Raw genomic sequence first — 115,343 nt, 5'->3', positions numbered from 1 at the left:
CCAGACCCGCACCGAAGAAATGCAGGCGCGCCGCAACAGCCTGTCGAAGCAGATCGGCGCGATGAAAGGGCGGGGCGAAGACACGTCGGCGGTGATGGCCGAAGTCGGCGGCATCGGCGACGAGATGAAGGCTTCGGCCGCGAAGCTGGACGACATTCAGAAGCGTCTGTCGGATCTTTTGCTCGGCGTGCCGAATCTGCCGCACGAGAGCGTGCCCGTTGGCCGCGAAGAAGCGGATAACGTCGAGGTGCGCCGCTGGGGCACGCCGCGCCAGTTCGACTTCGAAGTGAAAGACCACGTGGATGTCGGCGCGCCGCTCGGCCTCGATTTCGAGACCGGCGCGAAGCTCTCGGGCGCGCGCTTCACGATGCTGCGCGGGCAGATCGCGCGGCTGCATCGCGCGCTCGCGCAGTTCATGATCGACACGCACACGCAACAGCATGGCTATACCGAGATCTACACGCCGTACATCGTGAATCCGGAAATTCTGTACGGCACCGGCCAATTGCCCAAATTCGCGGACGACATGTTCCGCGTCGAGAAGGGCGGCGGCGAAAACACGGTTACGCAATATCTGATTTCTACATCGGAAATTTCGCTGACGAACACGGTGCGCGACAGCATCGTGGAAGCAGACGCTTTGCCGATCAAGCTGACCGCGCATTCGCCGTGCTTCCGCTCGGAAGCGGGCTCATACGGACGCGACACGCGCGGCATGATCCGTCAGCATCAGTTCGACAAGGTCGAGATGGTGCAGATCGTCGCGCCGGAAACGTCGTATGACGCGTTGGAGCAGATGGTCATGCACGCTGAGACGATTCTGCAGAAGCTCGAGTTGCCGTACAGAGTGATCACGCTGTGCACGGGCGACATGGGTTTCTCGGCAACGAAGACCTATGACCTCGAAGTGTGGTTGCCGGCGCAGAACACGTATCGCGAAATTTCGAGCTGTTCGAATACCGAGTCGTTCCAGGCTCGCCGGATGCAGGCGCGTTATCGCAACGCGCAAGGCAAGCCGGAGCTGGTGCATACGCTGAACGGCTCGGGCCTGGCTGTCGGGCGCACGCTGGTCGCGGTGCTGGAGAACTTCCAGAACGCCGATGGTTCGGTGACCGTGCCGGCGGCGCTGCGGCCGTATCTGGGCGGCGTCGAACGTTTGGAAGTGCCGGGCGCCTGACCGGCTGCCTCGACTGAGGCCGTGCTGATGCCGATGTGGTCCGCGGCACGGTCGCCGGGTTTCCTCGCAATCGTCAATGCGATCTTCTTTGAAATTTATTTGACGAGGGGCTTGGAAATCTGGATTGGCTGTTCTATAATCTTTCTCTCCCAAGCAGAGACCCGCTTGGATCTGACAAAACCGCTTCACTGTGGCGAGTCGGAAAAACCGGAAAGGTGGCAGAGTGGTCGAATGCGCTGGACTCGAAATCCAGTGTACCTTTAGGGGTACCGTGAGTTCGAATCTCACCCTTTCCGCCAAATTTAGAAAACCCCGCAAGTTGCAAGACTTGTGGGGTTTTTGCTTTTTGTTCTTGTGCCTTTCGGGACCCGCGAGCACGACATGAAAAAAGCCGCGCCGTTGGTCATGATTCACGGCCTCATGGGCTCGTTGAATTTTTACGCGCCGCACGAGCGCATCCGCGCCGTCGCCGTCCATACGCCAGACCTGATCGGCTACGGTCGCCTGAAAGACACGCGCGAGCCCGTGATCACGCTCGCGAGTCAGGTCGCGCACGTCGTGCGCTATCTCGATGAACAGGTCGGCGAGCCGTGCGTGCTGCTCGGACACAGCGTCGGCGGCGCGATTGCCATGCTCGCTGCGCAAGCGGCGCCCGAGCGCGTGCGCGGCGTCATTAATGTCGAAGGGAATTTCACGCTCGCCGACGCGTTCTGGTGTCGCAAGATAGCCGCTCTTTCCGACGAGGCATGGCACGCCGAGCACGCGCGGCTCGTCGCCGATCCCGAAAAGTGGCTCGCGAACGGCGGCATTGCGCTCACGCCGCAGCGCGTCGAATGGGCGCGCGAGGCGCTCGCCAACCAGCCGCCCGAGACGATTCGGGCGATGGCGCGCGCGGTCGTGAAGGAGACCGGCGACTCCGCTTATCTGGCGCGGGTCCGCTCGGTCGTCGAGTGTGGGACACCGCTGTTTCTGCTCGCGGGCGAGCGTTCGGCGTCCGGCTGGGACGTGCCGGACTGGGTGCGGGCAGTCGCGCGGGACTACGTTATTCAGAAGGACGTCGGCCACATGATGATGCTCGAGCAGCCGGACGACTTTTGCGGCATCGTCGAAGAGATGGTCGTTCGGCTTGGGCGTGCTTCGCAACTTCATAGCTTCATAGCGTAAAAAGCACCGCCTCAAACCATGAGCGATCCGCTCGGGCTGCGGGTTTGAAGCGGCGAACCCGAATTCCTCAGTTTTACTAACTTCCCGCCGCCCGCGCGAAATCGACACTACGACGCCCCCACCATCCCCAACCGCCCGCTTTACGCGGGCCTCCCGCCGATCCTCTGTACAATTGGCCGTTCGATCGAACCTCGATCCATCTTCGAACCCCAACGACCGAATTCATGGCCATTACCTACAAGACTCCCGACGACATCGCCAGGCTGCGCATCTCCGGTCGCCTCGCGGCCGACGTGCTGGCGATGATCGGCGAGCACGTGAAGGCCGGTGTCTCCACCGACGAGCTGGACGCACTGTGCAACGACTACATCGTCAACACGCAAAAGTCGATTCCGGCGAACGTCGGCTATCTGGGCTTTCCCAAGACGGTATGCACGTCGGTCAATCAGGTGGTATGCCACGGCATTCCGAACCGCAGCGAAGTCCTCAAGGACGGCGACATCATCAACATCGACGTGGCGATCATCAAGGACGGCTACTTCGGCGACACGAGCCGCATGTATTGCGTCGGCCAGCCGAGCACGGTGGCGCGCCAGCTGATCGACACGACGTATGAAGCGATGCTCGCGGGCATCCGCCAGGTGAAGCCGGACGCGACGCTCGGCGATGTCGGCCACGCCATCCAGCAGGTGGCGCAGCGCGACGGCTTCTCGATCGTGCGCGACTATTGCGGCCACGGCATCGGGAAGGTCTATCACGAAGACCCGCAGGTGTTGCATTACGGCCAGCCGGGGCAGGGCTTGCGTCTGAAACCCGGCATGGTCTTCACGATCGAACCGATGATCAACGCGGGCCGCGCAGGCACCACGGTCCAGCGCGACGGCTGGACCGTGGTCACGAAAGACCGCTCGCTGTCCGCGCAATGGGAGCACATGATCGCCGTCACCGACGAAGGCTACGAACTCCTCACACCCTGGCCGGACGGCACCGGCAGCTACGAAGCGCCTTAACGAGGCAGGCTTCGCATCACATCGCGCGCATCGCGCCGGGCGCGCCGAATGCTGAGCAGTCGTTGCGCGCTTTGCGAGAAACGGCGCGCGCGATAAGATAGCCCAGCAAAGAATGATTTGACTCGCGTGCCGGTTCGGTTAAAGCTACGCCTTAAGGCTTCAAGGGGTTTTCGTCTGCATGAGTCCGTCATTGACCGTTCGCCGTATCGCCGCTGATCAGGGCGCCGTTTTTCGCGAACTTCGCACTGCGTCGCTGCGCGAGGCGCCTTATGCCTTCGGCGCCACGTTGGAGGACGCATTGTCCGCTGACGCCGCGAGCTTCGAGCACGTCGCCGCTGAGCACGCGGTGTCGTCGAGCGCCGGCATTTTCATCCTCTATACCGAGGGTCATCCGGCCGGACTGATCGAAGCGCATGTCGAAGACACCGTGGAGCGCCGCGCATTGGTCGGCGAGTTGTGGGTCGCGCCGGCCGTGCGGCATCTGCGTGGCGGCGAATTGCTGGTCGATACAGCCAGCGGCTGGCTTGCCGACCAGGGCGCCGCGGAAATCTACGCTTGGGTGGCCGACTCCAATCGCACCGCCATGCGCTTTTACCAGGCGCTCGGCTTCGGTCCGACTGGCGAGCTTCGGCGCGTCGAGCGCGCGTCCGAGCAGGCCGAAAGTCTCCTCGTTCGTCACGTGCCGCCCCCGTCGTCAGCACTTGACGAGTGATCTGGCGAGCGGCGCAACGGCGTGCCGCCCGCGTCTGTCCATCCTCACCACCGCTGCGTTCCCGCCCGGCTTGTTCATGCCCGGCGCGGCCTGATCGGCTTTGCGCGGCAGCATGCGCAAATCATCCGCGCTTTGTCCGGCAAAAATTCTCGCTGCACGCGTGGACGCCTGTAAAATACGCAAAATTTTTTGCCGAACGCTATGTCGCCCAAGAAATCGCCCTTTTTCGAACTCCGCAGCGGTTCCGTCGACACGCTTCTGTTTGTGGTCAAGACAACCGACCTCGATGCCATGCGTGCCGAACTGACCCGGCGCTTCGAGGCGACCCCCGAATTTTTCGCTAACGACGTCGTCGCGATCGACGTGCGCCGGCTCGCTGCCAACGAACGCGTGCCGCTTGCCGAAATCGCGCATCTGCTCGAAAGCGTGCGCATGCGTCCGGTCGGGGTGGTCGCCGAGGCGGAACAATCCTGGGCCGCGCAGTCCGCGTTGCCGTTGCTCGAAGCGCGCGACCGCCGCGGCGCCGCCGCCAAACCCGCGGACGAAGAGCGCGCGAACACGCCCGCCGCGAGCGCGGCGGAAGCCGCAAGCGCGGGCGCAAGCCCGAGCGCGCCTGCTGCCGCAGCGGCGGAGCCGGCTGCCGCCGCCGAGCCCGTGCGGCTCGCCACATCTTCACAAACCATGGTGGTCGAAAAGCCGTTGCGCTCCGGCCAGCGCATCTACGCAAAGGGCGATCTGGTCGTGCTCGGACTCGTGAGCTACGGCGCCGAAGTCATCGCGGAAGGCAACATCCATATTTATGCGCCGTTGCGCGGGCGCGCGCTCGCCGGCGTGCAAGGCAATCACGACGCACGTATTTTCTGCACGTGTCTCGAACCGGAACTGATCTCGATCGCGGGCATCTACCGGACGACCGAGAACCCGCTGCCGGCCGACGTGCTCGGCAAGCCGGTGCAAATCTGGCTCGAAGACGAAAAGTTGATGATCGAACCATTGCGGCTCACGTAAAGGCAGTGAAGCGCGCCGCGCCGAAGCTTCGCAGCGCGCGGCGCTTTGCACCCGAATTGGCCGCACATAATTGACGCATTTGACGAACACAAGGTAAGGGTAATGGCAAAAATCATAGTGGTGACATCGGGCAAGGGTGGCGTGGGCAAGACGACCACGAGCGCGAGTTTTGCATCGGCCCTCGCATTGCGTGGCAGCAAAACCGCCGTGATCGACTTCGACGTCGGCCTGCGCAACCTCGATCTCATCATGGGCTGCGAGCGCCGCGTGGTGTACGACCTGATCAACGTGATTCAAGGCGAAGCGAATCTGAACCAGGCGCTGATCAAGGACAAGAAGTGCGAGAACCTCTTCATCCTGCCGGCCTCGCAGACGCGCGATAAAGACGCGCTGACCATGGAAGGCGTCGAGAAGGTCATCAACGACCTGATCGCGATGGACTTCGAATACATCGTGTGCGACTCGCCGGCCGGTATCGAATCGGGCGCGCTGCTCGCCATGCATTTCGCCGACGAAGCGCTGATCGTGACGAACCCGGAAGTGTCGTCGGTACGCGACTCGGACCGCATTCTCGGCATTCTGTCGTCGAAGACCAAGCGCGCGATCGAGGGCAAGGAGCCGATCAAGGAGCACCTGCTGATCACGCGCTATAACCCGAAGCGCGTGAGCGAAGGCGAAATGCTGTCGCTGACCGACATCCAGGAAATTTTGCGCATCGATCTGATCGGCGTAATTCCTGAATCGGAAGCCGTGCTGCACGCGTCGAACCAGGGTTTGCCGGCGGTGCATCTCGACGGCACCGACGTGGCCGAAGCCTATAAAGACGTCGTGTCGCGTTTTCTCGGCGAGCAGAAATCGCTTCGCTTTACCGATTACCAGAAGCCCGGGCTGCTGCAGCGCCTCTTCGGCACCAAGTAAGGGGAGCGCACGTTATGTCGATTCTTTCGTTTTTGCTGGGCGAGAAGAAGAAGTCCGCGTCGGTAGCGAAGGAACGCTTGCAGTTGATCATCGCGCACGAGCGCGCCGGCGGCCATGCTCCCGCCGATTACCTGCCTGCGTTGCAACGCGAACTGGTGGCCGTGATTTCGAAATACGTGCGGATTTCCGATGACGATATCCGCGTGAGTCTGGAACGCCAGGACGACCTCGAAGTGCTCGAGGTCAAGATAGAAATTCCGCAGACCTGACAGCGCCGCTGCGCAACCGAAGTTTCGGCGCGGCGCATGTGAATGCGCGCGTGCCGGAGCAAACCGGGTGAGCGCGGCTTAGGGTTTGGGCGCTTCTACTTCGGGGGCCTCGGGCAGGTCCGGCGGTTCTCCCGCTTCAGGCGCTTCTCCCGCTTCAGCCACTTCAGCCGCTTCCCGCCCCGGCGCCTGCACCGCGCCCGGCAGCGGCGCCATGTAACGCGCGGAGAGCGCCTCGTAAAGCGGCGGCGCGAAAGCGCGCGCCACGCGGCTCGCAATCAGCGCGGTGGCCATCAGCGAAATCACGAGCGCGTGGCCGTCGATCATCTCCATCACGATCACAAACGACGTGATTGGCGACTGCGTGACGGCCGCCAGGTAGCCGACCATGGCGAGCGCGATCAGCATCGGCAGTTGCATCGAGCCGAACACCATGTGCAGCAGATTGCCGAAGCCCGCGCCGATCGACAGCGACGGCGCGAAGATGCCGCCCGGAATGCCGGGAAGGTATGAGCCGACCATCGAAATCAGCTTCAGGAACGGGTAGAACACGGAGAGTTGCTCGTGTCCTTCGAGCAATCCGCGCGCTTCCGCATAGCCGCTGCCGAACGTCGTGCCGCCCGAGATCAAACCGACCACCGCAATGACAAAGCCGCACAGCGCGGCGAACGCGACGGGCCGCTCGCCGTGCAATTGACGCAGCGGCGCCGGAATCCAACGCGCGGTATTCAGGATCAGCCAGCCGAATACGCCACCCGCCACTCCCGTGACGACCGCAGTCACGAGCACCGCCGGCGCGAGCAGATCGGGGAAATGCGCGCCGATCTGAATGGTGCCGAAGTACGTGTAGTTGCCGTTCAGTCCGAGCGCGATCACGCCTGCAATGATGATCGCGGTGATCAGCACGCCGCTCGCTCGCGCTTCGAAACTGCGCGTCAGTTCTTCGATGGCGAACACGATGCCGGCAAGCGGCGTATTGAAGGCCGCCGACAAACCCGCTGCCGCGCCGGCCAGCACGAGCTGCCGTTCGATCAGCGCATTCGAGCGCGGATAAAACCTGCGCAGATTGAACATGAGCGCCGCGCCGACCTGCACGGTCGGTCCTTCGCGGCCGATCGTGAGGCCGCCGAGAATGGCAAGAAACGACACTGCGATCTTGCCGAGCAGAATGCGCCACGACAGCAGCCGCACGCCGTATTCGCGAGGTTTCGCATGCAGCGTGGCGATGACCTGCGGAATGCCGCTGCCCTCCGCGCCGCGAAAAAACTTGCGAGTGAGCCAGACGGCGAGCGCGCTCAGCGCGGGCGTGACGATGAGCGGCGCCCATCCATGCTCGCGATCGAGTGCCAGAAATTTCCCATAACCCCAATCGATCAGCCGCGTGTACAACACCGCGACGAGCCCCACCGCAATCGCGCCGAGCCAGAAGATGCCGTATTGGCGCCACAGACGTTTCATGCGACGCGCGATCCTGGAGGAAAGAACTGTGTGCGTTCGAGACATGGTATTCGCATGAGAAAACGTTAATTTGTCAAAATCCGCGTAAGGCAAAAACGGTATGAAAGTGTTTTGAAATAGAGTAAAAAGGCAAATCGTAAGATTGGTGCTGTAACGGGTTGTATTGATCGTAGGGCGCGGTGAAGGCCCTTTCAGCAAAGACTATTCCATTCGTCGGCTAAAATGGTTTGACGTTTGAACAACCAAAGGCCCTCAATGAAGCGAGTCCTTATCGTCAAGGTCACCTCACTGGGCGATATCGTGCAAGCGCTGCCTGTCGTGGCCGATATCAAACGCGCGTTTCCCGAGGTCCAGGTGGACTGGGCCGCGGACGAAGCGTTCGCCGAAGTGGCACAGTGGTGCAGGGGCGTCGACCGCGTGCTGTTCGCGCCGCTGCGGCGCTTCAAGAAGGCGCGCCGGTGGGCCGACTTCAAGTCCATCGCGGCGTCCATCTCGGCGCTGCGCGCCTATCGCTACGATTACATTCTCGACATTCACGGCGTGTACAAGAGCGCGATCATTGCGTTTCTTGCACGCTCGTCGCGGCGTATCGGCTACCAGTCGCAGGACCTGGGCGAACGCGGCGCGGCATTTGCCTATACGGGGCGCTTCGGTCCGCGTCCGCAATGCAATGCGTGGCACGGCATGCGTATCAGCGCCGGCGAGGCGCTCGGCTACGAAGCCGAAGGCCCTGCCGTCTATAACCTGCGTTTGCCGGAGCCGGTAAGGCCGCTCTTTCGCGGCGAGGGCGCGCCGGTCGCCGCGCTTTTTCACGCGACATCGAAAGACGACAAGAAGTGGCCGGTCACGCATTGGATGGTCGTGGGTAGAGAGCTGACGCAACGCGGCTTTCGCGTGGTCTTGCCTTGGGGCTCGGAAGCCGAGCGCATCGCCGCCGAGCAGATCGCCGCGCAAGTGTCGGGCGCGGCAGTTCTGTCCAGAATGAGCGTGACCGAACTCGCGCAAATGATCGACGCCTGCGCGCTCGTGGTCGGCACGGACACGGGCTTCGTTCATCTCGCGCACGCGCTGCAAAAGCCCACGGTCATGATCTTCGTGGCGACGTCGCCGTCGCATTGCGGCGTGGAAGCGCCGTTTCGTTCCATCTCGGTCGGCGACGGCTTTTCGGTGCCGCCCATCGGCGAGGTGCTGGAAGCCATCGACTACGTATACGGCGGCCTACGCGCCGTCACGATCCAGCAAGGCTCCGCCGCGGCCTGAACTCAGGGTCTTCGCCGCGGCTTTCCGCGCAACGACTGCTGAAAAGAAAAAGCCGTTGTTATTCGGCCAGCGCGCATTACACGGTTGTTAAATCTGTCGCTTTTGGTTGATCGCCAACGCCCTCGTTCACGTGGTTCGCGCTTTGCCTTGTGAGCGCACGGGCTTTCGTGCCATTCGCCATCCGCGCAAGAACGCCGGAGGTGTAACACACGCGTGATCTTCCCTTACAACTGGCAACGTTCTCCGAGCCGCGTGTCGTGTCCAATCGAGTCATTCGGGAATGCTCGAATGAATCTGACCCACGGAGAACAATATGAAACGCTTGATCCTGACCCTGATCGCCGGCACCGTGCTCGCAACCACGCTGGGCGGCTGCATCGTCGCTCCGGCGCCGGGCTATTACTACGGCGGTGGTGGCTACTACCATCACGGCTACTACTATCGCTAAGCAGGCCGCAACGACATAGCCGCGCGCCGCGAAGTATCAACAACTCGCGGCGCCGCGCGCTTCGCGCGATGAGCGTCAGGCGACCAGCATTTCGAACGCGACCACTGCGGTAATGGCGGCCACGTTCGCCGCCAGCGCCTCGACGACAATGCCTTTCCACGTGGCAGGGCGAAAGCGCAACGCCAATAGCAACGAACACAGCAGTGCGAGCGCAATGATCATCACGACGTCGGCATTGTGAAGATGAAGATTCATCCGAGCCTCCCTGCTTGCCTTGTGGTTATTCGGTTTGAGTATAAGCAAGTCAAAAAGGTCCGCAAGACCGGGGATTTACCCAGCGAATCCCCGCCAGGCAAGGCTTTCGCCCGCCTTACGCAACGCTTGTCACATCAGCCGCGAGTCGCGCGTCTCGCGCATGCACAGCACGCCTATCATGCTGACGGCCGCGGCGATCGAGACATACGCGCCCACCCACGGCAGCCCGCCGCGCGCGGCCAGCATCTGCGCGATATACGGCGCGACCGAGGCGCCGAGAATCCCGCCGAGGTTATAAGCGACGCCCGCGCCGGTATAACGCACGTTGGTCGGGAACAGTTCGGGCAGGAGCGCGCCCATCGGCGCGAACGTGACGCCCATCAGGAACAGTTCGATGACGAGGAACAGCAGCACCAGCGGCGTCTGTCCGCTGCCGAGGAGCGGCGCCATCGTGAAGCCCGACAGTACAGCCGCCACGATGCCGACGATCAGCACCGGCTTGCGGCCATAGCGGTCGCTGGCCCAGGCTGAGAGCGGTGTGGCGAGCGCCATGAACACGACTGCGATGCACAGCAAGCCGAGAAAGGTTTGCCGCGGAATGTGCAGCACCGACACGCCGTACGACAGCGAAAACGTCGTTGCGTTATAGAACAGCGTGTAGCAGACCACCATGGCCAGCGCGCCGAGCAGCGTGGGCAACCAATGCTGCGACAGGAGTGTCGCGATTGGCACCTTTACGCGCTCCTTGCGCTCGATAGCTGCCTGGAAGGCCGGTGTCTCGGCGATCTTCAGGCGCACGTACAGGCCGAGCGCGACCAGCACCGCGCTCACGAGGAACGGCACGCGCCAGCCCCAACTGCGGAACTGCTCGTCGCTCAATGACAGCGCGAGCGCGAAGAAGAGGCCGTTGGACGCGAGAAAGCCGATTGACGGCCCCAGTTGCGGGAACATGCCAAACCAGCCGCGCTTGCCGGCTGGCGCATTTTCGGTGGCGAGCAGCGCCGCGCCGCCCCATTCGCCGCCGAGCCCGATGCCCTGGCCGAAGCGCAGGATACACAACAGGATAGGCGCAAGGCTGCCGATCGAGTCGTAGCCCGGCACGAAGCCGATCAGCGTGGTGGAGAGGCCCATGACGAGCAGCGAGGCGACGAGCGTCGATTTACGGCCGATGCGGTCGCCAAAGTGGCCGAACAGAAACGAGCCGATCGGCCGCGCGACGAACGCGATGCCGAACGTGACGAAGGCCGACAAGGCCTGGGCCGTCGCCGAGCCGTGCGGAAAAAACACCGGGCCGATGACGAGCGCGGCGGCGGTCGCATAGACATAGAAATCGTAGAACTCGATCGCGGTGCCGATGAAGCTAGCGAAGATGATCCGCGCGCTATTGGTCTGTCCGGCCGCATTGGGCCTGGCCGTGGAAATCGGCGATGTGGACATGCAAAGTCTCCATTGTGTCGTGATGCCGGATTGCGCCGCGCCGAACCGCCACGCGGTCGATTGTTGACTGGCAGCACGGTCAGCCGGCTTCTTTGTTCAGGTTCGTTGCGCGCCTGGCGTCGAGGCCGAGGTTCGCGGCTCGCGGCTCGCGGCTCGCGCGCGAATGCGGCCGAATCAACGGCTGAATCAGCGCGCATGCCAAACGCAACGAGAATCTTGCGCGACGCTCGCGGATGGCGCGGCGCCGTGACAATCGGCTGCGGCCGCGCCGGCGGATCAACGGGCGGCCCGAGCCATGCCGGAAGGCTCCGGCGAGGGAATCGAAAAATTATAGCGAGCGCGGCGTGCGCGCAGCAAGGCGGCTGGCCGATCGGCCAGGCCGCGCTCAGTCGATGGTCAACGCTTGCGGCGAGGCCAGTTCGCGAAGCTGGAATTTGCCGTCGTCGTTGAAAAGCCAGTCTTCGAAGAGTTCGACCTGGCCGCGGCCGTTCAGCAACGCGCCCGGCGGCAAGGGTAGCGGAGCCGAGCGCCGCAAGCTGGCCAGCGCGGTGCTTTCGGCTTCGTCGTCGCCGTTCGTGCGATACACGGAAGATTGCACGAGGCGTCCATTGCGATCGACCGTGAACGACACCACGACGAGCGAGCGCAGCATCGCCTGCGGTTTGCCGCGCAGCACATACGAAGGATTGCGCTCGACAATGCGTCGCGCGACGGCGTCGCGATACTGGTCGAGCGTCGCGCTGTTGATCGCGGCGGCGGGCGTCGAAACGGTGGGACGTGTTGGCGGCGTGAACGTGCAGCCGGCGACGGCAAGCGCGAACAGCGCCATCGACGCGATGCCGCGCAAACGCGGCGACCGCGGGCAGGCGCGGCCGGCGCCGCATTCAATGAGAGGGCGAGGCAAGCGCGGGCGGGTGAGCATGATGGACCACGACAGAGGGTAGAACCATCTCTTGATGGTAGTCAAAAACCTCCGGGTTTCAATCGGCGTTCGCCCGGGAAACAGGCGGCCCGCGCAAGAAAAAAGGCGAACTCGCCAACGAGTTCGCCCCTGTCTTTCTGCATTGCAATGCGGCTTGCAATCAGGCTTGCAATGCGCCTTCGGAATTCACGCCGAATGCGCGCGCCATGCCTGCGCGCCGCGCATTACTTCAACGCTTGCCGGGCCGCCTTGACCGCCGCGAGCACCTGCTCCGGCGCGGTGCCGCCCGGATGATTGCGGCTCGCGACCGAGCCTTCGAGCGTCAGATACGAGAACACGTCTTCGCCGATCAGATGCGCCACGTTCGGCAATTCCTTGCGCATTTCGTCGAGCGTGAGATCCGCGAGATCGCAGCCGCGATCCGCGCAGATGCGCACGGCGAGCGCCACGGCTTCGTGCGCGTCGCGGAACGGCAGGCCGCGTTTCACCAGGTAGTCGGCGAGGTCGGTCGCCGTGGAAAAGCCTTGCAGCGCGGCGTCGCGCATGGCTTGCGGCTTGACCGAAATGCCCGCGACCATTTCAGCGAAGATGCGCAGCGTATCCGCCACGGTGTCGACGGTGTCGAACAGCGGCTCCTTGTCTTCCTGATTGTCCTTGTTGTACGCGAGCGGCTGGCCTTTCATCAGCGTGAGCAGCGCGATCAGATGGCCGTTCACGCGGCCGGTCTTGCCGCGCGCGAGTTCCGGCACGTCGGGGTTCTTCTTTTGCGGCATGATCGACGAACCGGTGCAGAAGCGGTCCGCCAGATCGATGAAGCCGACGCGCGGGCTCATCCACAGCACGAGTTCTTCGGAGAAGCGCGAGATGTGCGTCATGACGAGCGCCGACGCCGCCGTGAATTCGATCGCGAAGTCGCGGTCCGACACCGCATCCAGCGAATTCGCGCAGATGCCGTCGAAGCCGAGCGTTTTCGCGACCGCGTGACGGTCGATCGGATAGCTCGTGCCCGCGAGCGCCGCCGCGCCGAGCGGCAGACGGTTCACGCGCTTGCGGCAATCGGCCATGCGCTCGGCGTCGCGCGAAAACATTTCGACGTACGCGAGCAGGTGGTGGCCGAACGTGACCGGCTGCGCGACCTGCAAATGCGTGAAACCAGGCATGATGGTCGACGCGTTTTTCTCCGCCATGTCGAGGAGCGCGCTGCGCAGTTCCTTCAGCAGTTCGCCGATTCGGTCGATCTCGCCGCGCAGCCACAGGCGGATGTCGGTCGCGACCTGATCGTTGCGCGAGCGGCCGGTGTGCAGGCGCTTGCCGGCGTCGCCGATCAGCGCGGTCAGGCGCGCCTCGATGTTCAGGTGCACGTCTTCCAGGTCGAGTTGCCACTCGAACTCGCCGCGCTCGATTTCACCCTTGATCTGCGCCATGCCGCGTTGGATCGCGGCGAGGTCGTCGGCGGCGATGATCTTTTGCGCGGCCAGCATCGAGGCGTGCGCGAGCGACCCTTCGATATCGACGAGCGCCAGACGCTTGTCGAAGAAAACCGACGACGTATAGCGTTTGACAAGCTCCGACATCGGCTCCGAGAAGCGAGCCGACCAGGCTTCGCCTTTTTTGTGCAGTTGGGACGTCATGGTGTTGGGCAGTTAAGAGCGGGCGGTGAAGAGGCGGGCAACGCGAATGCACGTGCTGTGCGAAAGCGCCGCTGCGGCGAAGAAAGACAGGGATTTTAACACCGGGCGCGGGCGTTCCAGACGCCGCCGCCGCGTTCGCCGCCGAATCCTCGCGGATGGCCGCGTCCATTTCCGCATCCAGCTCCGCGTCTATTCGCGCACCAGCACGACCAGCTTCAAATCTTCGCGATGCGCGGGTTTGAACGTGATCTGATCGTAGACAAGGCGGCCTTCGCGCGGATGATTGAACTCGCGCCGTCCGCCTTCGCGGCCGCCCACGTCCTGCGAAGCCCAGAAGCGCGCGAACGCGTCGCTCGCGGCGGTCAGCGAATCGATCAGCGCGCGCGTGGGCGCGTCGCTCAGATGGCGGATCGAGTCGGCGCGAAACTCGGCGGCCAGCCGCCGCGCACGCGTTTCCCAGTCGACGATCAACTCGCGCGCCGCCGCTTCCGTGAACGTGTAGCGCAGCAGATTGCGGTCGTGCGCGCCGTCCAGCCAGCCGACGAACAGCCCGGCGGCGCGCTCGTTCCACGCGAGCGCATTCCACTGGCGGTCGAGCACATACGCCGGCGCGTTCACGAGCTGCACGGTTTCGAGCAGCGTGGCGGGGGCGTCGGCGGCGGCCGGATCGGGTTCGGCCGGATCGCGCTGCGCGGCCAGTTCGAACAGATAAGCGCGCTCGGCGCGCGACAGTTGCAGCGCGACCGCGATGCGCGCGAGTGCGTCGGCGGAAGCGGAAACCGGGCGCCCTTGCTCGATCCACGTGTACCACGTCGGGCTGACGCCGCACAGTTGCGCCACTTCCTCGCGACGCAAGCCCGGCGTGCGGCGGCGCGGCCCCGGCGGCAAGCCGAGCGCTTGCGGCGACAGCCGCTCCCGATGCGCGCGGATGAAGTCGCCGAGCGCGCGAGCGGGCGTGGCGTCGAGCGGCGGCGGAGGGTCGGCGGCAGAGGGCGTGCCGGTTCGCGTGCTGGTTCGCGTGGTCATTCGTTGTGGCGGCGCGTGAGGAGGGTGGTATAGATACCAGAATAATTGCTTAACTTGTACCGGTACACGGCGGGCTCTATTGTAGCGGCGTAGCGACGGGAAAGGCGGCAGACACGGCATGCCTTCAGCGCTATCGACATCGACTCACGCAGATAACGGAGCCCTCCATGAAGCATCACGATCAGGTCGCCGACGCCTTCGGCTCGACCGCCGCCGCCTACTTGACGAGTCCGACCCATGCAACCGGCGCCGATCTGCGGACGCTGGCCGAATCGATCGCCGCGACGCCGGGCGCGACCGTGCTCGACATGGGTTGCGGCGCGGGCCACGCGAGTTTCGCGGTTGCGCCGCACGCGCAAGAAGTGGTCGCCTACGACATCGCCGCGCCGATGCTGGCCACGGTCGAAGGCGCGGCGAAGGATCGCGGCCTCGCCAACATCCGCACGCAGCAGGGCGCGGCCGAACAACTTCCGTTCGACGATCACACGTTCGATTGGGTCATCAGCCGGATGAGCGCGCATCACTGGCACGACGTCGCGCCCGCCCTCGCGCAAGTGCGGCGCGTGCTGAAGCCGGGCGGCAGGGTGCTGTTCATCGACATCGCCGGAATCGACCATCCGCTGCTCGACACGCACATTCAGGCGATCGAGTTGTTGCGCGACGGCTCGCACATCCGCGATTACCGCGCCGACGAATGGATCGCGCTTTTCGAAGCCGCGGGTTTCAAGGCGTCGATTCGCGAGCGGTGGCGCATCGATATCGAGTTCAGTTCGTGGGTGGCGCGCATGCGCACGCCGGAGCCGCGCGTGGTGGCGATCCAGTCACTGTGGCGCAGCTCGCCGGATGAAGTGCGGCAGTATTTCGACGTGCAGGAAGACGGGTCGTTCAAGCTGGATGCGTTGATGATTGAGGCCGGTTGAGGCCGGTTGAGGCCGGTTGAGGGCGCGTGTTGACGGCGCGTCTACGGAAACCGCACCGATTAATCAGAGCCGCGCCGCCCGATGAGGCGGCGTGGCTTCATGCCGTGCAGGTCTTGCCTATTTGATCGCCTTGCTTGCGGGCATTACGCGCGGATCGTTGCAAAGGCGTTCACAACCACCTTCACAACGATCTTCACATAGGGGCACAGCAGGAGATCGCCTTCGAGGACGCCCGCTCGTCCGCAATATGTTCGCCGCGTTGCGGTACCGATAATCCTGAATCTGCCTTCACACCTGCCACACGTTGCTTCGCCGCCGTACGTAGCTCAGAACAGGTTGCGACCGGCGCCGCCAACGCGCCGTGAACCGCTCCGGCAAAAAACAAAGCCGGACGCGGTCAACTAACCCACGCCCGGCCTTATTTCAATCAGAGGGCGGCGACGCCTGAAACGCCGCCGCCATCCCGCGCCTGTCAGCCCGTATTGCGCAACCCCGCCGCGATCCCGTTGATGCTCAAATGAATCCCGCGTCGCACGCGCGCGTTGGTGTCGCCCGCACGGTAGCGCTTGAGCAATTCCACCTGCAGGTGATTGAGCGGGTCGAGATACGGGAAGCGGTTCTTGATCGAACGCGCGAGCAGCGGATTATCCGAGAGCCGCTCGCTCTTGCCGCTGATTTCCGCCAGCGCCTTCGACGTGCGCTCCCATTCCGCGACGATCCGCTCGAACACGTGCTTGCGCAGCTTCTTGTCGGTCACGAGCGCCGCGTAGCGCGAAGCCACCGCGAGGTCGGTCTTCGCGAGCACCATGTCCATGTTCGAGAGCAGCGTCGAGAAGAACGGCCAGTTCCTGTGCATCTTCTTCAGCAGCGCGAGGCGGCGCGCGCGTTCGGCGTCGCTTGGCGCACTGTCGAGATGCGCGGCGACCGCGCTGCCGAAGCCGTACCAGCCGGTCAGCAGCAGACGGCATTGGCCCCACGAAAAGCCCCACGGAATCGCGCGCAGATCTTCAATCTTGCGTTGCTTCGGATCTTGCAATTTGCGCGACGCCGGACGGCTGCCGATATTCAGCTCCGCAATCTCCGAGATCGGCGTGGACTCGAAGAAATACTCCTTGAAACCAGGCGTTTCGTACACCAATGCGCGGTACGAGGCCATGGCGGCGTCGGACAACTGCTGCATGGTTTCCTCGAACGCGGGCAAATCGGCGGGCGCATTGCCGTGCGGCAGCAGCGACGCTTCGAGCGTTGCGGCCACCACCGTTTCCAAATTGCGCCGGCCGATTTCCGGGTTGCTGAATTTGCTCGCGATCACTTCGCCTTGTTCCGTCAAACGGATCTGACCGTCGACGGTGCCCGGCGGCTGCGACAGAATCGCCTGATAGGTCGGGCCGCCGCCACGGCCGACGGTGCCGCCGCGTCCGTGGAAAAGACGCATCGTGATGCCGCGTTCGTTGAACAGCGACAGGAGCGCGAGTTCGGCGCGATATAGCTCCCAGTTCGACGTGAGGAAGCCGCCGTCCTTGTTGCTGTCCGAATAGCCGAGCATCACTTCCTGCTCGTTGCCCTGGTTTTCGATGATCGCGTCCACGCCCGGCAGCGCGAGCAGATCGCGCATGATGTGCGGCGCGTTGCGCAAGTCGGGGATCGTCTCGAAGAGCGGGATCACCATCAGCGCGGCGCGCGCCGGGTCGCTCGGATTGCCGAGTTGCCCTTGCAGCAGGCCGGTTTCCTTTTGCAGCAGCATCACTTCGACGAGATCGCTGATCGTCTCCGTGTGCGAAATGATGTAGTTGCGCACCGCGCGCGCGCCGAACTTTTCGCGCGTGACTCGCGCTTCTTCCAATACGCCGAGTTCGCTCTTCACGAGATCCGAATACTCGGCGAAGGGCACGCGCAACGCACGCGGCTGCGCGAGTTCGGCGAGCAGCACGTCGAGCTTTTCGCTTTCGGAAAGCGCCGCGTAATCGGCGTGAACGCCCGCGCGCTTCAGCAGTTCGGCGATCACCGCTTCGTGAATGTCCGAGCTTTGCCGCAAGTCGATGCTCGCGAGGTGAAAGCCGAACACTTCGGCGGCGCGCGCGAGCGGCGCGAGACGCGGCGCGGCGAGCGGGCCGCCATGATGCGCGGCGAGCGAATCCATCAGCACGTGCAGATCGCGCACGAATTCGGCGGCGTCGTCGTAGGGCTTCGCGCGGATCGGCGCCACGCCACGGCCCGCGCTGCGCAGCGGCACGCTGCCTTCGCCGAGACGCACCCGCGCGCTCGCCGCGAGCCGCGTGTACATGCCGATCAGCGCGCGCCGATACGGCTCGTCCGTGCGATGCGGCGACTGGTCGGGCGAAATTTCGGCGAGCGCCTTCAGCTCGTCGCTCGCGCCGGCGAGCAGGTTCGACACGGAAAGCTCCGCGCCGAGCTTGTGCACCTGCTCCAGATAATGTTCGAAGATCACCTCGGCCTGGCGCGCAATCGCGTTTTCGAGCGTTTGCGCCGTGACGTTCGGATTGCCGTCGCGGTCGCCGCCAATCCAGCTGCCCATCTGGAAGAAAGGCGGCAGGCGCGCGTCGAGGCCGTGTTCCTTGAGCGCTTCTTCGATATCGGCGTAGAGCGCGGGGATTTCTTCCAGGAACGTGGCGCGGTAGAACGACAGCGCGTTCTCGATTTCATCGGCGACGGTCAGGCGCGAATCGCGCAGCATGCGCGTTTGCCACAGCGACGTGACGCGCGCGCGCAGCATTGCTTCGTTGTGTGCGCGTTCACGCTCGGTCAGTTGCTGATCGCGTTCGGCGAGCAGGCGCGCCACGTCGTGCTGGGCGTCGAGAATGCTCTTGCGCTGCACTTCCGTGGGGTGAGCGGTAAGCACCGGCACGATCAGCGCGTCGTTGAAAAACTGCTGCAACACCGGCGTGGCCGCGTTGCCCGCTTCGGCGAGCCGCTCCAGCGCATAGGCGATCGTGCCCGGCTGCGCCGCCGAGCCGGCGAGCGCGTGAATACGGTGACGACGATTGCGGTGACGGTCTTCGGCGATATTCGCGAGGTGCGAGAAGTAGCTGAACGCGCGCACCACGCTCACGGTCTGCTCGGGACTCAGCGAGCGCAGTTTCTTGTCGAGCGTCTGCGCGGCGGCGTTGTCGTCCTCGCGGCGAAAGCGCACGGCTGTCTGACGGATCGTTTCGACGACGTCGAACACTTCGTCGCCTTCCTGTTCGCGCAGCACGTCGCCGAGCAGGCGGCCGAGATAGCGGATGTCCTGGAAGAGCGGATGGTCCTTGTCGTCGCGCGTGCGGCCGCTGCTTTTCGGCGTGGCGACGACGGTTTCCGCGGACACGGCCTGAAGCTTCGGCGTTTTGCGCTGGGCTTTCGCTTTTTTCGAAGCGGCCGGGTCTTGCGTCGCGGTGTCCGCCTTGCTTGTCTTGTTCGGCTTGGTGGTCTTGCTCGCCTTGTTAGTCGTGGACGACTTGATGGCTTTGACGGCCTTCGCGGGCCTGGTCGCGCGTTGGGCCCTGGCGGGCTGGGCGGCGCCTGCTTCGACAGAAGCGGAAGACGCGGCGGCGTCGGCGGTGGAAGCGTTAGGCGATGCAGTGTTGCGGCGGGCAGGGCGCGCCGATCCGGAAGACGTCACGATGGGTTTCCTCGGGGAAGCCAGGGTCTGTTAAGTGATGAACTGCTACTGCGGAACTGCACTTGGGACTGCGCTTGGAACTGCAACGTGAACTGCGTGAAACCGTATGCGCCGATGGCGATACGCCGGAGAGGATGGCCGCGCGTTCGCACGATTGTTCTCATACGGCGCGGGGTGCGCCGCATTGCATCATCGCGCATGCGGCGGATGCATGCGCGAACGACCGTGCGTGAAGAACGTGCCACAACAGGCGGCAACGATAAACCGCCCGGCACGCGAGACCCGTCTCCTCCTTCGATACCGCATTGGCGCAACGCCCCGTCACGCCTTGATCCGCGCCTTATCCGCAGTGGACAGGAGGCGGCCGAACCGAAGGGCGAAGCAAGGGGCGCGTGCTAACATTGTTTGTTATTACATCCCGTCATTCAATCGACAAGCTAATGAACACCGAGACGTTTTCTGCGCCGCCCCACACGCTTGTGATTGCTTCGCGAGAGAGCCGTCTTGCCATGTGGCAAGCGGAGCATGTGCGGTGTGCGCTGCACAAATTATATCCATCTTGTGACGTGAAAATCCTCGGAATGACGACACGCGGGGATCAGATTCTCGATCGCACGCTGTCGAAGGTGGGCGGCAAGGGGCTCTTCGTGAAGGAACTCGAAGCCGCGCTCGCCGACGGCCGCGCCGATCTCGCGGTGCACTCGCTGAAAGACGTGCCGATGGAATTGCCGGCCGGCTTTGCGCTCTCCACGATCATGGAGCGCGAAGACCCGCGCGACGCGCTGGTCTCCAATGATTACGACTCGCTTGCCGCGCTGCCCGAAGGCGCCGTGGTCGGCACCTCCAGCCTGCGCCGCGAAGCGATGCTGCGCATGCGCTATCCGCATCTCGAAGTGCGGCCCTTGCGCGGCAATCTGGACACGCGCCTGTCCAAGCTCGATCGCGGCGATTACGCGGCCATCATTCTCGCGGCCGCGGGCCTGAAGCGTCTCGGTCTCGGCGACCGTATCCGCGCGCTTCTCGATCCCGAAGACAGTTTGCCCGCCGCGGGGCAGGGCGCGCTCGGCATCGAGATTCGCGCGGATCGCGCGGACCTGGCGGCATGGCTCGCGCCGCTGCATCACGAACATACGGCGGCGGCTGTCGAAGCGGAGCGCATGGTGTCGCGCGCGCTCGGCGGCAGTTGCGAAGTGCCGCTCGCCGCATACGCCACGTGGCATGACGGCGCGCTTCATTTGCGCGGCATCGTGGCGACGCCGGACGGCCGGCGCGTGCTGAGCGCGAAGGCGTCGGCGCCCGCGCCGAGCGTCGAGCGCGCGATTGCATTGGGCCGCGAAGTGGCCAGCTCGCTCGAACAGCAAGGCGCGATGGACATCGTTCGCTCGCTCAGCACGGCGAGCGGTCCCGCTGCGCCGGGCGCGGCGGACAGCGCGGCGTCCGGCGACTGATGGCGGCCGACATTTCCGGCAGCGCGTCGTCGTCCGCGAGCAAGGCGGCGTTCACGGTCGTGATTACGCGACCGGCCGGTCAGTCGAGCGAGCTGATCGCGCGCCTCGCCGCCGCGGGCGTCGCCACGCTCGAGTTCCCGCTGATCGACATCGCGCCCGTCACTGACGAAGCACCGTTGCGCGCCGCGCTCGGCTCGCTCGAACGCTACGCGCTGGTGGTCTTCGTGTCGCCGAATGCGGTCGATCACGCCTTCGCCCACAGCGGCGCGATCTGGCCGCATGCGTTGCCGGTTGGCGTGGTCGGGCCGGGCAGCGTGCGCGCGCTAGCGCGTCACGGCGTCAGCGCGCCGGCGCACCGCGTGATCAGCCCCGCATCCGACGCCGACGAAGACAACGGCCGCTTCGACTCCGAAGGCCTGTTCGCCGCCATCGACTCCGCATTCGGCGAGGCGAATCTGGAAGGAAAGCGCGTGCTGATCGTGCGCGGCGACGGCGGCCGCGAATGGCTCGCCGAGCGTCTGCGCGAAGCCGGCGCGGAAGTGCAGACGGTCGCCGCTTACCGGCGCCTCGTGCCCGAGCCGTCCATCGGCGCGTGGGCACGCGTGCACGCGTTGCTCGCGGGCGAACCGCACGCATGGCTTCTGACCAGTTCCGAAGGCGTGCGCAATCTGCACGAACTCGCGCAAGACCATCTGACTACCGACGAACTCGCGCAGCTCAAACACGCGCCGCTCGTCGCGCCGCATCCGCGTATCGCGCAGACCGCGCGGGCATTGGGTTTTGATAGGATGACGGTGTCCGGCGCGGGCGACGATCGCATTGCCCACGCCTTGCTCGAAGCCCTGCCTCCCGTAGTTCAACCGGTACCGTCCAATCCGGCTCATTCACCGGCTAAATCACGCATGACAGAAACGAACGCATCCACGAACGCTTCATCCCAGCCGGCCGGGACTGCCGCCTTGCCGCCGAACCAACCCTTCACGCCCTACGAAGCGCAAAAGCGCCGCAGCGCGAGCGGACCGCTGCTGTGGTTTGTCGTCGTGATCATCGCGTGCGCGGCGGGCGTGGGCGGCTATGCGCTCAATCGCAAGCTGGAGCGCACCGAGCAGCAAATCGCGCAACGTCAGCAGGCGAACGACACGCAAACCAACGAACTGCGCATCAAGACCGAGCAGGCGCTCGCCACGGTGCATCAATCGGATTCGCAGGTTGCGCAGCTCGAAGGCAAGCTCGCCGACGCGCAGGCCGCGCAGCAGGCGTTGCAACAGCAGTACGCGGACCTCGCGCGCAATCGCGACGACTGGACGCTCGCCGAAGTCGGCCAGATGCTTTCGGCAGCGAGCCAGCAGTTGCAGCTCACCGGCAACACGCAGCTCGCGCTGTTCGCGCTGCAAAGCGCCGACACGCGGCTTGCGGCGTCGGACAGCCCGCAGGCGGTCGCGGTGCGCAAGGCCATCGCGCAAGATATCGACAAGTTGAAGGCCGCGCCTTCCACGGACCTCACCGGTCTCGCGATCAAGCTCGACAACGCCGTCGATCAGGTGGACAGCCTGCCGCTCTCGGGCGAGGCGCCGATCGCGCATGCAACGCCGCGCGCGGCGACGTGGGAAGACACGCAGAAGGTGGCGGCGGCCACCGGCGAGCCGCGCTGGAAAGTGTGGTGGCGCGAAGTGACCAATGGCATCGGCCAGCAGTTGACGAGCCTCGTGCAGGTGCGCCGCATCGATAACGCGGACGCGATGATGGTCGCGCCGGATCAAGGCTACTTCGTGCGTGAGAACGTGAAGCTGCGTTTGCTGTCGGCGCGCCTCGCGCTGCTCTCGCGCAATCAGACCACGCTGAAATCCGACCTGCAGGGCGCGCAAACGGCGCTCGCGCGCTACTTCGACGCGTCGTCGAAGAAAACGCAGAACGTGATCGATCTCGTCAAGCAGGTGGATGCCGGTTCGGCCGCCGTCGAATTGCCGAATCTGAACACGAGTCTGCAAGCCGTCAATCAATACCGGAGCCGGGGTTAATCATGGCGATCCGGGGACTCTTATGGCTCGCGCTGCTGTTCGCCGTCGCGGTCGTGCTCGCGGTGGTCGGACGCTTCGACATGGGACAGGTGCTGCTGGTGTATCCGCCGTACCGCGTCGACATCTCGCTGAATCTGTTCGTGGTCGGCCTCGTGGTGCTGTTCATTCTGGTGTATGCGCTGCTGCGCATCGTGCGCAATATCTGGCGCATGCCGCAGCGCGTGGCCGCCTATCGCGCGCGCTCGCGTGTCGCGAAGGCGCACGCCGCGCTGCGTGACGCGATCGGCAACCTGTATGCCGGGCGTTTTTCGCGGGCGGAGAAAGCCGCGAAAGACGCGCTCGCGAATGGCGACAACAAGGGCGCGGCCGGTTTGATCGCGGCCGCGGCGGCGCATCGCATGCATGAATACGCGCGGCGCGACGAATGGCTCGCGCAGATCGATCAGGCCGACTGGCAGGACGCGCGTTTGATGGCCACCGCCGACATGCGCGCCGACGGCCGCGACGCCGACGGCGCGCTCGCCGCGCTCACCGAAATGCAATCGCAGGGCGCGCGGCGCATTCACGCGCAGCAGATCATGTTGCGCGCGCAGCAGCAATTGAAGAACTGGGGCGAAGTGCTCAAGCTCGTCAAGACGCTGGAAAAGCGCGAGGCGATTCATCCGGCAGTGGCGGTGCGTTTGCGGCAACTGGCGGCGGAAAATCTGCTGCGGGATCGTCGGCATAACGCCGATGCGCTGCTCGAACTGTGGAATTCGCTCACGCCGACGGAGCGTCATTCGCCGCGTCTCGCCGATCTCGCCGCCGAATTGCTGGTCGGGCTGAACCGTCCGCAGGAAGCGCGCAAGATTGTCGAAGAAGCGCTCGCGCAGAACTGGGACGCGCGCTTGCTGCGCCGCTATCCGGACACCACGGGCGGCGACGCGTTGCCGCTCATCCAGAAGGCCGAGGCGTGGCACAAGGATCGTCCGGACGATGCGGACCTGCTGTTCGCGCTGGGTCGGTTGTGTCTGCATCAGCAGTTGTGGGGCAAGGCGCAATCGTTTCTGGAGCGCGCGTTGAAGCTTGCTGATAATGAGACGCTGAAGATCCGCTCGCATCGGGCGCTCGCGCGCCTGCATGAGCAGCTTGGCGATGCGGAGAAAGCGAGCCAGCATTATCGCGAGAGTGCGTTGGCGATGAATGTGGTGTGAGGTTTGAGTTTCGCTTGATGTGCCGCTAGTGAGTCGATGGCCGCAGTTTGTGCTGCGGCCATTTGTTTTTGGGCTGTGCCCGGTGCCTGTTGCGTTCGCCATGTTTGCCGCGCGTGGTGAGTGGGGCAGGGCGCGATCCCTCGGCGGCTTATCGCGGGGCGAAGCGGACGTTCGCTATGTCACGTGCCGACGGTCGACAGAAAACTCAAAAAGTCGCCGATCAGCAGCGGCTTGGCAAAGTAGTGGTCGAATCCGGCTTCAGAGGCATTGCTCCGATAGTCTTCGCTTGAATATCCGCTTAGCGCGACGAGTGTCAACGGCCTGGCCTGATGCCTCTTGCGCAATGCAATCGCCACGTCGAACCCCGGCATGTCCGGCAAGCCCAGGTCGATGACACCAACCGTGGGAACAAACGTCTCGCTCAAAACCAGCGCGCTGCCGCCGTCGTACGCGACCGCGCATTCATAACCGTGCAATTCGAGCAGCGCGGCCAGCGCGTCCGCCGAATCCTTGTTGTCGTCGACGACCAGCACCTTGTGTTCCGCCGCGGTGGCAACGTACTGAACCGCTGTCTCCACTTCGGGCACGTGCTCATCGACTATCGGCAACGACACCACGATTCGGGTTCCTGTGCCCGCACCCTCGCTGAACACGGCCACTGAGCCATCGTGATCCAGCACAAGTCGCTGCACGACGGTCAATCCTATGCCCAACCCGGCATCCTGCCGGCCAATCGAAGTCGGCGCCTGGGCGAACAGATCGAACACACGCGGTAGCATGCTCGAATCAATGCCCACGCCCCGGTCGATGACAGAAACCTGTACCTCATTGCCCACGCGCTCCGCGTGGATTTCGATGGTGTCGGGCTGCAACGTATAACGCGCGGCATTGTGAATGATATTGCTGAAAACCTGCTTGAGCCGCGCGACATCCACTCGAACGAAGATCGATTCTTCGGGCCGTCTAACGACGACTTTGTGGCCGCGCCGGTTCAACTCCGGCAAGGACGTCTCAATTCCGCCGTCAATCAGCGTGGAGATCGAGACCACCTCGGTCTGCAACTCGACTTTTCCACGAGTGATCCGGGACACGTCCAGCAAATCATTGACCATGCGGGACAGTTGCGCAGTCTGCCGCCCGATAACCGCGTAGGTGCGTTCGTGCGAGTCTTTGTCGCTGTGCTCCGCCAACTGGAGCGAGAGCGAAATCGCCGCGAGCGGATTGCGCAGCTCGTGCGCCAGCATCGCCAGAAACTCGTTTTTCCGCACGTCGGCGTCTTCGAGTTCGACTTTCTTCCGACGCAACTCTTCGAGTGTCAGCATCATCTCGCGATTCTGCTGCTCAAGTTCTTCGACTGGCGTCTGCGGCTTACGTTGAGTGAGCTGTTCTACGCGCGCGCTCAACTCACGTCCGGACAGCCGGACAGTGCCACGAGGAAGAAGCATCTCCAGCGTGACCGTCGTTCCGTTGCCCGGTTCTGAATGAATGAAGAAACCATCGGTCATGCGCCGGCTTCCGGGGATACCTACGCCGGCGCCTTGCGGCTGGCCCCGTGAATCTCCCAGCAGCTCCTCGACGTTGCCGATCCCCGGACCGTTGTCGCTGATCTGCGCGACGACGCACTGCGACTCGTCGGAATCCGTGGCGTCGCCGACGAGAAAGGTCAACGTTCCGCCGCCCGCAAACTGGATGGCGTTGCGCGCGATCTCCGACACCGCAGTAATGAACCGGGTCCGCTGGACGTTATCGAGTCCGAACAACTCACCGATCTGACGCGAGCGGTCGCGAATGGCCACGAGGCTCAGGTTCGAGCTGATGGGCGTCGAGAGAATGCGGTGGCGCATCTCAGGACGCCTTGACGACGACGATCGTCGCGTCGTCGGCGTCGCGCGCGAAATCGCGGTGCAGAACGCTGGCGATCACACTCGGATGCCGTTGACTCAAACCTGGGTGACGACTCAGATTCCAGCGCGTCGAGAGGCCGTCGGTGGTGGCAATGAACACGCTGCCCTTTGTCCACGGCACCTCGCTGGGACGGACAGTGCGCATGTTGTAGCCGACGGTTCCATCGGTCGAAATCAGATGCTGCGTCTCGTCTCCGGAAGTGACGATCCCTACAATGTTTCCGACGCCGGCGAACGACATCAAGCTTTTATCCGCGTCGAACATGGCCACTGCCATCACTGCGCCGCGCGTTGTCTTGATTTCCTGATGCGCACGGCGCAGGACATCCGCGGGCTGGTCGCCCGGGTCAGCTTGAAGAAAAACGCCGACTGCGCGATGGGACGCGTCCGCGGCCATGGGGCCGTGACCCAGGCCGTCGAGAAGGGTAACCCAAAGCTTGCCGCCGACGCAGCGCACTCCCCATGCGTCGCCGCAGATGCCCTGTCCCAGCTTTGGCGTCGATTTGACGCCTAGCTGGAAGCGCTCCGGGTTCGCTTCCGGCGAATTGGCAATTTGCGCCAGCAATACAGTGCCGGCGCCCGTCGCCGAATAAATATCGAAGCGCGTGGAATGCCGCTCGATCGTGCCAAGACCCGCGCCGAGACTGCCGCCGGAAGAGAAGCCATCGGTCATGGCGGACGTGACGTTGGCGATTCCGGGCCCACGATCGAGCGCGATGATTTCCAGAGCTTGCGACGCACCTTCGCGATAGCTTTTGAGCGTTATCTCGCCCTGGCCGGCGTACTTGAGAATATTGGTCGCCGCTTCCGTCACAATGAGCGCCGCGTCAGCCTGACGTTTTTCCGACAAACCGAGCGCGTGCGCCATGTGGATCGCTCGCCGACGCACATCTGCGACACCGCTTTTGTCGGTCAGGCTCAACGTCGCTTCCATTGGATAATGCTCACTCTGGTGCCCTGTCCTACTGCAGATGTAATTTCGAACTCGTTGACGAGCCGGCGCGCCCCGCCCAGTCCAAGTCCCATGCTGTTGGCTGTGCTGAAGCCGTCCTCGAGCGCGCGTTCAATGTCAGGAATGCCAGGCCCGGTGTCCTCGAATACAAGCTTGAGACCGCTGCGGCCGCCTTCCTTGACTTCCGAAATCGTCAGCGTGCCGCCCTTGCCGTGAACCAGCGTATTACGCGCCAGTTCACTCGCGGCGGTGACAAACTTGGTACGTTCGAGCGTACCAAACGCCAATCGCACGGCCCAATCCTGAACAGTCTTGCGCGCGAGATTGACCTGCTCGTTCGAGCGAATGTCCAGTACGACCTCGCTTAGGTTAACGATGGCGGCTCTCCTGCGTCGTCCAGCGATGCGCGGAGTAAAGCCATTCCCTTATCGACATCGAGCGCCGTTCGTATGCCATGAAGCGACATGCCTAGTTCGACTAGCGTAATCGCTACAGCAGGCCGCATGCCTACAAGGACAGTGGCTGCGTCCATGACACGGGCCATCGCTGCAATATGGCCCAGCGTGCGGCCAATGAAAGAGTCAACGATTTCGAGCGCGGAGATGTCGATCAGGACGCCCTTCGCGCGAGTACGCTCGATGCGTGACGTCAGGTCGTCCTGCAGACTCAGCACCAATTCGTCATGCAGCTCGACCTGAATCGACACCAGCAGGAATTCGCCGAGCTTGAGAACTGGAATCTGCTCCATCTCAGTTTTCCTGCTTCGCCGATGCGATCTTACCGACCGCCAGGCCAACTCGCCGCAATGCGACCTTGAGTGCTTCGGCCAAGGTGGCTTTCGTGACCACGTCACCCAGGTCCACGCCGAGGTGCACGATGGTTTGCGCAATCTGCGGACGAATTCCGCTGATGATGCATTCCGCGCCCATCAGACGCGCGGCGGCGACGGTCTTCAGCAGATGCTGCGCGACCAGCGTATCGACCGTAGGAACGCCGGTAATGTCGATAATGGCGATTGCCGCTTCGTTTTCGACAATTGCGTCGAGCAGACTTTCCATCACCACCTGCGTGCGCTCGCTATCGAGCGTGCCAATCAGCGGCAGTGCCACGATGGAATCCCACAGCCTGACCACCGGCGTAGTGAGGTCGAGAAGCTCCTGCTGCTGGCGCTCGATGATCTCCTGACGCGTATGCTGATAGGCCTCGACGGTGAGCAGGCCGAGCTTGTCCAGCGTCAGCGTCAGCTTCCAGATCTCGTCGGCAAGACGGTTCGCGTCCTTCGCGAGTTCTTTACGCAGTGCATCGAACAAAGGCTGTTTCAGCGAAAAAACGAAAGTGGCGGTTTCAGCGGGCGAGAACCCCTGAATCACGCGTTCGCGCGACAAAGCGATGAGATGCGCCTTGATAGGCTGCCACACGTCCCCGATCAATCCTTCGTCGTAGTTGTTCTTTATTGCCTTCGCGAAAAGCGAAAGAAATACCCGCGACGCTTCCTTCGACTCTGCTTCCGAAATCACGCCTTGCCGGGCGCTACTGGCCAACTGGGCTTCGACCCAGCCCTTAAGAATCGAACCCTCATTTTTTTCCAGAATTGCCGCAAGGTTTGTTTGATCGCTCAATCTTCGCTCCCGAGTTAGTTCAATGCTCCACAGCAGGGCCGTATCATACATTGGAGCAATTCGTGTAGTAGCGCTCGTTAAGTTTTTTAATGGCCTATTTCAGAGTCCGTCCGAGTACAAGCTCAGCCACCGTGAATGACACGAAAGAAAAAGTTGACGCACGGAGTGCCAATTGCGGGCTGCGGCGATTTATCTGTTTGCGGCAAGGTTCTTCACCATTTCGCCAAAGGAGCGCAGCAGGTAAATCACGTAAAAATTTCCGTCAATGAAGAAAAAATTGCCACTCGATGTAATTGGGGATTCACGCTGCGGTTATTGAAAATTTGGATCAGCGCTTATGAAATGAGAAGGACACCTGGGTGTCCTTCCGATGCCGGGCGTGAATAGAGGGTCATGGCCGACTACCACCTCATACCGCCGCGAGTAGCCGTCATTTATTCACCATTTCACCTGCAGCCCCAGCAGCCCCAGCAGCCCACTGGCACCTAGGGCTATTCCATCACCAACAAACTTCACCTCACCTGTTAACCACCTTCGCCGGCACGCTAACCGCCAGCAAACCGCCGAGAACCATGAACGCCGCCAACATATACATCCCCGAATCATTCGCCGAGGTCGCCTGCTTCAACCACCCCACAGCATAAGGACTCAAAAACCCCGCCAGATTCCCAATCGAATTGATCATCGCGATCCCGGCCGCCGCGCCCGTCCCCGCGAGAATCGCCGTCGGCAAACTCCAGAACAGCGGCAACGTGGTGAGAATGCCCATTGTTGCAAGCGTGAGAGACGCCATTGCCAGCACGGTGCTATGCGCCCACACCACCGACAGCACCAGGCCAATAGCCCCCGCGAACGCCGGCAACGCAATATGCCAACGCCGCTCGCGCGAGCGGTCCGCGCTTCGCGCAACCAGAACCATTGCCACCACTGCCGCCGCGAACGGAATTGCGGAAAGCAGGCCGATCAGGAAAGCGTCGGTGACGCCCGTCGCCTTGATGATGGTCGGCAGCCAGAAACTCACGCCGTAAAGACCCATCACGAACGAGAAGTAGGTGAGGCTCAGCATCAGCACGCGGCCGCTTGTCAGCACCTGGCGGATCGGCATGTCGTGCTTGGTGGCTTCCTCGGCGGAAACATGGCGCTCCAGCAGTTCCTTTTCTTCCTTCGTCAGCCACTTCGCTTTCGAAATGCGGTCGTCGAGCGCGAGAAAAACAATAATGCCGACGATCACCGACGGAATCCCTTCAAGCAAAAACAGCCACTGCCAGCCGTGCCAGCCGTTCACGCCGTTGAAACTCTTCAGAATATAGCCCGACACCGGACCGCCGATCACGCCCGACAACGCGATCGCCGTCATGAACCATGTCGTCATGCGCCCGCGCCGGTGCGACGGATACCAGTAAGTGAGATACAGAATGATGCCGGGGAAGAAGCCCGCTTCCGCCAGACCAAGCAGAAAGCGCATCACGTAGAACATGGTCGGCGTGGTGACGAACATGGTCAGCATGGAAAGCACGCCCCACGACACCATGATCCGCGCAATCCACACGCGCGCGCCGACCTTGTGCAGGATCACATTGCTCGGAATCTCGAAGATGAAATAGCCGACAAAGAAAATGCCCGCGCCAAAGCCATAAACCGCATCGCTCAAACCGAGGTCGCTCGTCATTTGCAGTTTGGCGAAGCCGACGTTCACGCGGTCCAGATACGCGACCACGTAGCAGAGCATGAGAAGCGGCGTGAGCCGCCAGTTGACCTTGCGGTAGGTCGCCTCTTCGAAAGTGGAAGGCGGCGCACCCGCGCCGGAATGGTGGAGCGGATCTGCGGGACTGGCCATGGTGTCTCCTCTCTTCTTGTGGAATTGAAGTGCCGCGTCGATTCTAGCCGCGCGGCCCGGCTTGTACGTCAATTAAATAAATGCACGGGGAAAACACTGAGCCCGCGCTACACGCAGCGTCCGCCGTCCACTTCAAGACACACGCCGGTGATGAACTCGGCTTCGTCCGAAGCCAGATACAGCGCGGCGTTGGCGATGTCCTGCGGCGTCGAGAAGCGCCCCAGCGGAATGCCGGCCAGAAAGCGCTTGCGGTTTTCAGGCGTATCTTCGACGCCCATGAACTCCGACAGCAGCGCCGTTTCGCCGATCACGGGGTTCACGCAATTCACGCGAATGCGGTCCGGCCCGAGTTCCACGGCGAGCGACTTGCTCGCGATAATCACCGCGCCCTTGCTGCCGTTGTACCAGACGAGTCCGGGACGCGGCCGCACGCCGGCGGTCGACGCGACATTGATAAAACTGCCGCCGCCTTGCTCGCGAAAATACGGCACGAACTCCTGCACGCTCCAGTAAATGCTCTTTACGTTCACCGCATAGACGCGATCGAACTCGGCTTCCGTGACTTCGAGCACCGGCTTGTTGCGATGCGTCGTGCCCGCGTTGTTGACGACGATCTGCACGCTGCCGAAATCTTCGAGCGCCGCCTCGCGCAGCGTGTGCCAGTCCTCGCGTTGCGCGACGTTGCCCGCCACCGCAATCGCCTTGCCGCCCGCCAGCGCGATTTCGCTCGCGACGCGTTCGGCGGCGGCGCCGTTCAGATCGTTGACCACGACGTTCGCGCCTTCGCGCGCGTAGGTCTTCGCGATGCCTTCGCCGAAACCCGAGCCGCCACCCGTGACGATGGCCGTTTTACCTGTCAACCGCATGATGTCTCCGCTGTTTGAGTTGTGAGTGGTGAATTGCACGTGATAACGCGACGAGCCGCGCGGACTAGTCGTGCCGGATCGCAATGGTCTTCAGCACAGTGAAGCCATACAGCGCCTCGAAGCCTTTCTCTCTTCCGTGGCCCGAATGCTTGACGCCGCCGAACGGCAACTCGACGCCGCCGCCCGCGCCATAGTTGTTGATGAACACCTGGCCTGAGCGCACACGTCGCGCGAGACGCATTTGCCGCGCGCCGTCACGCGTCCAGATGCCGGCCACCAAGCCGAATTGCGTGCCGTTGGCGAGCGCGAGCGCTTCGTCTTCATCGGCGAAGGGCATGGCGGCGAGCACCGGGCCGAACACTTCGTCGCGCGCGAGACGGTGGCTCGCGGGCACGTCGCGCAACAGCGTGGGCGCCTGATAGAAGCCGCTTTCCGGCGCTTGTTGAATCACTTCGCCCTGCGCGGCCATCGCGATGCCGTCGTGCTGCGCGTCGGAGAGAAAGTCCCACACGCGCCGTTGCTGCTTCGCGTTGATGAGCGGGCCGCAATCGAGGTCCGCGTGCGACGGGCCGACGCGCAGCGCGTTGAACGCGCCGCTCAGCCGGTCGAGCAGCGGCTCGTAAATGGCGCGGTCGATCAGCACGCGGCTGCCCGCCGAACAGGTTTGCCCGGCGTTCTGCACGATCGCCGACACGAGCACGGGCAGCGCGGCGTCGAGGTCCGCATCGGCGAATACGATTTGCGGCGACTTTCCGCCGAGCTCCAGCGTGACCGGCACATGATTCTCGGCGGCCATTTGCGTGACGAGCTTGCCGGTTTCGGGCGAGCCGGTGAACGAAATATGATCGATGCCCGGATGACGCGCGAGCGCCGCGCCCGCTTCGTGCCCATAACCGGTGACGATATTCAGCGCGCCCGCGGGCAAGCCCGCTTCGGCCGCGAGTTCGGCGACGCGCAACACGGACAGGCACGCGTCCTCGGCCGGTTTGACGACGCACGCGTTGCCCGTGGCGAGCGCGGCGCCCACGCTGCGGCCGAAAATCTGCATCGGATAATTCCACGGCACGATGTGGCCGGTCACGCCATGCGGCTCGCGGATCGTCATGACCGTGTAGCCGGCCTGATAGGGCAGCGTCTCGCCGTGCAACTTGTCCGCCGCGCCGGCGTAGAACTCGAAATAGCGCACGAGGGCGGCCGAATCGGCGCGCGCCTGTTTGAGCGGCTTGCCGGTGTCGCGCGCTTCGAGTTGCGCGAGTTCTTCCTGGCGCGCGGCCACCAGCAGAGACAGCCGGTACAGAAGGCGCCCGCGTTCGGCCGCGCTCGCCGCGCCCCATGGGCCTTCGAAGGCGCGGCGCGCGGCGTGGACCGCGGCGTCGATATCCGCGGCCGTGCCGCGCGCGAGGGTGGTGAACGGCTGGCCGTCCGAGGGATCGAGTACGGCGATCGTCTCGCCGCCTGAAGCGGCGGACCACTCGCCGCCGATGAAGTGTCGGGCTTCTTCCATGCAGACTCCTTGAGTTGTCGCGCGGCCGGCGCGCAAGAAAGGTCAGGCGCACGCGGTGACGCGGTGTTCACAAAGCAGAGGCACAATCGAGAGACGCGAGACGATTATCGCGCCGATCCGCCAGCGGACGCCATCGGCCGATTGGCTATAATGGCGCATTCCGCACTGTCCGGCCGCAGCGCCAAGGTTCGAGGCGAGTTTCACGAGGCAGCCTCCTAGCCCACGCGCCGCATGCCGTGCTCCGAATTCCATCCTGACCAGAGAGCGCTCATGAGCTTCAATCACGTCCCCGCAGGCAAAGATCTTCCGCAAGATTTCAACGTCATCATCGAAATCCCGGCGCAAAGCGACCCGGTGAAGTACGAAGCCGACAAGGATCTGGGCCTGCTCGTCGTCGACCGTTTCATCGGCACCGGCATGCGCTATCCGGCGAACTACGGTTTCATTCCGCAAACGCTGTCGGGCGACGGCGATCCGGTCGACGTGCTGGTGATCACGCCGTTCCCGCTGCTGGCAGGCTCGGTGGTCCGCGCCCGCGCGCTCGGCATGCTGCAAATGACCGACGAGTCGGGCGTCGACGCGAAGCTGATCGCCGTCGCGCACGACAAGATCTGCCCGATGACCGCTGACCTGAAGTCGATCGACGACGTCCCGGCGTACCTGAAAGACCAGATCAAGCACTTCTTCGAGCAATACAAGGCGCTCGAAAAGGGCAAGTGGGTCAAGGTCGAAGGTTGGGCGGGCATCGAAGCCGCGCACAAGGAAATCAGCGAAGGCGTGGCGAACTTCAAGAAGTAAAGCCGCGCAATCAGGAAACGCAAGTTTGCTGACAGAACGCTCCTTCGGGAGCGTTTTTTTTCGCCATTGATTTCATGAGCGCGGCGGGCTTCGCTGCTGGTTTTGACTGAGGAATCTGTCATGGCCGGCGCGCATTCCTTCGTTTGCTGGACTGCGTATTGCTGCCACCGTTCATTCTTTAACCCTACTGGAAGGAGCGGTCATGAATACAACGGCCCGTGGACGCACGCTCGTTTTCGACGTCAATGAAACGTTGCTCGATATTGAAGTTCTCAACCCGTTCTTTGAGCGCGCATTCGGAGATTCACGAGCGATGCGGCAATGGTTTGCCGAATTGATTCTCTATTCCGAGGCGCTGACGCTGAGTGGGAATTACACGCGGTTCGGCCCGTTGGCGGTCGCCGTGTTGAAGATGGTCGCGAAGCTTAGGCAGGTCGAACTGAAGGAGGGCGATGTCGAGGAGTTCAAGTCGACGATGGCGAAATTGCCGCCACACCGCGAGGTGCCCGAGGCACTGGAGATGCTGGCGAGTGCCGGGTTCCGCATGGTGACGTTGACCAACTCAGCCGGCGAATCCGGCAAGGCTTCGCTCGTTCAGGCAGGACTGCATGACTTTTTCGAGCACACGTTCTCCGTCGACGACGTTGCGAAGTTCAAACCTGCGAAAGAGGTGTATGCCTACGTCGCGCGGACCTTGAGCGCGCAGCCATCCGGGCTGCGTCTGATCGCAGCGCACACATGGGACACGCTCGGCGCTCTGGCGGCAGGCTACAGCGCGGCTTTGGTCGCAAGACCGGGCAATGCTCCGCTCGCCATCGGCGCCCAGCCCGATATCGTCGAACCCGATTTGCTGCGCACGGCGAGGCGCATCGTCGAGATTGATCGTTGACTTCGAGGCCGTCTCAGGCAATCCGGCGATTTTGGTACACTGGTCCAAAATTGCTGATGAGGAATCTATGGCACGCCCTATGGAGTTCGACCGGGATGAAGCGGTGAAACGCGCGACCCGTGCTTTCTGGGAGTCCGGTTACGGCTCGATTTCGGCCGGAGAACTGGTGGAACGGATGGGGATTGCCAAATCGTCCTTTTACAACACGTTCGGTTCGAAAGCCGAACTGCTGCGGGAAGCGATTGAGCGCTACACGCGCGACCGCGCAGCGGCGCTGCTGCGTTCAGCTCGCCAGTCGAACGCGCTCGATGTGCTTCGTCATCTTTTGCTCGACGTGGCAAAGCGAAACGACGGCGGAAAAGGCTGTTTGCTTGTGAACACGGCAATCGAGCTGAGCAAGCATCATCCTGAGATGGCCGAGGTGACGCGCAACGGGTTCAGCGAGATGGCCATGACGTTCGAGGCGCTGATCAAGGCAGGACAGGAAGACGGTTGCATCCGGGCGGAGTTGAACGCGAAGCAACAGGCTCTCATCGTTGTCACCAGCATTTCTGGTTTGCGTGTGATGGTTCAGAGCGGCTTTTCAGCCCGGGAATTGAAACCGTTTATCGATACTGTGCTCCAACCCATGGAGCGTTGATTTTTTTTGCCTGTTTTGGACGGATCGTACAAAACAGGTTTTATCGGGGAGCGCAAGACCACGGCGCTTCTACCTCTTTTACAAGGAACTCGCATGAACGACACCGCTACGCTCAGCCTTCCTCTGGTTGCCCCTGACACGTCCGATGCTCGCGCGAAAGAAGTGCTCGAAACCGCTCGCAAGCAGGCAGGCGGTATCCCCCACATGTATGCCTCGATGGCAAATTATCCGGCGCTGCTCGACACGTACCTGCATGGATACCGGCTTTTCCGTTCGGAATCGTCGTTGACATCCGCCGAGCAGGAGGCCGTGTTTCTGGTCATCTCGCGAATTAACGAGTGCACGTATTGCGTGAGCGCGCACAGCATGATTGCAACCAACGTGTCGAAGACGCCGCCCCAAGCCGTGGAAGCGATCCGTTCGGACGCGCCGATCGAGGACGCGAAGCTGCGTGCGCTCGCCGACTTCACGCGCACAATGGTGGTGTCGCGCGGCAATCCCACGTCGGACGAACTGGCAGCCTTCCTTGCGGCCGGGTACACCGAAAAAACAGTGCTCGAAATCATCCTGGCGATAGCCGTGAAGACGCTGAGCAATTACACGAATCACCTGTTCCACACGGAAGTCGACAGCAAGTTCCGCGGCTTCGCCTGGACGCCTGCCGCGCATAGCTGATCAGTAAGCAGGGCCGTTTCGCAGCAAGGCGGCCGGCTGCTATCCCGAAGTGCGAGCGTGTTTTTCAGCGCGAGGTCGCGCAACGCCCACTTGCGCTAGACTGGTCCGAGCAAGCGAAAGGAGACCTGACGCAAGGAGACGTGGATGATACGCAAGACGCTCAATGCCTCGCAGCTTCAGCAGGAGGTCAACCGGCGAATTCACCGGCTGCACGAAATCGTCGAGGATGGCGTGAGGATTCGTGTGCCGCGGCCGCAGTTGCAAGAGGCTGACAAGACGGGTTGCAACTGGAACATGACTCACTTCGGCAACGCGATCGGTTTCGAGCGCGACATCGAGGGCGTGCTCAAGGCCGTGCGCGCGCAATACAACCTCAATACCGAAGTGAAAGACACCGGCAACCCGTTCGGGGACTAACATTCGCACGATTCGCCGATCGAGCCGGTCATGCAAACAACCGCGCGAGCCTGAAGAAGCCGCGCGGTTTTTTATTGGGCCGCCGGCCTTCGCGAAGATGGCCTATAGCCGAAGTGCATCCCGTCGATGCACCGAAGCCATTTCTATAACCAGGTGTAAACCCTTATGATTTGTGGCCCGTGGCGGATTGTCGCGCGGGCCTGGCTGCGACAACGCAGTCTGCAACGAGCGAGCTTTGGGAGCCCACCGTCCGGATGACGAACCGCAAGTCCAACCCGCCGTCTTCTGCGCCGCGCTGGTCCAATCGGCTGTATGCGATCGTCACCACGATTTATCGCAAGCGGCCGGTATGGATGGTGTCGTTCTCGGCGAGCGAGGCGAGTCTCTCCGAAGGCGTGCGCGCGGCGTGCGCGTCCACCGCGATGCTCGCGCTCGGCAATCTGCTGCACGATCCGACGTTCGCGTGGGCCGCGATCGGCGCGTTCTGGACCTGTCTCGCGGATGCCGCCGGTTCCAACCGCGCCCGGTTCGCCTCGATGATGGGCTTCGCGCTGCTCTCCACGCTATGCGGCGGGCTCACCGCGTTCGCCTCGGCCGAGGGAACCGCGGTCGCGGCGCTCGCGGTGCTCGTCTTCACGAGCCTCGGCGCCTTCGGGCGCATCTGGGGCGCCGCGACCTCGCAAGTGACGATACTCGCCGCGACCGCCTGCGTCGTGATGGTCGACCGCCCCATGCACGATGTCCGCGAAGGGCTCGCGTTTCTCGGCGTCTATCTGATCGGCTGTCTGTTCGCGGTGGCGCTCAGTCTGACCGTGTGGCGCATCCAACCGTTCGGGGCGAGCCGGTCGTCGTTGCGCGCGGTTTATCTGCGCCTCGCCGATATTGCGTTCGACAGCGCCCGTCTGCTCCAGCAGCGCAGCACGCCGCGCGAATGGGCCACGCATGCCGCCCAGTTCCGCGCCGACGCGCGCGCCGCGCTCGAGCGCTCGCGCAAGGCGCTGGCCAGCGTGCCCGCGACGCGAACCGGCGCCCGCGAAACCTACGACGCGCTGCTCGGCATGCTGACCGAAGGCGAGGCATTGTTCGCGTATCTGATCGCGGTGACGGGCGCGAGCGAAAAAATGATCGCCGATGCGGGCCGCGCGGCGCGCGCCGCTCGTCTGTTGACGTCCATGGGCGAAATACTGCGCGGCATGGGCGCCGATGCAAACGAAGCGCGCTCCACGCAACTCGCCGGGTCGCGCGCGCGTTTGCGGCGGCTCGCGCAGCGTCTGGAAACCGCGCTGATGGAGCCCGTCAAGCTGAAGTCGGACTTCGAACTGGTGGACTTCGCGCCAGCGGGCGCGCCTGCGTCGCATTGGCGCGACAGCGCGGCCATGGTGCTCGCGCGAGTCGGGTCGACGCTGAAGGCCAATCTCTCGGCGCAGTCCGTCGGCTTGCGTCACGCGGCGCGCGTCGGCGTGACGACGACCGCGGGCTTCCTCGTGATCCGCGCGTTGGGGCTGCCGTTCGGCTATTGGGCGACCATGGCGACGCTGCTGATCCTGCAGCCGTCGATTGGCGCGACGTGGCCGCGAAGCATCGAGCGCGCGGCGGGCAGCATCGTCGGCGGGGTGCTGGCGGCGGCCATTGGTTATGCGATTCATTCGCCGCTCGGCATTTCGTTCGCCGTCTTTCCGCTCGTGATGGCGACCATGGCGCTGCGCCCCGTCAGCTATAGCCTGTTCGTGCTGTTCCTCACGCCGGCGTTCGTGCTCGTGGCCGACTTCGCGACGCCGGGCGCGAATGAATTCGTGTTTGCGGTGACGCGCCTCGGCAACAATGTGCTCGGCTGCGTGCTGGCGCTGCTCGCGACCTTCTGCTTGTGGCCAACGCGTGAAAAGACCGACTACCGCGCGTTTCTGAGCGACGCCGTGCGCGCGAATCTCGCGTATCTGAATGCGGCGCTCGGTTCGCCTCGTCAAAGCGAGAAGGACATGGAGCGTTTGCGCCGGGCGGCGGGCCTTTGCAGCAATAACGCCGAGGAGGCGATCGCGCGGATTCGCCTCGAAAAACTCGAAGATTCGATGGTCGACACGGTCACGCTGACGGTGCTGAGCGTGCTGCGCAAGATGGCGGGCACGGCGACGCAGTTTCGGCTGAGCGCGAACCGGCATGTTGTGCCCGATGAACACGGCGAGCTTCGCGCGTGGATCGCGGCGGTGAGCGCGGATATCGAAGCCGCGTTGAACCGGACGATTCCGCCGCTGCGGCGCGAGTTGCCCGCGCGCGAGCGATTGACGTCGCTGGAAGCCGACGCGGTCGGCGAACTCGCGTTGATGCGGCGGCTTCTTACCGAGCGCATGCGCGAAGCGCGCGGCTAGGGCGCGCCGCTTTGTTCGGCGGGCGCGGGCTCATGCGCGAATTAAGGCGGGGGCTAAGGCGCGACCCCAGGCGCGGACTCGGACTCAGCCGCGACCTCAGCCGCGACCGCAGCCGCGACCGCAGCCAGCGGCACGACCGAGTCGAGCGTCCGCGCGCCTGCCGCGAGCGAGCGCTTTTCCGAAGGCGTCAAACGCTTCACCCAATACTCGGCGCGTGAAGCGCTGGAACGGTCCGCCAGTTCGAACGATGCCAGCACGCGCACCGGTTTGCGCGAGCGCGTATAGCGCGCGCCCGCGCCGCTCACGTGCTTGTGAAAGCGCGCCTGAACGTCGGTGGCGATGCCGGTATAGACGCTGCCATCCGAGCATTCGAGCAGATAGAGAAACCACGCCATAAACGCGCGTCAGCCTTTGAACGGATTGTGTTCGCGCAGCTCGTCCACATACGCGTGGATGCTGTTCTTTTCGTTGTCGAGGAAATGCCCGACCGCATCGGCGAAAGCGGGGTGCGCGAGCCAGTGCGCCGAGCGCGTGACAGTCGGCAGAAATCCGCGCGCCATTTTGTGTTCGCCCTGAGCGCCGCCTTCAAAGGCGCCGAGCTTTTCTTCGATGCAGAATTCGAGCGGCTGATAGTACGCGGTCTCGAAGTGCAGGCACGGCACGTGTTCGAGCGCCCCCCAGTAGCGGCCGTACAGCGTGCCGCCGGTTTGCGCGTCGCGCTGATACACGACGAGCGAGCTTGCGATCGGCTTGCCGTCGTATTCGGCGATCACGAGCAGCAGATTCTCCGGCATGGACGCGCCGATCATCCGGAAAAAATCGAGGTTCAGATACGGACTCGAAAAGTGCTCGCGATACGTTTGCCGATAACACTTGCTGAAGAAGCGCCAGTCCGCGTCCTGAATGTCCTCGCCGCGAATGCGGCGCATCGTGATGCCGGCCTCGTGAACCTTGCGGCGTTCCGCGCGAATGTTCTTGCGCTTCTTCTGTTCGAGCGTGGAAAGGAAATCGTCGAAGTCGCGGTAGCCGTCGTTCAGCCAGTGAAACTGCACGCCTTCGCGTTGCATCATGCCCATGTCGGTGAGCGCGCTGGCTTCCGTTCCGGTTGGAAAGAGCACATGCAGCGACGACACATCGGCTTGCTCGGCGAACGCCATCAGCGTGGCCGCGAGATGCCGCAAGGCATGCGGGTCCGCGCTGAGCAGACGGTTGCCTTGCACCGGCGTGAACGGCACGGCGCACAGGAGCTTCGGGTAATACGGCAAACCGTTGCGCTTGTAGGCGTCGGCCCAGGCCCAATCGAACACGTATGTCGTAGCTCTACCAGTGGCCGTTCGTGTCCGAGTAGGGTTTACATGCATTGAATCTTTAAGATTTCGAAGGCGACCGCAGGGCGCCGAGCTGCTTTTGGGTTGAGGGCAAGCATGCCCGAAACCGGGTGGGGGTCTGGGGGAGGGGCCGAAAAAATATAACACAACCTGCTGAAAATACATTGGGGTTTTATTGATTTAGGCTCTACTGTTAACCCATCCCAATGACTGGCCGCGGAGATGAGGCGATGAAAGTAACTGCTCCGACTATTCCAGACGTCATTATCGAATCCGACCGTGATTGTCGCGTTTATGATTATTTGGTTCAGACATGTGGAATCGCACGGGTTACTAATGCAAGGAATCAATTGCCAGGTGGGACGCGGCCTTACGTCTCGAATCTGGCGAAGAAGCTTGGCGTGACGATTCCGGACGCCGTCGTTATTACCCCGAGGGAGGAGGCTAGACGGCATCTCGCTGAAATAAAGAAGATTATCCGACCTGTTTAATAGTCGACGTCAGTCTTTGCGGGTCTGAGTCGGGCCGCGCGGCACCGATTATCAGGTTTCCCCAACTGCGTCAGTGCCAAGCGCGGTATTGGAATATCAGTTCGCTCGTGCGGATTTTCCCGGGATAAATCCAGCACGTTCATCTGCTTTCGCGTCTTCGCCTGCAAACCACTGATAATGAACTTCGGCGGCGATTTCGGTAGGCGGCTCTTTGTTTTCTATCACTATGACCTGTATATCTTTTGAGGTCTTAGCGAGTGACTCCCAGAAAGCTGCTTCAATACCTGCGTCAACCTGTCCGTTTTCTCCTTTCACAGTCTGGTTCTTTTTCTTCTTATAGCTTGTAAGCGGCGAGTCGATAACAATCAAGCCGGGATGCGGGCGATTGTTTTTTGCAGTGTATCGCAGAAGGCCAATAACAAACGCAGCGTATAGGACTGCCCGGACACCTTTACCGGAGGACTGGCGCGGCTTCCCATCGACAATAATGTCGAACGCCTTTTCATCGAATTCGACACATGGAGTTCCTTTCCATGCCCACTCGACTAGGACAGCTTGAATCTCCGCGCAAAATTCCTCGAGCTCTTTCGGCGGGATGCCGGCCCAGGTTTGCTTTGGCGCGCCACTCTCGGCGAGGGCGGAATTAATATCATTTTGGAGTTTGACCAAACTTTGCCAACGTTCTCGTTCGACTCGCGTAGCCTCACGTTCGGTGTGTCGACTCACGAGTTGCTCAAGGCGCTGCGTCGTGAACTCCAAACGTGGGGCCAAAGTGCGACTCAACTCGGTATTCAACGATTGGAGTTCTTTGTCGATGGTGCTTTTTTCACCTTCGACCAAGCCTTGACGAACCTCAAGGTCGCGAATCGCCGCCGCTAAGTCGGTTCGATGCGCGTGTATTTTTGCAGCTTCGGCCACAGCTGACTCTCGTATTGGTCGAGCGGCGGAATCCGGACTGTGCGAGTGGCCGGGTACCATTATCTGGTCACAAACAGGACAAGGGACATCCTGAAGCGCATCGAAATAGAAAGAGCTTTCGGAAATGAAGTCCAACCTGTCCAAGTCAGAGGTGTACCGCTCGTCCAGCAGTCGATACCTCGAAAGAAGTTCACGGATGCCGAGCAGCTGAGAATCGGTCTTCAGGATATTGCGAGTTGCTTCTTGTGACTGTTCTTGGAGTGCGTCCCGAGAGGTGGCAAGATTCTCTAGTTCGCCGGTCAGGCTACCAATCAACGTGTCTAGCTCTGTATCGTCTGTCGACACACCCGACACACCCGACACACCCGACACACCCGACGCACCCGACGCACCCGACGCACCCGACGCACCCGACGCACCCGGCGCACCCGGCGACGCGAAGCGCTCGTTCAGAGGTTGCAGCATCTCGTCAACAAGTTCGAGCTTTGCCTTCAGTCGCGCCTTCACGATTTCGTTCTTCTCACCGGCGGCGACGCTTCCATCGTCAATCCCAGTCAAGACGTACGAAAGCGCGCGTTTCCGGGCCGTGTCGCCGAATGCGGGCTTCCCCGTTACAGGGGAGTATTGGTCGATGACAGAGACTTCGTCGATGAGGAATAGCGGCTCAATCGTCCGGATGGTAAAGCGTTGAGTTTCGCCACCAACATTCTTCCGGAGGCGAGCTTCGTTGATGTCCGCAAACGGCAGCAGGACCGATGTGACGTCGGGGCCTTTGCTCAGGCCTTTTCTCGTCGGCGCTATCGGCTCACCATCTCCCGAAATATCATCGATGGGTACCCGATATGCCATCAGATTGCCGCCATTCGTCGGGCGCACCAATGTGATGGTTTCATCGTTTGAGTTCACGAATTCGACGGCGAGGTGCGTGTACGGCACCGCTTCGTCGACATGCTTCAGCTTATCCGCTCCAAGGATGAAGTTGATGCATTCCAGGAGAAAGCTTTTTCCAGTGTCAGACTCGCCCGCGAGCACGTTGGCGCCGCTGTAGAACTGGACGATTGCGTCTTCCAGCCCAGCTCCCCGGAGCAGAATCTTTCTGATTTGAAGCATAGTCAAAGTTCCAGTAAATCAACGGCGGTGAGGCGGTCGAACTCTGTGCCCCATCGTCCCACGTTTTGCGCCATGAAAGCCTCGAGTTCCTGGTCGGTGTAACGACCAAACCGGTCGACTATCCAGTTCGCTCTCACGCCCAACTCGTGCGCGTAGGCAGATTTCAGTAGCTTGAGGAACGCGGCCGTCATATCGGTAGCCCGGTACAGGAAACCTTGCGGGGCAAAGACGATTTCAATCAATTCCTTCGCCAGCATCTGGGTCAGCCCAGTGTGGATGACATTCCGCTTCACGAGCAGCTCCGTACCTCGATGGGGCATTGCCGGATGCAAGCTGGCTGGACCATCATCCACGTCACCGGAGTGGACAAGCAGGTAGTCGTAAGATACAAGCCGCTGAAGGTCCATTGCGTGACCGTGTGCCGCGTTGAGGATGAACAGCGTCCGGAGCCCATACTCCAGAGCCGAGTTGAACGGGCGGACTTGAGGCATTCGGATTGGCTTGTCCGCCCTATTCATGGATTGCACCAATCGAGAATGTCTTCGTTCGCCATCTGGTGGCACATGCCTTCACGGTCTTTACTGCTCACGTGGGGTGCCAGCGGGTGTGGTCCAAGTTGAATCGCTTGGGCGGCGGTCACCGTCGCCTTCAGGCGGTCCATCGGACTTCCGTTGGCGTCGGTGTATTGGTGGTACAGCCCGTCGCTGAATTCGGTCAGCAGCGAATCGAAATAGGCCTGGTCCGCCATCTGGTCTCGAGCCAGCTCTTTGAGTCCTTCCGCGCTGTAGAACACCAGTCGAGAGCGCTCGAATAACCGCGCGTGACGATGGCTATGCTTGAAATCTGCTGCGTCAACGACCTTCGTGCCAAGAGCGTCGCCGATTACGCTGTACAACTGTTCGATGTACCTCGTCTCGTTTGCTGCGACCGTCGATGGCGGCGGGGGAGGCGGAGGCCTTTCCAGCAAGGGTGCGCCGAACACCGTCAGGTGATATTTGGTTTGAGCGTGCTCGGCGATTAAGTCGTGAGGCTGCTTCGCGGAGAAGATGCTGAAGTCGAAGCTCAAGATGTGCTTCTTGAGCTCGGGAGTGAGCGCGATGGTCTGCTTCGAAGTTATGGACTTTGAGTAGTCATCCCAAGAATCAACCATCTTATTCTGAAGGTCGGCCGGCACGTCAAGCAAGTCTTGGAACGGGGAGGTGACGCCCTTGTGCGTCACGAAAGAATAGCTTTCGGGCGCCGTGTAGTCGCCGATGTGCGTGTAATACAGCACCTTCGCTATCTCGATGCCCGCTTTCGACAAACCGAGGTTGGCGTCATAGTGCTTGCATTGGTAGAGCTGCCAGCGCCTTGGGGTCACGTTCGATGCGTCGAGCCAGACGACAACGTCTCGACCTTTATCCCCAGAGCCTCCCCGGACTTGTACCTCGACCGCATTGATTTGCTTTGCGAGGAAATCGCTCGCCCACTCGAGCGTGAATCGCTCGAAGTCGTCGGCGCTGAATTGGGCTAGGCGGTCCAGTGGGGCGACAGGAAGGCCAACTCCCAAGCCCAGCATTCGAGCATTGGCACCGGGCCAAGGTGTTGGCGACGGCAATGCGGATAGCGCGACGTTCCCGCTTGCTTTGGTGGTCTTTGCCAAAGTCCCCTCGGATATATGATTTTTCGGTTTCAACAAATCTTACTTGAACGAAGTGCATGCGAGAACGCCACGCATTCATTCGTGCCTGCTATGCAACCGAGCGAGTCCGATTGCCGGCCAGCTCCTTTAGCGGGCAGGCTTTCACAACTTTGGCCCAAGCTCCAAAATTACAAATCTTTCGCTCCGGCCAATCTCTGACCCTTGTGGTGCCGGACGACCTCTCTATCGTTTGGTCCACCACGAAACACCCATACAGCCTTTGAGACCTCTGCGCGGTTAAGGACCCAAGAGAACCACCGGGTCGACTTCGAGACCCTGAGCAAGTCTTTGGAGATTATCGACGGAGACGTTAGTTGCCGAACGCTCGACCTGACTGACATATGTCCGGTGAAACCCACATAGGTCGCTGAGCTGTTCTTGTGATAGTCCCTTTTCAGCACGCAGCTTGCGTACAGTGCTAGCAACGCGCCGGCGTAGGTATGGGTCGAATTCTTTGCGCTCAGTATTGGTCATGGACCGGAATTTCGCCTAACGCGGAAATTCCGTCTACCGGCTATACGTCTACCGTTTTTTAGTCTACTGGGTATACATCTCATTCGAACGTGTCTATCATAACGCTGTGTTGTCGCTCCAACACCGGCGGATGGGCCGCGGGCATGCGCTGCAAACCTCTTTTCACGCTATACGAGGCGGGTATGGAATCCAGAAGAAGTAATGCGAGGCGCAGAGCCGTGATGTCGCGTTTGGAGAGCATCATGCATGCTACGGCGGGCAATACCGTTCCAGAGACTCAACCGATAACGGAGTCGGCCGCTGCGGCCAACATCGATTCTCTGGACATACTGGAAGTGCTTTTCATGCTCTGCAAAAAGGACGGGCTTCAGGTGACGGGCGACCCAAAAAGCGCGTTTGCGCATTTTGATTCGGGCACGCGCACCCTGCACGTGTACGCGCGGAATATGAACGCGGTCGACATCTCCTCGGACCCGAAAGCCACCATGCTTGCGGCCCTGGACTACGCCCAGGTGCAGGGTGCTAGCTTCGAGGTGGGTGACGGCTTCGCTGTCTGCACGGTAAAAGGCGTTACCGCTCACGGGTACACGTATGGGGAGGCTGCCGTGCGTGCACTTGCAAAACTGAAGGCGTCGCCAAGGTCCCAGACATCGACAGCCGAGACATAACGCAGACCCTGCACTAGGGGCGAGAAGGCGCTCCAGATGGCGGGTTTCGGAGTTCGAGGGATTGACGGATTGCTCAGCAGTCGACCTTGGCGCGATACGTTCTCTAACCAACTCTTGCCGCCATGAATCGAATCACGACCAAAAGAGTTGCAACGCCGCGGCCGTCTCACCAAAGGCGAGACGCGCCTTCGCCGGAAGAAGCGCGGCTTGCGCGGATAGACCATGCGATTCATCGTGCGGTCGTTGCTGCTGTCCTGGTTGACCCAATAGGCGCCATGGCACTTCTCGACATCCCCGATGAGGAGCTAGGCCGGCTAATCAAATATCGTGTGTGGCAAATCGTCGGCGCGGCAACCATTCTCAATCTCGACATCCAGTCGATGCGTGAAGAAGAAGAGAAGCTACGCAAGCGAGCTAGCCGTATCTCGAAATCGCAAACACCGCACGAAGATTTGACACAGAGCGCCTTGGAGGGCTCGCAGCATAGCCCCCTTGTGCGCGAAGGAAAATTGCTACCCGCACAAGACTACTGCAGGGCAACAGGTATCACGGAGAAGAAGCTAAACAAGTATCTCGGGTCAGCGCGAATCTTCAGCGTTGAAATGGCGCAAGAGACGTACATCCCGGCGTTCTTTCTTTCATCATTGATTCACCGGGATGCCTTCGCGAAGGTCATACGTCGATTGGGCATCGCTACATCGGGACTGGATAAATGGCATTTCTTCACCACACCAATCGCAGACCTTAGAGGCTCCACGCCGCTCCAAGTCCTCGCGATGAACGACGTCACCGCAGTGGCTAAGGCTGCCGATGGTTTTGCGAAGCACATAGCCTCCGAGTCACCTAGGCTGTGAAGGATTTTCTACGCCTCGTTCTTCAAAATGCGTGGTTGTTGGTCGTACCGGCAGTCGGGTTCGTGCTCAGCTTGGTCGTTCTGCGCACCAAAAGGCGATACGTGAAAGAAGGTGTTTTGTTTAGACGCTTGTCTACTGCAGAGCGCGCCAACCGCCACCCAAAATCAACGGAAGAAGAGATGAACGCGGATAGCCACATCGACCTCGAAATTGCGCTTCGCAAGTTCCACGAGTTGGGTTTGGAGGACGGGGACTTAGGATATGCCTACTGGCATGAAGTCGGACAGTTGTTGAAACGAGCGGCCGGCATGCAGTCGCGAATAGATGAGCTCAGGAAAAAATTAGAACAATGTCGCGCGAGGCCCAGCAAAGCGGATTAATACGAAAGCAACGCCGGACGCGAGGACGCTTCAATGAAGGAAGGAATTGGTGCGGAAGAGAGATTGTTCAGAAAATCGGACAAGCCGTCTGAGGACTTGAGTTGCAACTGGCACTATAAGAAGTCCCCGAGCTACAACGACTTTGCCTCGACAAATGTATCTGGGAAATGGTGCATCTTTATGAGCCCCACCGACGTGGACGAGGCGTGGAGCAAAATCAGTGGTGCTATCGAGAATGACCAGCTGATATGTGCCAAGGTGTCCACCGCTCTGCGCAGCATGGGTCGCGATGGGCACGTCATCTGTGTCTACACGCGTGACTGGGCCGATAGGCAGGACCTCATGCGTGCCCGCGAAGTGCTGCGGTCGCTGGGCCTCGTGAAGGAGCTCGGCTACAAGCGTGACATTGATACACGGAATAGGATTTACGGCGCTGGCGAGTGGTACCTCCGTGCATAGTCTGAGCCGCGCAATCTAACTGGACAGCCACAATGTCGACGAACGCGAAGATTCTACCGCCGCCTGACGCCGACGATTTCATGTCCACCGCCGAAGCCGCGAAGCTGCTATTCGTGTCCCGTCCACATGTCGTGAAGCTGCTCAAGCAAGACAAACTCAAGCTTCACCACAAAGCTGGGAACATACGATTCCTGACGAAGGCGTCAGTGCTGGCCTATCAGGCGCACCAGCGTGCTGCGGAAGAAGCCTACCAAGCTTCAACAGGTGACAACGAATGAGCGGAATCTAAAGGAGTCTACCCGTGTCCGATTCGCAAGGTGAGGAGCTGGAGAAAGCTGTCGCTTGGCTGCGAGAGGCAGACGGTTTGCTCATCACAGCTGGCGCCGGCATGGGCGTCGACTCGGGCCTTCCTGATTTCCGTGGGCAGGAAGGTTTCTGGCGAGCGTACCCCGCGCTTCGGCATCAAGGCCTCTCGTTCGAGGACATGGCAAACCCAGCAAGGTTTGCGGAGCATCCGGAACTTGCATGGGGCTTTTACGGGCACCGATTGAGGCTTTACCGGTGCACCGTTCCACACGAAGGCTTCGCGATATTGCGCCGATGGGCTGACCGCATGAGTCATGGGGCGTTCGTTTTCACGAGCAATGTCGATGGACAGTTCCAAAAGGCCGGGTTCCCGGAACACCGTGTGCACGAATGCCATGGGTCGATTCACGCACTCCAATGTCTGGAGACATGTACGGACGAGACGTGGTCGGCGAGAGATTTTCATCCGCTCGCAATTGAAACAACCTCCGAGTTGGAGAGCCCGATGCCCCGTTGCCCTCGTTGTGGCGCTCTCGCGCGTCCGAATATCCTGATGTTTGGAGACTGGGGTTGGGTTGGCCTTCCCTATGAGAAACAGCAGCAGCGACTCGCAGCTTGGATTTCTTCAGTGTCGAAGCTTGTTGTGGTCGAAGTTGGTGCCGGGAAAGCCTTGCCGACGGTACGACGTTTCAGCGAACGATTCTCGGCGCAGAGGCTCATTCGAATCAACCTTCGGGAGTCGGACACGAACCCGTCGCATGGAGTTGGTTTACAAGGCCCCGCCGCTGCAATGCTCAAAATGCTTGACGCCCAGTTGTGAGTTTTCGTAAATCACAGTCAACCGCATAGTGCGGGTACACCTCGGCAGCCAGGTGTTTGCGCTCCGCTGGGCGAAATGGCGCGCAGGGCGACGACATGCGAGGCGTGTCCGGTGGTCACACCGACTCGGCAGTTGCCACAGCTATAGAGAACGACATGACAGACCGACGCGTGCCTGATGATTTTCCGAGAGAGCCGGACCCAGGTTCTGTAACCGGGGTTCAACCAAAACTTCTCGTTCGCGAAGTCGATGGGCGCTATCAAAGCGGTCTCACGGAGGAGGAACTGTGGGTACGTTACGACGCGTGTGAGGACCTTGCTGGTCAGCTATCCGCGTATGTCTCACGAAAGATTAATACCGCTGGTCTGTCGCCAGACGTGGCGTTGACGCGGGCCGAGAAAGGCGTGAGATTGAAGGTCGACGCTGGCGAGTGGGACTTCTCCCAACGTGAGGTGGCTTGGGTTATGAAGCGCACGCGGGAACTGCTACCGGCTGCGACCGATGACTAGCGAGCCCATCCGTTGGGAAAGCCGACGCAGCCGACGGAAACAGCAGGTTCTATTCCACGGCTACCTCGGTAACACTTATCCTGCGCAGAATCGCGCATTGTAGCTGGTAAATTCGGAACGAGTCGTCCTCTGCGTGCGAGCCGTGCCGTAGGGAGCTGATGGTGATAGATGTAACTGCGAGATAAACGTGGCGGGGCTCGAACTTAAGCCGACGCGCTGCACTGACGAGCAATCTCTGCGACAGAGTATGCGAGACAAGTTACAGCAGGACATTCCGTTCCGGTTATGCAATCAATCTATGTCAGTTATCCAGCATTAGCCGATTCCGGCCACGGTCTACCTTGGTTACAGCCACTTTGCAGTAAGCTGGCCATGGAGGACCATACTCTCAACGCACAGCCGTCCGGCTTTTGCGTTCAACCTGCGCACGCCGCACGCAACTGCTGGGCACACATCGCGGAACATTCTCGCGGCACATCGAACTCCGAAGCGAATGTGCAAACTTCATTAGCCTCTGGAGGCTTCAATGCATCGAGCGGTCGTTAAAGCATTTGAAAGTCCACCTGTTATAACTTTCGAAACGGCCGAGAGGCCTGCTCGGGCGGAAGGCGAGGTTGTATTGCGCGTGACTGCCACGGCGCTCGGCTTTGTCGACGGACTGATTGTCCAAGGCAAGTATCAGCTGAAGCCCGACCTTCCGTATGTGCCCGGAGGTGAAATAGCCGGAGTCGTCGTAGATGTGGGCGATGGCGTGAGAGGCATCGCTACAGGAAGCAGGGTTGCGGTTTGGCAGTTTGGTGGTGGCCTTGCCGAGTATGCAGTCGCGAAGGCCGAAGACGTAATTGCTCTGCCCGATGGTATTGACGACAGCGTGGCGGCTTGCGCTCTCGTCGATTACCTGACGGCTCACTATGCTTTGTTCGTGCGGGGTCGCCTAAGGCCCGGTGAAACGGCGCTGGTGCTGGGAGCCGCGGGCGGAGTCGGGCAGGCTGCGGTTCAGCTTGCATCCTCTAAATCCGCCAGAGTGCTAGCCGTTGTCTCGTCGCAAGATAAGGCGGCGAGGGTTTTGGAACTTGGCGCCACCGAGACCGTTGAACTGGAACCAGACGGTCCTGCATTGCGCGACCAACTCCGCGCAATGTCTGTAGACGGGGCGATTGACGTGATTGTCGACCCTGTCGGAGGCGCAACTTCGGAGGCGGCGTTTCGTTCACTCGCCAAGGGAGGTCGACATCTCGTTGTGGGCTTTGCGTCCGGGACCATACCGAAGCTGCCGACGAATCTTGCGTTACTTAAATCGGCGAGTCTTATCGGAGTGGATGTCCGGCATTTTTTCGGCGCTCACAAACAGGAGGCGCTTGCCGCGGCCGGCGGGTTGTTCCAGCAATTTGCGAATAAGTCGTTCCAGCCAGTGGCGTACATCGAGCATTCGTTGGACGAGGCGCAACAAGCATTTGCGATGCTCGCTAAGCGGAGCAGACTTGGCAAAGTCTTGGTCAAGCCATAGGTAGTCGTCAAGGCGTACCGAAGGCCTCGGTCATCAGAAAGTCAGTCAAGCACTTCGCGTGCAGCGGGGCGCCCATTCCTGTTCTCTTAGACCACGACCGATTCCCAGTCCCATGCATTCGAATCGCTTTGATTGCGGAGCGAGCAGGATTTGTCGGCAACTCCTTTCGACTTGTCGGAGTACGCGCTGACCAGCTTGCGACCGTCACGGTCGCAACGTGGATGCTTAGATTTCGCATTGGCCGATGGCGTCTGCGAGACGGTTTTCGGACCGCGCAGCCAATGCCACCTGATAGTCGCCGCGAACTTTTGTGCGCTTGCATAGAGTCAACATCAAGCTGGAACAACCTCCTTAGCCTGTTGGAAGGTCGCATTCGAGAAACTATTGACCTGCGGCCCGCATTATCGCCTGCCCAGGACCGTCACGATGCTGGGCGAGGAGGCCCGCCGCCACGCGTAGCACTTCCGGATGCTGGACCATGCCCAGATGACTCACGTCTTCCACTTCGATGTTGCGGTGGTTCGTTGACCCGGTCGACACGCATGCTTCCCACGCAACAATGCCGTCCGTTTTCGAGTAGACCGAAGCCCATGGGACAGGCACATCGGCATCGGAGCGGCGCGTTGAAACCTGGCTCATTGGAGCAATGCCGCTGCTGAGCATGTTCAGCAGCCATCCGACGTGGGTGGCTTCCCAGTTGTCGGCAACAGGTGTAGCCAGCGTGATGACCTGGCGCACAAGTTCTGGATGTTTCGCCGCTAACTCACGGGCGTAGATACCTCCATAGCTCCAGCCGACCAGAGAGACCGAACTTCGATGCCACGCATGTATCTGCTTCAGATGGTCACCCAGGCGTTCGAGCATTAGGTCATGGTCGGCACCTGGCCCGAAATTGACACCTTGTTCCCAATCGTGAACTTCGTATCCCACTTGCTGCAGACGATTGCGCAGGTCCGACGTCGCGGCCCCGTTGACACCTAGCCCGGGGAACACCAGTACCGGGTGACCGTCGCCCGGCGGCAATGGGACAGCGAGGGGAGCCATACCGGCAATGTAGTCGGCTGCCGCGCGAAGCGGTTCAAGAACGAAGAGTGTTGCTGACGGCGGCGTGAGTTCAACCCGTTTCATTGCATCTCCAAGAGCGCGAGTTCGTGCGACACGTCAGTATGCACCACAATTGCTGCGGTGCAGCATGAATTTAAAGAGTCAAAGCGGGAGGCCACCTTGCTGCAGGAGCCATCTTGCTACGCTGTACTGAAGCGGGAATGAAGGCAAGTCACAAAAGACGATGGGCAAAATAAGAATTTGACTTCACTAGAATTGCGGCTATCATGAAATCGAATTGCTGCACCGCAGCATGTGAACGGGGCGACATCCGGCCCTGCCTTTTTTGGAGTCGAATATGACCAACCTCATCCCCGAACAAACGATTGTTGCATCCAAGGCAAGCGTCGACACAGCCTTCGGTCTGGCGAGCAAGGTTTTTCAAGGATTCGAAAAGCTCGTTGAACTTAATGCGCAGACGGTCAGGACGACGCTTGCCGAGGCGCAAGGTTTCGCTGCCAAGTCGCTCACTAGCAATGCGCCGCAAGCAGCGTTTGCAGTTGAGGAAGACCAGCTACGCGCCGGTTTTCAGAAGACTCAGGCCTATTGGACACACGTGAAGGAAATTGTGTCGAGCATCCAGGCTGAATTCACCGCGGTGGGCAAAGCGGTCCTCAAGCAACCTTCATTTGACGCGAAGGCGTGGTTCGACAACATGTCGAAAAATGCATTGCCGGGCAGCGACGCGTTTCTGGCCGTCTGGAAGTCGGGTCTGGGCGCGGCTAACCAGTCTGCTAGCGCGGCGTATGCAACTGCCACGAAGTCGGCTACAAAGACTGTCAAAACCGCGGTCAGCGAAGCGTAGTATTCGCTCGTGCCTGGAGACCTTAACACTGGCGCGAGAAAGTCTGCGAGTGAGCTCGACAATGAAGCTCCAGGTCGAGTAGCAGGGGAAGGAGTCCCGGTCTTCGGACCGAGACTCCCAAAACGAAACGGGGAATAGCATCCTGCGTGTGCAAAGTCTTAGCGCATAAGCCTGGCGGTCCAGACACCCGAAGAAACGGCTGGCAGCAATTAACGCGACATGTACGCCGTTACCTCTTCGGGAGTTTCGTAGATATAGGTTGCGACATTGCGACGTTGCAGCGCGTCACCTAGTTTCATCCGGAGAAAGCTGCTCGTGGTGTATCGGGTCACATCCGAGTAAAAGCGGGAGACGAGCCCGGTCACCATATCCGAATAGGCGTCGATGACCTCCGGAGCTATCGAAAAGTTGTCATAGTTCACGATAGCGTGGGGACGTACCTCGAGTCCGGACAGAGCCAATTCAACCTCGGAGCGAATAGCCTCCACGTCCTCTTCAGTCGCGACCTTGTGCCCTTCGAAGTTGATGAAGAACATTTTTTTATCCGCGTCGTAGCTGAAGCGCTCACGAAGTCGCAATCGCAGAAGCACGCTTCGCAGTCCCATCGGCTTGCTTTCGAAAATACGGGCGTCCATGAGGCGCGGCGGCGACTTCATGATGGGTGCGAAGCCCATCTGTGAAATGATGTCCGTCTGCAAGTCGACTCCTGGCGCAATTTCCACGAGTTCAAGGCCGCCCGGACTCAGAGAAAAGACACAGCGTTCCGTAATGTACAGAACAGGCTGGTGGCGCTCATTCGCGTAGCGACTGCCGAACGTGCGATGTTCCACCTCGTCCACGAATTTCCGACAGACGCTGTCCCGAAGAATTGTCAACCGACCGTCTTTAATACTCACATCGAGGTTGCCGGCGTTAAACGTGCCGAGAAAGACCACCTTCTTCGCGCTCTGAGAAATATTGATGAAGCCGCCCGCACCTGCCAGCCTCGGGCCGAACTTGCTCACATTAATGTTGCCTTCGCGGTCAACCTGAGCCAGTCCGAGGAATGCAATGTCCAGGCCGCCGCCGTCATAAAAGTCGAACTGGTACGGCTGGTCAATGATGGCGTCAGTATTGGTCGCGGCGCCAAAATTCAGTCCACCCGCAGGTATCCCGCCGATGACGCCAGGCTCCGTCGTCATCGTGAAGAGGTCGCACACCTTCTCCTCGTTGGCGACGCTCGCTATGCCTTCCGGCATCCCAATTCCAAGATTCACCACGCTGTTAGCCATCAGCTCGAACGAGGCTCGTCGCGCTATGACTTTCCGCTCCGTCAACGACATCGGGGCAATCGAGCCAGCCGAAACGCGAAGCTCGCTTGCGAAGCCTGCACTGTACGGTTCGGCAAAGGTCTGCCAGTGATTTTCGGGCTTCGCGACCACAACACAATCGACCAGAATGCCGGGTATCTTGACCTGTCGAGGATTCAGCGTGCCAGACACTGCAATTCGCTCTACCTGAACTATCACGATGCCACCGGAGTTACGTGCGGCCATAGCGATTGAAAGCGACTCGAGGGTGAGCGCTTCCTTCTCCATCGTTACGTTCCCGTTTGCGTCGGCCGTGGTGCCGCGCACGATAGCGACATCGATGGGGAATGTCTTGTACAGAAGACATTCAGCCCCGTTGACAGATGTGAGGCTCACCAAATCTTCCGTCGTTTTGTCGTTGAGCTTGCCGCCGCCGTTTCGAGGGTCCACGAACGTACCGAGTCCGACTGTCGACAGGTGGCCAGGACGATGCGCCGCGATGTCTCGAAACAGCTGTGAAATTACGCCTTGCGGGAGGTTGTAGGCTTCGATGTGGCCTTCGACAGCCAGGCGTTGAAGCTTCGGCACAAGCCCCCAATGGCCACCGATTACTCGCCGAACAAGTCCTTCCTGAGCTAGGTGATTCAGACCTCTCCCGGCGCCATCGCCCTGACCACCCGCATAAACGAGCGTTAGGTCTCGAGCCACATCCTTGCCGTTCTGGCCTGAGTCAAGAAACAGCTGCTCCAGCGCGACCGCAACTTCTTCTGCGAAGCCTATGCCAACAAACCCACCGGTTGCGACCGTATTGCCGGGACGAATTAGCCTGACGGCCTCTTGTGCACTGACGATTTTGCCGCGCGCGACGTTGCTCGTCGCCGCGGGAAACGGATGTTGAAATCCTGCGCTCATGATGTCTCCAAACTGCACCATGGAGCGCGCAGCTCCGGCGCTATCTATTAGTTAGGACTTGCTGAAACTTAACCACGCGCTCTTGTCTGCTTTTTGTTGTTGAATCATCTAGTACGTGTGGTCTGCGTCTGGGAAGACCGCGGCCCACACGCCCACAACCGAATTTTGCCTGATTGGTGGGCTATGGGTTGACCCGGCACCCGCAAAAAACGTTGCGACACCAGTTCAACCTTCCGCATCCGGTTGGTTTGAGGGTTCCGCATGTTTGAACGCGTTTAAAGCCATCGCATTGTTGGCCAGGCGATTCAGCGTCGGATAGGAATCCAAGGGTATGTCGAATCGACGTGCATTCCAAATTTGTGGAACCAAACAAATGTCGGCGACTGTCGGCGTGTCGCCGAACGCGAAGTCTCCAACGCGCTTTTCTGCCGTGAGGCGAGCCTCCAAAGAACCGAAGCCGACGTCAATCCAATGCCTGTACCACTGTGACTTCTGCTCGTCCGATATACCGAAGTTATTCTTCAGGTATTTAAGGACGCGCAGGTTATCGAGCGGGTGGATTTCGCATGCGACCTGTAGGGCAACCGAGCGTACATAAGCACGGTCCGCAGGGGTCCTGGGAAGGAGCGGAGGTTCGGGATGTACTTCTTCAAGATATTCAATTATTGCCAGAGACTGCGTTAGAACTTCGGGTCCGTCCTCAAGAGCAGGGACGATACCGTCGGGGTTCACCAGGCGGTATTTCGGCGCGAGCTGTTGACCGCCATCTTTCAAAAGATGGACAGCTTCATACTGAAACTGTAGCTCCTTTAAAGCAAGCGCAATACGAACTCGATAAGATGCCGAGCTGCGAAAGTAGCTATACAGCTTCATTCGCTATCCTCCGAGCTTGGGACCTCAAGCGCGGGCAAAATGGCGCCGACACATGAACCGAACCCGACCCGATAGCCGTCGCCTTGGCACCAGCCAACCAGAGTCAGTTCGTCGCCATCCTCGATGAAGCCACGTGTTTCACCGTTATCTAGCTTAAGCGGTGATTGCCCGTTCCAAGTCAGCTCGAGCAAACTTCCGAATGTCCCGATTTTGTCATCGGTCGATTCAGATTTTGGCCCGCTGATAGTCCCAGAACCAAGCAGGTCACCGACACGAGTGTTGCAGCCTGCGGAAGTGTGGTGCACCAGCTGCTGCGCCATCGACCAATACATATACTTGAAATTGGTCTTGGCGATAGTCGTTGGCGACGTAGCGGACTTCGGCTTCAGCTGGACCTCAAGATGGAGGTCGACTCCAGCGCGCGTAGCTCCGCGGAGGTAAGACAGAGGCTTCGGCTCTTGCGGGGGTTGGTCAACGCGGAACGGTTCGAGTGCTTCCATGGTGACCACCCACGGAGAAATGGTTGTCGCGAATCCTTTCGAATTGAACGGTCCAAGCGGTTGGTACTCCCACTGCTGGATGTCGCGCGCGCTCCAGTCGTTGAGAAGGACCATACCGAAGATATGACCGTCGGCGTCGGTTGCACTGATAGTTGAGCCGAGCCCGTTGCCCACGCCCACGAAAAAGCCCGTTTCCAGTTCAATGTCGAGCTTACGACAAGGTCCAAAAGTGGGACGTTCAGCGTTCGGCTCCTTGCGTTGGCCGTTCGGTCGACGAATGGGCGTACCACTGACGACCACAGAAGACGCTCGCCCGTTATACCCGATAGGAATCTCGAGCCAATTCGGCATCAACGCGTTTTTCGGGTCGCGGAACATCGCGCCGACATTCGTCGCATGTTCGCGGGATGAGTAGAAATCGGTGTAACCAGGTATGTCGAAAGGGAGATGCATAGTCGCGTCGCGCTGGCGCACGAAAGCCCGCTCGCGCAATTCAGGATTATCCCGCAGTGTCGATGTGTCTTGGGACAATAGTGCGGATAGCTGAATTCGGGTGCTGGTCCAAACTGCCTTTCCTAAGGCGACGAAATCATTGAGGCGCGCCTGACGAAAAACGCTCTTGGGCTGACCGGCGTCATCGGTGACAACGTATGGCACGGCAATCAGTCCTGCGGCCTCGATGACCGACAGGTCGAGAATCAGGTCTCCAATTGCAACGCCGACTCGGCCTGCGCTTGACTTGCCATCCGAGAACACTCCGAAGGGCAGGTTCTGAATGGGGAAGTCTGTGCTGGCGAAATTCGCCGACTCGACCCAGCTTTTGAGGTCTGAGCTAATTGTTCGACGCAGCATCAGGGTATCTTCTGTGTTGGCAGGCATCACTTAACGTCCGGGTTAAAGTTGTTTCCAAGGCCCTGCCAGCATTCAAAATACTGTGCCTGCATCTGCGAGGTTTCCAGAGCGAACTGAGTCGGCTTGATGAGATTGCGCGTCTCAAACATGAAAGCCATGGTCGAATCGACCTTCGTTGGCTGCGTCGTGTCAGACACCGATGCCTTTTCAAACGTGCCAGCGTCGGGACCATGACCCGACATACAGTTATGGAGGCTGGCGCCACCTGGCACAAAGCCTTCGGCTTTGGCATCGTACTCGCCATGAATCAGCCCCATGAACTCGCTAGCGAAATTCCGATGGAACCAGGGCGGGCGGAAGGTGTCTTCAGCAGCAAGCCACCGAGGCGGGAAGATGACGAAATCGATAGTGTCAACGCCGGGCGTATCACTCGGTGAGTGCAGCACCAGAAAGATTGACGGGTCCGGATGGTCGAAGCTTATCGAGCCAATGGTGTTGAAACGTCGAAGGTCGTATTTGTACGGCGCGTAGTTGCCATGCCAGGCGACCACATCCAAGGGGGAGTGGCCTATATCTGCACGCCAGAAATGGCCGTTAAGTTTTGCCACGAGTTCAAAATTGCCTTCACGAACTTCATACGCCGCTTGAGGTGTCAGGAAGTCGCGCGGATTGGCAAGACCGTTCGAGCCGATAGGTCCGAGGTCAGGTAGGCGTAGCAGCGCCCCAAAGTTTTCGCAGATGTATCCGCGCGCTTTGCCATCCGGTAGCTCGACGCGAAACCGTACGCCACGCGGAATCACGGCAATTTCTTGAGGTTCGATGTCGAGAAGGCCGAGTTCTGTCGCAATGCTGAGGCGACCTTCTTGCGGAACAATCAGCAGTTCTCCGTCAGCGCTGTAGAAGAATCGGTCCATCATGGAGCGGTTCGTTGCGTACATGTGGATAGCACATCCCGACATCGCATCCGCCGACCCGTTACCCGCCATCGTGACCAGACCGTCAATCAAATCTGTCGGCGCTTCTGGCATCGGAAGCGGGTCCCAGCGCAACTGATTGGGAGGAGTCGGTGGTACACGCGAAAAGTCGCTGACCAGTCTGCTGCTCTCCAGCGGCGTGAATGGCATGTGAACCGCTGCCGGTCGCACGCGATACAGCCATGAACGTCGGTTGTGGGAGCGAGGGGCAGTGAAGGCCGTGCCTGAGAGTTGTTCTGCGTACAGGCCGTAGGGAGCACGCTGCGGTGAATTCCGGCCAACGGGAAGCGCGCCAGGGAGCGCCTCGGTGGCGAACTCACTGGCAAACCCCGACTGATAGCCATCCGGATGAGCAGAGAACGCAGACGCGGACGCTGCGCGTTCCAATGCAGTGTTGCAGAACGTGCCGCCCTGAACAGGTTCACGGCGGCTTGATGTGTCTCGCGTCGGCTGTTGCACTTTAATATCTCCAGATTGGACTTGTCGTTGCAGCCTGCGTGCTTCTGATGCTCGCAGGCTGGCGCGTGGGGCTAATCAACCCTCGAGGGTCTCCCACATTTCCTTGTCGCGCTGAGCAGTCCAGATACGCGGGTCCGGGTACTGCGTTGCTTCGTCGTGTGCCCGTGTGACGTCGAACGGCATGCAGTGGTCGAAGATGACCCAGTCGCCGAACTTCGGCTTCAGCGTGGCGTAAGTTTCTTTGTAAATGGCGTTCAGGTCTTTGCCTTCGCTGGCACCAGACTTGACCTTGCTGTAGAGCTCGCTGACGAAAGCGCGGGTTCCAGCCAGACCGTCGGCAACTTCCTGCGGCGTCTTGAGAGCAGCGCCACGGCCGGGGACAAGCTTTTCAGGCTTCAGCGCAGCGATTGCGTCAAGGGTGGCTGGCCAATCCTGGAAATACGCGTCGCCGGCATATGGCGTTGCGCCGTACTCGACCAGGTCACCGGAAAGAAGCGTCTTTTCCTGCGGCAACCAGACTACGGTATCGCCCTTCGTGTGTCCGCGACCAAGCTGCAGAATTTGCACTTCGAGCTTGCCCATCCAGAGCGTCATCTTTTTCTGGAAGGTAAGCGTGGGCCACGTCAGGCCGGGCACCGATTCAACCGCATTAAAGAGGCGCGGGAAGCGCTCAATTTCGCTCTTCATGTCCTGCTCGCCGCGCTCGACAATCAGGTCGTAGGTGTCCTGACTGGCGATGATTTGCTCAGCGTTATACGCCGATGCTCCAAGTACGCGGACCGCGTGATAGTGGGTCAGCAGGACGTACTTGATAGGTTTGTCCGTGACGTCGCGAATGCGGCGAATCACGTCCTGAGCCATCACCGGCGTCGCCTGAGTGTCCGCTACGAGCACGGCGTCGTCCCCGATGATGATGCCGGTATTGGGGTCGCCTTCGGCGGTATATGCGTACGCATGTTCGGAAAGCTGTTCGAACGTGACTTTCTTTTCTTCAACGTCCGCGTGGGAAGCAAACTTCTTTTCTGTCGCCATGGCAGAAGACCTCTACAAAATTGATTGAAGGGGACAGGGTGGGTTTTGGCCAGCAACCCCGGCATTGAGAGAATTATACATAAGCGAATGAAATCGCATATAGATAATTTCCCGTACGCCTTAAACTGTCCACAAAACCTGGGCTACCAGTCCTGCTTGCCCTCTGCAATCACAGACATCCGAAGCATGTTGGTATATGGGGGCGCTGGCTGTAGACGAGCGGCGGAAAGCGGGGATGAACCGTCGCGACGCCAAGACGCAAGCATGGATTCATTTCGTGCGACTGTCGGACGGCACACTTGCGTCCGTGGATGTCTTCGGCACTTCTCGGAGGGCGTTGCGGCGAACTACCGTGAGGTCGACACGCGTGTTGATTGTTCTTGGCGGCCGAGTGGGCCGACGTGCCGCACTGATATGTGCTCGACGTCAGGGCTTCTATGTTTCGAAGGGTTTGAGAGAGGTGGTCGCACAAGTGAGCCCTGGTTTTTCGGGCTCGCCTGCGCAATTGACATCAAAGCGATGCAGGGATTTGAAGGGGGCTTGCGGGAGCGCCGCCGGCGTGCGTTGGGAAGGTCTCAAGTCGCTGACAGGCGACGCCCGAGGCAGCCGCGAATTGTCTTCGCATTTCTCGGGCGTTGCTGTCGCATCGCGATGAACTAGGCCTCGTCGCCCGGGATGGCCGAGTAGCCTAGTCGGTAGGAAAGGTCCAGTGTGGTCTGGCGCAGGGTCAGCGCAAGTTCCCCATCCCAACTTGTATCGAACGTACCCGCGGGCCCAACCAGCGTGATGGCCAGCGCTATGGACCCGGTGAACAGGAATACAGGCGCCGCGATAGCATTGACGCCCGGCAAAGGATGGCCCGAAGTTCGCGTCATGCCTTCCTCGCGAATCTTCCGATACTCCTTGAACAGGTCCTGCTTTTCCGTTGTCTTCAGTGCGGTTGCACCGCTGAGCCGTATGCTCTCGTCTGCGAGAGCCTTCTGCACCAAGGACTCTGGCATATACGCGCCGAAAAGTCGTCCCGTTGCCGTGTTGACGAGCGACATGACCGTGCCGACTCGCAAAGTGAGATGCAGCGGATATGAAGGGTCTTCCTGCCTGACGACGACCGGTCCGTTTGGCCCCCAAGTCGTCAAAAAAACGCTTTGTCCGGTTTTCGATGCTAGCGCCACTACGTCCGCCTCGGCTTCGCGCAGAGGATTCAATCGTTGCAGCCCATACAGGCCAAGCCGCAGCGCGAGGGGACCTGGGGCATAATCACCTGACGGCTCCATTCGCTGTACCAGTTGAAGCTTGATGAGGCTCACCAGATACGGAAAAAGCTTGGCGGGAGACATCCCGGTGACCCGCGAAATCTCTTTGAGCGGCATGGGCGAGTCAGATTGCGTGAGTGCCAGCAGAATTTCGCTGCCCACTTCAACTGATTGGATTCCCCGCTGGGCTTTTTCGGTGCTTTCGGTGTCCATTTGCGTATCTTGTCGGATTCAGAATCCAAGTGCCTTACGGTGACCAGGAAGCCGGTAAAATCGGCGAAACATAATGTGTTCGTGCACAGAGGATTGCATGGTAACGAAGCAGCGGGCAAAAGAAAATCCGGAAAGCCTCGATTCAAGCGCCCGGAAGGAGCAACGCGGCATTCAGAGCATGGAAGTGGGTGGCCGCTTCCTTCAGTATCTCGCGGACGCTGGCGAACCAGTGACACTTGCGGAGCTCAGCGCGCGCAGCGGCATTCCCACGAATCAGGTGTTCACCTATATGGTGAGCCTGCTTCGTACCGGCCTCGTCAAACGGGACCCCGTCACCTCGCGTTTCGAGCCAGGGCCTTTGTCTCTCCGCATGGGGTTGCATGCGCTTCGCATGGTGCCCGCAGTCCGTAATGCAATGCAGCCTTCCACCGACCTTGCGACGCGCGTCGAGCAAAGTGTGCTTCTCGCCGCGTGGGGAGACCGTGGTCCAACCGTTCTGCAAAGCATTGAGCCGGCCGCCTCGCTGCATGCAGGTGTTCACGTCGGCACAGTGATGTCGCTCACGCATTCGACGACAGGCCGCGTGTTTGCGGCATACAAGCAGAGTTCCACGCTCGACCAACTGGTTGGGGCGGACTTTGGGTCGCAAACGCCTGATGGCGAGCGCCTGTCCGTCACGCAGTTTGACGCCATTCTGGCGGATATTCGAAAGCGGGGAGTCGCGCGAGGAGAGGGCATGCCGATTCCGGGTATTAACAGCATTAGCGCACCGGTTTTTGACAACAGCGGAGAGATTGTTCTTGTTTTGACGCTCTTCGGCGTTGCCGCGAACTTCGACGTTTCCTGGAAAGGCCCGCTGGTTACCAGTCTTCTCGCGACCACCAAGCTGTTGACCGAACAGAATTGCGCGCCGACTGTACCGGCCGTCTAGGCACGCAGGTTCCATCTGATTCGCCGTGCGCTTTCTTTGCCAGCTGGCGGCCGCCACGGGCATTTGCTCCGCGGGCATTCTGTTAGGTCCTCGCCAACTGTGCGGTTTGGCGAGAAACCAGCGACGAAAACACGACCGCGACCAGAATAAGGCCGATGGCACAGCCTATAAAAACGGGCGGCGCTGAAAATCTGTCGATGAACCATGCGGCGCAAGCGACCCCCAGTGATTGCCCAAAGAAAAGAAAACACGAAAAGAGTGACACGGCGGTTCCGCGCACGCTCGGCGCCATCTGCGTGGCATGGGTCTGCAGCGTGTTGTGCAACGCGTAGAAGCCAAATCCAGCCATGAAGCACGCGGGCACCGCGAGCCACCAGGTGTTGAGAAGCGCGAGTCCGCCGTATGACACTGCGAGACAGGCCCCGCCAAGCCTCGCCAGATTGGCCTCTCCCAAGCGACGGACCAGGAGGCGCGCGCATCGGCTGTACGTTAGACCGCCTACTCCATAAAGTGCCACAATCGCGCCCGCCCTCGACATCGGAAGTTCTAATGTCCCGTGCAGATAGGTCGGGATGAACGATAGCGCGCTGAACGCGAGCGAGCCTTCGATGAAGGTGACGAGGAGCACTGTTCGAGCCCAAGGAATTGCCAACACCTCAAGCGCACGGTACGCGAAACGGCCGGGCGTCGACTTGCCCGTCATGTCCGACGAATTGACTTCTCGCAAGACGAAGAGCCCCGCAACCAGATAAATCAGGGCCAGCGAGGCAAACGAGATTCGCCAGGCAGCCGCGTCGGCGAGCAATGCCCCTAGCCACTGACCGGCAATCATTCCGAAAACCGTCGCACCGAGCAGCCGTGCAAGGATTTCCTGACGCCGTTCATAAGGCACTGTGTCGCCAATCCACGCCATAGTTAAAGGCACTATTCCCGCGGCCGCAGCGCCGGACAACACACGGGCCGCGACCAATTGGCCCATATGAACTGACAATGCTGCGCCGAGGTTTCCTACCGTGCAGGCCAGCGTGGTCAGAGCGATTACGCGAACTTTTCCGAACCTGTCTCCCAAGGGCCCGAAGACGAGTTGGGTAAGGCCGTATGCGAGGGCGAACCCGGAAATTGCCAGGGCGGCGCGCCCCATCTTCACACCAAACTCTGCCTGCAACGACGGTAGCAGCGAATCGCAGACCCGCATTGACGCCATGCTGGCAAAGCAGCAGGCGCTCAGAAGCCACAGAATTCTCGCGGACAAACTGGTCTCCCTAACGATGCAATCGCTGTCCGTAGCAGCGTACCTGTGGTTTATTATATATATGCAATCAAATACGCGTACAACAAAACATGTTTGGTGGCGCTGCGGGACGCCAGGCAAAGCGAATTCGGGGCAAGCCGGCCAGTTCGAACTTGCTGGTCGCAGCAAGTGGCGACGCATATCCCGAATTCCGATAGTTCTTGGACTTATTCAACGAACCAGTCGCGGACATGCCTGGTGTTTACCAGCATTTCAACGCCATTTGCGGTCCAGACAGACTCAGATAGGTACAAACGAGAATTATACATGTGCGAAGTGACGCGTTAATATGTAATCAAGAAGCGTAGACCTGCCATGGTGCGGTTGCCTTCTGAGTGGGTTGGCGGTCAGTGAGGTGGCGTAGGTACTTCGATTGACGGCGGACCACAACTGAAAATAACTGCACTGGAGTTACTGATGACAACGCGAAGTTCAGTCGGCACGGTCCCTGCACCGACAAATCCCCCATCTGTCGGCACCTCGGATGACAGTCTGTTTCGCAAGGTGACGCTGCGAATCATTCCGTTTCTCTTCTTCTGTTACGTAATTGCAATCCTGGACCGGAACAACATCGGGTTCGCCCAGTTGCAGATGAAGCACGACCTTTCCTTTACCGACGCCGCGTACAGTTTGGGCGCAGTGTTCTTTTTTGTCGGGTACGTCCTCTTCGAAGTGCCCAGCAACCTACTCTTGCATAAGTTTGGAGCGAGGAAGACCTTCGCGCGAATCATGGTTTTGTGGGGCGCGTGTTCGGTGGCGATGGTCGCGGTATCGAACAGCACGCAGTTTTACGTCTTACGCTTTCTTCTCGGTGTATTCGAGGCCGGCTTCTTCCCAGGCATCGTTTTATATCTGACGTACTGGTTCCCGGCACGCCGTCGCGCAGGAGCGCTATCCGTCTTTTATGCTGGTGTCGCCGTGGCCGGTGTGCTTGGCGGTCTGGTCTCTGGCTGGATTATGCGCGGCATGAATGGAGTCCATGGAGTCCACGGCTGGCAGTGGATGCTGGCCATCGAGGGTGCTCCGGCAATCCTGCTCGGTGTCATCGCATTCTTCTTCTTGAAGGACAGGCCGTCCGCTGCACCGTGGCTTAGCGCAGGTGAGAAGCGACGACTGGAAGACGTGCTGGCGAACGACGGGAAGCCCGCTGAGCATAGCCATTCCCTGCTTGCGGCGGTAGGTAACCCGTACGTCTATGTGTTCGCGTTTGTGTACTTCTGCCTGACCTCGGGCATCCTCCTGTTGCTGTTCTGGATGCCGACGATGATTCGCGAATTCGGAATTACCGACATCGTTCAGATTAGTCTGTACTCGGCAATCCCGAATGCAATCGGCGCTGTGGGCGTTATTTTGATTGCTCGTCGTTCCGACCGACGCAACGAACGCAAATGGCATTTCATCGTCTGTGGCGCTGGCGCCGCTGCAGCGCTGGCGCTGCTGACTTCGCATGGCCTGGGCTTCGCACTATCCATGGCGCTGTTGACTGCCGCGGCCGTATTTATTTACGCGGCTCATCCCATCTTCTGGTCTGTGCCCGCTAGCTTCTTTCGCGGTTCCAGCGCTCCTGCGAGCATCGCGCTGGTCAGCACTATCGGGGTCACCAGCGGAACCATCACCCCGTATCTAATCGGTCTTATCAAGACCTACACTGGAAGCATGAACAACGCGTTCTATTTCATTGCATTCATGCTGCTTCTTGCCTGCACAGCGATGTTTTTTGCGTTACGGTCCGAACGGGCGAGGAATCTGCATAAAGCGTGAGCTGAGAGCCGAAAATGAGATGCACCGGGCGCTCGGAGCTTCAGCGCCCGTTTTGTTTTTTGGTACGGGCTGACGGTGCGGTTTCGTAGCAATTTCCGAATCGCAGTGCGCTATGGTTTCCGTAGAAAGAGGGGGCGACGCGCCCACCAAACCGGCTACCGGTCTGAAATGGATTACCTGACCACGAGCGGGTTGATGAGGTACGCAGCCGCACGGTCGGCTAAGCCGTCAATCCTTTGCACAAGGCTGCTCTCAACTCGAAACGCGTCATGCACTTCCGCAAGATTCTTGAACCACAGCGCGGCAAGCACGGTGGGCACAACCGGCTCTGCCCATAGGCGTTCACGCTTCGCGCTTCTGGTCGTCCAATTGAGCGATGTTGTCGCAGGCGTCGGTTGTTTCTCGTCGGATTCGACCATCACCTTCTCGAACTCGATTCGTGAGACACCTGCCTTCAGGGCAGCGACGAGGATGACCTTCACGCCTGTGTGCTCTTTGGCTCCATCCTCGTGGTCGACTACGCAGAGCGTCCATCCACGCAGGAAGTTTGGCTCATCTTCAGGAATGTATCGACTCCCGACCGCGGAAGGTTGCGCTTCCGACATGAGCTCATCGCTTTCGAAGCAGAGCTCGACGATGCCATCGACATCAAAACATCCCGAACCACCTCCGGACTTCCAGAGAGTTTTATCGACCCTGTTTTGCGTGTATTTCGCAATGCCATCCATGCACAAAGCGAGTTGAGCATGGCAGCCAGACCAGTACGCACGAAAGTCGCTTACCGAAGTGCCTTCTTTGCGCGCCAGCAAAGTCATACGTTTAATCATGTCGTCTCCAGAGTAGGTGAAGCAAACGGTACCGGCGACAGACCGCCGCGTAGCCGGAAATTCGATGACAAAGGTGGCGAGCGCCGCGCCTGCACACAAGGCCGCCAACCGCATCCAAGCAGAAGGGCACAAGCCTTTCCCATGGAGTCCTCAATTTACATCCGAGACGATGGAATCCGGCATAGGGATTGTACGTACGCAAAGATATACGCGTATATGTAATTACGGCGTATGATTTAACCATGGCCCAGAAGACGGGAATGGATTATGAGGACGCACCTGAGGTGACGCGTCCTCGCTATCGGAGATGCGTGATGAAGCAGGAAAGCGAATACAGCTGTGACGTGCTTGTTATTGGTTCGGGATGCTCGGGAATGTCCGCGGCAATCACGGCCGCCTCTGAGGGGCTCAATGTCCTCGTTATCGAGAAAGAGCCGAAGTTCGGCGGCTCAACAGCTCGTTCGGGCGGTTGGCTCTGGATTCCGAATACTGCGCTTGCAAAGGTGCAAGGAATTTACGAGGCAGAAGATGCCGCGCGTACGTATCTCCAGCACGAGGCGGGGTCGAGCTTTGATGGCGAGCGCGTCGACGCCTTCATCAAGAATGGGCCGGAAGCTGTGGACTTCTTCACGGCGAAGACAGCTGTGCGATTCGACATGCCTCTCGTGTTTCCCGACTATCACGCCGAGGCGCCCGGCGGTACGCAAGGTGGCCGTTCCATGGTCACACGTCCGTTCGACGGCCGCGAGCTCGGCGCTGCAATTAAGGACCTCGCTCCGGCTCTGCCCGAACTCACCGTATTCGGAATGATGCTTGGTTCGGGCAAGGAAATTGTGCACTTCATGCGGGTGACGAAGTCAATCAAGTCAGCCTGGTACGTCACCAAGCGTCTGTCGCGCCACTTTGCAGACGTTTTGAAGCATGGTCGCGGCATGACGCTGACGAACGGCAACGCGCTTGCCGGTCGTCTCGCGAAGTCGCTCTTCGACCTGAACGTTCCTCTTTGGCTGCACACCAAGGCGCTCAGCCTCACCAACGACAACGGCAGAATCACCGGAGCGGTCCTTGACCGGGCCGGTTCCAAAGTACGCGTGAACGCGAACCGTGCTGTTATCCTGGCAAGCGGCGGTTTTCCATACGACATCGAACGTCGCAAGCAACTCTTCGCCCACGCTCCGACAGGCGCCGAGCATTTCTCGCCTTCTCCGACCGGTAACACGGGCGACGGATTGCGCATGGCTGAAGCAGTCGGCGGTCAAGTGACGACAACGCTGCCGAACGCGGCTGCTTGGGTGCCGGTTTCGACGCTGACTAGAAAGGACGGAACAACTGGCATCATGCCGCACTTTATCGACCGCGCGAAGCCGGGCGTCATCTCCGTGCTGCGCGACGGCCGTCGGTTCACGAATGAAGGCAACTCGTACCATGACTTCGTGCAAGCGCTGGTGAGGTCGACGCCTGCGGGAGAGGAGATTTCCGCACATCTCATCTGCGACCACAAGACTCTCCGAACATACGGCCTGGGTAGTGTTGCTCCGTTCCCGATGCCCATTGGCCGCTATCTGCGTGTCGGCTACCTGACGAAAGCATCAACCGTAGACGAGCTGGCCGAGAAGATTGGCGTCAATGCGCTCAACTTCAAAGAGACGGTGCGAGGCTATAACGCCGAGGCGCGACTAGGTCGCGACTCACTCTTCGGGAAGGGAAGCACAGCATATAACCGTTATCAGGGTGACGCTCTTCATTCGCCGAACCCGTGTGTCGCGCCTATCGAGAAAGGCCCTTTCTATGCTCTCAAAATTCGCATCGGTGACATCGGCACATTCGCTGGCCTGAAGACTGATTCTTCATGCCGCGTGCTCAACTCCGACGGCTCGCCAATCCACGGGCTCTTCGCGGTTGGTAACGACGCATGCAGCATCATGGGCGGCAACTACCCCGGCGCCGGCATTACGCTGGGACCGGCGTTGACTTTCGGCTACATCGCAGGCAAAGCAATCGCATCTGCCACAGAGGTTCTGAAGGAAGACACTGTGATGGACGCTCAGGCCACCAAATTTGCAGTGGTGTCCCATTAACGAAGCGTAGGAATTCCGATGGGCGTGCATTTCCGCGGTTGCTGTTGCCCAGCGGCCGCGGTTTTTTCGCATGTCGGACCTTGTCGAGAAAGCGACGTGCCGACCGGTCGGCATCACCCGGTCCGGGACGATGCTCGCAAACGAGGGGGAGATATGGAGACTGCCGAATGCGTCGAGCAACTTGCTCCGAGAAGAACCAGGGAGCAGCGCGGAATCCATGCGATGGAGGTTGGAGGGACGCTTTTGCAGCATCTGGCCGACGCCGGAAAACCTGTTTCGATGCTGGGGCTGAGCGCTGCAACCGCCTTACCTTTGAACCAGGTCTTCACATACATGGTCAGCCTGGTTCGCACAGGACTGGTTAGACGTGATTCAACGACCCAAAGCTTCGAGCCTGGGCCACTTGCATTGAAGCTTGGCTTGCGAGCTTTAGCGCAGCTCCACCCATTGCATAAGACGGTGGAGTTGGCCATTGAACTGCTTAAAGACGATAATCACGGTGCGTTTGTAGCGATATGGACAGACCATGGCCCCACCGTCATTCGATACCACGGCCCCGAAATGTACCTGCATGTCGGCTTGCATGTGGGGTCGGTAATGTCCATCGCCCACAGCAGCACAGGACGACTGTTCGCCGCGTTCCTTCCGAGGCAGACGATAGAACCGATGCTTGCTCGTGAAGTTGCGAAGGCTGAGGCGCTCTCGGCGGGATGCTTTGTCGATGTAATTGAGAACTTCGCAGGAGATGTGCGGCGCACACATCTGTCACGAACGCTCGGTGTGCCAATCCCTGGCGTCGACAGCCTGAGCGCGCCTGTTTTCGACCGCGGGCAGATGGTGCTTTCAGTTACCATTTTCGGCCCGTCAAGCACGCTGGATACTTCTGATACCGGAGCCGTTGCGAGGGGACTGCTTCAGCTCTCTGAAAAGCTGTCCTCGTAACGCCTTGGGAATCGAAGACCCGGTTGGTCCATGCCTGCCCAGCAAGCTGGTGGAAAGGATGATTGGAGGGAGGTTCTCGAAAATGTGCAGCTTCTGGTGCTGGCGTCGGCACGTGCTATCTGCAAACGGATTTCGCCGCGAGAACAGCGTAGGACTCGCTTCTGACTGCTCCGGCGTAGACGCTGTTGTGCCAAAAAAAGCCCGCTGGGCGGGCTTTTGCAAGACAGACCTTAGATAGCTAGAAATCCGCCATCTACCGCGAGGGTTACCCCCGTCACGTAGCGCGACATTCCAGAGGCCAGGAATATTGTCGGGCCGACGAGGTCCTCCGTTTGGCCAACCCGACCCATAGGGATGCGTGACATAAACGCCTCGAGACGCGCCGGATTCTCGCGTGTTGCAGCCGTCATAGGGGTTTCAATGACGCCGGGCGCCAATGCATTTACGCGTACCCCGTGAGGCGCGAGTTCGGCCGCTAGAGACTGCGTGAACATCTTGATTGCACCTTTGGACGGGGAATAGCCGAGGCTAGCGCCTTGTCCAGCATAAGCGGCGATAGATGCAACGTTGATAATCACGCCTTTGGTCGTCTTGATAGCCTCAAGAAACGCGTGCGTGACATTGAACGTCCCTTGAACGTTCACGTCCATCACTTTCTTCCAGACCTTGGCTGCATTCGGGCTTGTCGAGTTCTCACGAATAATGATGCCCGCATTATTCACAAGCAGGTCGACACAGCCGATGTCGTTGGAGACCTTTTCGGCAAGGGTGTAGCAAGCGTCTGCGTTGGTGACATCCAGCTCGAACGGCCACGCTTTCCCGCCTTCCTTCTCAATGAGCGCGGCGGTTTCCCCGACGTGTTCGAAAGCAATGTCGCTAACGACAACCTTGGCGCCGGCCTGGGCAAGGCCGAGCGCGAGTGCACGGCCATTGCCTTGTCCTGCGCCGGTTACGAAAGCCACGCGGTCTTCGAGCAAACGTGGCGCGACGTATTGAGGGAACGACATGATTTCTCCTTGATGTCTGACAGATTTACGGTTAGCAACGCCGCTGCGTGAGTGTTTCACGTAAACATATGTAATTGCATAGGTGTAATTACCCACATCCAGACACCGCATGCCATCGATATTGCGATAGCGCTGATGCGTTGCTTGCGACTTAGCGTATGGCTCCGGCTGGAAACCGCATGGTGTGTGGGTTCTCGCCGTCCGATGGTTTTTGAGATGAATGTGAAGCAGCCCGATAGGGATTTGCACCTATGCAAAAGCAGTGGCGCATGTTTAATTTTGTGGCGTAGTATCTGGGCTATCGGGGGAGGCAGCCCTCCCTCAAGACAACGAGCGCCGCAAATAGGTCAATCATGCGCGCCGCGCGTAACACGGTGCATTCCTCTCGAATCCAGTGAGAGTAAATCGCTACACCGATTCGTTGTCCTACATATAGAAAGCCGAATTGGCCCTGTTGCCCACGACGGGCCGCGACAAGTGATGGCAATCAGACGCCGCCGCTGACGACTCGGACTAAAAAATTATTAAGGAGACTTTTAATGGCGAAGAAGAGAGTTGTTCGATGTGCAGTAGGTGCGAGTCTTGGTTTGGCTGTTCTTCCTGCATTTGCTCAGTCGAGCGTGATTCTGTACGGCATTGTCGACACGTCTATCACCTATCAAAACAGTCAAACAACTCTCGGCTCGACGACGCCGGGAAAGTCCAACGTTCGCATGCAGTCGGGTGTGTGGAACGGGGACCGTTGGGGGCTTCGTGGCACAGAGGACCTCGGTAACGGTTATCAGACGTTGTTCGTCCTGGAGTCGGGATTCAATCTCGCAAATGGCGGACAGCAGTTCACGAATGCGATGTTTGGCAGGCAGGCGCGTATCGAGTTGTCGAACCCCGCCTATGGGGCCTTGTCAGTGGGCCGTCAATATAGCGCTTATTACGTGATGCTTTCACCGTGGGTTCCCGCGTTCTATGTGACCGGGTACGGTTCGCATCCCGGTGACCTCGACGGCATGGATACCTACTATCGCTCGAACAATGCGATTTCCTATACGACGCCGACGTTTTACGGCATTACGGCGAGTGGCCAATTTGCTCCTGCCGGCGTACCTGGGAGCTTGAACCAGGGCTCGACGTGGAGCGGGGGACTTCAATACAAGGGCGGAAATTTTGGTCTTGCCGCGGGCTTCTGGCGCATCAATAACTCAACCCCTGGCGGTGGCCCGTACGGCGCTGAATCTTCTGTGAACTCATCCGGTCAGCAGGGCGTGTCGGCCATCACAAATGGCTACAGCCAAGCCCAGGCTCAACAGCGCTTCGCTGTCGACGGCGGCTATGTCTTCAGCCAGAACTGGGACATCTCGTTTGCATATTCGAACGTGCAGTACGTCCCGGGCGTGAATTCCAAGTTCACCGACACGGCCGTCTGGAACACGGTAGGCAGTGTGCTTCATTGGAAGCCGGCCGTTGCGTTCGATTTGGCGCTTGGCTACAGCTACACGTGGGCCTCCAAGGCGAACAACATCTCGGACGCAGCCAAGTATCACCAGGTCGTTCTCTCCCAGTATTACGCGCTTTCGAAGCGTACAGGTTTATACGCGCTTGAAGGATACCAGCGTGCGTCGGGCCAGACGCTGGGTAACCCGGGGACTGGCGCAATTATTAATGCCACACCGGCCATCGGTGACAGCTTCCAGACAACCCCGGGGGCGAGCCGCTCCTTGGTCGCGGTCAGTCTGGGTATCGTGAGCAAGTTCTGATTGATTGAAACGACGATGGGATGAATACGCCCATCGAATGCTGAAGCAACAGGTTGGAGACATCATGAAAGCAATTCGCGTCATCGCAGGAATCGTAGCCTCGCTCAGTTTTGCTGCGGCGGTCCCCGCCGCGTCGGCGCAGGAAATAAAGATTGGCTTCAACGGCGACCTTTCTGCATCGCCCTCGGCACAGAGCGGACAAGCCGCTGTCCTTGGCATGCAAGCTGCAATAGCTGATGTAAATGCGGCGGGTGGACTGCTCGGCAAAAAACTGACGCTCGTCGTGCGCGACGATGTATCACAGCCGCCCAAGTCCATCCAGAACATGACGGACCTCATCGACAACGAAAAGGTTGTTGCCGTCTTCGGTCCGACGAACTCTGGAAACGCAATGGCATGGAAGCACATCGTCAATCAGAAGAAGATGCCGGTGATTGACAATGTCTCGTCGGGGACTGACATCACCAAGCCGATGAGCCCCGGTGCGGATAACTACATGTTCCGTGTCTCGATGGTCGACCGTGAGCAAGTCGCGGCGCTGATGGCGTATGTGAAGAAGACGGGCAGTGCGAAGAAGGTTGGCTTCATGACAGAGACGACAGGCTACGGTCAAGGTGCTCTCAAAGACATGAAGTCCATCGCCGAGATGCAGGGAATCACTCCCGCTGCCATCGAACAATTTGGCGTCAGCGACACCGACATGACTTCACAGTTGAACAAACTCAAGGAGGCGGGTGTCGACACGGTCATCATCTGGGCGCAGGGTACGCCTATCGCTCAGGTTATGCGGAGCATGGAGAAAATCAACTACTACCCGCGTACGCTCAGTTCCTGGGCGGCGGACAACATTACTTTCTATGATGCAGCCGGAAAGACGTTGGCAGAGAAGCCGCTCTTTCTGCGTACCGTCAGTGAAAATCGGACCCCGGCGCAGGACAAGTTGTTCACCCGCGTCGGGTCTCAGCTGAAGGCGCCGAGTTCGTTCTCGTTTGCGCTGCACGGCTACGACTCCGTGATGATTCTGGTTCAGGCAATCAAGCAGACGAACAGTACCGATGGCGCGGCAATCCGTGTTGCGCTCGAGAACCTCAATGCACCGGTGCAAGGTCTACTTAAAACCTACAACAAGCCTTTCAGCAAGACAAATCACGAAGCACTGGTAGCAAAGGACTTCGTTTGGGTGCACTGGAAAGATGGTCGACTCGTGCCGTACAGCGATGCGCTCGTTGCGTCCCTGACCCCGGCGGACTACAAGCAGTAACGGTCCCATTGATGATGGCGGCACCGCAGGTGCCGTCACAGCGGAGAACAGTCATCATGGAAGCTATCTTTCAGGCGGTAATCAGTGGGCTGGCGGTCGGCGGCGCATATGCGCTTGTGGCGCTGGGCTTCAGCATCACGTTCACCACGACGAAAACGCTCAACTTCTCGCACGGCGAATTCGTATCGAGCGGCGCATTCATTGGAATGAGCGCGATGCTGCTCCTCTTGGGCAAGCCAATCACCTCGACAACTTTCGGCGGGGTAGTGCCTGGCGTGAGCGCGCAATTGTTGGCGCTGGTTGCCGCACTGGTCGTGATGGGCGCGCTCGGTTGGTTGTTGTATGCCGTCGGCGTGCGTCCTTTCGCAAAACAGCCCGGAATGGCGTGGGTCATGAGCACTCTCGGGTTCGGTGTGGTCCTGGATAGCATCGGGCTGGCCATCTGGGGCCCCAAACCGGTTGTGGTGCCGTCCCCTGTTGGTGACTCCGTGATTCAACTTTTCGGAATCGGCGTGCGCCCGCAAGAGCTGCTTCTCCTGGCAGTGGCCGTCCTCGTGATGATTGCCTTTGACATCGTCATGCGAAAGACGATGGTTGGAAAGATGATGCGCGCTGTCGCCGCCAACGGTAACGTCGCGAGCCTGATGGGCATCAACACGAATGCAGTGATGATTGGCGCCTTCGTGGTGAGTTCGGCGTTGGCTGGGCTGTCTGGCTTTCTCATTGCACCCATCACGCAGGCGTCTCTCTTCATGGGGCTGGCTATTGGGCTGAAGGGCTTCTCTGGGGCGATGGTCGGCGGCCTTAGCAATCCCCGCGGCTGCGTTATCGGTGGCTTCGCTCTCGGAGTGTTCGAGTCAACGGTCAATTTGTGGCAAGCGCAGTGGCGCGAGATTGCGGTGTTCGCTCTGGTGATTCTCGTTCTGGCTTTCAAGCCGACGGGCCTCTTTGGCAGCCGCCTCGTGGAGAAAGTATGAAAAAGTACCGCCACATAGCAGGCGTGTGCGCCATCGCGGTCGTGCTTGGCGCCGCCGCGCTGTCTATCGGAAATGACTATTACCTGCACATCGCGTTCATGATGTGCGTCTACTACCTGTGCGCCGCCGGCATGAACGTCCTTGTCGGCTTCGCAGGGCAGAAGTCGCTCGGTCAGGCGGGACTGTTCGGAGCGGGAGCTTACGCAGTCGCACTTCTCACATCGCAGACGGAAATCAATCCGTGGGCAGCCATGGCCATCGCAACGGCCATCTCGGGCGTCTGCGGGGTGCTCATCGCGCTGCCGTCGCTTCGTGTCAAAGGGCCGTACCTGGCCATGGTCACACTCGCGTTCGGTATCGTTGTGGAACGGCTGGTCAGCGACTGGACAGATGTGTTTGGCGGAGCCCAAGGCATCTACGGGATTCGTAGCCCGGAAATGGGTGGGCAGCCGATGTCGCTCGGTCAATGGGTGTGCGTCGGGCTCGTTTTCTGCGCGGTCACTCACCTGTTGCTTCGCAACCTGCTGAATGGAAGGTTTGGCCGTGCCTTCCTTTCGCTTCAGGCTGACGAAATTGCATCGTCGTCGGTGGGCGTTCGTGTCTATCGAGGCAAAGTTATTGCGTTCGTGATTGCAGCGGTGACGTGTGGACTTGCTGGCGCAATGGTCGCTCAGCAGAACCAGTACATCAATTCCGATTTCATCTCGTTTCAGCTCTCTATCTTCATCCTGCTGCTTGTCCTTTTTGGTGGAGCGGGAACGAAGCTAGGGCCCGTCGTTGGCGCAATCGTCCTGACCCTGCTTGATGCACTTCTCGCACGTTGGCCTTCAGTTCAGCACACGCTGTATGGGCTGCTGCTCTTGTTCGCGTTGTATGTGATGCCTGGCGGAGTAGTCGGAACGCTATCGAAGCTGGTCGGACGCAAGAGTCAAGATACGAAGGAAGAATACGCTGCCCCGGGCGGGCAGGTCACGACGCTCTTGCGCGGCGGCCGTTCGAACGGTGGAGAGTTGCTGACGGTTACCAAGCTCTCGAAAGCCTATGGTGGCGTGAAACCGGCTCAAGACATTTCGTTCGCCTTGAAGCGCGGTCATATCCACGCGCTCATCGGCCCGAATGGTGCCGGAAAGAGCACGATGATTAACATGGTAACGGGCATCGTCCGTCCGGACAGCGGGTCGATTCGCTTCAACGGGAAGGAGATAGGTGGAAGCGCGGTTCATTCCATCTGTTGCCTCGGTATGGGCCGTACCTTCCAGAACCTGAGACTCTTCGCCGATTTGTCGGTTCTCGACAATGTAATGCTTGGTCGGCACAGCCGGATGAAGAACGGCTTGTTTGCTTCCTTGTTCGCGACCTCGAAGGCGCGTCAAGAGGAGGAAATCACGAGGCAACGTGCGCGCGAGCTGCTTAAGCTGGTTGACCTCGGTCACCTCGGGAGCCGTCCCGCAGGGAGTCTGCCGTATGGCCTGCAACGCCGGGCCGAGCTCGCCCGTGCACTGGCCACCGAACCGCAGCTGTTACTGCTGGATGAGCCGGCAGCGGGTTTGAACCCACAGGAAACGGCGGAGCTCGGACAGCTGCTCCTTCGTATCAGCAAATATGGCGTGAGCATCCTGATGGTCGAGCACCACATGGACCTCGTCATGTCGATTTCCGACCACGTCATCGTGCTTGACTACGGCATCAAGATTGCCGAAGGCAAGCCTGCAGACGTCCAGACCAACCCGCGCGTCGTCGAAGCATATCTCGGCGTCGACGAAGCTGAAGCCGCATGAGAGAGGAGCAACGATGCTCAAAGTCGATTCAGTAAAGGTCTCTTACGGCGCTATTCAGGCCGTGAAGGGTGTGAGCCTCGAGGTGAGGGAAGGCGAAGTCGTCACCATCATCGGCGCGAACGGTGCCGGGAAAAGCAGCCTTCTAAAGAGCATCGCGGGGCTGCAGGCGGTCTCCTCCGGCCGCATCACGGTTGGCGGTCGCGACTGCACCCAGTTGCCTGCACACATGCGCCTCGGCCTCGGTATTGCCCTGTCGCCCGAAGGGCGCGGCGTGTTTCCCGACCAGACCGTGCGTGAGAACCTCCTTCTCGGAGCCTATTCCCGCAAGCAGCCGATGTCCGCGACTGAGGTAGCGATGGAGCGGGAGTTTGACCGGTTTCCACGTCTTCGCGAACGTCAGAACCAGCTCTCGGGAACGCTTTCAGGGGGCGAGCAGCAAATGCTCGCCATTTCGCGCGCATTGATGAGTCAGCCGCGCATGCTTCTTCTCGATGAGCCTTCGTTGGGCCTGGCTCCGCTGGTCATCCGCGACATTTTCGATGCCATCCGTAGTCTGCGCGAGGATGGCCTCACCATTCTGCTGGTCGAGCAGATGGCGAAGCAGGCCTTGGGGGTCGCTGACAGGGCATATGTGCTTGAGGTTGGCAACATCACGCTGGAGGGGTCTGGGCGCGACTTGCTGAACGACCCAAAAGTCAAGGCGGCATATTTAGGCGCGCATTGACCGCGCCGAGCTTTCGACCTAAGTCACGACATTGGAGGATTGATGAGCACGGTACGCATGGGGCTTATTTCAAAGAAGCCCGAATGGTCGAAGGATGAGTTTTACAAGCATTGGCTCGGCCATCACGGCCCGTTGGTAAAAAACGCACCTAGACTTAGTCAGTATTGGCAGAACCACATTGTCGACCGTGTTCAGCGCGGAATCGACTTCGAGCGGGAGCCGTGGGAGTTCGACGGTTTCTCGCAACTGTGGATTTCGGACCCGAACAAGCCGTTCGGAGAGGGGGAGATGCCGCAAAGAATCATCGAAGACGAGAACCATTTCCTCGGCCGCCTTCATATCCTGACCGTCAGGCAGACGACGGTAGTAGAAGTGCCGGAAGACGCGTCTCGTGCAAAGCTCAAGAAGCGGATTTCTCTCATCCGCCGTCGCCCCGAGCTTTCGGAGCAGGACTTTCTGAACGAGTGGAAAGTACATGCGGATTTCGTTCGCACGATGCCCGGCGTCAAAGGCTATCGGCAGAGCGCGGTAGTGCAGCGAGAGCTTCAGAAAGGCACGCCTTGCAGTTACGACGACCTACCCATTGATGGGGTCGTTGAGTTCTGGTTCGAAAGCACTGAGTCGCTGCAAAAGGCGTTCGAATCAGAGGTCGGCGTGAAGACGATGGAACATGCAAAAACATTCCTCGCCGGCATCACCGCGTTCCTGGTCGAGGAGCACCGAATCATCTGACGTCCCTGGAATTGAGTGGTGCCGCGTCCCTGCGACGGCGGGGCCCGCGGTTGTGGTGCTGGCGTAAGTGGATTACGTCTTGTAAATAAAGTTAGGAATGAAGAGTAAGTTTATCTAACGATTGGCGAGACACCGATGGAGGTCGTTATGAAGCGTTCAAGTCGTGCAGCGCTGCTTGCAGCCGCGGCAATTCTGTTATCCGGTGCGGCAGTTCCCGCGCTTGCGTCTACACCTTTTCCGGGTGGAGTATGGAGCCCGGGTAATCCGACTTACGGGACCGCACTAGACAAAAGCGTCCCGGTCACCATGAGCGATGGAACGGTGCTTATGGTCGATGTGTCCTATCCCACCGACTTGCATACCGGTGCTCGGGCGAAGGGTCCGTTCCCTGTCATTCTCACTCAAACGCCATACCTTGGGAATCCGTCCACGGCTGGTGATTACTTCGTTCAGCGAGGCTACATCTATGTGACAGCATCGGTCAGAGGGACTCGAAACTCAGGCGGCGAATTTTCGTTCTTCGGCAACGACGGGACGGATGGTGCGGAGATAGTCCGATGGGCCGCGACGAAGCTGCAGAACTCAAACGGCAAGATTGCTCTGCAGGGCGGTTCATGGTCAGGACTGAACCAATATACGACGGCGCTGGCAGCCGGAAAAAATTCACCTATCAAGGCTCTAGCACCGTTTTGTGCAGGAGCCGAGTTTTACCGTGAGACGTATTTCGCAGGCGGCATCCCTACGCAAACGGGCCAGTTCCCACTAGGTTTCGGTGCGGCGGTTGGTAATAATCATGGCGCGACCGCATACGGCCAGGCAATGGTCGACGAAATTAACGCGGGTGGCCCCAGGGCTTATTACAGAGACTTCTGGAAGCTGCGCTCTCCCGGCACGTTCGCCCGGCAACTCGCAGACCTCGACATTCCGACTCTTATTTGGAGCACGCACCAGGACATTTACGCTGAGAGCTCTATGTCCATGTACGCATATTTGCAGAACGCGAGAAGCGGCCAATACGTATACGGTCCCATGCGTCCGAACCAGGAAGTCACAGGCCGCTACCAGGTGATTATCAGCCAGGGCGGTCACTGCCAATTTGAGGAGCAGACGACTGGGCAGAACATTACAAACAACATCACGCTGGAATGGTTCGATACCTGGCTCAAAGGTAAGAAGACAGGGATGGCGGACACTAAGCAACCAGTTCACGTCCACGAGCTAATTTCCAACAACTGGATTAGCACGTCGGCTTACCCGGTTGCGCCCGTGTACAAGCAATACTTCCTTACGCCCAAGGGAGCGCTTTCAAAGAAGCCTTCGAATCAATCGGCGGAAGTTGATTTACTTTGGGCGCAGCCAGGCGCCGGGAGCACGGCGCAATTTGATGGGCCGGTCCTGAAAAAGGGAGCGACGCTGGCCGGCCCGATGAGCGCGTCATTCTACGCCTCGTCGACCACGCCGAATCTGGAACTCATCGCGACGGTACAACTAGTGGGTCCGGATGGGAGTGTCACTCCGCTTTCCAGTGGTACTGTCCTCGGCAGCCTCTCGAAGAACGACCCGAATCGCTCATGGCTCGACAAGAACGGCGTGCCGGTAAAGCCCTATGGCGAATACTTCGCTGACCACTACGTACCCGCAGGCAGCATTCGTCGTTACGACTTCGTGATTTCGCCGAGGTTTGCGTCAATTCCGGAGGGAAGCAAGGTCCGACTCATCGTCAGCACTCAGACTCCGACGCAGCAGTCGAACGGCATCGGGTCGCCGCCTCCGGCAAACTCGCAATGCTCTCCCGTACTCGGCACCGACGCATGCTTTCCGACGCATCCTCAGGCGGTCTCTCTGACGGGAAGTACCGTCTCACTGTATGTTGGCGCAAGCCTCCCGTCGTCCTTGAACTTGCCTTTGCTCAAAGCAGGCTGCTTCAAGTCTGAAGGCAACACGAGTCTCCCATACTGGGACTCTGATTCGGCGAAGAAGGAAGGTCCCGTGTGCCAGGAGGCAGACGACGACTGAGCGGGATTCGATGCGGTACATAGTTCGCACCGTCCTAAGGGACGGGGCGTTTCGCGAGAGTGGGAAATTTCCGAATGAACAGGTTGCCCCAATGCCGTCGACTCCTAGTGCTTTCAGTGGTGATGGCTCGGCGAACAAATCGATAACGCGGCGCATATTCGGACAGGTGAGTGCGGCCGGTCGCTACAACGCCGCAGCGGAATTCGTTAGGCGGTGCGAACCTCGGGGCGGATGCGGTTGACAATCATCATGCTGATGGTCGTCCAATATTCTGACGCTGCTTGCTCAGTCTTAAGGTACTCGTGCTCGACAATACTTGAGTTCATCGGGCTCACCAGAAAATCTTCGAGGTCTGCGAGGCTTGAAAAGCTCATGAGACTTATTCCATCAAGCGTCGCTGCGTCAGGGTGAAAAAAAGGCTGGCCGGGTTCTCGGCCACCGATGTTGTGAAGCTGGGCATAACGTTTGACCAACTGACTGCCTTGGCAGTGACCGCTGACATAGGGGCCATGGTCCTCGAGCCACCACCGCTGGAATGATTCGCGCGCCTCGTCTTTTCGACGCACATGTAGCTTGACCAATGCGACTGCTTCATTTCCCGATTCGCTGGGAATAATGATGTGCTGCCGAGCAAGTACCGGTGCGATGTCACGAAACATGGTCAAGTCTTCGGGCAGAATTTTGGTGCGCACTCGCTCGTTAGCGAACACAGCAGCGATGTCATCGATGCTCTCAAAGTTGAGATACGCGACGCCGTCCCAGCGCGGCCGTTGATACGGTTCAATGTGTCCGAGAATTGTCGGCCAGAGCATTCCGCTTTCGTCGACTGGAGCGCGGTATGGGGGCGCGTTAAAGCTTGTTGGCCCAGGAGCGAATCGATGCAATTGTTCATAACGCAGCAGTCGCTCTAAGCTGCGGTCGTCGTCCTCTTCGATATGGGTAAAACGAACGCCGTGCACCTTTCGCCAATACTCGCCCCAGTGCTCGAAGCTGACGTTGGCGTTACTCTCGAAACCAATGGCGGAAGAATTTGTCGCCGGGTCTCGTAATGGATGGCCAGACTTGTCGAGCGTGTAACCATCACCCACTCGACGTACGTCGATTGGCGTCGTATCCGCACGAGAAAGCAACGAAAAGAGAACTGTCAGCGGCTCGCTTCCACCTGGTCGAGTTTGGACGTAGGGCGGTCGAAACAGCTTTTCGACAACGAAGTTAGACATGGGTTGACCTTCGGACGATTTGAAAGAGAGAAATGGGAATCGAGACTCCTCCCGCAACCACGCTGACATCTCATCACCCAGCGCGCCTGCTTCGATACGGGTAAGCGGCAGTAAGGCTAAACATGCGGAGACTCGACACCGACACACTGACGAAGGTCTATTTTGAGTGAATTGTCACTCGCTGTCCGCGAGGTCGATTTCGTCTGGAAGATGGAGTCTTGAAATCCGCCGAGGTCGATAACCCTAGCACCTGGCGCCACGATTGCCCTCAAGATGCAGCGTAGGGAGCGTAGTCCACGTAACCCTCTGCGCCGCCACCATAGAAGGTCGCCGGATTTGCGGGGCTCAGTGGCCAATCATTCTGAAGGCGGGCAACGAGGTCGGGGTTGCTGATGAATGCAGCGCCGAATGCAACGAGGTCGATGACGTCACCGTCAATCATTTCCTCCGCAAGTTCTCTCGACATACCTCCTGCAAGAATGAGCGCAGTATGCGGCAGATAGCCTTTCAGGAGACGCAGTAGGGCCATGAATCCAGACTCGGCTTCCGGTTCGAGAGCGTTGTCCAGGCGCGAGTATCCCGACTGATTCATGACGTGAACATACGCGAGCTTTCGCTTCCCGATTTCGCGGCAGAGCTCACTGTATGTCGCATCAATGGTCGGATAGAAGGGCATGTCGAATAGCTTGCCGTAAGGCGAAATTCGAATGCCGACCCGCTCAACACCGATACGTCCAGCAACGGCATCGATGACTTCGAGAGTGAAGCGCAACCGATTCCCAATGTTGTCGGCTGAGTAGCAATCGCTCCGGTCATTGACGAGCGGGTTCATAAACTGCTCGAACAGATAGCCGTTCGCGCCATGAATTTCGACCCCGTCAAACCCTGCCTTCATAGCATTCTCGGCAGCCTGAGCAAAATCCTCGACGATACGCCGAACTTCCTGCGTTTCGAGCTGGCGAGGCGTGGGCGTGTCTACGGGGTTGGGCTTCCCGCTATCGTCGTAGGCGAAGGCCTTCGCGTTCACTGCCTGTTTGGAACTGGCGCTGACGGGGGCCTTCCCGCCTTCCTGGATTGAATGATGGGAAACGCGGCCGACGTGCCAGAGTTGCGCGAAAATCTTTCCGCCGACGGCGTGAACGGAATCAGTTGTCAGACGCCAACCGTCGATTTGCTCCGACGTGTAGATGCCTGGGTTGAAGAGATACCCTGTTCCTTCTCGCGAAATCGAAGTGCCTTCGCTGACAATCAGCCCAGCGGTGGCACGCTGCGTGTAATAGAGAGCAATGCGTTCATCAGCAACTTCGCGCGACGCGCGTGCTCGCGTGAGCGGAGCCATGACGATGCGATTCTTTAGTGCGGTGCCAGAGAGATTGAATGGTTCGAAAATGGTTTTCATAGATGGATTTGCATGACCACGTCAGGGAGCCAGGTGCACATCGTCAGTGTGAAGGAAAGTGCGGGAGGACTTCGGAAGCGAGCTCTTCCATCAGGTCAGCGTATGGGCGTCGACTAACCTTGGGATTCAGCGCGATGTGATTCACGCCGGTCGTCTGAGCGTCGTGCAGAAAGTTCGCAAGGCCTTTGCTCCCGGTTCGAAATCCGCCGCGCGTGCGGATAAGCGGCTCATTCTGGTCCTCTACCAAGTCGAGAAATCCACCAATACCAAGAGGCTTGAATTCTTCGGGACCGCAGGTCTGTTCAACCTGAGCGTGCCATTGTTTCGCGAACGATGGCAGCTGTTCGGGCACCGGGGAGGAGCCAATGAACCCGTCCATGTTTTCAGCAATCCAGGCCAAGCTTTGTTGTGCTCGCCCGATTGCAACGGTCGGCGTCCCACCGAATGGCGGCTTCGGTACAAGGTCGTGCGTTCCACTCGAGCTTCCGAATCTGGGCGAAGAGAACCGGGGAAAGTCGCCGTGTAGCACTCTGGTGAAGACATCGAAAGCATCACGGAAGCGCTCGCCTCTTGTCTCAAAGTCGATGCCGAAGAGAGGGTACTCGGCCGGGCGGTCGCCAGATGAGAGGCCCAAGACCATGCGCCCGCCCGATAGTTGGTCAAGCGAAGCTATCTGCTTGGCAAGAATCAACGGCTCACGCATCGGCAAGACGATTCCTGCCGTTCCGAGCGCTATTTTCCGAGTAAAGGCAGCGAGATAGGCGATGTACGGAATGGGGTCGAAAACCTGACCGACATCGCCGTAGTCTGGGTCATAGAAGGGGACGTCGCGCATCCAGAGGGCAGCAAAGCCGAGACTATCGGCTTTCTGAGCCATCGCAACGTGGTCTCGCATCGTCGGCGCCGGCCTGTTCGGGTGGGTTTCAAGCGGCAGAATTAGGCCGACGGTCAGCTTCTCTCGCAAAAAGAGCCGCGCATAAGCGGGCTGTTCAGATAGCTGAGCGCGGCTGAAGCCCTGTTCAACGTTGGCGTTCATACGGGTTCTCCCATGTTGGCTCCATTTTAATTTCGTCCGAGAAAGGCATTAACCGCCTAGAATTCCATTTACTTAATCCCTCGATTCTCAAATCATGTCGAAAGATAGATTCGATGGACTCAACGAGTTCGTCCTGTCAGCCCAGGAGGGAAGCTTCACGGCGGCCGGCGCTCGGCTTGGGTTGACCAGCAGTGCGGTCGGCAAAGCCGTCACGAGGTTAGAGGGACGTATTGGGGCCAAGCTGGTCCACCGAACCACTCGGCGTCTCACCCTAACGAACGAAGGAGAGGCTTACCTCGCCAGCTGTCTGCGCGTGCTTGAAGATTTGGACGAGACGGAGAGCTTTTTGGCCACAGGACACCAGGAACCGGTGGGCCGGGTCAGAATTGAGTTGCCGGCCACCTTTGGCCGGCGTCACGTGCTTCCGTCGCTGCTCGAACTTTCTCGCCGCTATCCTCGGCTGGACATTTCGGCGAATTTCAGCGAACGGCTGGTCGACCTTATCGCCGAAGGCGTCGATGTTGCCGTTCGAATCGGCCAATTGAAGGATGACGCTGACATTGCCGCGCGACGACTTGGGGAACAGCGTCTGGTGATTTGCGCCACGCCTCAATACTTTAAAGAACACGGGAAGCCTAAAGACAAGGCAGACCTGATTCTGAATCACGACTGCATTGCGGGGTTACAGCGAAGTCGCCGGCCCGCGTGGCTGCTTCGGAATAACGCTGGCGAATTTGAACTCACGCCGGTGAGAGCGCGGCATGAGTGGGGAGACGGTGAGGCGATGCTAAATGCTGCGGTAGCGGGTTGCGGCGTGGCTCAGCTTCCAACTTGGCTTGTGGGTGCGCACCTTCGCAACGGGGACCTGATTGAAATCCTCAAGGAATGGTCTGGTGGGGAGATGCCGGTTCATGTCATCTGGCCGAGAACAAAATATGTCCAGCCACGAGTCCGCGTGGTGATTGACGAGCTCATCCGGTTGTCCAACGACGTTAGCTCCGGGTTCAAGCCTTGAATATCAGGCGTCGGATGGTCTCGTGGTACTCGATACCAGACCCGTGCTGTCGCCAGATACGGTGAAAGCTGGGTGCGTCTCTACCCGAAGGACCCAGCGTCGCTCTTCGCCATCCGGCACGACCGCCGCCGGCCGAGCTGCAAGCATCGTCCCGCAGCGTCAGCGCTGCAACCCCGTAGGCCCTTTGTTTCACCTTCCTTCTTTAAGCATTTCCCTCTAGCAAACATCCTTTGTTTTTGTGAATGCCCCTTGGTGAAGTTGAGCCCCGCCTTATCCTGAACGGGGCCTTCAGACACATTCCGAAGCATCTTGAGATGCCCCTCGGAGCCAGCGTCGCCCGTCAGCCGTTCGCCTCAGGGCGCTAACTTCGCCACCCTGTCCGGTATCTCAAGGCTATCCCACAGTACCGGCTGTCCCGCGACCGCTGCCGTTGATGTCCGACCAGTCGCGCGGCTGCACCGCGAAACGCGGCAGCGCTATCTATACCGCGCAATAGAGGTGATGATTTCGTATTCGGAGGACGCGCTCGGAAATCTGGCTTCGAGCGAGGGAGATTTACCTGCAAAAAATTTAGAAAGGTTGGCGGTGAGCTGCGAGAAGATGAGCGTCGAAGCGAGAGATGACGGACCGACAAGTGCCCGCTGATTTTCCGAGAGAGCCTGACCCTGGCGCTGTCACCGGGGTTCAACGCAAAGTTCTCGTTCGCGAAGTCGACGGGAGCTATCAAAGCGGCCCAACGGAGGAGGAATTGTGGGCACGCTATGACGCGTGCGAAGACCTTGGTAGTCAGCTATCGGCGTACGCATCGCGAAAGATTGCGAGTTCCGGGCTGCCGCCAGACGTGGCGTTGACCCGTGCCGAGAAGGGCGTGAGATTGAAGGTCGATTCGGGTACGTGGGACTTCTCGCAGGCGGAGGTAGTGTGGGTCATGAAGCGCACGCAGCAGTTGTTGCTTGGCGATAGCGATGCAACTCAAGCTCGCCCATAGGCTCTCCGATTGGCTTGCCATCGACGATTCCGTCCATGGCGCCAATTAACTGAGCTCAGAACTGCTGCCCCTTGAGCCGCACCTCGTTCTGCTGGACCGCGAGCGAGGTATTGGCGCTCCGGAAGCTCAGCAGCGTATTCGCGAATGGCACATCGACGTGCACCGATGAGCCGAAGATGACGAATGCCTAAGACTGCGCTTCTTGGTCCTGCGCTTTCAAAGGCAGGTAGTGCCGGATTAGTCTGTTGGAGACAGTATGCTGGAACGCGGTCGCCGTATCAGGGTATGTCCATGACGCGTCGACTATTTCGGTATGCCTGAATTGCCCTGCACGTGTAATGATTTTCACAAAGGCCCGCCGTTGTTCACTCTTACTCTTCACCTTGCTTGCCGGCCCTACGGTTATGCATCGTGGATGCTCGTCTTGTAAGGAGCAAACTTGCGAGGTAGGCAAGCATTTTCCGTCCTTGGCGCTCTTGTAATGCACAAAGCAACTGTTCGAAATGTCGAAATATCTCGCGTCTATCTCTGTGTGAAACAAAAGCACTTCCGCGTACCACTCATCCTTGCGGCGAAAGAGCCATAGCAGCTTTTTGTTATCAAAGGTCTTCTCAGAAATCTCGGAAAACGAGATTTCGTATCCAACTTCGGCAGCACTTCTCATCAATTTGTGCACGGCGACAACGTTCAGATTCGGCGTCCATGAAGGACCTCGAGACCAAGAGCTATTCGTGTTTTTCGGTTTTTCACTCAACACCGCCGTGGCGACGTCGGCGATGAGACCGACCTGACGGCCATACTCTGTTCGGAGCCGGTCGGTGCGGGAAACAGTCAGCTCTGGGTTAAGCAACCAGCCGTCGCGCTCGGCAGCGATGGAGGCACTGTAGCTGCGACCAAACAGAAGGTGCGCAATGACGTCGCGCGCGCGGGACATAGACAGCGTCGCACCTGCTTTCTCGGCGCGGAGACGGACGTCTTCAATGAGGGGCTTGATGGACATGGAAACCTCGAGATGTCAGCGGGAGTCCGGTTAAGCCCATGCCGACGGTCGAAGGCACCATGAAATTGGGAAACGCAGTTGAAGTCGGACCAACTTGCCCAGCGCGGGCCCACTCTCAGAGTGGCTGAGACGTAGTCTACACCGTTCGCGACAAGTGGCAAATGTACGGCCGGCTACCAGACTGCTGTCGGTCACATCTTTAATGAGACCGTGGCACCGCCGAAAAGCACAATATGCCCGCCACGCCAGGTCCCATTCGAATACCGCCCGTCATTGCCTGACTGCCGAGCTATACATCTGGTCAGCAACTTCAGATGAACGGTCGAATGGACTGTTACAGCGAAGAACAAATTGCCGCACGGGAGTTCCGCGCTGCGGCCTATCACGAGGCAGGTCACAAGGCTATTTGCGAGCGTTTCGGCGGCACCGGCGATGCCGTGAGTTGGCGAAATAGGAGGCGCGCACCCGACGAAACAGCGTGGCGTGGACAGTTTCGAATGCGCGTTTGCCCGCAGGCGATGCACGTGGCATGGTCCGCGAGCGGATTCCAAGTCGAACCGTTACCAGACAACTAGAACGTGCTCTGCGGCATGACGGGACTGCTGGCGGAAGAGATTGCGGCGACATGGATGATGACGCCGAGGTAGTGGCCTACAACCTATACGTTCGGATTTCGACCGCGGAGGCTTCCGAATCTGATTTGTCCCAGCTGGGAATATCGAACATCGGCGACTTTCACCTCGACAATGAGGTCGTCGCTACGTTTGTTCGGCTTCTCCGTGAAGAATGGGCGACGGTCGAAAGCGAAGCGGAACGGCTAATCGTCGATTCGCTCTTAGTCAGCCCTCTCTTGTCCTGAACTTTCGATGAAAGCAGAGGTGCTTGATGGGTGGGCATGCAGCATAATCGACACATTAACTCTGCCAAAGACAAATGATGGACCAAGAATTAATTCGAACACTTCTGTACCGCGCGGAAAGCGTCGACCTCGACTTCAAACGCGAGCAGTACAAGCTCTCCGGCTCGGACGCGGAGAAAAGTGAACTGGTGAAGGACGTGTTGGCCATGGCCAACGCATGGCGCGAATCGACTGGATACATCCTGCTTGGCGTCGCAGAGAGCAAAGGTGACTTGCCTACGGTCGTCGGTATCGCCGACTTTCATGACGACGCGCATTTCCAGCAGATGGTGAACTCGAAGGTGCACCCGAAGATTGAATTTGCCTACCAGGTCTGCAAGTTCGACGACCTGTTCGTCGGCGTCATAGCTGTGCCGAAGCAGAAGCGCCCATTTTATCTGCAGAAGCGTTTTGGAAATATCGACGCAGACGTCGTCTACTTGCGCCGTGGTAGCTCGACAGCGGTTGCGAAGCCTGACGAAATTGCCCGTATGGGCGCGAGTGAAATAGAGCGTCGCCCGGTCCCGAAGGTCGAGCTGTCGCTGCGTAACCCGACGGGCGAAGACGTTCGGTCCCGTGAACAGGCCGTCAAGGTTGTCGGGTTCGGAAACATTGATGCTCTGCCCGACTACACCGTGGACCGCTCTACCCAGTTCCCGATGGACATCTACAATCCGGGTTCAATCAATCGGAGTTTTTGGCGGGACGCAGCTCGATTCGTCAAAGACAGGGCAGGTGCGTGCATGATAAGCATTCAGGTTCACAATAATTCCAGTTTTGCGCTCACGCATTGCAAAATCGAATTGGCCTTCGATGATGAGCGTGGCGAGCAACTCGAGTTGCGCGAAGAGCGAGACATGGCGGCTAAGCCGAAGCATGGATTCAATATTCCGTCCATTTACTCCAAGCATCAGCAACCCGACGTGCTGGTATCGGACGCGAAGCTGGGGCGCCTCAAAAGCCGCTTTACATTCGAAAAACTCTTGGCCGGCGATACGATTACGTCGTCGGATGCCGTTGTGCTCTACCCCCAAGAGAGTGGCGAGGTGACTGTGAATGGACGGCTATACGCGCACGAACTCGAAGAGCCAATGCCGTTGAGTGCGAAGCTTAGCTTTGTCGTCGTCCACCAGACTCTTCGACTCGAAGACCTGAAACGTATGTTCGAGAAGTAAGCAGCCGGCCGGGACGCCGGCTGCGACCCGTCGTGTAACTTCGCCACCCCGTCCGGTATCTCAAGGGCTTCCCACAGCACCGGCTATCCCGCGACCGCTGCCGTTGATGTCCGACCAGTCGCGCGGCTGCACCGCGGAACGGGCAGCAGTATGTATACCGCGCGACAGGGGGGGTGATTTCGCATGGGACGCGCTCGGAAAAACTAGCCGCGAGCCAGGCAGATTTGGCCGCAAAATAATTCAGGTGGAGTCGCGGCGAGGAGGTGATGCAGGAAATCTCTACGGAATTTGAACAGGTGCCAAACCAGCGATGACAACAGTATTTGCCATCCGGTCATGCAGCGCTTGTCTACGCGGATTGAACGGAACCCATAGAAATCCCGCTCCGCATGTAGCGAAGTTGAGCATGTAGCCCGCTGTGCGCAAGAGAGCTCGCCTGACCGTCATTGGCTGCCCCGTATCTGCATCCACGATTTGCAATCGCAAGGCGCGCTTACCGGGAGATGTGCCCCATACGGCCCAAAGAATGCCAGTCACGAGAATCGGGACGCACTGGCCAACCAGCAGCCAAAACACAAGAGTCGAAGCAAAGGCGTCAGGCGCCAGCAGCAGGTCTTGAGCTGAAGGTCCGAGAGGCACGAAAAGCACGATGACGGTCCACCAAATCGAATCAATGAACAAGGCCCGAGCGCGCTGGGAATAGGTGGCGTAGCGCATGGTAATGTCGGATTGTCCGGACGATTGCGGCATCAATCAGTTCCCCTCGTCGAGCGATTCACCTTAGCCTGAGCAGGCGCCGCGGATGCAATGTCCTCGCCGCCGGACCGATTGATGCGTATGGTACTTGTAATATTATGATGGCGTCGTCAACACGAAAGCGTCTCCAGCCCCTTATTCAATGCCTCGTTCTGTTGAAGTTTCTGCCGCCGTTATCTTTGCCCTTGCGCTCATTCATACGTTCGCCGTAGCACGCATTGAGAAGCTGTCGCACCGCTTCCCGCGGCATGCCGGCGTCTTCCACTTTCTCGCGGAGGTGGAGGTCGTCTTCGGATTCTGGGCGCTGATTCTGTGTCTCGTGATGTGGGCGCTCGTCGGGTCACACGCGACCATCGAGTACCTGGAGCATCGTGAGTTCACGGAGGCGCTGTTCGTCTTTGTCATTATGGTGGTCGCCGCGAGTCGACCCATTCTCGAACTGGTAACGACCATTGTGATGCGGCTCGCGCGGTTTCTGCCTGTTCGCACCGAGGTTGCCGTAATCTGGTTCTCCCTGTCCGCCGTTCCCCTCCTGGGCTCCATCATCACTGAGCCTGCGGCGATGACACTCGCTGCGCTATTGCTGCGCGACACGCTGTTCTCCGCGCGAAGTTCCGAGCGGGTGAAGTATTTCGGCCTGGCGCTGCTCTTCGTGAATGTGTCCATCGGTGGGGTGATGACGGCGTACGCAGCACCGCCGGTGTTGATGGTCGCGAGTGCCTGGGGCTGGAGCACCGGATTTATGGCAGCGACCTTCGGATGGAAAGCAGCGCTTGCGGTTGTTTTCAATGCCACGGGTTTCGTCGCCCTGATTGCCAGAAGCTTGCCGACAACGCGAGGGAGCGAGAGCGGTACAACCCCATCGTCCCAACACGTTCCGATTGGCGTCACGCTAGTTCATCTCGCATTTCTCGCGATGGTTATCATCAATTCGCATCACGCTGTCGTGTTCATCGGAGCATTCCTCTTTTTCTTGGGCTACACGCACGCTTACGAGCGCCACCAGTCGCCTCTCATGCTGCGCGAGAGCCTCCTGGTCGCGTTCTTCCTTGGTGGCTTGGTTGTGCTCGGCGGACTACAGCAATGGTGGCTTCAGCCGATTGTGCGTTCCATGGATGCGATGACACTGTATTTCGGCGCAACAGGTCTGACGGCGGTCATGGACAACGCTGCCATCACGTATCTCGGGTCGTTCATACCCGGCTTATCAGACAGCGCAAAGTACCTGCTCGTGGCAGGAGCGGTGACGGGCGGAGGGTTGACGGTGATTGCAAATGCTCCGAATCCGGCCGGCCTCGCGATACTTGGGAACCGGTTTTCAGGAGGCGCGGTGAGTCCGACGAAACTGCTCGGGGCCGCGCTAATACCAACCATAATCGCAGGCATCGCGTTTCTGGTTTTATAAGTAAGGTAGGTCGAGCATGATGACCTCCGGTGGCTCTTGACCACCGTGCCGCGAGTGCGTGGCGCATTGCAGTTTATCCAAGTGCCGGCGCGAATCCTTCGAGTCGCGCCGTCAAATGCAATGGCGCAATTCGCGAGGGCTCGCCATTGCCCGCAAAGTGTATTGCCTGATTTGGTCGATGCGTATTGGGTAAGACGCCTTATTGGGTAAAACGCCTGATTTCAGCTCGCTTCTACGCGAGCGTTATCCGTGGCTGTCGACCTAGGCACGAGCCCACTCAAGCCCCATGTTTTCGGCATCGGCTTCAGAATCAAGGACCGCCAGAATCCCAGATGCCTGAACGAACTTTCCGTCTCTGGTGACCGTGCCGCTCGCAGCGTATCGCTCGTGCTCAAGGATTTCCTGCTGTTCTTTGATGGCATGGCCCCAGACGGAGAAGCCCCGGTAGGTCTCGCTTTGCATCAGCGTTGAACCTCGGCGCGGACGTGGCCGCCGTCGACGCGAAGGACGTTGCCCTCAGGCGTTATCTGCCTCGGGATGTCGTCAAACTGCGGATGACTGGTTGCGCTCGTCGTCCTGGCGGCTCGCGCCGGTGGCATGGTCAAGCGAGCTTCAGCGATATGATGCGCTTTCGTCCGGGCGAGATTCAGGCTGGCTCGCCGGTGCCTGACGGGTTTGTGAGAAGACTGGATGTGCCGAACCCCGCCTCGAGCCTCGGGAGGATTCCACACCTCTCGGTAGCCGGCAGCATGAGCTTCAGATGTCGCGACCAGCACGACGATTCCCCAAAACACTGCCTTCATATTTCTTCACCTGCGGGTTGTTTGCTACCAGGGGATGCTCGGCAAGTATCCGCGATATTTGCCGGTTTGCGTCTTACGACCGCTGACACGCCATCGCGCCTCGAAGTATGAACGATTTCACTAGCGTCCAGACATGTCCCTACTGCCTGAGGCGACCAGTGTCGATTCCGGCTGACTTCAAATCGTCTTCAGCTCCTGGGCGAAATCGAGCGGCCACTCCTCGCCATCGCACCGTACGGTCGTGCCGTTGTGCAACGAAATGGGGTAATGCGCTTTGTACAACGCGTCGACGAGCTTTGATTCTCGTTTATCTTGGGCACTATTCGACGCTGACTTTCGCTTGGGACGCGAACATGATATGTTTCGGTGTCTGCGGACAGATTTATTATCGCGCTTCGCGATAAATGGAAGTAATGCGCAGAGGCGCTGCCCTCGCATTTCGTAGCGACCGTTTCGCGGATGATACGTTGCCAAAGAGTGTCCGCAGACACTCATCTCTTATGCCGAATGACAAAGCCGACTCATATCGCGCAACTGCGCTCTCAGACATCGCTTCACGGACTTGCAAGGTTGTTGGGGTATGAGCCAAAAGGCCTTGCGTATGTTGTGTACGGGATAAGCGACGCATCTAAGTATGTAGATTTTCCGATTGCTAAACGAAGCGGCGGAACTCGAATTATTAGTGCACCGGTCAAAGAGTTGAAACTTCTCCAGGCCCGCGTTTCTGCATTGCTGGGCGACTGTGCCGAGGAAATTGAAGTCGAGCGGGGGAAGCGGAATAGATTTTCACATGGTTTTCGCAAGAACCATTCAATCCTGACAAACGCCACAGTGCACCGTGGGAAAAGATATGTATTTAACGTTGACCTGAGTGATTTCTTTGGAACGGTCCACTTCGGTCGAATTACGGGTTTTTTTGCGAAAAATCAATACTTCAAGCTGAATCCGGTCATCGCGCGGATATTGGCTCAGATTGCATGTCACAACAAGGTTTTGCCCCAAGGCAGTCCCTGTTCACCCGCAATTTCGAATCTTATTGCTCATATTCTTGATGTACGGATGGCGCAGCTGGCAGCGCGCCACGATTGTTATTACTCGCGATATGCGGACGACCTAACATTTTCGACAAACCGAAAAGAGTTTCCGACGTCAATTGCCTCGCGAGTCGGCGACTCAAATGAATGGGTTCCGGGGAAAGCGCTGTTGAAAGTTGTGAAAGACTCTCGTTTTGAGTTGAATCATAGTAAAACGAGAATGCAATTTCACAGATTCCGGCAGGATGTGACCGGCGTAATCGTTAATAGAAGGCTGAATGTCCCGAACGAGTATGTTAGAAACGTTCGGGCGATGGTGAATTCATTCGTCAAGACGGAAAAATTTCAGGTGAAGAAGTTGTATCGGAGCGATACGGGTGCTTGGGAATCTAAAGAGGTAGCTGGAACAAAAGAGCAACTCCGCGGGATGCTGAGTTTCATCGACAGTGTGCGTGTTTTTCCGCAGAAAAAGCTGGCGATGGAAAAGAAGGATAAGCGAGAGCAACGCATCCCTCGGGTAGAGCTGAAGGATATGGACGGAGCTTCTCGCACTTATCGTCGATACTTGCAATACACGCAATTCTTTAATCCAGAGCTACCCTTCGTTATCTGCGAAGGCAAGACGGACAATGTCTACATCAAATGCGCGTTGCGACAACTCGGAGATTCCTATCCGCAGTTGGTTTCAAAAACAGCGTCAGGGAAAAAGCTCCTGCTCAATTTCTTCAACTACACGAAGGTGGCAGACAGGATTTTGCACCTTGGGGGCGGGACCGGCGATTTCCGAAGTTTTATAGGGACATATGGAAGCGAGTTTAAAGGGTTCGTTAGCGCATCGAAGCGAAATCCGGTAATCCTGTTGATTGATAACGATGACGGGACGAAGGCAATATTTTCCTCCGTTAAGGAGGCGACTAAAAGCAAGAATCCCATCGACGGCAGTGAGATGTTTTATCACATCGTCGATAATTTCTACGTGGTAGCGATTCCCCGCTTGGGCGGAAAGTCGACGACTATCGAAGATTTTTTTGAGCCTGCTTTGTTGCAGACGAAACTTGGCACCAAAGTTTTCAGCGGAAAAGATGGTTTCGACCCCGCGACGCAATATGGCAAACACTACTTCGCAGAATATATCGTAAAGAAAGGCCAGGCCGGCATAAATTTCAAGGGATTTCATCCCATTTTGGAGCGCCTGGTCGCAGTGCTGACGGCACATGCCACCAAACCATAGGCACGGCGTTCACACAAGAGATTTGGGCACATCGCCGGGGAGATAGCACGCGGTTGGAGCTCTCATTCTTGCGTCCCGCCGCGAACCGGCCCAACCGGGCCATGCCGTACATTTGCACTGCATTCGAGGTGTCCGGTGGCGACCCGTCAAATCCTGCCGCAGATGTGCGGCAGGAAGCAAGGCTTGAGCGGGCAGTAAGTAAGCATGCCGCCCCCAATTGTTGCTAATAGCTCGTAAAATGACCGCCTCACATTCGGTGTTTCATTTCGCATGCAGCAGGACCACATCCTCAATCCCTACTTGACATCAGGACCAGGCGTTTCCAACCCTTACACAGTTGGCATGCTCGCCATCCATGAGAAATTGAAGCCGTTCCTCACGCCCAAGCAACTGGCAGATTTGGACCGAAAGCTTCAGCTTCAAAAGCCTGTACTGAATGAGGTGCAATACCTGCAGGCAGCTTGTGAGCTTTCGATTTGCGGGTACTTTGCGGGTAAATTTCCTTCGACGTTTAAGTACGAACCCGTCATAACGGCTCCAAAGGATGTTGACTGCGCTTTCGAGTCGCGTGGATTTCGATTCAATGTCGAGGTGAAGTGCGCCGACTACTCGAAAAAAAACGAGTTAGACCAAACGGCGGGGATTCAGCTTGGAGTCTTCGGGCGTCACCCCGAGCTCATGAAAGTGCATGAAGACCTTAAAAAAGCGTTGTCGAATGACCCGGCGGGGCGGCCAGTGCTCTTGCAGCCTCATATGGATAATAAGCTCAAGGACTTTCTTATTTCCGCCCACGGAAAGTTCGCCGATTCGACACACGACGATACGCTGAACGTGCTTGCAGTGTGCGGCGATGGCCCCAGCGATATGCAGAAGTGGTTCGGCTATTTATACGGTTGGCAGGGTCTTTTCACAAGAGACTCCTATCATCCAATGAAGGAATACGAGAGAGTGGACGTTGTTCTGTTGACGAACCTCTATCATCGTCACTATAAGTATCGCGAAAAAGACCAGCTCGCTAACCACTGGGATTTAGGGAAGGCTTTTACCGTGAGTTTTAGCAATCCATTTCGCCAGCGAGATAAGAGGCACGCGATTGAGCAGTTCACAACAACAACGCCCAATCAGTCTTGGAAGCTTGACAGTTACAGGGTCAAAGGCGACGACGTTCCTCCTGATGTCGACGCGGCGATTAGATTGAGCTCATATATCGGAGAGAAACTCGCCGATTCTGGGATGTTCCAGATGCAACGAGAATCCACCGATGGTTCGCATAGCTCGTAGCAGGCACTTTGCGGGACTGCCGTTCGAGTCGGATGCGCGATGATGGCTCCCGCGGCGGCATCGGCGGATTCTGGTCGTGGACCACCGCATGTATTCAGCAGAAGTTGCGACTAACCGCCGTAAGCCCACCGAGCAGGTGCGACATATCAACAAGTCGCTGGGCAACCAGATGGCGGACCTCGCCCTCGCATTGCCACGTTCCGTACACCGCAAGCAGCGAGGCGCCCAGCGCTTCCTGCCGGAACTTCTCCTGCAGCGACGGCCAGATGATGACGTTCACGTTGCCCGTCTCGTCCTCAATGGTCACGAACATCACCCCTTTTGCGGTCCCCGGGCGCTGACGTACCGTGACCAGTCCGCAACCGCGCGCGAGCCTGCCGTTGCGATAAGTCATGAGCGTCGCGGCAGGCACGAGGCGCTGTTCGAGCAGCACCGGCCGCAGCAGCGATAGCGGGTGCCGGCCTAGCGTGAGGCTCATCGAGTTGTAGTCGGCGACGATGTCTTCGCCTTCCGACGGGGCGCCGAGCACAGGCGTTTCGTCGTCCACACGCGCGTCGGCGAGAATGTCCCGGTCGGGCACCGCTGCAACAGACGCCCAGAGCGCTTCGCGCCGGTTGCCTGCCAGTAGCGATAGTGAGTTCGCGGCCGCAAGAACTTGAAGGTCTTTCCGGTCGAGCTGCGCACGTCTCGCGAGGTCGCTGACACTCGCGAACTGCCTCACGGCTCTCGCTGCTTCGATACGCTCCGCGGCACCGTCCTTCATACCCTTCAGCAGAGACAGGCCCAGACGAACTGCCGGCCTCGACGCCGATTGATAATTCTCCAGGACCGAATCCCAGTTGCTGATGGTGACGTCGGCCGGCAGCACCTTCACGCCGTGACGCTGAGCATCCTGAATGAGCTGCGACGCAGAGTAAAAGCCGAGCGGCATGCTGTTCAGCATCGCGGCAAGAAACGCCTCCGGCTCATGGCACTTTAGCCAGCTGCTCGCGTAGACGAGCAACGCGAACGACGCTGCGTGACTCTCGGGAAAGCCGTATTCACCGAAGCCATGAATCTGCTGGAAGATGGATTCGGCGAAGTCCTTCGTGTAACCGCGCTCCGTCATCCCGTTGACGATGCGGTCGTAGTATTTGTCGAGGCCACCCTTGCGTTTCCAGGCGGCCATCGCGCGACGCAGCTGGTCCGCTTCGCCCGGCGTAAAGCCGGCAGCCAGGATGGCGACCTGCATCACCTGTTCCTGGAAGATGGGCACGCCCAGCGTGCGCCCGAGTGCAACTCTCAACGCGTCGCTAGGATACGTGACAGGTTCCAGCCCCTGGCGCCGGCGCAGGTATGGATGCACGGCACCACCCTGAATGGGACCTGGCCGCACGATGGCGACCTCAATGACGAGGTCGTAGAACTCGCGCGGCTTCATGCGCGGCAGCATGCTCATTTGGGCGCGAGATTCAATCTGGAATACGCCCACCGTGTCTGCGCGCGAAATCATTTCGTACGTGGCTTCGTCTTCGGCAGGAATGTCCTGCATCTCGAAGCGCTCGCCGCGCTGCTCCGACACGATGTCGAGCGTGCGCCGAATCGCCGACAGCATCCCGAGCGCGAGAACGTCAATTTTCAGAAGGCCAAGCGCCTCCAGGTCGTCCTTGTCCCATTGAATCGCCGACCGGTCAGCCATGGCCGCATTCTCGACGGGCACGAGCCGTGTGAGCTTGCCCCGGCTGATAACAAAGCCGCCAGAGTGCTGCGACAGGTGACGCGGGAAATTGAGAATCTGCGCGGCCAGCTTCGCCCACAGACCAATGAGCGGATTCTCCGGGTCGAGCCCGGATTCCGCGAAGCGCTGGAGCAGGTCGGCCGAGTGGTCGAACCACTGATGTGACTTCGCGACCTTGTCCACAATCTGCGGGTCGATGCCGAGTGCCTTGCCGCTTTCGCGCAGCGCGCCGCGTGGCCGGTAGGTGGACACCGCGGCGGCGATGGCCGCGCGGTCGCGCCCGTACTTCCGGTAGATGTACTGGATGACCTCTTCGCGACGCTGGTGCTCGAAGTCCACATCAATGTCGGGCGGCTCGCCGCGTTCCTTGCTGATGAAGCGCCCGAACAGCATGCTGCCGCGCGACGGGTCGACCTCCGTCACCCCGAGGCAATAGCAGACCGCGCTGTTTGCCGCCGACCCACGGCCCTGACACAGGATGTGCTGGCTGCGCGCAAAGCGCACTATGTCGTAGACCGTGAGGAAGTAGGCTTCGTATTCCATCTCACGGATGAGCTGCAGTTCGTATTCAATCTGCTCCTGCACGCTGAGCGGAATGCCGTTGGGATAGCGCCGGTGCGCACCGATGTAGGTTTCCTGCCGCAGATACGCTTCGTGCGTGAATCCCTCTGGCACAAGCTCGTCCGGATATTCGTAACGGAGCTCGTCGAGCGAGAAGTGGCATCGCTCCAGAATGTTGAGCGTCTCGGACAGTACGTGCGTCGGATACAGGTTGCCCAGCCGCAATCGCGAGCGGAGGTGCCCTTCGGCATTCGGTGCGAGGTCGTATCCGCATTCAGCCACCGTCTTGCGCAGCCGGATTGCCGTCATCGTGTCCTGCAGCGGCTTCCTCGACCGGACGTGCATGAGGACATTGCCCGTCGCCACTACGGGCAAGCGATACTTGTCGGCCACATGCTGGACGATGCCGCGATGAATGTCGTCCATCGCGCGCTGGTGCATGACGAGCCCGACCCATGCGCGGTCGGCAAAGACATCGTTCATCCATTCGAGCTGCGACGCGAGCACGTCTTCTTTCGCGGGGAAGTCCGGCACCAGGATAGCGAGGCAGTCCGGCATGCCTCTCAGGTGTGTGTAGCCTTTCTCTGGCTTCGAGATGTCGTGCGGCGTCAGCAGATACTCGCCCTTCGACGCGCGCATGCGTCCCAGCGTGATGAGCTCGGACAGGTTGCCATAGCCCTCCCGGTTCTGCGCCAGCAGGATGAGACCGAACGCCGGGGTCCTGTCGGCATGCACGAGCTGGAAGTACGAGCCGATGGCGAGTGGAAGCTTCTGTTTCTTCGCCTCGACATGGGCGCGCACAACGCCGGCGAGCGAACACTCGTCCGTTATTGCGAGGCCTGAATACCCTAGCTGGGAGGCGCGTAGCACCAGCTCTTCGCCGTGTGACGCGCCGCGCAGAAACGAGAAGTTGCTGAATGCAAAAAGCTCCGCATAGTCTGGCAGCATCGACGAAGGAAAGTCCATGACAGTACCGTCTTAGCCGAACAGGCCATGAAGAAACCAGCGGACTTCTTCCGTCTTCACGCCCGGGCGTTCGCGATAAATCCAGTAGCAGCTCTTGTCGGCCGCCTCGGCGACGTAGTAATCGCGCGTGACGGCTTCACTGTCATGCCATCCCGCCTCAATGCGTTCACCCATCGAGACGAGCCTGAGCGGCGAGCCGTAGAACGGGCGATGGTTCTTCATCATGAGCTTGATGGGTTCATCGAGCAGCCAGGTCGGTCGTGGCAGTTCAGGCGGAGGCGTCTGCGACTTCGCGTCGCTCTGCATGGATACCCAGCGGTTCGCCATCTCCGGTCTGTGGTCGGACGTGGGTGCTGCGCGCTCCACGTTCTCGGCACCGAGTCGCGCAACGAGCAACTCGATGAGGCGATTGTGGTCTTCTGCCGACCCACCCGGGTCGGGAAACAGTGAATCGCTTGGCGGCTCGGCGGGCTGCACGCTGGATGCCGTCAGGCGAACCGCGAGCACAGCAGCCGACAGTTCCGTGCGCCCCAGACGTTCCTTCAGCAGACGGACAAGATGCTCCTCGTGCCACGTCGGCTCGGCGAGGGCGATGTCGAGGAAGGTGGGTTCGACGGCTTCGCGGCCACGCTCATGTTCGAGCGACACGGTAGCGTGGGTCAGCGCGAGCTGCTGCGCGCTCAACCAGCCGCACATCTGCACGATGAGCCGTCGCGCGGAAAACAGGATGGCGTCGGCGTGCTCGACGCGGTCGGGCAGTTCGGTTCGCGCGCTGAAGGTGGGCGGCACTTCGAGCCATTGAAACAGCTCGGGTGACAGGCCATAGGCGCGGTCGAGTGCATCGAGCAAATCCACGCCGCACCGCTTCTTCAGCCCGGCGCGCGGCAGGCGGCGGATGTCACCGAGCACCCGGCAGCCCAGGCCCTGAAACCAGTCAGCGAACGCGCGGAGCTCCTGCACGACCGTGAACGGCAGCGCATTGAGGTTTCGCTCGAGCGACGGCATCTTGAGCACGCGACACCGACCGCGCTTTGCAAGCAGCCAGGCACCCTGACCAGTCGGCGCCACGCTCATGCGAATGGTCACGCCGACTGCTTTCACGACCTCACGCATCAGTGCGCAGACACGCCGTATGCCGCCGAAGAGACGCAGGCTCGCCGTCACGTCCATGACGATGGTTTCCTCGTCACAGACTGCGACCTGCGGCGAGAACTTCAGCAGACCAAATGCGACCTCGCGTTGCATTTCCCGTTCACGCTCGACGCTGCGGTCGTACATCAGGGCGTCGGGCGATAACGTGGTGACGCCGCCCCGTTTCATTCCTGGCAGCACGCCAGCTTCCCGCGCCATCGAATCCATCACCACGACCTTGTCGCGCTCAAGCACGACGCACCCGTGCTCAGTCCGAGGTGACCACCTCGGACGGAACACCTCCAGCGAAAGCCGGGGCAGGTAGATGGCGACGAACACGGCCATAGGGGCTGAGGGTAATCGGTGAGGGTTGCAGGGTGATGGACAGTGTTTCCGTTCGCGTTGGGCCTCGTCGCTTGACGACATCGACGACGAGGCCGCCGTTAGCCGGTCGGACGGCCAACCGCAACGTGGCGGGTGAGGCATCCTGCGCGCTGGCCAGCGGCCGCATGAGCACAAGGAGTGTTTCGGATGCCTGCGCCGCCAGGTGTAATCGCCGCAGCGCCTCGGTGCGGATGTGCTGCTGCCACAGGATGAGGGCGCCGCAGCTCTTCGCCTGAAGCACACGCTCCGCGCACCAGAGCGCGTCAGCCGTCTTCGGTGCCCGCAATCTCATGAGTCGGTCCACCGGCAGGCCGAGATAGGAGAACGCCAGCGAATTGGGGACATGCGGAGGCTGCAGCAGCACAACCGGTCGCGCGCTCAGTTCGGCGAGCGCCGGCTTCAGGAGCCGCATTTCGCCAATTCCGGGCTGCTGGACCAGTAGTTCCACCAGTGCGCCCAACGGCCAGCCGCCGCCGGGCAGTTCGGCAGTCAGGGCGGCGTAGCCGGTGTCGACCGTCCGGCCATGGGCACGCGCGAGCTGCGCCCCGCGCCACAGCGCTGGGTGTATCGACTCGACGTGTTGAGGCAGGGTGGCCATGGCAAGAAATACTGTATGGATGTACAGTATCGTATCTTAAAAATTACGTTTGTGAAGTGCCCCTTTTTGGTCACGACGGGAGACGCCAATGGACATGCCTGTGCGCAAGCACCCGATGCCGGAGATTGCGGCGTTCGCGGCCGAATTGCGCGACGCGTTCGGGGATGCGACCATTGATGAAGCTGTCGCGCGCGGAAAAGCAGGCGAACCGACGTTCTTCGCGAGTGAGAATGGTCGGACGGTGGGCACGAAGGCTGCCGATGCGCTGAACTGCTGGCCAGTCGACGACAGTGTGCGGGACCGGTACTTCTGCCGGGGATGCGACGGGTCATGCATCGGGACCGAAATTCGGTGCAGTCAACGGAGATGACGCATGTGCTACTCGGCTCAAATCCAGGCGGACTACCGTCGTTATGTACGGATGTTCGGCGCGCACATGGACATCGCCGAGTTTGCGCGTCTTTACTTGCTTCAGGCCGAAGGGAGCAGCGCGAAGACGCCAAAGGCGCTCGATGATGCGTTCCGCGACCCGCAGAACGATGGCGAGCGTGAGATTTGGCAGTTCATCGACAGGACGCGCGCCCAGCAGAAGACGAAACTCGAGCAGGAGCTCTTCAAGCAGCGAACCCGTCTGACTGACGCTGAGCGCAAACTGGAATCGAAGGTAACGAAGGCTGCGACCGAAAGCCGGCGCATTGCCACCGACAAAGTCGACGCTGCTCTACGTCGCATCGAAGACATCAACCGGATTGAATCGGAGCCGCGCGATTCGCGCATCTTCCCGGGCTGGTACGCGCCGGTGCTTGTGATGGAAAACGGCGAATACGTGGTCAAGCCGATGCGATACCAGTGCAGGGTTGCCGGCACGCCTGCCAGTTTTGATGTGAAATATCCGGGAACCTACAACGCTCGCAAAAATTCACTCGAGGGCTTCTGGAAGCCGTGCTTTGGACACACACATGGCGTGATGCTCGTCGAGGTCTTCTACGAGAACGTCAAGAAGGCGAAGATGGAAGGCACGTTACTGGAGACGCATCACAAGGATGAGAACGTTGTCCTTGAGTTTCGCCCGAGTAACCGGCAACTGATGCACGTCGCCTGCCTGTGGTCGAGATGGACTAAACCCGGCGAGCCGGACCTCTTGTCGTTCGCGGCTATCACGGATGAGCCGCCGCCAGAGATTGAAGCGGCCGGCCATGACCGGTGCATCATCCCCATCAAGCCTGAGAACATCGAAGCGTGGCTCAATCCGGAGGCATCAAACCTGGACGCGATGTACGCCATCCTCGATGACAAGGACCGGCCATACTACGAGCACAAGCTCGCGGCATAGCCGCGCGAACTCTTTGAGATATTGGAGGCGGCACCGTGACTTATTTATCAGACGCGAAGGTGATGTCGGATTCCATGATATTTGAGCTTCAATGCACCTATCAGAGCCCAGACTGGAAATGGGGCCTCGAAGAAATTAGTGCGTTTCTTAAGGAAATGCCTATCGAAGCAGCCCGCGAAATTGTAAGTCGTTTGGTTGAAAAGGATAAGAATGACCCGTGCCTAGAGCTGCAGTGTCGAAAAAATCTTTTTGCTTGGTTGTCCGATAACCCTGAGGAAATTGTCATTGTCCCCATTGGTGCTTCCTGCGCTTGTGGTGCAGTTCACCTTTCTGTCGAGGTCGCACCTTCGGAACTCGAACGATGCGATTGCCCCACATGCCGGCGATACGGCGCACTATGGGCAGAATACGGCGAACAGGATGTACTGTTCGCCGTCGACAACGGCGAGACCGAGGGTTACATTGGTATGTGCAATGGGCGTCCGCTGACTTTTCATCGATGCCGCGTGTGCGGTGGCGTCACGCATTGGCGAGCGATGGACGGACGGAAGCCAAGCGTGGGCGTCAATGCACTCATGATGGAGCCTGAGGCTATCGAAGATGCGCGCATTTTTGAGTGACATCCCGGCATTGGCGCTGGGCGATTGAGAGCATCGATTCTTCGTTTTAGTCGAATGCGCAAAGGTACGCAGGTCCTTACCCCGGACACAATGCATTGTCTGAGAATGCCGAATCATTGCGAGATGCTCGCTGGCAGTCATCTGGGCGATACAGGATGCTAAGGGGAGCCTCGCCCATAATTTTCCGCGGCTGTCATGGTCGAACCTGCTGAGAAGACCGCTATTTAGATTGAAGCAGGGCGAAGATACGACTAACAAGAATAATCGAGAGAATAAGATGTCAACGATGTTGAAGAGGGTATGGCGCACAGCATCCGGCATGTATCGGAATGCTGAGGGCGCATGCAATCAATGGTGCCGCAAGTTAAGTGACCCAATGTCCGCCTGTTTTGACGCCATCAGGCACATCTCTAGCGTTCCATGGTCTATCAATAGCGTTGTCCGGAAAGACGTCGCGGACTGGAGGGTGTTCAATCGAGTTCAGAAAGAGTTCTCGATGTCGTTCTGGTCGCGACAGTTGATGCTTGCTGGCGAACATCCCGTATGGCTATGCTTGCTGTTACCCATCCTGTTCGGGTTGTGCTTGGTGCCCCTCTCTTTATTGCCGGTTACTTGGCTTCCACACGGTTGGACCACATGGCAGGCGTCCGAGCAGTTGAGTTACTTTTCGACGCTATGGTCTGTCCAGGCTACGCTCGCTGCGCTCGCATACCCAATCGTTATCGCTTTTGTAGCGGTGTTCCTGCAGCGGCGTCCAGCCGCCGACTGTTTCATGCATCTTTACATGCTGAATTCAGGCGCGCTGGCTGCTGGTTTGTCGTCGCTGATGCTTGTTGTGGTCATGGCCTGCCAGTATGTCGTCATGCCGTACTTTGGCGCGTGCGTCCTGTTGAAGTGGGGAATCTTGGATGCCGTCTGGTTTGTGCTAAATGCGGTTCTGACAACGCATTTCCTTTATCGGACCGTCGAATACCTGCGACCGGATGTGCAATCGGCCATCGTAACCAAGTACGTGACCAGCGTCGCCCTTCCACGCGAGATAAGGCGACTGTATTCATACCAGGTGTTAGCTCAAGCGCATTCCAAAGGATGGGTTAGAGCGTCGAGTTACCTGGACAACAAAAAAGAGGACGGCCCCAAAGTTTTGCTGGCACGGTTTGGGTTCGGAAAAGGCACAGAGCAAGGGACGATAACATTGCATGCCCCTTCTCGTCTTGTGGATGTTCGACTCTGGCCGCTATGCTTTGCGATTGACGGATGGGAGCGTGCAGCTCGGAAGTGGACTCGCCCGACCGATGGCCCTCGCCGCTCACGCGTACAGTGGCCTTTTTTGACGGTCCCGCTGATGCCTGGTACAGAATATCGGGAGTCACTTGATGTGGCTCAGGTTGAGGACGGTCCAAGTCTTTCGCGCTCGCAGCGTTTTATGCTCCGGTGGGCGTATGTGTTTCGCAGTGTGAAGAGGGAACGATACGAGATTCGCGTCAAGTCGGTCATCGAAGAATTCGAACTTGACGCTCGCACTGCCGCAGAGAAAACGGACGTCAAGACATTCGAACGAGCTTATAACGCTCTCGTTGGACTGCACGAGCTCCTTTTGGGCGCGTGTCTCGTTGAGACTGAAGACGGCTCCGTGGGAAGCTGGGCGATTCTGCCCGACATCAGCGAGTTCTTCGGGCGGCCGATGCACGAAAGTTGGAACAACGCATACCGGTCGGTGTTTCTTGCTGCAATAGAGACAATGGTTGCCGATAGTAGTCCGATTCGTCGTATGTGCCATATTGGACAGCACTTGAGCGGAGACGCATTAAGTCGCTCACCCGCCGACATACGCGAGAGCGTCTTCGACTTGCAGACACTGTTGATGTATCAATTGGGCGACTGGTGGACCAAGAAAATAGAAGAACAAGGCGCTCAGCATGGACCGCATATTGCAGCGATGCTCAGTCCACCGTTGTCTGGAGTCTACGAGGAAGTCGTTTTAACCTTCGTCGGCGGATGGGAGAACGCGAGGGCGCGCATCGTTGAAATTCCAGAGCCCACCGCGGCATTTCACTGGACTGAAGTAGTGTCTATAGCTCGTATCAGTGCAGCGCACATTCAAGGCACGGCAAAGTTGCTGCTGGCTGCGATAAAGCGAGGGGACCAGACCGCCTCCGAATGGTTTGCGGATTCGCTGAACAAGTGGTGGGGAAATCTTGATTACGAACATCCTGCGCTGGCTCTCTATGACAAGATAGATTTCATATGTCTGGACGACCTCGGCGTGCATTGGCCAGACGTTGCCCATTCGTTAGGCCTTTCTAAGGAGGACGGTCGGAGACTGGGTGATAGTGTTGTCGGTTTGCAGCGAGGCGTGCTGCTCGCTGCACTTCGCAATTTCTGGACGGACGTCCGGTTGATTACCATTGAGCTAGCGCTGTCTTGGGCGTGTCAATTGGGACGCGACGTGGAGGGCTCGTTGGCTATGGACGTCGCGGCGGGGCTTTTGACCGGTCGGCAATATCGAGGCGGCGGTACGTTGTCCCATTCGCTAAGTCGGCTAGGAGCTGCGGAGTATCTAACAGCGAAAATCAGACAATTCAGTGCCAGTGGGCATTACCGCGGCGGTTATGTGGCTCGCTTGAGCCAGTTCGTGCAGCGGGTGAAGGATATGCAGCAGCCGCGGATGGTTACATCCCGGAGTTATTCATCGTTCGGAGCGGATGACGTTGAGTCGCTACAGCAAGAGCAACTCATTATCATGGCGGTCCTGTCGCCAGCAAGATGGGGCATGGAAGCTTCACTGCAACGGCAACTGGACATCTGGATGGGGTGCCAATACGACAGCATTGAGATAGTTCGGGGAAGATTGGCAGCATGGCTCGCCGCCATGGGGGACCCAGCTAATGTGTCGACGGAAATGACTACAGCGATGCTGCGTCGGACTCAAAAAACGCATGACGCCGCTACCGCCCTGGAAAACCTCAAAGAGAGTATCGAGTCCATACAGTCGACCTTGGAATCAAGGAGGGGTCAGGTGCTCCAGGACGCACCGGTTGAGCCGGACAGGCTCGCCGAGCTGGCGAGATTTGCCTCGCTAACAGCGTTTGACCGGCAGTCGGGAGCGTTTCCGTTGCAGCTTTTTCAGAGGATAGAGTATGCCAACCAGGCGCTAAATGACTTTACCCTCAATATGCAGCAGATTCGGAAAGGTGAACTGACACTCGTTGAAATGGACCAGCGCGCCGTCAACGAGGCAGAGTTCTGGTCCGAAACAATGAAAAACCATGTGGGTGCCCTCGTTCTCGGCGATGTGATAAGGAAGTGCAATATCCGCGAAGTGGCAGTCGCCGACCGGGAGTCCTACTGGGCGCTACTGATGTTGGAATCTGAGCGCATTCAGAAGGGCGATTCTGTGCCGATTTTGATTCTCGAGAACCCGACCCGACCTGACTGGGTCTGGCAGTGGCAGCACGCGGATTTCGGTTTGGGTTATGAGAAGCCGGGCGACCTCCGAGTTTGGCGTGCAGAAGATAGAGGTGCAGGGTACGTCTGCAACTTCAACGAAATAGAGGTGTATAGCGCTAACCTGGTTGCAGGGCAATCAATGATTTTGTCAAAGGAGACGTTCGCGAAGGTGCTTTTCCAAGAGTTTGGTGAACATCAATTCGTCGACGTTTCATGCTCGCCGCGAAGCGACAGCGCTTTCCTTGTCGATGTTCATCTTAAAATTTCGAGCGCGGTTGACATTGGGGATGACGGTGCCATCCGCATTTTGTATGGTGCCGACGGCGGCGAAGAATAGTGGATGCACGCTGCACAAGTGGTCGTTAGAAACTCGGAGACGCATCGTCGAGTTGAAATGCTGGTCTACCCGCTACAGGTGCCGAGAACGAGAATAATTGCGAGGCTTAGCTGACGTCCTGAGACCCTATCGCGGCAAGTCGGCTTCCGGCGAATGAGACCCGTCGCAAGTCAACTTTCTTGTGCGTAATAGAAGAAACCGGCCGCTACCTCGCTATTCGTTAAGACGGTACAACCGGACAAACACTTAAATAAGCGCAACGACCGCAGTGCCTTCCGGGAACAGGCGTTCGGTCGCCGCTCAGCATCCGCGGGGCAGCTTTGAACGCGGTGGTTTTTTCGGGAGCTTGGCTCAACTTTACATCTATATGTTTCTCAACCAGAAGCGTATGCAGGATAAGCGGCCGAGGGCGACGCCCCTCGATTTCGAGAAGCATGGGTCGTAACAGAGATGAGGTCGTACCCGAGCCGCTTGCCGAAAATCTAATGAGATGCAGTCGTGCCGGACCGCCTTTGTCGCTGTCAATCATCCAGGGCAGTTCGACGTCCAAGCCGTTAAGCCGGGAGATGAGAGACTCGTTAAATGTCCCCGGATTCTTGCCAATGACAGTCAAACCCCTGCGACAGACAACTTTGGCATCGCGAGTAAGGTGGGGGTCTGCGCTTTCATCGGGGAGTTGATAGTGCCCCCACGCACTTGCGAACGCAGCTTTCGGATGGACGTGGTCTTTCGCTACTGCTCGTAACGTCTCCATAACCGCCCAGCGGGCTCGTACCGAGATGTCACTCTCCTGCTCCCGTGATAGGCCCAAGCGATACCGATAGTGGTGCTGAAGCGGACAGCGCGAATACGACTCAAATTCTTCAAATTGAACTTGGGCGACGACACTCGCCTGAACAATGGCCGAGTTTGCATGCATCACCTCGGCCTTACCGTTAACAAAGGTGCGCTTTTTGACCGTTGCTTCAGGCGATTTAAGCTGAATCGGGCGATTTTTGAACCCGAATTCGATGTTCTCGTAGATTTGAAGATGTAACTTTGCACGGGACAGTGCAACGTAAAGTAGGTTATTGCGTTCTACAGCGGTCTCGAACTTATACTCGTCGTCACTGCTGCCCAGCACGGAAGGGGGCACGAGGGCGAGAATTGGCTCGGATTCGCCCCATGTGGGTTCGTCGGGCCCATACGCGTCGGCGTCAACATACCCCATATGAACGGCTTGAAACTCAAGCCCTTTACTCCCGTGCACGGTCAATAAGCGTACAGCGTCCATTTCAGAAGCTTCTGGCGGAAGCTCTCGGTCACCATGTGTCTCGCCAATTCGCTGGCGAAGTTGCTGTCGAAGCAAATAGCGAGAGAGTCGCGCTTGTCGAACGTCGCCATCGCCATTACGCACAGCATATGCAAATTGCCAAAGTGCCATGCGAACAGTCTGCGCCTCGAGTGATGTATCTTTTGCATCAGGCAGTCCGAATCTTCGTTCCAGCAGTAAGATGCAGATGAAGCTCCACGGGTTGGTATGGCGGCTGAATCCGGAAAGGAGTGCTTGTAGTTGGATGCTTGCCTCTCGGCCTTGCTCTGATATGTCTGCAGGCGAACTTCCTAGCCAACGCCCTCGCTGCCATGCAATGTCTTCCTCCGCACACTCAAGGAGGAGAACGATGTCTTGCATGGGCATTGCAAACTTTGGTAAGTCGGCCAAGCCAACTAAGGCTCGCGGGGCTCGCTCACAGAGAAGTTGCATTAGACAAATCAGCCGCTTTATCTCGGGGCGCTGTGTAAGTTCGCCAATGAAGAGCGTCGGGATACCAGCGTCGCGAAGCTTGTCAGCTAGGAATTCGACGTCGGCCCCGCGTCTGCAAAGTACCGCTTGTTGTCGATAGTCGACCCCTTCCGCTTTCCGGCTGATTACCTCTTCTGCAATTGCTAGGTGTATGTCAGAGCGCGTTTCGCAAGATACTAACTCGGGTAGTACGGAACTTTTGCCGCTGACCGCCGACATTGAGTCGAGCGGCAGCCGTTTTTCGAGGACGTGAACGCGTCCGGCGACCGAGAATAGCTCAAGGACTTCCTCGGAGCTTCGCCGGTTTGAGTCAAGCGAGTACTTTTTTACGTCGGAACCGTCGCCAGAAATCTGGAATGCGTTTTCAAACTTCATCAAGCTTTTTACAGAGGCTCCTCGCCAATGGTGAATTGCCTGCCGCACATCTCCCACAACCCAGAGTGATTTCGCTTGTGCAGCGAGTTGGCGCACCATCATTACCATCGCCTCGGTGACATCTTGGTATTCGTCTACAAGTATATGTTCGAAGTGGTTGGCAAGTTCTGCGACGCTCGCTCTGTCATCGCGCATGCGCAAAGCAGGTTTAGCAACCAGGTCGACGAAGTCCACCATCTTCGCATCCCGCAACGCGACTTCGTGCGTCGCATACAGTGACGCAATGTCTTCGCGCTGCTTCCTGAGTTCGTCCGACTCCGCATTGAGCGCTGAGATTCGAGATTGATACTCGCTGGGGTCAACTAATTCCTCTTTCAGTCGCTGGATACATTTGACTACAGTTTGCAGCCAGTCATATGGGTCTTCGACGCGAAGGTAATACTTCAAGTCTATCGAAGGCAGGCTGCGAATCAGCAGCGACATCTGATGGAGTTTGTCCGCGACCAACACGTCCGGGTCGAGACCGAAATGTTGGTGATACCGACGGAGAAACTCCAGGCCGAAGGCATGAAACGTTCCCGCCCAAATATCAGACGCCCGGTGGATGCCAGCATTACGTAGGCGTTCTACCAATTCAAAGGCGGCCTTGTTTGTAAAAGTAAGGACAAGAATTTTGCTCGGGTCTACGCCTCGTTGCTCTATAAGGTGTTTGACTCGATGAACAAGGGTTGTCGTCTTCCCTGTGCCTGGTCCGGCCACTACGTTAACGAATCGCTCTTTCGCCTCGGCAGCGAGCTTTTGGTCTTCACTGGGAGCGGGCAAAGGTTTCGGCAGCGCAGGCGCGGACGCAGGCAGCAGCAGAGCATCCAGCAATTGAAGCCGGACAAGTTCAAGGGGCAGCACCAAGGCTTTAGAGATGTCTTGGGCGCCGTCCCCGGCGTTCCAAAGCAAAATTGCAAGCTCTCGAGGGAGCAGCAACTCACGGGCGAATACGTTCGCCTGCAGTTCCTGTCGTCCCCTGGCACCATATGCTTCTACCTTGACCGCGGCCGGGGTGCCGGTCGATGCAGTCAAGGAGGCCAGATGCGCAATTGTGACCTTTGGCTTCTCAGCATCCAAAGACCAATGCCCCAGTTCATGGGCGACTAGGTAGCCGTATTCCGAGTCCTCAACGTCATTCCGGACATAGATAGAATCTTCGTCACGTTCGAGGACCGCCGCTCCTCCACCTAATGCTGCATAACCGGGAGGAACACAGTCGATAGCAAGGTTCAGCTCGGTCTCGACGCCCGATAGAAGCTGCAAGCTGGTCGGCTGAGTGGTCTTGCAATGCTTAAGAAGTCGCTGGCGGAGTGCTTTGGCTTCAGTTCGGGCTCGGTCAAACGGGTTCATAGAGACATTCAGTCCTGAATCGATAACAGTTTAGCCGTCTCTTCTGTTGACAAACCTAGAGAAAGCACGGCATCGTCCCAAGACTGCGGCGTTAGCGCGACAACAGGTTTAGCCTCACCGGCTTTGAACGCTGGAACGGTTGCTGATTGGAAAGACTCGCTAACTACCTGAGAGATGGCGGCAACTGAGACTTCCAATTTTGATGACAATGCATGCAGCAACGCTCTTGGGCCTTTTGTCTTCCCAGAAAGAACTCGGCTCAGAAGCACCCGATGCTTGCCCAGCCCAACATCTTCGGCCAGCTGGCGCAAGGCGGCCCCTTTGACACCCATCACTGCAGCGCGTGCGATGGCGACCTCGGCCGCACTCGCTGCTTCTGACTTTGACACCTCGTGTTTTGCGAGCGCCTCGGTCATACACATGGCGACCAGTTGCGATGCAGACTTTCCGTATTCTTTAGCCGTGAGCTTCAGCCTAATCGACAGGTGTCGATTCAGTCGCACCATCCACTGCGTGGTTTCCTCACCAACGAGCGTACCAAGCTTTAACTCGTAGCTTCCCAAGAGTTTTCTCGGATTTTCCGATAGGCTTCGTGCCTCAAATTCCTCGAAACCCTCAGTGACAAGTTCTCGAGCAACCGAAGCCAAGCTGTCTCCACGAAGTTCGGCGAGTGCAACTACCGAGTTATGCAGCGAAGTTTTGCTGCTGACACCAATCGTGTCTTGCCGTTCTTTCGTGCGAATAGGAGCTTCTGCTGATTTATCGGCTTCGATTTGCATCACCGCCTCCGTTGACTGTTTTGTTATTTCGGTTCGACCGAGCAGCTTTTGATAATTCGTTTCCCACTGTGCTCCGACGCGCGCCTCTATCAGCCGCTCGTTCAGTGTTCTCATCAGTGCGATTGCAGCAGCATCAGCGTCCTCGGCTCCGACCCGCAGTTTCTCCCCGTTAGGTAAGGTGACCGCGCAAACCACAGGTAACTCGCCGTCGGTCGTGAATTCGACCTTGCGTGTAATTGCTCCTATGAGCTGACCCCATTCATTCACATATTGCACAGCGCAGTGAGCACTATTTGGGGGCAAAATGTCGGTTCGCATGCTAGACACCCTCCGCGGATGCATTTAGTATAGGCGTGTATCAACAATATATCAAACAGTGGGGGCCGTGCTGATTTCCTCAGAATTTGCGAAAGCTGTCCGTAGCGCCGTATATTCGTGGCGGGCAGGGAAATCTTTCGACGAAGCTTGTGAGCGACTCCACAGCCCCGCAGCGCTTGGCGCTGAGCTGAGACCCGCCGTAGGGGAAGAGTTGGCGCAGGTTGGCCACACCCTAGTCGAGGTCGAGAAGCTGGCGTGGGAGGGGGCATATATCCACCTTCCAGCGGTCTTCACGACCGGCCAAATGCCGGACACACCGTCGAGCTTCTATCCGATTCCGCCGGCAGAAGGCACGCTGCTTGCCCGGGTGTCGTCGATTGCAGCGGTGGCCGCGGTCGGCCTCGAAGCCGTATCCTATGGGTCAGAAAACCGAGGCGAACTGTTCGTTAACCTGGCAGTAATGCCGGGCGAAGGTGTGTACGCGGACAAGTCGCGCAAAAGCATGAAAGGCCACACGGACGCGGTGAGTTTTCCGGTCCGCGGAACGCATGATGCGCTTCGGAACGAACTTGCCCCTTCCCCAGACTTCGTGTGCCTAGCCGGTCTGCGAAATCCCGACGGCGTCCATACAACCGTAATGCCCCTCGCAGATGTCCTGGCCAAGCTGCGCCCGGAGGACATCCTCGAACTCAAAAAGCCACAATTCATCATCCGTTCGCAGGCAACATTTCGTGAGGGGATGTTGAAAATCCTTGGCGAGGAACACATTGTTGATGGCGGCGAGTTTCTTTTCGAAGTCAACGGACAGACGTGGGTTCGTTTCAGCCACAGCAGCGCTGGTGTCGACGACGAAGAAGGGCCTGGTGCCGCCGCAATCGAAGCGTTCGTCAATGCCTGCCGGGACAGCACGTCGGCGGTCCAGGTTGCGCCGGGTGATGTTCTGCTGGTCAACAATCGATTGGCATTGCACGGCCGAAGTGCGGTGGGCGGGGAGCCTGGGGGCCAGTCGCGTTGGATTCTGCGAAGCTACGGCCTTGTGACAGCGGGATTAAGCGAACGACAGCGCGGAGACGGACCGCTGCACATGTTATTCCCTTAGGGCTCCTCGACCGCCATTGAACGCATATCCGCGCGCGGCTTTAAGTTTTCGCGCCCTTTTTTCGGGGGGCAGCCGCAGCGTCGGACGACTTTCCCAGTATGCGCGACAATGCGGCTTTGCGGTTCTACGCCGCGCTCGGAAAACCGTCGGGGGATAGGTGAGCAGCAAGGTCGAGATTCTCGTTGTCGATTCGCTTTCAGATGTGCCTGCGGAGGAGTGGAACGCGCTCGCTGCAGGCAATCCCTTTGTGGCGCACGAATACCTGTCAGCAATGCACATTACGAAATGCGCATCCAAGTCGACAGGGTGGCAGCCGACCTATCTGCTGATGCGGCGGGGAGGCAAGTTGGCAGGCGCTATGCCGCTGTACCTGAAATCACATAGCCGCGGCGAATACGTCTTCGACCACGTCTGGGCGGATGCCTTCGCCCGGCATGGCATCCAGTATTACCCCAAGCTTCTGTCTGCAGTCCCGTTCACGCCCGTCACAGGTCCGCGGCTGCTGGCAACGACGCATGCCGATAGGGTGCTGCTAGCACGGGGAGCAATCGAGTTTGCGAAGCAGCTCGATGTGTCTTCAATCCACGTCCTGTTCTCGCACGAAGATGACCTTGAGGCCCTGACTGACGCTGGCTTCATGCTGCGAGAAGGCGTCCAGTTTCATTGGGAAAATTTTGGGTACCAGACCTTCGACGAATTTCTGTCGAAGATGTCACACGACAAACGCAAGAAGGTGAAACAGGACCGCCGAAGGGTCCACGACGCTGGTGTTACCTTTCGTTGGCTACGGGGACAGGAGATTGGTCAGGACGACCTCGACTTCTTCTACGAGTGCTACGAAAACACCTATCGGGAGCACTGGAACCCGCCGTATCTGAATCGCAAGTTCTTCGGATTGGTTCATCGTACGATGCCTGATGCGCTAATGCTTGTCATTGCTGAGGCAGACGGGAAGAGGGTGGCGGTGGCTCTGAATGTCGTTGAAGGCGACACGATGTATGGCCGCTACTGGGGCACCAAAGAATTCGTATCCGGCCTTCATTTTGAGACCTGCTACATGCAGGGCATCGAGTACGGCATCGCCAACGGGCTGAAGAGTTTCGAGGGCGGCGCCCAAGGTGTGCACAAGATGTCGCGTGGATTGATGCCGACACCGACATGGTCTGCGCACTGGATTGCCGACCATCGATTTGCGCACGCTATCAGCGAGTTTCTCGACCAGGAGACGGCCGCCATGGATGAGCATATCGGCGAGCTCGAGGCCCATACGCCGTTCAAAATAAAAACTTGAAGGCGCGTCTCTAGGGGCTGGGCGCTTTAGAGGGTGCCGCGAAGGCATTCCTCAGCGCTTCGGCGGCGGCTTCTTGCGCTCGAGCTCGGCCAACTTCGCACGAAGGGCCGCGTTTTCATTGCGAACGGCCTCAATCTGGTCCCGCTGCTCAGCCGCGACCGAGTATCCGGACATCATCGCATTTGCCTCGACATAGGCCTGATACGCGGTCTTGGAGGTATGACCGAGGCGGCGAGCGATAGCATCGATGACGTCTTCCTGCTGCATCGACAATCCTCGCTTTTGTCGAAATTCAATCTCCTCCCGGGCGATGCGTGTGGCAGCCTTCCTTCGAACGCCATAGGCCCCCGAGCCTTTCCCCGCGCCGACCTCTTTGAAGCGCTCTGCGATTCGGGCCGATAGTGCGTGGTCGTCGAACGGGCGCCCCGAAACAGGATTCAAGAAAATGCGGCCCTCTAGTCGGTTTCGACTGACACCTGTTCGCTTGATTATTTCCTCTCGGTCGATTTCGATGTAGTTTGCAATGTCATAGGCGATTGGCCACGACAACGAGAACTCATTGCTGTAGCCGAACTTCTGGTCGGGTGGGGCTACATCGTATGCCTTGGCATGCCTCTTTTCAGCCTTTGCCAATGCGTCTCTCGAGAACTGGTGAACTTGGAGGCTTGCCACACTTCCGATTCGCCAAGCCGTGTCCGCGATTAGACGGATGATAAGCATAACTTGGCGTTGGTCGGCCGGGTTGCCGGCGCTTTCAAGATAATCTTCCAGCGCTGAAATATCGTCATCAGTTGCTCGATACTGGGCTCTTCCAAGGCGACTAGCTCGGCCCGTCCGTTTGTAGATGTGCGGGTATTTCTTGAGTTCACTGTCATCGGATTTCGGACCAGACAGTCCCACCAACGGCAGCGTCGACGTGACTCCACAACGAACTGGCCCTATGGTTCCGGACGGAATGCGACCTTGGCCTTGTGCCCATGCAAGGAATTCATAGACGCACTTCAGACGAATATTTGTCGTCTCTTTTGCGACTCGCTCGTCCCCCCGATACTGAGGTCGCTTCTTCGTTCGCTCCCAGCACCAATCTCTGAATGCCAAAATATGTTTGTCGTTCATCTCATCAATCGAAAGATGCTTTTCCGATAGATAGGTGTACAACTCGCGAACTGCAGTGGTGACATGGTCCTTGCGCGTACGAACACCTGGTTTCGATACGTGCTCTGAGGCTGCCATGCGTAGGACTGCCCCGCAATAGTCAGTGGGCAATTCGAGAAGCGAGTAGGTGCTGCCTCGAAAAACAGGATGTCGGCGATTGTCTTCATCCTCAACCCAGAGGAAGTAGACCCGCTGTGCCTTATGAACAGAAGCCTTCATGATGACGTCTCCGGAGCCTTCTGGAGAAGGTGTTGCAGAAGAGGGTCGGCGCCATACCACGCGTCTCGTCCTTCGCGCTTCAAACTAGCATCGACATCACCGACGAGAACTACCGTACGCGACGCAAGGCCAGATGCAGCGCGAATCAGCTCTGCATTGCAGTTGGAGCTGTCGATGCAAACCACAATCACGGTTTGCCACGTACCGAGGGCAGCTGTGGGCAGCTCGAGTGCGTACGCGAGAGTGAGCTCAAACGCGTCTGACGCCGTTAGAGGAGCGACGTCGCCGTTTGCGCGCGTGACTTGAGCCACTACGAACTCGGGAATCGAGTTCGTGACGCGAATGTATGGCGTTTGCTCCACGTCATGCAGGGTCATGCTCTCGCCTGGCCAGCGGCACTTTGCGATGTCTGCTTGCTTCCACGTGACCGGGCATTTGTCATATGCTCGTCCGCTACGACCAAGTGCCGTGGAATTCACCGGAAGCTTGTCATACTCAAGTTCGTCGACCCTTTCCGACGACAGCTTGACGTTCAACAAGTGACAGATTCCTCCGTTTGCTGAGATAAGGACTGTCGTTCCGTCACACGCATTCTCGCGGTAGAGCGCCAGAGCTTCACTCAGCGTGTCCTTCATTCCAGACACCTGGACCTTCCGAATTTCCAGCCCATCTCTGTGGATTGATGAAATCGGTAGTTCGCTCGCTTCAGGTGACCCAGTTGAACGCAACGTTATTCGTTGGAATAGCCCTGAGTACCATAGAGCGTGATACGGCGCCGGCCTATTGGGTCGGGTGACTACATTGAGCGTGCCGGCAAGTATCAGGGAAGTGTCGACCGGGAGCCTGTGGATAAGCTTGTTGAGCGTCAGGATGTCGAGCGCATGAGCGCTGTGAACCACTACCGTGTTCCCTGCCTCGCGGACTTGTGCTGGGCCCGCGAGCATCTGCTGCAAGCTTTGGTGGCGAGCTGGGTGGGGCTCTTCATCGGAGAAGCCGACGTGGAGTGCATCGGCAAGCACTTCCTGCAGCCAGGCGCGAGCAGCGGCATCAGTGTGAGCTCCGCAGTCAATCAAGCAGACTGATGCTGCCGTCTGACGGGGAGTATCCACGGTAGTGAACGCGTCACCGTGCACCTGCGTCACCCCCTTGGATGCGAACATACGGGATAAGAAAGCATGCGTAACCTTCGTGAGCGCATCCGAAGCGACAAAGCGCTCCCGCCTGTAGGTCAGGTTCAACAGTCTTCCAGCAGCGACCGAGGAGTCTCGCGCGGTCTGGACGAGGTCAGGGTCTCGGAGATTGATTGCAAGCCGGCGCTCGTATTCCTTGAGTGGGATGGCGCGCAATATCGCTTGTCTGCCCAGGACAAAGACGGCGTCCGATGCAGATACCAGTCGACTCGGCTCATGGGGCGGCCTTGAATTCTTGACGGAGCTGTCGATAGTTGACCAATGAATCGCTGGGTGGAAGTCATACGGGGTCGTCAATCTCAAGCCGCGAAACACCGCAATGACGTCTGGGAGCGTTGAGCGTTCGTGCCCAGAAAGGGCGAGTGGCTCGAGTGCACGAACTATTCTGAGGTCATCGAGATAGCGGTGCCACGCGGTAATGCCCGCGATTGCTGCGGGCGCGCTGAGGCCAGCGGAGTCCAGGCTTCGCACGTCTTCATGGTCAAAAATACCAGGGAGTCTTGCGCCAAACTTCTTCCAAAGCTTCTTGGCGGCACGCACTCCGATTGTGGCGAATGAGGGGTGCTTCCCCAGGAGCGATACCAGCTCTATGCCGCTTGGTTGGCGACACACTCCACTTTGGGCCTTCAGTTGCGCTCCATAGAGTGAATGGTGTTCGAACGTACCAGAGACCTCCCAAGTCTCACCGACCACCGGTGCACGAAGCATGACGTTGAACTTCGCAACAACGCGGACGCGCTTTGCCGGGGGGACCGTCAGCACGAAAATCGCACCGCCTCCGATGCCATACGACAGGACTCGTGCGACAGTCCCTCTTAAACGACGCAGTGGGGCGTGGGTCATCGCTGTTCAAGGTCTCGAAATGGGCTCTGCACGGAGCACAAGGCCGTTGTCTTCGAGGTACTGCAGGAGCTTCATGGCTGTACCTTGCTCGGCTAGAGCACTTCTAAGTGCGCGGCATTCGTCCTGCAGTTCCTCCGTCAGAGAGACCTTCGGGAGGCGCTTCCTGTTTGGCTGTTTGCGCCATTCTTCGAGGTTGGCGTCGAGGACCTTGAACAGCGCGGCGAGTTCACCATTGGTTTGGACGGTGGACGGCGGAATCTTGAGTGTTTTGCAGATAGGTGTTCGTGCCGCTTTCCCGAACTGGTTGACCGGAACCTGAGCAAGACTGGTCTTAGACATCCAGGTCCTGAGCCGGGCCGC

96 protein-coding genes, 1 tRNA gene and 1 pseudogene (2 of these 98 cut by a window edge) are annotated in these 115,343 nt (G+C 59.1%); 52 read left to right on the top strand and 46 right to left on the bottom strand.

Features of this window, described 5'->3' with window-relative positions; all coding sequences use genetic code 11:
* From serS to minE, 8 genes are all read left to right on the top strand, one after another.
* Nucleotides 1-1,177 carry the 3' portion of a serine--tRNA ligase gene (gene serS / locus VOM14_RS16675; protein WP_327629818.1) on the top strand. It extends 119 nt beyond the left edge of the window, so the window shows 1,177 of its 1,296 coding nt (coding positions 120-1,296); its start codon lies beyond the left edge, outside the window; the stop codon is at nucleotides 1,175-1,177.
* Nucleotides 1,178-1,386: 209 nt separating this feature from the next.
* Nucleotides 1,387-1,476 (top strand) — tRNA-Ser (locus VOM14_RS16670).
* Nucleotides 1,477-1,558: 82 nt separating this feature from the next.
* A complete protein-coding gene (locus VOM14_RS16665) occupies nucleotides 1,559-2,341 on the top strand; it encodes an alpha/beta fold hydrolase (protein WP_327629817.1) in 783 nt (260 codons plus the stop codon).
* Nucleotides 2,342-2,565: 224 nt separating this feature from the next.
* On the top strand, nucleotides 2,566-3,351 hold the full coding sequence (map, locus tag VOM14_RS16660; protein WP_327629816.1) for a type I methionyl aminopeptidase: 786 nt from the start codon (nucleotides 2,566-2,568) through the stop codon (nucleotides 3,349-3,351).
* A gap of 178 nt (nucleotides 3,352-3,529) precedes the next feature.
* Nucleotides 3,530-4,063: a GNAT family N-acetyltransferase gene (locus VOM14_RS16655; RefSeq protein WP_327629815.1), complete on the top strand. Its 534-nt coding sequence runs from the start codon at nucleotides 3,530-3,532 to the stop codon at nucleotides 4,061-4,063.
* A 201-nt stretch (nucleotides 4,064-4,264) separates the two neighbouring features.
* Nucleotides 4,265-5,071, top strand: coding sequence for a septum site-determining protein MinC (gene minC / locus VOM14_RS16650; RefSeq protein ID WP_327629814.1), 807 nt, complete (start codon nucleotides 4,265-4,267; stop codon nucleotides 5,069-5,071).
* Between the two features lie 102 nt (nucleotides 5,072-5,173).
* On the top strand, nucleotides 5,174-5,989 hold the full coding sequence (gene minD, locus VOM14_RS16645; RefSeq protein ID WP_007175863.1) for a septum site-determining protein MinD: 816 nt from the start codon (nucleotides 5,174-5,176) through the stop codon (nucleotides 5,987-5,989).
* Nucleotides 5,990-6,003: 14 nt separating this feature from the next.
* Complete coding sequence (gene minE, locus VOM14_RS16640) at nucleotides 6,004-6,258, top strand: cell division topological specificity factor MinE (protein ID WP_006048489.1); 255 nt, start codon at nucleotides 6,004-6,006, stop codon at nucleotides 6,256-6,258.
* A gap of 78 nt (nucleotides 6,259-6,336) precedes the next feature.
* On the opposite strand, the gene VOM14_RS16635 is transcribed toward minE, so the two are convergent.
* A complete protein-coding gene (locus tag VOM14_RS16635; RefSeq protein WP_327629812.1) occupies nucleotides 6,337-7,758 on the bottom strand; it encodes a chloride channel protein in 1,422 nt (473 codons plus the stop codon).
* A 210-nt stretch (nucleotides 7,759-7,968) separates the two neighbouring features.
* Between VOM14_RS16635 and waaC the strand changes: the two genes are divergently transcribed.
* Both waaC and VOM14_RS16625 read left to right on the top strand, forming a co-directional pair.
* On the top strand, nucleotides 7,969-8,973 hold the full coding sequence (gene waaC / locus VOM14_RS16630) for a lipopolysaccharide heptosyltransferase I (RefSeq protein WP_327629811.1): 1,005 nt from the start codon (nucleotides 7,969-7,971) through the stop codon (nucleotides 8,971-8,973).
* 313 nt (nucleotides 8,974-9,286) lie between these two features.
* Nucleotides 9,287-9,421, top strand: a complete 135-nt coding sequence (locus tag VOM14_RS16625; RefSeq protein WP_327629810.1) for a hypothetical protein — start codon at nucleotides 9,287-9,289, stop codon at nucleotides 9,419-9,421.
* A 75-nt stretch (nucleotides 9,422-9,496) separates the two neighbouring features.
* On the opposite strand, the gene VOM14_RS16620 is transcribed toward VOM14_RS16625, so the two are convergent.
* The 5 genes from VOM14_RS16620 to VOM14_RS16600 form a co-directional block, all read right to left on the bottom strand.
* The gene (locus VOM14_RS16620) at nucleotides 9,497-9,676 is read right to left on the bottom strand and encodes a hypothetical protein (protein WP_327629809.1); all 180 of its coding nucleotides are present in this window, start codon (nucleotides 9,674-9,676) and stop codon (nucleotides 9,497-9,499) included.
* Nucleotides 9,677-9,805: 129 nt separating this feature from the next.
* Nucleotides 9,806-11,113, bottom strand: coding sequence for an MFS transporter (locus tag VOM14_RS16615; protein ID WP_327629808.1), 1,308 nt, complete (start codon nucleotides 11,111-11,113; stop codon nucleotides 9,806-9,808).
* A 385-nt stretch (nucleotides 11,114-11,498) separates the two neighbouring features.
* Nucleotides 11,499-12,035 carry a TonB family protein gene (locus VOM14_RS16610; RefSeq protein ID WP_442955552.1) on the bottom strand — a complete coding sequence of 179 codons (537 nt, stop codon included), beginning with the start codon at nucleotides 12,033-12,035 and terminating at the stop codon, nucleotides 11,499-11,501.
* A gap of 224 nt (nucleotides 12,036-12,259) precedes the next feature.
* On the bottom strand, nucleotides 12,260-13,666 hold the full coding sequence (argH, locus tag VOM14_RS16605) for an argininosuccinate lyase (protein WP_327629806.1): 1,407 nt from the start codon (nucleotides 13,664-13,666) through the stop codon (nucleotides 12,260-12,262).
* A gap of 189 nt (nucleotides 13,667-13,855) precedes the next feature.
* Nucleotides 13,856-14,692, bottom strand: coding sequence for a helix-turn-helix transcriptional regulator (locus VOM14_RS16600; protein ID WP_327629805.1), 837 nt, complete (start codon nucleotides 14,690-14,692; stop codon nucleotides 13,856-13,858).
* A 167-nt stretch (nucleotides 14,693-14,859) separates the two neighbouring features.
* On the opposite strand from VOM14_RS16600, the gene VOM14_RS16595 reads away from it, so the two are divergent.
* On the top strand, nucleotides 14,860-15,612 hold the full coding sequence (locus tag VOM14_RS16595) for a class I SAM-dependent methyltransferase (protein WP_327629804.1): 753 nt from the start codon (nucleotides 14,860-14,862) through the stop codon (nucleotides 15,610-15,612).
* Nucleotides 15,613-16,084: 472 nt separating this feature from the next.
* Here the strand turns inward: VOM14_RS16595 and ppc are convergent, their stop codons facing one another.
* Complete coding sequence (gene ppc / locus VOM14_RS16590; protein ID WP_327629803.1) at nucleotides 16,085-19,231, bottom strand: phosphoenolpyruvate carboxylase; 3,147 nt, start codon at nucleotides 19,229-19,231, stop codon at nucleotides 16,085-16,087.
* A gap of 440 nt (nucleotides 19,232-19,671) precedes the next feature.
* Here ppc and hemC point away from each other — a divergent pair, with 440 nt between their 5' ends.
* The 3 genes from hemC to VOM14_RS16575 are packed head-to-tail and all read left to right on the top strand — an operon-like array spanning nucleotide 19,672 to nucleotide 23,890.
* Complete coding sequence (hemC, locus tag VOM14_RS16585; protein ID WP_327629802.1) at nucleotides 19,672-20,679, top strand: hydroxymethylbilane synthase; 1,008 nt, start codon at nucleotides 19,672-19,674, stop codon at nucleotides 20,677-20,679.
* The gene (gene hemDX, locus VOM14_RS16580; RefSeq protein WP_327629801.1) at nucleotides 20,679-22,697 is read left to right on the top strand and encodes a fused uroporphyrinogen-III synthase HemD/membrane protein HemX; all 2,019 of its coding nucleotides are present in this window, start codon (nucleotides 20,679-20,681) and stop codon (nucleotides 22,695-22,697) included. Before hemC ends, hemDX begins: the two co-directional genes overlap by 1 nt.
* 2 nt (nucleotides 22,698-22,699) lie before the next feature.
* Nucleotides 22,700-23,890, top strand: coding sequence for a heme biosynthesis protein HemY (locus VOM14_RS16575; RefSeq protein WP_327629800.1), 1,191 nt, complete (start codon nucleotides 22,700-22,702; stop codon nucleotides 23,888-23,890).
* Nucleotides 23,891-24,069: 179 nt separating this feature from the next.
* Here VOM14_RS16575 and VOM14_RS16570 read toward each other — a convergent pair whose 3' ends face one another.
* The 5 genes from VOM14_RS16570 to VOM14_RS16550 all read right to left on the bottom strand — a co-directional run bounded on the left by VOM14_RS16570 (nucleotide 24,070) and on the right by VOM14_RS16550 (nucleotide 28,365).
* Nucleotides 24,070-25,734: an ATP-binding response regulator gene (locus VOM14_RS16570; RefSeq protein ID WP_327629799.1), complete on the bottom strand. Its 1,665-nt coding sequence runs from the start codon at nucleotides 25,732-25,734 to the stop codon at nucleotides 24,070-24,072.
* Between the two features lies 1 nt (nucleotide 25,735).
* On the bottom strand, nucleotides 25,736-26,716 hold the full coding sequence (locus VOM14_RS16565; RefSeq protein WP_327629798.1) for a SpoIIE family protein phosphatase: 981 nt from the start codon (nucleotides 26,714-26,716) through the stop codon (nucleotides 25,736-25,738).
* Nucleotides 26,713-27,039 (bottom strand): anti-sigma regulatory factor, encoded by a 327-nt coding sequence (locus VOM14_RS16560; protein ID WP_442955547.1) that lies wholly within the window; start codon nucleotides 27,037-27,039, stop codon nucleotides 26,713-26,715. The genes VOM14_RS16565 and VOM14_RS16560 overlap by 4 nt, the downstream gene beginning before the upstream one ends.
* A gap of 71 nt (nucleotides 27,040-27,110) precedes the next feature.
* Nucleotides 27,111-27,494 carry an STAS domain-containing protein gene (locus VOM14_RS16555; protein WP_327629797.1) on the bottom strand — a complete coding sequence of 128 codons (384 nt, stop codon included), beginning with the start codon at nucleotides 27,492-27,494 and terminating at the stop codon, nucleotides 27,111-27,113.
* A gap of 1 nt (nucleotide 27,495) precedes the next feature.
* Complete coding sequence (locus tag VOM14_RS16550; RefSeq protein WP_327629796.1) at nucleotides 27,496-28,365, bottom strand: STAS domain-containing protein; 870 nt, start codon at nucleotides 28,363-28,365, stop codon at nucleotides 27,496-27,498.
* A 135-nt stretch (nucleotides 28,366-28,500) separates the two neighbouring features.
* Between VOM14_RS16550 and VOM14_RS16545 the strand changes: the two genes are divergently transcribed.
* Nucleotides 28,501-28,752: a hypothetical protein gene (locus VOM14_RS16545; protein WP_327629795.1), complete on the top strand. Its 252-nt coding sequence runs from the start codon at nucleotides 28,501-28,503 to the stop codon at nucleotides 28,750-28,752.
* 130 nt (nucleotides 28,753-28,882) lie between these two features.
* Here the strand turns inward: VOM14_RS16545 and VOM14_RS16540 are convergent, their stop codons facing one another.
* From VOM14_RS16540 to VOM14_RS16530, 3 genes are all read right to left on the bottom strand, one after another.
* Nucleotides 28,883-30,202, bottom strand: a complete 1,320-nt coding sequence (locus VOM14_RS16540; RefSeq protein WP_327629794.1) for an MFS transporter — start codon at nucleotides 30,200-30,202, stop codon at nucleotides 28,883-28,885.
* Between the two features lie 107 nt (nucleotides 30,203-30,309).
* Complete coding sequence (locus tag VOM14_RS16535; RefSeq protein WP_327629793.1) at nucleotides 30,310-31,068, bottom strand: SDR family oxidoreductase; 759 nt, start codon at nucleotides 31,066-31,068, stop codon at nucleotides 30,310-30,312.
* 64 nt (nucleotides 31,069-31,132) lie between these two features.
* Nucleotides 31,133-32,572 (bottom strand): aldehyde dehydrogenase family protein, encoded by a 1,440-nt coding sequence (locus VOM14_RS16530; protein ID WP_327629792.1) that lies wholly within the window; start codon nucleotides 32,570-32,572, stop codon nucleotides 31,133-31,135.
* Between the two features lie 270 nt (nucleotides 32,573-32,842).
* On the opposite strand from VOM14_RS16530, the gene ppa reads away from it, so the two are divergent.
* From ppa to VOM14_RS16500, 6 genes are all read left to right on the top strand, one after another.
* Entirely contained in the window at nucleotides 32,843-33,370 is a 528-nt protein-coding gene (gene ppa / locus VOM14_RS16525; protein ID WP_327629791.1) for an inorganic diphosphatase, read from the top strand.
* A gap of 202 nt (nucleotides 33,371-33,572) precedes the next feature.
* The gene (locus VOM14_RS16520) at nucleotides 33,573-34,259 is read left to right on the top strand and encodes a haloacid dehalogenase type II (protein ID WP_327629790.1); all 687 of its coding nucleotides are present in this window, start codon (nucleotides 33,573-33,575) and stop codon (nucleotides 34,257-34,259) included.
* Nucleotides 34,249-34,899 carry a TetR/AcrR family transcriptional regulator gene (locus tag VOM14_RS16515; protein WP_327629789.1) on the top strand — a complete coding sequence of 217 codons (651 nt, stop codon included), beginning with the start codon at nucleotides 34,249-34,251 and terminating at the stop codon, nucleotides 34,897-34,899. Before VOM14_RS16520 ends, VOM14_RS16515 begins: the two co-directional genes overlap by 11 nt.
* Nucleotides 34,900-34,992: 93 nt before the next feature.
* Nucleotides 34,993-35,574: a carboxymuconolactone decarboxylase family protein gene (locus VOM14_RS16510; RefSeq protein WP_327629787.1), complete on the top strand. Its 582-nt coding sequence runs from the start codon at nucleotides 34,993-34,995 to the stop codon at nucleotides 35,572-35,574.
* A gap of 144 nt (nucleotides 35,575-35,718) precedes the next feature.
* Complete coding sequence (locus VOM14_RS16505) at nucleotides 35,719-35,991, top strand: hypothetical protein (RefSeq protein WP_327629786.1); 273 nt, start codon at nucleotides 35,719-35,721, stop codon at nucleotides 35,989-35,991.
* Between the two features lie 254 nt (nucleotides 35,992-36,245).
* On the top strand, nucleotides 36,246-38,354 hold the full coding sequence (locus tag VOM14_RS16500; RefSeq protein ID WP_327629785.1) for an FUSC family protein: 2,109 nt from the start codon (nucleotides 36,246-36,248) through the stop codon (nucleotides 38,352-38,354).
* Between the two features lie 53 nt (nucleotides 38,355-38,407).
* Here VOM14_RS16500 and VOM14_RS16495 read toward each other — a convergent pair whose 3' ends face one another.
* The 6 genes and pseudogenes from VOM14_RS16495 to VOM14_RS16470 all read right to left on the bottom strand — a co-directional run bounded on the left by VOM14_RS16495 (nucleotide 38,408) and on the right by VOM14_RS16470 (nucleotide 44,356).
* Nucleotides 38,408-38,749, bottom strand: coding sequence for a GIY-YIG nuclease family protein (locus VOM14_RS16495; protein ID WP_327629784.1), 342 nt, complete (start codon nucleotides 38,747-38,749; stop codon nucleotides 38,408-38,410).
* 9 nt (nucleotides 38,750-38,758) lie between these two features.
* A pseudogene (locus tag VOM14_RS16490) lies at nucleotides 38,759-39,664 on the bottom strand (GNAT family N-acetyltransferase); the annotation flags it as partial.
* A gap of 605 nt (nucleotides 39,665-40,269) precedes the next feature.
* A complete protein-coding gene (locus VOM14_RS16485) occupies nucleotides 40,270-42,201 on the bottom strand; it encodes a hypothetical protein (protein WP_327629783.1) in 1,932 nt (643 codons plus the stop codon).
* Nucleotides 42,202-42,203: 2 nt separating this feature from the next.
* Nucleotides 42,204-42,719, bottom strand: a complete 516-nt coding sequence (locus VOM14_RS16480; protein ID WP_327629782.1) for an ABC-three component system middle component 2 — start codon at nucleotides 42,717-42,719, stop codon at nucleotides 42,204-42,206.
* Nucleotides 42,716-43,843 (bottom strand): ABC-three component system protein, encoded by a 1,128-nt coding sequence (locus VOM14_RS16475; RefSeq protein ID WP_327629781.1) that lies wholly within the window; start codon nucleotides 43,841-43,843, stop codon nucleotides 42,716-42,718. The genes VOM14_RS16480 and VOM14_RS16475 overlap by 4 nt, the downstream gene beginning before the upstream one ends.
* 276 nt (nucleotides 43,844-44,119) lie before the next feature.
* On the bottom strand, nucleotides 44,120-44,356 hold the full coding sequence (locus tag VOM14_RS16470) for a helix-turn-helix domain-containing protein (protein WP_327629780.1): 237 nt from the start codon (nucleotides 44,354-44,356) through the stop codon (nucleotides 44,120-44,122).
* 242 nt (nucleotides 44,357-44,598) lie between these two features.
* On the opposite strand from VOM14_RS16470, the gene VOM14_RS16465 reads away from it, so the two are divergent.
* The 7 genes from VOM14_RS16465 (at nucleotide 44,599) to VOM14_RS16435 (ending at nucleotide 49,859) form a co-directional block, all read left to right on the top strand.
* A complete protein-coding gene (locus tag VOM14_RS16465) occupies nucleotides 44,599-45,024 on the top strand; it encodes a hypothetical protein (RefSeq protein ID WP_327629779.1) in 426 nt (141 codons plus the stop codon).
* Nucleotides 45,025-45,299: 275 nt separating this feature from the next.
* Nucleotides 45,300-45,878, top strand: coding sequence for a hypothetical protein (locus VOM14_RS16460; protein WP_327629778.1), 579 nt, complete (start codon nucleotides 45,300-45,302; stop codon nucleotides 45,876-45,878).
* A complete protein-coding gene (locus tag VOM14_RS16455; RefSeq protein ID WP_327629777.1) occupies nucleotides 45,875-46,258 on the top strand; it encodes a hypothetical protein in 384 nt (127 codons plus the stop codon). The genes VOM14_RS16460 and VOM14_RS16455 overlap by 4 nt, the downstream gene beginning before the upstream one ends.
* Nucleotides 46,259-46,291: 33 nt before the next feature.
* A complete protein-coding gene (locus VOM14_RS16450) occupies nucleotides 46,292-46,717 on the top strand; it encodes a putative phosphothreonine lyase domain-containing protein (RefSeq protein WP_327629776.1) in 426 nt (141 codons plus the stop codon).
* A gap of 32 nt (nucleotides 46,718-46,749) precedes the next feature.
* Nucleotides 46,750-46,995 carry a helix-turn-helix domain-containing protein gene (locus VOM14_RS16445; protein WP_327629775.1) on the top strand — a complete coding sequence of 82 codons (246 nt, stop codon included), beginning with the start codon at nucleotides 46,750-46,752 and terminating at the stop codon, nucleotides 46,993-46,995.
* Nucleotides 46,996-47,018: 23 nt separating this feature from the next.
* Nucleotides 47,019-47,843 carry an SIR2 family NAD-dependent protein deacylase gene (locus VOM14_RS16440; RefSeq protein ID WP_442955546.1) on the top strand — a complete coding sequence of 275 codons (825 nt, stop codon included), beginning with the start codon at nucleotides 47,019-47,021 and terminating at the stop codon, nucleotides 47,841-47,843.
* A 1,035-nt stretch (nucleotides 47,844-48,878) separates the two neighbouring features.
* Nucleotides 48,879-49,859, top strand: coding sequence for an NADPH:quinone oxidoreductase family protein (locus VOM14_RS16435; protein WP_327629774.1), 981 nt, complete (start codon nucleotides 48,879-48,881; stop codon nucleotides 49,857-49,859).
* A gap of 381 nt (nucleotides 49,860-50,240) precedes the next feature.
* Here VOM14_RS16435 and VOM14_RS16430 read toward each other — a convergent pair whose 3' ends face one another.
* Nucleotides 50,241-50,987, bottom strand: a complete 747-nt coding sequence (locus tag VOM14_RS16430; protein ID WP_327629773.1) for a lipase family alpha/beta hydrolase — start codon at nucleotides 50,985-50,987, stop codon at nucleotides 50,241-50,243.
* Between the two features lie 274 nt (nucleotides 50,988-51,261).
* Between VOM14_RS16430 and VOM14_RS16425 the strand changes: the two genes are divergently transcribed.
* Nucleotides 51,262-51,768 carry a phasin family protein gene (locus VOM14_RS16425; protein ID WP_327629772.1) on the top strand — a complete coding sequence of 169 codons (507 nt, stop codon included), beginning with the start codon at nucleotides 51,262-51,264 and terminating at the stop codon, nucleotides 51,766-51,768.
* A gap of 209 nt (nucleotides 51,769-51,977) precedes the next feature.
* On the opposite strand, the gene VOM14_RS16420 is transcribed toward VOM14_RS16425, so the two are convergent.
* From VOM14_RS16420 to VOM14_RS16395, 6 genes are all read right to left on the bottom strand, one after another.
* Nucleotides 51,978-53,969, bottom strand: coding sequence for an acyl CoA:acetate/3-ketoacid CoA transferase (locus VOM14_RS16420; protein ID WP_327629771.1), 1,992 nt, complete (start codon nucleotides 53,967-53,969; stop codon nucleotides 51,978-51,980).
* A gap of 225 nt (nucleotides 53,970-54,194) precedes the next feature.
* Nucleotides 54,195-54,842, bottom strand: coding sequence for a maleylacetoacetate isomerase (maiA, locus tag VOM14_RS16415; RefSeq protein ID WP_327629770.1), 648 nt, complete (start codon nucleotides 54,840-54,842; stop codon nucleotides 54,195-54,197).
* The gene (gene fahA, locus VOM14_RS16410) at nucleotides 54,839-56,221 is read right to left on the bottom strand and encodes a fumarylacetoacetase (RefSeq protein ID WP_327629769.1); all 1,383 of its coding nucleotides are present in this window, start codon (nucleotides 56,219-56,221) and stop codon (nucleotides 54,839-54,841) included. Before fahA ends, maiA begins: the two co-directional genes overlap by 4 nt.
* Complete coding sequence (hmgA, locus tag VOM14_RS16405) at nucleotides 56,221-57,555, bottom strand: homogentisate 1,2-dioxygenase (RefSeq protein ID WP_327629943.1); 1,335 nt, start codon at nucleotides 57,553-57,555, stop codon at nucleotides 56,221-56,223. The genes fahA and hmgA overlap by 1 nt, the downstream gene beginning before the upstream one ends.
* A 147-nt stretch (nucleotides 57,556-57,702) precedes the next feature.
* Nucleotides 57,703-58,659: an MBL fold metallo-hydrolase gene (locus VOM14_RS16400; RefSeq protein ID WP_327629768.1), complete on the bottom strand. Its 957-nt coding sequence runs from the start codon at nucleotides 58,657-58,659 to the stop codon at nucleotides 57,703-57,705.
* Nucleotides 58,660-59,315: 656 nt separating this feature from the next.
* The gene (locus VOM14_RS16395) at nucleotides 59,316-60,125 is read right to left on the bottom strand and encodes an IclR family transcriptional regulator (RefSeq protein ID WP_327629767.1); all 810 of its coding nucleotides are present in this window, start codon (nucleotides 60,123-60,125) and stop codon (nucleotides 59,316-59,318) included.
* Nucleotides 60,126-60,222: 97 nt separating this feature from the next.
* On the opposite strand from VOM14_RS16395, the gene VOM14_RS16390 reads away from it, so the two are divergent.
* Complete coding sequence (locus tag VOM14_RS16390; RefSeq protein WP_327629766.1) at nucleotides 60,223-61,056, top strand: IclR family transcriptional regulator; 834 nt, start codon at nucleotides 60,223-60,225, stop codon at nucleotides 61,054-61,056.
* An 82-nt stretch (nucleotides 61,057-61,138) separates the two neighbouring features.
* Here the strand turns inward: VOM14_RS16390 and VOM14_RS16385 are convergent, their stop codons facing one another.
* Nucleotides 61,139-62,308 carry an MFS transporter gene (locus VOM14_RS16385; RefSeq protein ID WP_327629765.1) on the bottom strand — a complete coding sequence of 390 codons (1,170 nt, stop codon included), beginning with the start codon at nucleotides 62,306-62,308 and terminating at the stop codon, nucleotides 61,139-61,141.
* 456 nt (nucleotides 62,309-62,764) lie between these two features.
* On the opposite strand from VOM14_RS16385, the gene VOM14_RS16380 reads away from it, so the two are divergent.
* Nucleotides 62,765-64,108, top strand: a complete 1,344-nt coding sequence (locus tag VOM14_RS16380; protein ID WP_327629764.1) for an MFS transporter — start codon at nucleotides 62,765-62,767, stop codon at nucleotides 64,106-64,108.
* Nucleotides 64,109-64,281: 173 nt separating this feature from the next.
* Here VOM14_RS16380 and VOM14_RS16375 read toward each other — a convergent pair whose 3' ends face one another.
* Nucleotides 64,282-64,935, bottom strand: coding sequence for an EthD domain-containing protein (locus VOM14_RS16375; protein WP_327629763.1), 654 nt, complete (start codon nucleotides 64,933-64,935; stop codon nucleotides 64,282-64,284).
* Between the two features lie 314 nt (nucleotides 64,936-65,249).
* Between VOM14_RS16375 and VOM14_RS16370 the strand changes: the two genes are divergently transcribed.
* Both VOM14_RS16370 and VOM14_RS16365 read left to right on the top strand, forming a co-directional pair.
* Nucleotides 65,250-67,013, top strand: a complete 1,764-nt coding sequence (locus tag VOM14_RS16370) for an FAD-dependent oxidoreductase (RefSeq protein WP_327629762.1) — start codon at nucleotides 65,250-65,252, stop codon at nucleotides 67,011-67,013.
* 153 nt (nucleotides 67,014-67,166) lie between these two features.
* Nucleotides 67,167-67,955, top strand: coding sequence for an IclR family transcriptional regulator (locus VOM14_RS16365; protein WP_327629761.1), 789 nt, complete (start codon nucleotides 67,167-67,169; stop codon nucleotides 67,953-67,955).
* A 230-nt stretch (nucleotides 67,956-68,185) separates the two neighbouring features.
* On the opposite strand, the gene VOM14_RS16360 is transcribed toward VOM14_RS16365, so the two are convergent.
* Nucleotides 68,186-68,962 (bottom strand): SDR family NAD(P)-dependent oxidoreductase, encoded by a 777-nt coding sequence (locus VOM14_RS16360; protein ID WP_327629760.1) that lies wholly within the window; start codon nucleotides 68,960-68,962, stop codon nucleotides 68,186-68,188.
* A gap of 539 nt (nucleotides 68,963-69,501) precedes the next feature.
* Between VOM14_RS16360 and VOM14_RS16355 the strand changes: the two genes are divergently transcribed.
* From VOM14_RS16355 to VOM14_RS16325, 7 genes are all read left to right on the top strand, one after another.
* Nucleotides 69,502-70,713 (top strand): porin, encoded by a 1,212-nt coding sequence (locus VOM14_RS16355; protein ID WP_327629759.1) that lies wholly within the window; start codon nucleotides 69,502-69,504, stop codon nucleotides 70,711-70,713.
* A 64-nt stretch (nucleotides 70,714-70,777) separates the two neighbouring features.
* The gene (locus VOM14_RS16350; RefSeq protein ID WP_327629758.1) at nucleotides 70,778-71,974 is read left to right on the top strand and encodes an ABC transporter substrate-binding protein; all 1,197 of its coding nucleotides are present in this window, start codon (nucleotides 70,778-70,780) and stop codon (nucleotides 71,972-71,974) included.
* A 53-nt stretch (nucleotides 71,975-72,027) separates the two neighbouring features.
* Nucleotides 72,028-72,951 (top strand): branched-chain amino acid ABC transporter permease, encoded by a 924-nt coding sequence (locus tag VOM14_RS16345; protein WP_327629942.1) that lies wholly within the window; start codon nucleotides 72,028-72,030, stop codon nucleotides 72,949-72,951.
* Nucleotides 72,948-74,729 (top strand): branched-chain amino acid ABC transporter ATP-binding protein/permease, encoded by a 1,782-nt coding sequence (locus VOM14_RS16340; protein ID WP_327629757.1) that lies wholly within the window; start codon nucleotides 72,948-72,950, stop codon nucleotides 74,727-74,729. The genes VOM14_RS16345 and VOM14_RS16340 overlap by 4 nt, the downstream gene beginning before the upstream one ends.
* 13 nt (nucleotides 74,730-74,742) lie before the next feature.
* Nucleotides 74,743-75,453, top strand: coding sequence for an ABC transporter ATP-binding protein (locus tag VOM14_RS16335; protein ID WP_106305395.1), 711 nt, complete (start codon nucleotides 74,743-74,745; stop codon nucleotides 75,451-75,453).
* A 42-nt stretch (nucleotides 75,454-75,495) separates the two neighbouring features.
* Nucleotides 75,496-76,185 carry an EthD domain-containing protein gene (locus VOM14_RS16330; protein WP_327629756.1) on the top strand — a complete coding sequence of 230 codons (690 nt, stop codon included), beginning with the start codon at nucleotides 75,496-75,498 and terminating at the stop codon, nucleotides 76,183-76,185.
* Nucleotides 76,186-76,332: 147 nt separating this feature from the next.
* The gene (locus tag VOM14_RS16325; protein ID WP_327629755.1) at nucleotides 76,333-78,201 is read left to right on the top strand and encodes a CocE/NonD family hydrolase; all 1,869 of its coding nucleotides are present in this window, start codon (nucleotides 76,333-76,335) and stop codon (nucleotides 78,199-78,201) included.
* A 206-nt stretch (nucleotides 78,202-78,407) separates the two neighbouring features.
* Here VOM14_RS16325 and VOM14_RS16320 read toward each other — a convergent pair whose 3' ends face one another.
* The 3 genes from VOM14_RS16320 to VOM14_RS16310 form a co-directional block, all read right to left on the bottom strand.
* Nucleotides 78,408-79,421, bottom strand: coding sequence for a hypothetical protein (locus VOM14_RS16320; RefSeq protein WP_327629754.1), 1,014 nt, complete (start codon nucleotides 79,419-79,421; stop codon nucleotides 78,408-78,410).
* A gap of 268 nt (nucleotides 79,422-79,689) precedes the next feature.
* Nucleotides 79,690-80,820: an alkene reductase gene (locus VOM14_RS16315; RefSeq protein WP_327629753.1), complete on the bottom strand. Its 1,131-nt coding sequence runs from the start codon at nucleotides 80,818-80,820 to the stop codon at nucleotides 79,690-79,692.
* Nucleotides 80,821-80,863: 43 nt separating this feature from the next.
* Nucleotides 80,864-81,856: an LLM class oxidoreductase gene (locus VOM14_RS16310; RefSeq protein WP_327629752.1), complete on the bottom strand. Its 993-nt coding sequence runs from the start codon at nucleotides 81,854-81,856 to the stop codon at nucleotides 80,864-80,866.
* Between the two features lie 94 nt (nucleotides 81,857-81,950).
* Here VOM14_RS16310 and VOM14_RS16305 point away from each other — a divergent pair, with 94 nt between their 5' ends.
* Complete coding sequence (locus VOM14_RS16305) at nucleotides 81,951-82,871, top strand: LysR family transcriptional regulator (RefSeq protein ID WP_327629751.1); 921 nt, start codon at nucleotides 81,951-81,953, stop codon at nucleotides 82,869-82,871.
* A gap of 786 nt (nucleotides 82,872-83,657) precedes the next feature.
* On the opposite strand, the gene VOM14_RS16300 is transcribed toward VOM14_RS16305, so the two are convergent.
* The gene (locus VOM14_RS16300) at nucleotides 83,658-83,801 is read right to left on the bottom strand and encodes a hypothetical protein (RefSeq protein WP_327629750.1); all 144 of its coding nucleotides are present in this window, start codon (nucleotides 83,799-83,801) and stop codon (nucleotides 83,658-83,660) included.
* 245 nt (nucleotides 83,802-84,046) lie between these two features.
* Nucleotides 84,047-84,859 carry a hypothetical protein gene (locus VOM14_RS16295; RefSeq protein ID WP_327629749.1) on the bottom strand — a complete coding sequence of 271 codons (813 nt, stop codon included), beginning with the start codon at nucleotides 84,857-84,859 and terminating at the stop codon, nucleotides 84,047-84,049.
* A gap of 625 nt (nucleotides 84,860-85,484) precedes the next feature.
* Here VOM14_RS16295 and VOM14_RS16290 point away from each other — a divergent pair.
* Nucleotides 85,485-85,718, top strand: coding sequence for a hypothetical protein (locus VOM14_RS16290; protein ID WP_327629748.1), 234 nt, complete (start codon nucleotides 85,485-85,487; stop codon nucleotides 85,716-85,718).
* A gap of 74 nt (nucleotides 85,719-85,792) precedes the next feature.
* A complete protein-coding gene (locus tag VOM14_RS16285) occupies nucleotides 85,793-86,932 on the top strand; it encodes an AlbA family DNA-binding domain-containing protein (protein ID WP_327629747.1) in 1,140 nt (379 codons plus the stop codon).
* Nucleotides 86,933-87,211: 279 nt separating this feature from the next.
* Here VOM14_RS16285 and VOM14_RS16280 read toward each other — a convergent pair whose 3' ends face one another.
* Nucleotides 87,212-87,682 carry an RDD family protein gene (locus VOM14_RS16280; RefSeq protein WP_327629746.1) on the bottom strand — a complete coding sequence of 157 codons (471 nt, stop codon included), beginning with the start codon at nucleotides 87,680-87,682 and terminating at the stop codon, nucleotides 87,212-87,214.
* Nucleotides 87,683-87,830: 148 nt separating this feature from the next.
* Here VOM14_RS16280 and VOM14_RS16275 point away from each other — a divergent pair, with 148 nt between their 5' ends.
* The gene (locus VOM14_RS16275; protein WP_327629745.1) at nucleotides 87,831-89,093 is read left to right on the top strand and encodes a putative Na+/H+ antiporter; all 1,263 of its coding nucleotides are present in this window, start codon (nucleotides 87,831-87,833) and stop codon (nucleotides 89,091-89,093) included.
* Nucleotides 89,094-89,354: 261 nt separating this feature from the next.
* On the opposite strand, the gene VOM14_RS16270 is transcribed toward VOM14_RS16275, so the two are convergent.
* Nucleotides 89,355-89,555, bottom strand: coding sequence for a hypothetical protein (locus tag VOM14_RS16270; protein ID WP_327629744.1), 201 nt, complete (start codon nucleotides 89,553-89,555; stop codon nucleotides 89,355-89,357).
* Between the two features lie 848 nt (nucleotides 89,556-90,403).
* Here VOM14_RS16270 and VOM14_RS16265 point away from each other — a divergent pair.
* Nucleotides 90,404-92,161, top strand: coding sequence for a retron Ec67 family RNA-directed DNA polymerase/endonuclease (locus VOM14_RS16265; RefSeq protein ID WP_327629743.1), 1,758 nt, complete (start codon nucleotides 90,404-90,406; stop codon nucleotides 92,159-92,161).
* Between the two features lie 270 nt (nucleotides 92,162-92,431).
* A complete protein-coding gene (locus VOM14_RS16260) occupies nucleotides 92,432-93,442 on the top strand; it encodes a hypothetical protein (protein WP_327629742.1) in 1,011 nt (336 codons plus the stop codon).
* A 94-nt stretch (nucleotides 93,443-93,536) separates the two neighbouring features.
* Here the strand turns inward: VOM14_RS16260 and VOM14_RS16255 are convergent, their stop codons facing one another.
* The 3 genes from VOM14_RS16255 to imuA are packed head-to-tail and all read right to left on the bottom strand — an operon-like array spanning nucleotide 93,537 to nucleotide 98,799.
* Nucleotides 93,537-96,686 (bottom strand): error-prone DNA polymerase, encoded by a 3,150-nt coding sequence (locus VOM14_RS16255; RefSeq protein WP_327629741.1) that lies wholly within the window; start codon nucleotides 96,684-96,686, stop codon nucleotides 93,537-93,539.
* Nucleotides 96,687-96,698: 12 nt separating this feature from the next.
* Nucleotides 96,699-98,162, bottom strand: coding sequence for a Y-family DNA polymerase (locus tag VOM14_RS16250; protein ID WP_327629740.1), 1,464 nt, complete (start codon nucleotides 98,160-98,162; stop codon nucleotides 96,699-96,701).
* Complete coding sequence (imuA, locus tag VOM14_RS16245) at nucleotides 98,086-98,799, bottom strand: translesion DNA synthesis-associated protein ImuA (protein WP_327629739.1); 714 nt, start codon at nucleotides 98,797-98,799, stop codon at nucleotides 98,086-98,088. The genes VOM14_RS16250 and imuA overlap by 77 nt, the downstream gene beginning before the upstream one ends.
* Before the next feature lie 88 nt (nucleotides 98,800-98,887).
* Between imuA and VOM14_RS16240 the strand changes: the two genes are divergently transcribed.
* The 4 genes from VOM14_RS16240 to VOM14_RS16225 all read left to right on the top strand — a co-directional run bounded on the left by VOM14_RS16240 (nucleotide 98,888) and on the right by VOM14_RS16225 (nucleotide 104,539).
* Complete coding sequence (locus VOM14_RS16240) at nucleotides 98,888-99,169, top strand: hypothetical protein (RefSeq protein WP_327629738.1); 282 nt, start codon at nucleotides 98,888-98,890, stop codon at nucleotides 99,167-99,169.
* A gap of 3 nt (nucleotides 99,170-99,172) precedes the next feature.
* On the top strand, nucleotides 99,173-100,132 hold the full coding sequence (locus VOM14_RS16235; RefSeq protein ID WP_327629737.1) for an SOS response-associated peptidase family protein: 960 nt from the start codon (nucleotides 99,173-99,175) through the stop codon (nucleotides 100,130-100,132).
* Nucleotides 100,133-100,167: 35 nt separating this feature from the next.
* The gene (locus VOM14_RS16230) at nucleotides 100,168-100,752 is read left to right on the top strand and encodes a GFA family protein (RefSeq protein ID WP_327629736.1); all 585 of its coding nucleotides are present in this window, start codon (nucleotides 100,168-100,170) and stop codon (nucleotides 100,750-100,752) included.
* Nucleotides 100,753-101,218: 466 nt separating this feature from the next.
* Nucleotides 101,219-104,539 carry a hypothetical protein gene (locus tag VOM14_RS16225; RefSeq protein WP_327629735.1) on the top strand — a complete coding sequence of 1,107 codons (3,321 nt, stop codon included), beginning with the start codon at nucleotides 101,219-101,221 and terminating at the stop codon, nucleotides 104,537-104,539.
* A 220-nt stretch (nucleotides 104,540-104,759) separates the two neighbouring features.
* Here VOM14_RS16225 and VOM14_RS16220 read toward each other — a convergent pair whose 3' ends face one another.
* Together VOM14_RS16220 and VOM14_RS16215 are read right to left on the bottom strand one after the other, a co-directional pair.
* The gene (locus VOM14_RS16220; protein ID WP_327629734.1) at nucleotides 104,760-108,089 is read right to left on the bottom strand and encodes an ATP-dependent helicase; all 3,330 of its coding nucleotides are present in this window, start codon (nucleotides 108,087-108,089) and stop codon (nucleotides 104,760-104,762) included.
* A gap of 8 nt (nucleotides 108,090-108,097) precedes the next feature.
* On the bottom strand, nucleotides 108,098-109,186 hold the full coding sequence (locus VOM14_RS16215; RefSeq protein WP_327629733.1) for a hypothetical protein: 1,089 nt from the start codon (nucleotides 109,184-109,186) through the stop codon (nucleotides 108,098-108,100).
* Nucleotides 109,187-109,397: 211 nt separating this feature from the next.
* On the opposite strand from VOM14_RS16215, the gene VOM14_RS16210 reads away from it, so the two are divergent.
* Both VOM14_RS16210 and VOM14_RS16205 read left to right on the top strand, forming a co-directional pair.
* Complete coding sequence (locus tag VOM14_RS16210) at nucleotides 109,398-110,285, top strand: TauD/TfdA family dioxygenase (protein WP_327629732.1); 888 nt, start codon at nucleotides 109,398-109,400, stop codon at nucleotides 110,283-110,285.
* A gap of 157 nt (nucleotides 110,286-110,442) precedes the next feature.
* Complete coding sequence (locus VOM14_RS16205) at nucleotides 110,443-111,576, top strand: GNAT family N-acetyltransferase (RefSeq protein WP_327629731.1); 1,134 nt, start codon at nucleotides 110,443-110,445, stop codon at nucleotides 111,574-111,576.
* Between the two features lie 51 nt (nucleotides 111,577-111,627).
* Here VOM14_RS16205 and VOM14_RS16200 read toward each other — a convergent pair whose 3' ends face one another.
* The 3 genes in view from VOM14_RS16200 to VOM14_RS16190 are tightly spaced (at most 6 nt apart) and all read right to left on the bottom strand, a layout consistent with a single transcriptional unit that may run on beyond the window.
* On the bottom strand, nucleotides 111,628-112,950 hold the full coding sequence (locus VOM14_RS16200; RefSeq protein ID WP_327629730.1) for a hypothetical protein: 1,323 nt from the start codon (nucleotides 112,948-112,950) through the stop codon (nucleotides 111,628-111,630).
* The gene (locus tag VOM14_RS16195) at nucleotides 112,947-114,983 is read right to left on the bottom strand and encodes a hypothetical protein (RefSeq protein WP_327629729.1); all 2,037 of its coding nucleotides are present in this window, start codon (nucleotides 114,981-114,983) and stop codon (nucleotides 112,947-112,949) included. Before VOM14_RS16195 ends, VOM14_RS16200 begins: the two co-directional genes overlap by 4 nt.
* Before the next feature lie 6 nt (nucleotides 114,984-114,989).
* Nucleotides 114,990-115,343 carry the 3' portion of a hypothetical protein gene (locus VOM14_RS16190; RefSeq protein WP_327629728.1) on the bottom strand. It continues 42 nt past the right edge of the window, so the window shows 354 of its 396 coding nt (coding positions 43-396); its start codon lies beyond the right edge, outside the window; the stop codon is at nucleotides 114,990-114,992.

The sequence above is a fragment of the Paraburkholderia sp. MPAMCS5 genome (genome assembly GCF_036016995.1).
Taxonomy (GTDB): Bacteria; Pseudomonadota; Gammaproteobacteria; order Burkholderiales; family Burkholderiaceae; genus Paraburkholderia.
This window is presented reverse-complemented; position numbering and strand designations above follow the sequence as displayed.

What these genes read in the sequence shown, in the direction of transcription:
- VOM14_RS16665 (WP_327629817.1), top strand. Translation starts at nt 1,559, where the DNA reads ATGAAAAAAGCCGCGCCGTTGGTCATGATTCACGGCCTCATGGGCTCG.
- map (WP_327629816.1), top strand. Translation starts at nt 2,566, where the DNA reads ATGGCCATTACCTACAAGACTCCCGACGACATCGCCAGGCTGCGCATC.
- VOM14_RS16655 (WP_327629815.1), top strand. Translation starts at nt 3,530, where the DNA reads ATGAGTCCGTCATTGACCGTTCGCCGTATCGCCGCTGATCAGGGCGCC.
- minC (WP_327629814.1), top strand. Translation starts at nt 4,265, where the DNA reads ATGTCGCCCAAGAAATCGCCCTTTTTCGAACTCCGCAGCGGTTCCGTC.
- minD (WP_007175863.1), top strand. Translation starts at nt 5,174, where the DNA reads ATGGCAAAAATCATAGTGGTGACATCGGGCAAGGGTGGCGTGGGCAAG.
- minE (WP_006048489.1), top strand. Translation starts at nt 6,004, where the DNA reads ATGTCGATTCTTTCGTTTTTGCTGGGCGAGAAGAAGAAGTCCGCGTCG.
- VOM14_RS16635 (WP_327629812.1), bottom strand. Translation starts at nt 7,758, where the DNA reads ATGTCTCGAACGCACACAGTTCTTTCCTCCAGGATCGCGCGTCGCATG.
- waaC (WP_327629811.1), top strand. Translation starts at nt 7,969, where the DNA reads ATGAAGCGAGTCCTTATCGTCAAGGTCACCTCACTGGGCGATATCGTG.
- VOM14_RS16625 (WP_327629810.1), top strand. Translation starts at nt 9,287, where the DNA reads ATGAAACGCTTGATCCTGACCCTGATCGCCGGCACCGTGCTCGCAACC.
- VOM14_RS16620 (WP_327629809.1), bottom strand. Translation starts at nt 9,676, where the DNA reads ATGAATCTTCATCTTCACAATGCCGACGTCGTGATGATCATTGCGCTC.
- VOM14_RS16615 (WP_327629808.1), bottom strand. Translation starts at nt 11,113, where the DNA reads ATGTCCACATCGCCGATTTCCACGGCCAGGCCCAATGCGGCCGGACAG.
- VOM14_RS16610 (WP_442955552.1), bottom strand. Translation starts at nt 12,035, where the DNA reads ATGCTCACCCGCCCGCGCTTGCCTCGCCCTCTCATTGAATGCGGCGCC.
- argH (WP_327629806.1), bottom strand. Translation starts at nt 13,666, where the DNA reads ATGACGTCCCAACTGCACAAAAAAGGCGAAGCCTGGTCGGCTCGCTTC.
- VOM14_RS16600 (WP_327629805.1), bottom strand. Translation starts at nt 14,692, where the DNA reads ATGACCACGCGAACCAGCACGCGAACCGGCACGCCCTCTGCCGCCGAC.
- VOM14_RS16595 (WP_327629804.1), top strand. Translation starts at nt 14,860, where the DNA reads ATGAAGCATCACGATCAGGTCGCCGACGCCTTCGGCTCGACCGCCGCC.
- hemC (WP_327629802.1), top strand. Translation starts at nt 19,672, where the DNA reads ATGAACACCGAGACGTTTTCTGCGCCGCCCCACACGCTTGTGATTGCT.
- hemDX (WP_327629801.1), top strand. Translation starts at nt 20,679, where the DNA reads ATGGCGGCCGACATTTCCGGCAGCGCGTCGTCGTCCGCGAGCAAGGCG.
- VOM14_RS16575 (WP_327629800.1), top strand. Translation starts at nt 22,700, where the DNA reads ATGGCGATCCGGGGACTCTTATGGCTCGCGCTGCTGTTCGCCGTCGCG.
- VOM14_RS16570 (WP_327629799.1), bottom strand. Translation starts at nt 25,734, where the DNA reads ATGCGCCACCGCATTCTCTCGACGCCCATCAGCTCGAACCTGAGCCTC.
- VOM14_RS16555 (WP_327629797.1), bottom strand. Translation starts at nt 27,494, where the DNA reads ATGGAGCAGATTCCAGTTCTCAAGCTCGGCGAATTCCTGCTGGTGTCG.
- VOM14_RS16545 (WP_327629795.1), top strand. Translation starts at nt 28,501, where the DNA reads ATGACACGAAAGAAAAAGTTGACGCACGGAGTGCCAATTGCGGGCTGC.
- VOM14_RS16540 (WP_327629794.1), bottom strand. Translation starts at nt 30,202, where the DNA reads ATGGCCAGTCCCGCAGATCCGCTCCACCATTCCGGCGCGGGTGCGCCG.
- VOM14_RS16535 (WP_327629793.1), bottom strand. Translation starts at nt 31,068, where the DNA reads ATGCGGTTGACAGGTAAAACGGCCATCGTCACGGGTGGCGGCTCGGGT.
- VOM14_RS16530 (WP_327629792.1), bottom strand. Translation starts at nt 32,572, where the DNA reads ATGGAAGAAGCCCGACACTTCATCGGCGGCGAGTGGTCCGCCGCTTCA.
- ppa (WP_327629791.1), top strand. Translation starts at nt 32,843, where the DNA reads ATGAGCTTCAATCACGTCCCCGCAGGCAAAGATCTTCCGCAAGATTTC.
- VOM14_RS16520 (WP_327629790.1), top strand. Translation starts at nt 33,573, where the DNA reads ATGAATACAACGGCCCGTGGACGCACGCTCGTTTTCGACGTCAATGAA.
- VOM14_RS16510 (WP_327629787.1), top strand. Translation starts at nt 34,993, where the DNA reads ATGAACGACACCGCTACGCTCAGCCTTCCTCTGGTTGCCCCTGACACG.
- VOM14_RS16505 (WP_327629786.1), top strand. Translation starts at nt 35,719, where the DNA reads ATGATACGCAAGACGCTCAATGCCTCGCAGCTTCAGCAGGAGGTCAAC.
- VOM14_RS16500 (WP_327629785.1), top strand. Translation starts at nt 36,246, where the DNA reads ATGACGAACCGCAAGTCCAACCCGCCGTCTTCTGCGCCGCGCTGGTCC.
- VOM14_RS16495 (WP_327629784.1), bottom strand. Translation starts at nt 38,749, where the DNA reads ATGGCGTGGTTTCTCTATCTGCTCGAATGCTCGGATGGCAGCGTCTAT.
- VOM14_RS16485 (WP_327629783.1), bottom strand. Translation starts at nt 42,201, where the DNA reads ATGCTTCAAATCAGAAAGATTCTGCTCCGGGGAGCTGGGCTGGAAGAC.
- VOM14_RS16480 (WP_327629782.1), bottom strand. Translation starts at nt 42,719, where the DNA reads ATGAATAGGGCGGACAAGCCAATCCGAATGCCTCAAGTCCGCCCGTTC.
- VOM14_RS16470 (WP_327629780.1), bottom strand. Translation starts at nt 44,356, where the DNA reads ATGACCAATACTGAGCGCAAAGAATTCGACCCATACCTACGCCGGCGC.
- VOM14_RS16465 (WP_327629779.1), top strand. Translation starts at nt 44,599, where the DNA reads ATGCATGCTACGGCGGGCAATACCGTTCCAGAGACTCAACCGATAACG.
- VOM14_RS16460 (WP_327629778.1), top strand. Translation starts at nt 45,300, where the DNA reads ATGGCACTTCTCGACATCCCCGATGAGGAGCTAGGCCGGCTAATCAAA.
- VOM14_RS16450 (WP_327629776.1), top strand. Translation starts at nt 46,292, where the DNA reads ATGAAGGAAGGAATTGGTGCGGAAGAGAGATTGTTCAGAAAATCGGAC.
- VOM14_RS16445 (WP_327629775.1), top strand. Translation starts at nt 46,750, where the DNA reads ATGTCGACGAACGCGAAGATTCTACCGCCGCCTGACGCCGACGATTTC.
- VOM14_RS16435 (WP_327629774.1), top strand. Translation starts at nt 48,879, where the DNA reads ATGCATCGAGCGGTCGTTAAAGCATTTGAAAGTCCACCTGTTATAACT.
- VOM14_RS16430 (WP_327629773.1), bottom strand. Translation starts at nt 50,987, where the DNA reads ATGAAACGGGTTGAACTCACGCCGCCGTCAGCAACACTCTTCGTTCTT.
- VOM14_RS16425 (WP_327629772.1), top strand. Translation starts at nt 51,262, where the DNA reads ATGACCAACCTCATCCCCGAACAAACGATTGTTGCATCCAAGGCAAGC.
- VOM14_RS16420 (WP_327629771.1), bottom strand. Translation starts at nt 53,969, where the DNA reads ATGAGCGCAGGATTTCAACATCCGTTTCCCGCGGCGACGAGCAACGTC.
- maiA (WP_327629770.1), bottom strand. Translation starts at nt 54,842, where the DNA reads ATGAAGCTGTATAGCTACTTTCGCAGCTCGGCATCTTATCGAGTTCGT.
- fahA (WP_327629769.1), bottom strand. Translation starts at nt 56,221, where the DNA reads ATGCCTGCCAACACAGAAGATACCCTGATGCTGCGTCGAACAATTAGC.
- VOM14_RS16400 (WP_327629768.1), bottom strand. Translation starts at nt 58,659, where the DNA reads ATGGCGACAGAAAAGAAGTTTGCTTCCCACGCGGACGTTGAAGAAAAG.
- VOM14_RS16395 (WP_327629767.1), bottom strand. Translation starts at nt 60,125, where the DNA reads ATGGACACCGAAAGCACCGAAAAAGCCCAGCGGGGAATCCAATCAGTT.
- VOM14_RS16390 (WP_327629766.1), top strand. Translation starts at nt 60,223, where the DNA reads ATGGTAACGAAGCAGCGGGCAAAAGAAAATCCGGAAAGCCTCGATTCA.
- VOM14_RS16380 (WP_327629764.1), top strand. Translation starts at nt 62,765, where the DNA reads ATGACAACGCGAAGTTCAGTCGGCACGGTCCCTGCACCGACAAATCCC.
- VOM14_RS16375 (WP_327629763.1), bottom strand. Translation starts at nt 64,935, where the DNA reads ATGATTAAACGTATGACTTTGCTGGCGCGCAAAGAAGGCACTTCGGTA.
- VOM14_RS16370 (WP_327629762.1), top strand. Translation starts at nt 65,250, where the DNA reads ATGAAGCAGGAAAGCGAATACAGCTGTGACGTGCTTGTTATTGGTTCG.
- VOM14_RS16365 (WP_327629761.1), top strand. Translation starts at nt 67,167, where the DNA reads ATGGAGACTGCCGAATGCGTCGAGCAACTTGCTCCGAGAAGAACCAGG.
- VOM14_RS16360 (WP_327629760.1), bottom strand. Translation starts at nt 68,962, where the DNA reads ATGTCGTTCCCTCAATACGTCGCGCCACGTTTGCTCGAAGACCGCGTG.
- VOM14_RS16355 (WP_327629759.1), top strand. Translation starts at nt 69,502, where the DNA reads ATGGCGAAGAAGAGAGTTGTTCGATGTGCAGTAGGTGCGAGTCTTGGT.
- VOM14_RS16350 (WP_327629758.1), top strand. Translation starts at nt 70,778, where the DNA reads ATGAAAGCAATTCGCGTCATCGCAGGAATCGTAGCCTCGCTCAGTTTT.
- VOM14_RS16340 (WP_327629757.1), top strand. Translation starts at nt 72,948, where the DNA reads ATGAAAAAGTACCGCCACATAGCAGGCGTGTGCGCCATCGCGGTCGTG.
- VOM14_RS16335 (WP_106305395.1), top strand. Translation starts at nt 74,743, where the DNA reads ATGCTCAAAGTCGATTCAGTAAAGGTCTCTTACGGCGCTATTCAGGCC.
- VOM14_RS16330 (WP_327629756.1), top strand. Translation starts at nt 75,496, where the DNA reads ATGAGCACGGTACGCATGGGGCTTATTTCAAAGAAGCCCGAATGGTCG.
- VOM14_RS16325 (WP_327629755.1), top strand. Translation starts at nt 76,333, where the DNA reads ATGAAGCGTTCAAGTCGTGCAGCGCTGCTTGCAGCCGCGGCAATTCTG.
- VOM14_RS16320 (WP_327629754.1), bottom strand. Translation starts at nt 79,421, where the DNA reads ATGTCTAACTTCGTTGTCGAAAAGCTGTTTCGACCGCCCTACGTCCAA.
- VOM14_RS16315 (WP_327629753.1), bottom strand. Translation starts at nt 80,820, where the DNA reads ATGAAAACCATTTTCGAACCATTCAATCTCTCTGGCACCGCACTAAAG.
- VOM14_RS16310 (WP_327629752.1), bottom strand. Translation starts at nt 81,856, where the DNA reads ATGAACGCCAACGTTGAACAGGGCTTCAGCCGCGCTCAGCTATCTGAA.
- VOM14_RS16305 (WP_327629751.1), top strand. Translation starts at nt 81,951, where the DNA reads ATGTCGAAAGATAGATTCGATGGACTCAACGAGTTCGTCCTGTCAGCC.
- VOM14_RS16300 (WP_327629750.1), bottom strand. Translation starts at nt 83,801, where the DNA reads ATGACCCACACTACCTCCGCCTGCGAGAAGTCCCACGTACCCGAATCG.
- VOM14_RS16295 (WP_327629749.1), bottom strand. Translation starts at nt 84,859, where the DNA reads ATGTCCATCAAGCCCCTCATTGAAGACGTCCGTCTCCGCGCCGAGAAA.
- VOM14_RS16290 (WP_327629748.1), top strand. Translation starts at nt 85,485, where the DNA reads ATGGATGATGACGCCGAGGTAGTGGCCTACAACCTATACGTTCGGATT.
- VOM14_RS16285 (WP_327629747.1), top strand. Translation starts at nt 85,793, where the DNA reads ATGATGGACCAAGAATTAATTCGAACACTTCTGTACCGCGCGGAAAGC.
- VOM14_RS16280 (WP_327629746.1), bottom strand. Translation starts at nt 87,682, where the DNA reads ATGCCGCAATCGTCCGGACAATCCGACATTACCATGCGCTACGCCACC.
- VOM14_RS16275 (WP_327629745.1), top strand. Translation starts at nt 87,831, where the DNA reads ATGCCTCGTTCTGTTGAAGTTTCTGCCGCCGTTATCTTTGCCCTTGCG.
- VOM14_RS16270 (WP_327629744.1), bottom strand. Translation starts at nt 89,555, where the DNA reads ATGCAAAGCGAGACCTACCGGGGCTTCTCCGTCTGGGGCCATGCCATC.
- VOM14_RS16265 (WP_327629743.1), top strand. Translation starts at nt 90,404, where the DNA reads ATGACAAAGCCGACTCATATCGCGCAACTGCGCTCTCAGACATCGCTT.
- VOM14_RS16260 (WP_327629742.1), top strand. Translation starts at nt 92,432, where the DNA reads ATGCAGCAGGACCACATCCTCAATCCCTACTTGACATCAGGACCAGGC.
- VOM14_RS16255 (WP_327629741.1), bottom strand. Translation starts at nt 96,686, where the DNA reads ATGGACTTTCCTTCGTCGATGCTGCCAGACTATGCGGAGCTTTTTGCA.
- VOM14_RS16250 (WP_327629740.1), bottom strand. Translation starts at nt 98,162, where the DNA reads ATGGCCGTGTTCGTCGCCATCTACCTGCCCCGGCTTTCGCTGGAGGTG.
- imuA (WP_327629739.1), bottom strand. Translation starts at nt 98,799, where the DNA reads ATGGCCACCCTGCCTCAACACGTCGAGTCGATACACCCAGCGCTGTGG.
- VOM14_RS16240 (WP_327629738.1), top strand. Translation starts at nt 98,888, where the DNA reads ATGGACATGCCTGTGCGCAAGCACCCGATGCCGGAGATTGCGGCGTTC.
- VOM14_RS16235 (WP_327629737.1), top strand. Translation starts at nt 99,173, where the DNA reads ATGTGCTACTCGGCTCAAATCCAGGCGGACTACCGTCGTTATGTACGG.
- VOM14_RS16220 (WP_327629734.1), bottom strand. Translation starts at nt 108,089, where the DNA reads ATGAACCCGTTTGACCGAGCCCGAACTGAAGCCAAAGCACTCCGCCAG.
- VOM14_RS16215 (WP_327629733.1), bottom strand. Translation starts at nt 109,186, where the DNA reads ATGCGAACCGACATTTTGCCCCCAAATAGTGCTCACTGCGCTGTGCAA.
- VOM14_RS16200 (WP_327629730.1), bottom strand. Translation starts at nt 112,950, where the DNA reads ATGAAGGCTTCTGTTCATAAGGCACAGCGGGTCTACTTCCTCTGGGTT.
- VOM14_RS16195 (WP_327629729.1), bottom strand. Translation starts at nt 114,983, where the DNA reads ATGACCCACGCCCCACTGCGTCGTTTAAGAGGGACTGTCGCACGAGTC.